Raw genomic sequence first — 110,191 nt, forward strand, 5'->3', positions numbered from 1 at the left:
CGGACCGAGCGCAGCAGGTCGCCGATCTCGAAGCCGTAGGCGCCGACGTTCTGGATCGGCGTGGCGCCGACGAGTCCGGGGATGCCGGACAGGCACTCCAACCCGCCGAGGCCGTTGCGCACGGTCCACTCGACGAACTCGTCCCAGTTCTCGCCCGCTTCGGCGGTGACGCGCACCACCGGTCCGTCCTGCCGGAGCGTGCGGCCCTTGGTGGTGATCTTGAGCACCCCGCCGTCGAAGCCCTCGTCGGCGACGACCAGGTTGGAGCCACCCCCGAGCAGCAGCAGCCGCTCGCCAGCGGCGTCCGCGACCCGCACCGCTTCGACCAGTTCGTCGCTGGTCGAGGCTTCGGCGAACCGGCGCGCCGGGCCACCGAGGCGCAGCGTGGTGTGCTCGCTCAGACCGGCTTGGGTGGGAGTTTCGAGAGTGCTCACGCCCCCGAACGGTACTGTCCCGCTCATGGCATCCCGTATCGAGCACCGCGCGGAGTTCGCGCAGAGCGTGGACGAGGTCTACGACGCGCAGTCGGCCGAAGAGGTCCTGCGCGCCCGCCTCGACCTGCTGGGCGGCAAGCACGCCGGGCTGCCTGAGCACACCGCCGACGAGCACCGGGCGGCGTACAAACTCGTCCAGGGCATCGGGGCGGACCAGCTGCCGCAGGCGGTCCGCACGATCCACAAGGGCGACCTGATCGTGCACCGCGAGCAGGTGTGGGAGCACACCGGCGACCGCTACACCGGCACCGCGAAGGCCACCGTCCAGGGCGTGCCGGGGGAGATCACCGCGCGCACCGAGCTGGTGCCGAACGGCACCGGTGCGACGTTGATCACCAGTGGCGAGGTGCGCGTCCGCATCCCGCTGGTCGGCGCCAAGCTGGAACAGGTGATCGCCGAGCAGGTGACCAAGCTGCTCGTGCGTGAAGCGGAGTTCACCGCTAAGTGGCTCGCCGACGGGTAATCCCTGGGGGGTCCAGGGGGGCAGAGCCCCCTTGGCGGGGGTCTCGGGGGCTGGCCCCCGGCGTCACAGTAGGCGCACCCACCCGAGGAACCACGAACCCGAACCGGCTCCGCCGCATCGATCGCTGGCTGACCGGCACCCCGGCGATCGCCGCTGTGCTGCGGGCGGCCGAGCCGCTGGTCGTCGATCTCGGTTACGGCGCGTCACCGGTGACCACGGTGGAACTGGCCCAGCGGCTGCGGACGATCTCCCCGCGTGTGCGCGTACTGGGTCTCGAACTGGACCCCGAGCGCGTCGCCGCAGCCGCGCCGGCCGCCGATCCGCCGTGGCTGGACTTCCGGCGCGGCGGGTTCGAACTGGCGGGCGCGCGGCCGGTGCTGGTGCGGGCGTTCAACGTGCTGCGGCAGTACGCCGAGCACGAGGTCGAAGGGGCGTGGAAGACCATCCTCGACGGGCTCGCGCCCGGCGGCCTGCTGGTGGAGGGCACCTGCGACGAGATCGGCCGCCGGTGCGCGTGGATCACGGTGTCGGATTCGGGACCCCGGACGCTGACGTTGTCCTGCCGCGCGGCGAGCCTGGACCGGCCGTCGGGCATCGCCGAACGGCTGCCGAAGTCGCTGATCCACCGCAACGTGCCCGGTGAACCGGTGCACGAGTTCCTGTCGTTGTTCGACGCCTGCTGGGACACCGCGGCCGGGCACCAGGCGTTCGGGCCGCGGGCGCGGTGGGCCGAAGCGGTGCGCCTGCTGGCCGCGCGGGGCTGGCCGGTGCTCGACCGGCGGGCGCGCTGGCGGCTCGGCGAGGTGACCGTGCCCTATTCGAGCGTCGCCCCACGCTGAATATTCACCCCGATCATCCCGGGGCGTCACCGCGGTTGCCGACGATGAGCAGGTGCTCGAATTCCTGCAGGCCGCACTCGGTTCGCCGTGGTTGTGGCTGCTGGTCTTCGCGGTGTCCGCCTTGGACGCACTGCTGCCGTTCATGCCGAGCGAAACCGCGGTGGTGGGCCTAGCAGTGCTAGTCGGTGTGGACTTCGGCGCGCTAGCACTGCTAGCCCTGATCGCGGCGGCTGGTGCCTTCGGCGGCGACCTGCTCAGCCACGGCATCGGGCGCACAGCGGGCCCGGCCGTGGTGGCGCGGCTGCAACGCGGGGAGAAGGGCGCCCGGCGGTACGCGTGGGCGCAGCGGAAGGTGACCGAGCGCGGCGCGCTGCTGATCATCGGCGCGCGATACCTGCCGGGCGGGCGGGTCGCGGCGGGCCTGGCCACCGGGACCACGCGGTACCCGCTGCGGCGGTTCGTCCTGCTGGACGCGCTCGGCGCGTCGATCTGGGCGGTCTACAGCGTGGTCCTCGGCCTGTTCGGGGGCGCGCAGTTCAGCGGTGAGCCGGTGAAGGGCCTGGTGCTGGCGTTCGGCGCCGGGCTGGCGGTGGTCGTCCTCCTGGAGGTGGCCCGGCGCGCCGTTCCGGGGCGCACGGGGAAGGATGGACAACCGTGCCACCGTCAGAACGCAGATACGTGATCACCTTCGGCTGTCCCGACCGGACCGGGATCGTCGCGCGCATCGCCTCCTTCCTCGCCGAAGCGGGCGGCTGGATCGTCGAAGCCGCCTACCACACCGATCCGGAGACCGGCTGGTTCTTCACCAGGCAGGAGGTGCGCGCCGACTCGCTGCCGTTCGACGTCGACGAGCTGCGCGCGCGGTTCGCCGGGGTGGCGCGCTCGCTGGGCAGCGAAACGGACTGGACGGTGGCCGACACCGCCGAGCGGCGCCGCGTGGTGATCCTGGTCTCGAAGGAGGGGCACTGCCTGTACGACCTGCTCGGGCGGGTCGCCTCCGGTGAGCTGGACGTCGACGTCAGCGCGGTGATCGGCAACCACGACTCGCTCGGCGACATCACCCGCGCGCACGGCATCCCGTTCCACCACGTGCCCTTCCCGGCCGACGGCAAGGTCGAGGCGTTCGAGCGGGTGCGCTCGCTGGTCGATGCCCACGACCCGCACGCGATCGTGCTGGCGCGGTTCATGCAGATCCTGCCCGCGGACCTGTGCGAGGCGTGGGCGGGGCGGGCGCTGAACATCCACCACAGCTTCCTGCCCTCGTTCATCGGCGCGCGGCCGTACCACCAGGCGCACGCGCGGGGCGTGAAACTGGTGGGGGCGACCTGCCACTACGTGACCGCGAACCTCGACGCCGGGCCCATCATCGAGCAGGACGTCATCCGCGTCAGCCACGGCGATTCGGTCGTCGACATGGTGCGCAAGGGGCGGGACATCGAGAAGTTCACCCTGGCGAAGGGCCTGCGGTGGCACCTGGAGAACCGCGTACTGGTGCACGGCACCCGCACCGTCGTCTTCTGACCGGCGAATGCCGTGAATGTGGCTTTCACGGCGGAATGTGCCGTGAAAGCCACATTCACGGCATGGGCGTCATCTCGCCAGGTGGGTGGAGAGGGCGTCGTCGGAGGGTTCGACCAGGAAGGTACCGTCGTCGAAGACGATGGTCGGGATGCGGCGGGCGCCATCCTGCAGCGAGCGGACGCGAGCCTCCGCCTCCGCATCGGCTTCCACGTCGACATAGCGGTATTCGACGCCCTCGCGGTCGAGCAGGGCGCGGCTCCGGCGGACATCGGGGCACCAGCCCGCCCCGTACACGATCAGCTCAGACACGGACCAGCATCTTCCCGGTGTTGGCGCCGCCCAGCAGGTCGATGAACGCCTGCGGCGCGTTGCGGATGCCGTCGACCACGGTTTCGGAGTACTTCAGCTGCCCGCCGGTGACCAGCGGAGCCACCTCCGCGACGAACTCCGGCTGCTTGGCGCCGTGGTCGGAGACCAGGAAACCCTGGATGTGCAGCCGCTTACCGACGATCTTCATCAGGTTCCGCGGTCCCGGCACGGCCTGGGTGTCGTTGTAGGTGGAGATCATCCCGCACACCGCGAACCGCGCGTGCACGTTCGCCGATTCGATCGCCGCTTCCAGGTGTTCCCCGCCGACGTTGTCGAAGTACACGTCGATCCCGTCGGGCGCGGCTTCGGCCAGCTGCGCGGCGACCGGCCCGTCCTTGTAGTTGAACGCGGCGTCGAAGCCGAGGTCCTCGGTCAGGAACCGGACCTTCTCCGCCGAGCCCGCGCTGCCGATCACCCGCTTCGCGCCCTTGAGCTTCGCCAGCTGACCGGCGACCGTGCCGACCGCACCGGCCGCGCCCGAGACGAAAACCGTGTCGTCGGGCGTGAAGTGCGCGATCTCGTGCAGCCCGACCCAGGCGGTGAGCCCGGTCATGCCGAGCACGCCGAGATAGCTGCTCAGCGGCGCCAGTTCCGCGTCGACCTTCGCCACGTGCTTGGCGTCGACCACCGCGTGGGTGCGCCAGCCGAGCTGGTGCACCACCTTGTCACCGGGGGCGAACCCGTCCACAGTGGACTCGACCACCTCGCCGGCCGCACCGCCGTACATCGCCTTGCCCAGTTCGTACGGCTCCGCGTACGACTTGGCCTCCGACATCCGGCCACGCATGTACGGGTCCACGCTGATGAACTCGTTGCGCACCAGCAGTTGTCCCGGCGCGGGCGACGGGACATCGATGTCCACAATGGAAAAGTCCGCGTGCGCAGGCAGGCCGTGCGGCCGCTTGGCGAGCCGGACCTCGGTAGCTTCACTCACCGCTCAGACCTCTTTTTCGATGTTCTGCAGCACACCGGCGTAGATGCGCTTGAGCCCGCCCGGCGCGAAGGTCTTCTCGAAGAACCCGCCGATGCCGCCGGCGCCGTTCCAGCTGGTCTCGATGCGCACCATGCTGGCCCCGCCGAGCTCGCGCACGGTCCAGGTGGTCACCATCGTGGAGTTGGCGTCGGTCTCGACCAGGGTGCCGGGCTCCGGCTCGGAAACGGTGGCCGCGACGTCGCGCACGCGCTTCGAGGTCGCCTGGAGCTTCCACTTGGCGACCGTGCCCGAGCCGTTGCCGCCCTCGACCACTTCGTAGTCGCGGTACTGCTCGGTGAGGATCTTCGGCCGCGCGGTGTAGTCGGCGACCAGCTCGCGCACCTTCTCCACCGGCGCGTCGATCCTGCGCTCCGCGGTGGCGGTGACCTTTCCCATACGCACTCCTTGTCTTCGGCCCCACCTCCGGCGGGGCGGCGAGGTCGCTCTTGAGCCGGTGACCGGACGCCGGGCACACCGCCCCGTTGAGCGGCCCGGCGCGCCCGGCGTCCAGTCACCGGCGCGACCTCACAGACATTCTGCTCGCTCAGATCAGCCCTTGGTTGGTCAGCCACTCCTTCGCGACATCAGCGGGCAGCTCGCCATCGGAGTCGACCAGCTTGTTCAGACCGCGCAGTTCCTCGGTGGTCAGCTTCGCGCTGACCGCGTTCACCGTCGCCGCGAAGTCGGGGCCGCGCTCGTCGAGCACCTTCTTCGCCACCGCGGGCACCACGTTCTCGGTCGGCACGATCGCCAGGTCGTCCTCCAGCGCCTTGAACGCCGGGTCACCCACCAGTGGGTTCACCGAGTCGACCGGGATCACCGTGACCGCGCCGGAACGCAGCTGCTCCACCCGCGGCCCGGCCTCCTGCACCGCCTGGAAGGTGGCGTTGACGCCGTAGGTGTCGCGGATCCCGGCGAAGCAGGTCGGCCGCTTCTCGCACTCCGGCCCACCGGCCACCACCACGTTCGGCACCTTCTTCAGGTCACCGATCTTCACCAGGCCCTGCGACTGCGCCAGCTCGGCCTTCACCAGGTAGGTGTTCTTGTTCTCGGCTGGCGCGTAGTTCAGCAGCCCGATGTTCGACTTCGCGAACAGCTCGGTCAGCTTGGCGTGCTCGGAGGCGGCGTCCTTCGGGGCGGTCTCGTTGAACCCGTTGACGATCGCCGCGCCCTGGTACTCGGGGATGAACTGCAGCTCGCCCTTCTGCAACGACGGGTAGATCAGCTCGCGCGAGCCGATGTTCAGCTTGCGCTCCACCGGATAGCCCTTCGCCTCCAGCGCGGCGCCGTACAGCTCGGCGAGGATCACGCTGTCGGTGAAGTTGAAGGAAGCGAGCACGATCGGCGCGCCGCCCTTGCCCTCGGCGGGCGCGGCACCGTCGTCCCCGCCGCCACAGGCAGCCAGGCCGAGTGTCGCGGCGGCCAGCACGGCGGCCAGCCGGAAAGTCCTGCGCATGGGAAGTTCCTTTTCATCCGGGAGAGGCAACGCTAACCGTCCGCTACGACATTCATCCACATGCCGAGACGCGACCGGGACCGATTCCCAACTCGCGGGAACACTGCCTCCATCCGGGGTAGGCTCACGCGGTGCGAACACTCTTCGCAGCTCAGAGCGACCGGCCGCTGTTCGAATGGCGCTGGGTGGAGCGCAACGCGGACAACATCGTCACCCGCTTCACCGAGCACGTCTCGCTGACCGCCACCGCGCTCGGCATCGGGCTGGTGCTCTCGATCGGGCTGGCCGTGCTCTCCCTGCGCTGGCGCTGGTTCTACCCGGTGGCGCTGAGCGCGGCCGGCGCGCTGTACGTGATCCCCAGCCTCGGCGCCTTCGCCCTGCTGGTCCCGTTCACCGGGCTGTCGTTCACCACCGCGGTCATCCCGCTGGCCACCTACACCCTGCTCATCCTGGTCCGCAACATCGTCACCGGCGTGCAGCAGGTGCCTGCCGAGGTCCGCGAGGCCGCCATCGGCCTCGGCTTCACCAGGGTGAACCTGCTGTTCCGGGTGGAGCTGCCGCTCGCGCTGCCGGTGGTCATCGCCGGGCTGCGGGTGGCCGCGGTGACCACGATCGGCCTGGTCACCGTGACCTCCATGCTCGGCATGGGCGGCCTCGGCTTCTTCATCCGCCAGGGCATCCAGACCACCACACCGAACCCGACCGCGATCATCGTCGGCATCGGCCTGTCCATCCTGCTCGCCGTATTGGTCGACCTGCTGCTGTGGCTGAGCGAACGCGCGCTCGCGCCCTGGACGCGGAAGGCCCGCGGATGAACGTCTTCGACCAGCTCGCCGCCTGGCTCGGGGAGCCGGGCCGCTGGAGCTTCACCGATCCGTCGGGCATCCCGTACCGCACGGTCGAGCACCTGAGCTTTTCCCTGCTGTCGCTGGTCATCGCCGCGCTGCTGACCATCCCGCTCGCGCTGTGGCTCGCGCACTACCGCAGGGCCGCGTTCCTGGCCTCCAGCGCGGTGAACATCGGCCGCGCGATCCCGAGCTTCGGGCTGATCATCCTGTTCTGGTTCCTGGCCAGCCGGTGGGAGGTCGACACCACCTTCTGGCCGCTGCTGATCGCACTGGTCGCGCTCGCGCTGCCCCCGTTGTTCACCAACACCTACGCCGGGGTCACCAGCCTCGACCAGGCGCCGGTGGACGCCGCCCGCGGCACCGGGTACACCGAAGGCCAGATCATGCTGCGGATCGAACTGCCGCTGTCGCTGCCGGTGGTGCTGGCCGGCGCCCGCGTGGCGTTCCTGCAGCTGGTGGCCACCGTGGCGATCGGCGCGATCGTGAACGACGGCGGCGGCCTCGGGCGCTACATCGTCGACGGGTTCGCCCAGGGCGCCGGTGGTTACGGCGAAATCCTCGGCGGCGGCGTCGCGGTGATCGTGCTCGCGCTGGTCTGCGAAGGCGCGTTCTCGCTGCTCACCCGGTTCACCGTGCCGCGCGGACTGCGGATCACGCGAAAGAACGATCTGCCCAGTCGCGCCAAGGTGACCATCTCCTGACCAGCCGCTCGATCTCCGGTCCGAGCGGCCGGTCCTCGGTCAACGGCTCGATCAGCGCGGTCGGTTCACCGCGCAGGAAGGCCGCCTGCGCCAGGCCGATGTGTTCACAGACGGTGATCGTCAGCAGTCGCTCCACCGCCTCCCGCAACTGCTCTCCGGCCGCACACGCAAACGCTTGCACGTCCTCCTGACCATTGGAGGTGTCGATCGAGCCGAGGGTGGCGGGGGTGGCGAGCCGTCGCAGAGCGTGCAACTCGCCGACGGCTCGCTTGTGCAGCGGAGTGAGCCCGGTCTGCGGTCCGGGGACCACGGCCAGCTGCGGATTGAGCCCGCTGAACCGTTCGTCGAGCAGCCGGTGCAGCCGCTGGACGCTGATCTCGCCGAGGTGCGCGAGAGCCGCGCTCACCGCGTCCATCCGGAGCCCGAGATCGGCCGCGTGGAAGGCATCGGTGGAGAAGAACTCGCCGTCCAGGAAGGCGGGCGAGTCGGTGACGGCGAAAGCACGCTCGACCTCGTCGGCCAACTCGGCCAGCACACGGCGGGCATGCGCTGTCGCCCGCGCACCCACCCGCACGGAAACCGGCGGCTGCACGGCCCCCGGCCGTCCCGGGAACTGCGCCGCCGCGACCAGGTCGACCACCTGATTCGCTTCCGCACCACGGAGAATCGCGTGGGCGGTGGCGATCGGCGCGCCCTGGATGAAGGTCAGCCCTTCCTTCGGCCCTGGCACGTACGGCTCGGCGCCCCGAACTTCGAGCGCCTCCGCGGCGGACTGCCCGTCGAGCATCCGGCCGATGCCGAGGAACGTCTGGAACGCGTGGCTCAACGGGATGATTTCGCCCGCACAACCGATTCCCTCACGGGGGACCGCCGGGACGAACCCGTCCCCGAGGCGGTCCACCAGGAACGACACCGCTTCGGCGCTGGCACCCGTGGACGGCAGCAGCATTCCGCGCAACCGCACCGCGAACACCGCGCGGACGTCCCGTTCCGGCAACCACGGCGGCCCGCCGACCGCCCGGCCGATCAGCAGGCGACTCTGGTGCGTGGCCTGTTCCTCGGCCGAGAGCACCACGTCCACCATGCGGCCCATGCCGGTGTTCACGCCGTAGACCGGACGCGCGGCGGCGGTCAGCGCGTCGAGCACCAGCACCCGGTTCGCCGCCACCGACGCCAGCAGCTCGGGCGCCAGTTCGACCCGCTTCCCTTCCGCCACCGCGAGAATCGCCGCGGCGTCGAGCTCCTCCGGTGCCGAGATCATCGGTACGGCAACATGGTGCCGACGTCGGCGGCCTCGGCACGGCGCAGGATCATGTTCGCCACCGAGAGGTCCGTTGTGGACAGTCCACGGTGCCAGAACAGGATGCGCTCGTCGTCGTTCTCACGGCCGGGTCGTTTGCCCGCGACCACCTCGCCGATCTCAGCCTCGGTCAGGATCCCGGCGTTGAGCTGCGGCCAGACCGAGGTCACAAGGCGACCGGCTTGCCCAAGCCCTCGATGACCTCGGCGCCGGGCAGGGACGCGAGGAAGGCGCCGGAGACGAGCAGCTTGCTGCCGCGGATCCCGCTGCCGATCACCAGCTCGGGGGCGTCGGCCACGGCCAGGTCCACCAGGATCGGCCAGCCGCCGGGCAGGCCGACCGGGGTGATGCCGCCGTACTCCATGCCGGTCAGCTCGACCGCCTCGGACATCGGCGCGAAACTGGCCTTGCGCACGTCAAGACGGCGTTTGAGGACGTTGTTCACATCCGCGCGGGTGGTGGCGAGCACCATCGCGGCGGCGTAGCGGACCTCGCCGGCGCGCTTGCCGGAGACGACCACGCAGTTGGCGGACGCGGTGAGCGGGGAGCCGTAGGCCTCGCAGAAGGCGGCGGTGTCGGCGAGCTCGGGATCGATGGCGGCGACGCCGGCCTCGGCGTCCAGCGCGGCCAGTGCCTTGGCCACGGGCTCGGCGAGCAGATCGGGGCGCTGTGCGGCCGGTTCGACGGACAGGGAACCGGCGATGGTCCAGGTGGTGTTCACCCGGCCCAGGCTAGCCGCGCGGACCGCGTCCGTTGAGGGTGGTGGGCGAGGGGCCGGCCCTAGTCACCAGTTGTGGCCGCCGCGCTGGACCTCGATGAGCTTCGGCCGGACGTCCACGATGTAGACCAGGGAGGCGACCAGTCCGGCCAGCCAGAAGATCATGCCGGGACCGTAGAACCCGAACAACGCCATCGCCGCCGTGCTGCCGCCGGTGATGGCCATCCAGATCGGCTTGGTCTTGCGGTCCGCCGCGGTGTAGGCGTCCGCCCGCTGGGTCAGCGAGTGCAGGAAGGCGAACGCGCCGGCCACCACCCCGACCCAGTGGATGATGTCGACGATCCACAATGCGATTAACGGCACGGTGCCAGGGTACGGCAAACCGGGCGAACGGCTCAGGCCCCGGCACTCCAGAGGGGGTGCCGGGGCCTGCGCGCAGCCGGGACCTACTTGTCGGTCTTCGGGGTGCTGGTGTTGGTGGTGGTGGTGGTCTTCTTCGCGGTGCCGGCCGGGGTGGTCTTGCGGGTGGTGGTGGCGGTGGCCGGCTTCGGCGCGGTCCGGTTGGCGGCCTTGCGGCTCGCGCTGCGGACCTCGTGCGCCACGTCGTCGCCGAACTCCTCGACGTTCTCGGCGGCCTCGTCGGCGACCCGCTCCACGCGGCGCGCGGTCTTCTCACCCACGGAACGGGTCTTGCGGGTGACCTTGCCCAGCACGTCCTCGACGCGCTCGCGGGTCTCGACGGAGACGCCCTCGACCCGCTCCTGCGCGGTGTGCACGGCCTCTTCCAGCTGGTCGATGGCCTTCTTGACCTGCGGCTGCGTGGCGAAGCGGTCCCACGCCTGCTCACCGGACTCGGCGAGGCGGTGGTACAGCTTCAGCGCGGCGTCGGTGTACTCGTCGATCACCTTGCGCAGCTCGGTGGGGTCCAGCCGCTCGCGGAGGGTCTCCACGTCGGAGGGCAGCTCCTCGATGTTCTTGCGCGCGGTCTCGCTGCCCTCGGTCACCCGGGCCTTGGCCTTGTTCACCGCGTCGGCCACGGCCTCGGCGGCCAGGTTGCCCGCGCCCAGCGCCGCGAGCAGCGGGGTGCGCACCTGCTCCAGTGCGGCGTTGAGGTTCTTGCGGGCTTCGTCGGTGCGCTGGTTGGTGGGGGTGCTCATCCGGTTCTCACTCCTTGTGGCTGTCTTCGCCAGTGGCGCCCACCGGGCGCTCGGCTGGTGGCTTCGCGGTCGCCTCCGCCACGTGGTTCTCACGGCGGAACGACTCGTACACGTCGAGCAGGACTTGCTTCTGCCGTTCGGTGAGCTCGGGGTCGGCGCGAATCGCGTCGCCGACCGGCCCGCCCTTCGGCAGGTCGAGGATCCCGGCCTGCACGTACAGCGCCTCGGCGGAGATGCGCAGGCCCTTGGCGATCTGCTGCAGGATCTCCGCGCTCGGCTTGCGCACCCCGCGCTCGATCTGGCTCAAGTACGGGTTGGACACGCCGGCGAGCTTCGACAGCTGGCGCAACGAGATCTTCGCGCTGTTGCGCTGCTGGCGGATGTACTCACCGATGTCGGAGGCGATGTCGGCGACCTTGTCCATCGGCTTGCTGTGCTCGCCTTGATCGGTCATCCGCGGAACCTCTCCTCTCGACACCACCGACGGTACGCGGCAGTGCTAGCTCTTGCAAGCACTCTGCTTGCAACCATCGGGTGAGGTGTACCTCACCGCGTTAACCTGGACCAATGGCACTGGACCGGCGCCGAGCGCTGACCGCCCGGCTGCGGCGGTCCGGCGTGCTGACCGAAGCCGCCTGGCTGGCCGCGTTCGAAGCCGTGCCGCGCGAAACCTTCCTGTCGCGGTTCTTCGTGCCGGTCGGCGGCGGCTGGCGCGCGGTGGCCCGCGGCGACGACGGCTGGCTCGACCAGGTCTACACCGACCAGGTGCTGGTCACCCAGCTCGACGGGGACGAGTCGGCGTGGGACCGGGCCCGCGCGGGGGAGGTGGTGACCGGGACGCCGACCTGTTCCTCCAGCATGCCCACCATCATGGCGATCATGCTGGAGGCGCTGCGGACCGGGGACGGCGCGCGGGTGCTGGAGATCGGCACCGGCACCGGGTACAACACCGCCCTGCTGTGCCACCGCGTCGGGGCCCCGAACGTGTCCACTGTGGACATCGATGGGGCGCTGGTGCGCACGGCGGGCGCCGCGCTCGCCGAGGCGGGGTACGAACCGGAGAGCGTCACCGGCGACGGCGCCCGCGGCCTCCCCGGCAGCGCGCCCTTCGACCGCGTGCTGTGCACCTGCGCGGTGTCCGGCATCCCACCGGCCTGGGTCGAGCAGACGCGGCCGGGCGGGCTGATCGTCACCACGCTCAACCGGCCGATCGGCGCGGGCCTGGTGCGCCTGGTCGCCGAGGAGGGCGCGGTCGCGCACGGGCGCGTGCTGTCGCAGGACGGGCGGTTCATGCCGTTGCGGGCCCACCGGCACGCCGACCCCGGTGATCTGCTGGCCGAGGTGCGCGACACCGAACCCGGGCACTCGCGCCGGACCTCGCTGCCCGCCTCCGCGGTGCTGAGCCCGTCGAGTCCGCTGGAGTTCTTCGCCAGCCTGGAACTGGAAGGCGTGCTGCCCGCGTACCCGGACGACGACGGCGTGGTCTACCTGCTGCACCCCGACGGTTCCTGGGTGCGGCACGCGGAACGGAACGGGCGGTACCAGGTGGCGCAGGGCGGACCGCGGTTCCTCTGGGACCTCGCCGAGCAGGCGCGCGTCCGCTGGCGCAAGCTCGGCAAACCCGGCCGTTCGCGGTTCGGCCTGACCGTCGACGGCGACCGGCAGGAGTTCTGGCTGGACGAACCGGGCAGCCCGCACCGCTGGCGGTTAGGTGCTGTCCGGTGAGTCTGGTCGATGGGCTTCGTGATCCAGGTGGTTCCTGGCGGTGCGGGCGATTCGGCCTCGTACTGGCCGTACTCGGCCGAACTCGCCCGTGCCGCCAGGGACCGCCTGGGCGCGGAGAGCGCGACCTTGACTCACCGGACAGCGCCTAGGCGGGTAAACGCTTCTCCACCCAGGCGCAGGCGTGGTCGACGGCCTCGTCGATGGTCGCGTTGGTGGTGTCGAACAGCTCCACCGGCGGGTCCAGCGTGGCCGCCGACTCGCGGAGCCACTCGTTGAACTCCAGCATTTCCGCGATCCGCGGCTCATCCCACTCGCGCCAGGCGGGCCGGGCACGCAGCCGTTCGGCCAGCGCTTCGGGCTCGGCGACGAACGCGAGGTAGTGGATGCCGTCGAAGTAGGCGCGCTCGGGCAGCGGCTCGAACTCGGGCGGCGCGACCGTGCCGCAGAGCACCACCGGGCGGGCGCTCTGGTGGATCATCGCGGCCATCCGCAGCCAGGTGGCGCGGAAGGCGCCGTGGCCGTAGCCGTCCGGCGAGTTCTCCCGGAGGACGCCGGTCCAGAGCACGTCCTGCTCCAGCGCGACGACCTTGCCGGAGAGCCGGGCGGCCAGGCGGGGGCCCACTGTGGATTTGCCTGCCCCGCTGGGACCGGTGAGCGCGAACAGCGGCAACCGCCGGAAGGTCCAGCGATGGCCGCAGCGGTCGCATCGGAGCCGGGTGGTGCCGGTGACCGGGTGGTCGCCCCGGTCACCGCACCCCGGGCAGATTTTCAGGTCGAGCACTACTCAGTCGAAGAGGTTCTCGAGGAAGCCCTTGCGGCGATGACCGTGTCCGCCGTAGGCACGCGGCGAGTCGCCGTAGCCGTGCCCGCCGCGGTGGGCGCGGGGCGAGTCCGAGTAACCGCGACCACCGCCGTGGCCGCCGTATGGCCGCGGCGAGTCACCGTGACCGCCGCGGAACGGCTTGGGGGAATCCCCGTGCCCGCCCCGGAACGGCTTCGGCGAGTCGCCGTGACGCGGCGCGTGCCCACCCGGGTAGGGCGCCGGAGCGCCACCGTAGTAGGAACCCTCGGCCGCGACGATCTGCTCGAGCTCACCGCGGTCGAGAAAAATGCCGCGGCAGCCGTCGCACTGTTCGAGGTGGACGCCGTTCTTGTTCAGCGTCCTCATCTGGTTCTGGCACTTCGGACAAATCACGTGGCCCACCCTACGCATAACCGGGCTCGCATGGGTGAGCTTCAGCACGCGCAGAGGCAGAAGGGGTGGCCGGCCGGGTCGGCGAAGACGCGGAAGCCGCTGCCGTCGTGGTAGCGGGTGTCGTCGAGCAGGCGGGCGCCGATGCGGACCGCGCGCTCGTGGGCGGCGTCCATGTCGGTGACGGTCAGGTCGAGGTGGAACTGCTGCGGCTTCTTCGCCGACGGCCATTCGGGCGCGCGGAACTCGGCGACGCTCTGGAACTCGATCTTGGGGCCGCCGTCGGGGTTGCGCAGGGTCATCCAGTCTTCGTCGCCCTCGGGGTCGGGCCAGTCGAGCAGCCGGGCGTAGAACGCCGCCAGCTCGGGCGCGTCGGCGCAGTCGAGCACGACGGAGCCGAATGCGGGTACCGCGGTGGCCATCGTTGATCCTCCCTGTTGGGGTAACCGTCGTAGCGATTATGACGGTTAGTGGGACGGGTCACAACCTACACTGGGCGGCGTGCGCAGCGCCCTGGAAGCCGACGTCACGCTGGTGCTCGACTTCCTGAACACCCTGGACGTCGACGACGGCACCGACGAGCTGGAGACCGCCGATTCCTGGCGCGACTGGGCTTCGGCGCGCTCGCTGCGGCCGGGCACGGTCGGGGAGGCGCGCACGGCCCGCTCGTCGCTGCGCTCGCTGGTCGGTGACCCGGCGGCTTCGCCGGCTCCGCTGTCGGAGCCCGTGCGAATCGAGGTGACCGTCGAAGGTCCGGCCCTCGTCGCGGACACCGCCGTCGGCGCGATCCTGGCGGCCGCCGCCCGCCTCTCCCTGCTGGGGGACTTCGGCCGGATCAAAATCTGCCCCGCGGACGACTGCCTGTGGGCCTTCTACGACCGCTCGCGGAACCGCTCGCGCTCGTGGTGCTCGATGAGCTCGTGCGGCAACCGGGAAAAGGCCCGAGCGTGGCGGCAACGCACCACCCCCCGCCCTACCACACCCCCCACACCTGTGGACAACCCGGGGGATAACTCCCCACCCTGTGGATAACTCCCCCACGCGCTCAACCTCCACACTCACACACCCAAACCCCACGTTCAGGCACCCCAGCCCCACGTTGGCGCACCCGAACCCCACACTCAGGCACCCGAGTTCCACGTTGGCGCACCCGAACCCCACACTCCTGGGCCAGAACCTCACACTCGAGCAGCCGAACTCCACGTGCAGGCGCCCGAGTCCCACGCTCCAGTAGCCGAGTTCCACGTTCAGGAAGCCGAGTCCCGCGTTCGGACAGCTGAATCCGACTTTCAGGTACCCGAGTCCCATACCCAGACAACTGAGTTCCACGTTGGCGCAGCCGAACCTCACGTTCAGGCGCCCGAGTTCCCCACTCCAGCAGCCGAACTCCACACTCCGGCGGCCGAATCCCACACTCGCGGCGATCCAGTCCCGCTCCGGAGCGGGCAAGCCTCACGTTCACGCTGGCGACACTCGCCAGCCCGAATGCAGAACTCGGCTACCGGAACGTGGAGTTCGACTGCCTGAACGTGGGACTCAGCTGCCTGAATGTGGGACACGGCTGCCCGAACGTAGGGCTCGCCTACCTGAACGTCGGCTCCGGCTGCCTGAACGTGGAACTCGGCTACCGGAGTGCGGGGTTCGCCTACCTGAACGTCGGCTTCGGCTGCCTGAATGTGGATCTCGGGTACTGGAGCGTGGGACTCAGGTGCCCGAGTGGGTTCGGGGGTCTGAACGTGTGGTTCGGCTGCGGGAGCGTGGGACTCGGCTGCCTGAGTGTGGGACTCGGCTGCCTGAGTGTGGGGTTCGGCTGCCTGAGTGTGGGGTTCGGCAGCGGGGGCGTGGGGTTCGACTGCCTGAGTGTGGGGGTCGGCTGGTGGGGCGTGGGGTGTCATGGATGTGGCTTTTGGGGGGTGGGAGGGCTCGAAGGCCACATTGGTGACATGTAGGGGTTAGAAGAGGACTTGGGCCAGGGTGTAGATGAGCAGGCCGGCCAGGGCGCCGACGACGGTGCCGTTGATGCGGATGAACTGGAGGTCCCGCCCCACCTGCAGCTCGATCTTCTGCGCCGTCTCAGCGGCATCCCACCGCTCCACGGTGTCCGTGATGATCGTGGTGATCTCGTTCGAGTAGTTCAGCACCACGTAGGCCGCGGCCCCTTCGACCCAGCCGTCGACCTTCGTACGCAGGGCATCGTCCGAGACGAGCTTGTCGCCCAGGGTCAGGAGGCCGTCGCGCACGCGCTTGCGCAGCTCGCTCGACGGGTCCTCGGCGGCGGTCAGCAGCATGCCCTTCGCGGTCGCCCACGCCGAGCCGATGAGCTTCTGCACCTCCTGGTGCTCGATCACCTGCTGCTTGACCTGCTCCGCCCGCTCCATCGTCTTCGGGTCGGTCTGCAGGTCCTGCGCGAACTCCACCAGGAACTTGTCGAGCGCCAGGCGCATCGGGTGGTTCACGTCGGTCTTGATGGCCCACGCGAACGACAGCACTTCGCCGTAGACCTTGTCCGCCAGCATCTCGTCGACGAACTTCGGCGACCAGCTCGGCGCCCGGTCCGAGACCACCCGCAGCATCGAGGTGTGGTTGTCCCGCACCCATTCGTACCCGCGGTCGCACAGCAGGTCGACCAGCTTGTGGTGCGCCCCGTCCGCGAACACCGACGCCAGCAGCCTGCCCAGCGGCGGCCCCCACGGCCGGTCCAGCAGGCGTCGCGCGACGGCCTGCTCGACCACCGCCTGCACGTCGTCGTCCCGCAGCACCGTCACCGCGCCACGCAGCACGGTCGCCACTTCGGACGTCACACGCTCGGCGTTCTCCGGCTGCGCCAGCCAGCCGCCGAGCCGCGCGGCGATGCCGACGCGGCGGAGCTTGTCCCGGATCACCGCCTCGGACAGGAAGTTGCTGCCGACGAACTCACCGAGGCTCTTGCCCAGCGCGTCCTTCTTGTTCGGGATGATCGCGGTGTGCGGGATCTTGATCCCCAGCGGGTGGCGGAACAGCGCGGTGACCGCGAACCAGTCCGCCAGCGCACCGACCATGCCCGCCTCGGCGGCCGCGCGGACGTAGCCCACCCAGGCCGGCCAGCCCTGCGACTGCGCCCAGCTGGTCAGCAGGAAGATCACGAACGCGCCGAGCAGGAAGGACAGCGCGACCAGCTTCATCTTCCGCAGCCCGGCGCGCTTGGCCTCCTCGCCGGCCAGTCCGCCCGGTGGGTCGGCGGGTGTCGTCAGTTGCTCCACACCGCCATTCTCCGTGAAGATTCACCCTCGTGCGCGAACCAGCTCTAGTCCCACGCCTGCAGCCGTTCACTTCGACCATCTTCGCCGAGATGACCGCACTGGCGGTGTCCACCGGCGCGGTCAACCTCGGCCAGGGTTTCCCCGACACCGACGGCCCCGCCGCCATGCTCGACGCGGCCAAGGACGCCCTGTTCGGCGGCGCGAACCAGTACCCGCCGGGCCCGGGACGACCGGAGCTGCGCCGGGCGATCAGCGCCCACCGCGCCCGCTACGGCCTCGAGTACGACCCCGACGGCGAGATCCTCGTCACGGCGGGCGCCACCGAGGCCATCGCCGCCAGCCTGCTCGCGCTCACCGAGCCCGGCGACGAGGTGATCGTGATCGAGCCGTACTACGACTCCTACGCCGCCTCCGTCGCGCTGGCCGGGGCGACCCGCCGCGTGGTGTCGCTGGTCGAGCGGGACGGCCGGTTCGCGCTGGACACCGACGCCGTGCGCGCCGCGATCACCCCGAAGACCCGCGCGATCCTGGTCAACTCCCCGCACAACCCGACCGGCACCGTGTTCACCCGCGCCGAGCTGACCGCGCTCGCCGGGCTCTGCGTGGAGCACGACCTGCTGGTCATCACCGACGAGGTCTACGAGCACCTGGTCTTCGACGACGCCGAGCACCTGCCGCTGGCCACGTTCCCCGGCATGCGCGAGCGCACGATCGGCATCTCCAGCGCCGGGAAGACGTTCAACTGCACCGGCTGGAAGATCGGCTGGGTCTGCTCGACACCGGAGCTGGTCGCCGCGGTGAAGGCGGCCAAGCAGTTCATGACCTTCGTCTCCGGCGGGCCGCTGCAGCCCGCTGTGGCCTACGCGCTGGAGCACGAGCTGGACTGGGTCGAGCGGCTGCGCACCTCGCTGGCGGGCAAGCGCGACCGGCTGGCCGCCGGACTCGCCGAGGCCGGGTTCGCCGTGCGGCCGAGCGCGGGCACCTACTTCATCTGCGCCGACGTCCGCCCGCTCGGCTTCACCGACGCCGCCGAGCTGGCCTGGCAGCTGCCGGAACGGGTCGGCGTGGCCGCCGTTCCGGTCAAGGTCTTCACAGACCACCCGGACGAGTGGCAGCACGTGCTGAGGTTCGCTTTCTGTAAGCGGGACGAGGTCCTCGACGAGGCGATCCAGCGACTGCACAAGTTATCCACATAACCCTTCTGCCACCAGCAACCGGCGCATCCGGTCGAAGCACCGCCGTCGCAGCGGGCCGACGCTGCCGACGGCGATGCCGAGTTCGGCCGCGAGCTGGGTGTGGGTCAGCTCGGGATGGTCGGCGAGCAGGCACAGCAGCAGCCGGTGCCGCTGCGGCAGCGCCCCGGCCAGGCGCCAGAAAGTGCGCCTGCGCTCGGTGTTCAGCGCCACGGCCTCCGGGGTCGGTGCCTCGTCGGCGCGGTCGGGCAGGTCGCGTGCGCAAAGCACTTCACGACGGCGTCCGGCGAGCACCCGCAGCGCGCGGCGGCGGGCGGTGGTGACCAGCCAGCCGGGCAGCCGCGCCGGTTCCCGGAGCGTGCCGATGCGGGCGGCCAGCGCGATCCAGGTGTCCTGGCCGACGTCCCACGCGTCGGCGTCACCGAGCCGGTGGGCGCGCGCGACCCGCAGCGCCAGCCGCACGCAGGCCCGCGCGAGCAGGTCCAGCGCCCCGCGTTCGCCGGTCAGCGCCCGTGGCACCAGCCGCCTCAAGTCCACTTCGGACACCGTGCTCCCCTTCCGCCTGGCGAAGACCGCCGGCGACTGGGACGACACGCCGGGCGGCGGGGATCCGCGGAACACCCTCCGGGGTGCGGGTTGAGTAGTTATCCTCAGCGCTATCGGGCGATCACAGATAGGCAACTCTGCGTGATCAACACTGAGCGGAGAGCCACCGGGCGCGAGGGCTCTGTTCCGCCTTCCGGGGTGGATCGAACGCGATCGAAGTGAAACACTCCACTCGAATGCTAGAAAGAAGGCGAACCCGGGGGTCCGTCGCAGCGATCGCTTCCCCCGTCCCCAGCGAACCGACGATCTTCCGGGTACCCGGTCCAGGACGGTGGTGATGGCGGTGCACAGCACGAGGGAACCGGAGCTGCGCTCCGGCCTCCGTGCTGCCGCGCGCCGGTTGCTGGTCACCACGGGCCTCACCGTCGCCGGCGCCGCGCTCACCTTCGCCTTCAGCTCGGCCGCCTGGGCCGACGACACCGAGACCTCCAGCGGCACCGGTCAGACGAGCACCACGGCCGCGGAATCCACGGCGGTCACCATGTCCTCCGCCGAGCCCGCCGAAGCCCCGGTCACCACCGCCAAGCACCAGGACGAGCCGGAGGCCACCGAGTCCGAGGCCACCGGGTCCACGCAGGCGAAGACGCCCAAGCCCAAGGTGAAACCCGCCGAGGTGGTCAGCACGCTGCTCGCCACCACATCGGCCGCCGCCGAAGAGGACGCGCCCAAGCTCCCGGCCAAGCCCAGCGGCGGCCTGCTCGGCGGCCTGGTCAACACCGTCGGCGGCGTGCTCAACGCGGTCACCAGCACGGTCGGCTCGGTCGGCGACGCGGTGCTGCGGCCGGTCCTCGCGCCCATCCTGGCGCCGGTCGACCACTGCCCCCGCCCGGAGATCGCGGTGCCGCTGCCCGAGCTGGACGGCGGCTTCGACCCCTGGCCCGCGCCCGCCACCGCGGACGCGCGCGGCACCACCAGCACGGTCGCCGTGGTCACGCCGGAGGCCGGGAGCACCGGCACGACGGCGACCGCGGTCGAGGAGCCCGAGCCCGCCCGGATCACGCCGGTCCACCAGCTCACCACGGTCACCGCGACCACCAAGCACCATTCCGCCCCCGCCCCGGCGGCGCCCGCTCCGGATGACCCGGGGCCGAAGGTCCGCGCCGGTTCCGGCGGTGGCGGCGGTTCACCCGGCGGCAGCACTCCGCCGTCGACCCCTTGCGCGCCCCCCGCGGGGCATTCCGCGTCCGCCCACCCGGGTCAGGACAACAACGGTGGCCGGAACCACCTCGGCGTGCTGCCGTCTTCGGACAGCACGACCCAGCTCCGGCTGGTCGGCACCAGCCGCGATCACGCGGCCGACGGTGCGGGCAGGGAAGCCGCCCTGCCGACCACCTCCCCCGACTGACCCGAGCCGGTCCCGCGGGGAGAACTGCGTTCAGTTCAAGATCAACTTCTCCCGCGTTCCGCCATCCGGAGTCCGTTCGACACCGCCATTCGGTGTCTTTGACCGGGGTAGTCCCATGCATCCATTTCTTCCCGTTCGGCCGACCGCGCCCGGCCGTTTCGGGACCTGGTCCCGGCGTCGCACTGCCCCTGTGACGCCGGGGCCCGCACAAGGCACGTACCGGATGTCGCTGCTCACCGCGCCGAGCAGCGGCGATCACCCGGTACGCGCCTGAGGGCCGCGCGCTTCCCGGCACGTCGAGGGGCTGTGCCGGGAAGCCGCAGCGGCCGTGCGGCCGGTGCGCTGGATTCCATCGCCGTTTCACCTCCCTGGAAGCGACGGACCACATCCAGCGCACCGGCCGCATTGTGCTTTTTGGGGCCAGCAGTGCTTTTCAGAGCCAGCAGTGCTTTGGGGCCGGCAGTGTGTTTCAGGCGACCGGCAGGTCCAACCCGGAGCCGTCGCAGCCGCGGACCGCGGCCGCCGCGGTGCTCAGCCGGCGCACGGCGTCGTGGATCTGCTCGGCGGGCAGCGCGTACGGCAGCCGCAGCCGCCGCTCCAGGCCGCCGTGCACGCCGAACCGCGAGCCGGGCGCGATCTGGAGTCCGTGGTTCGCCGCGGTGACCGCGAGCCGGGTGCTCATCGGCTCGGGCAGCTTGCACCACAGGGAAAGCCCGCCGGACGGCACTTGGAACTCCCAGTCCGGGCAATACCACCGCAGCGCGCCGACGAGCGCGTCCCGCCGGTCCCGCAGTTCCGCGCGGCGCTCGGCCATCCGCGGCTGCGGGTCGGCGAGCAGTTCCGCGAAGACCAGCTGCTCCAGCACCGGCGAACCGAGGTCGACGGCGTACCGGGCCGACCGCAGCCGTCCCAGCAGCTCCTCCGGCGCCCGCATCCAGCCGATCCGCAGCCCGCCCCAGTGCGATTTGGACGCCGAGCCGATGGTGATCGTCCAGTCCGGCGCGAACCGGCCCAGCGGCGGCGGGCCGTCGAGCGGATCGCCTTCGAGGTCCAGCTCCACCAGGGTTTCGTCGATCACCGCCGGGGTGCGTGCCCGGGTCAGCAGCGTGCCGAGCCGCTCGCGCCCGGCCGCGTCGAGCCGGTGCCCGGTCGGGTTCTGGAAGTCGACGATGAGGTACGCCAGCCGGGGTGAGGCCTGGCGCAGGACCGCCTCGATGCCGTCGAGGTCCCAGCCGTGGTCGCCGAGCGCGACCGGCACCGCGGTGGCGTGCACCCCGCGGATCGCCTCCAGCGCGTTCGGGTAGGTCGGCTGCTCGACCAGCACCCGGTCACCCGGCCCGGCGAGCATGCGCAGGGCCAGTACGAACGCGTGGTGCGCGCCATTGGTGATCATCACCTCGGCCGGGGTGGTCGGCAGGCCGCGGGCGGTGAACCGCGCCGCGATGCGTTCGCGCAGCAGGGGCAGGCCCTGGTCGAAGTAGCCGTGTTCGGGCAGTTCCACGGCGAGCAGCTGGCGCGCGGCGTCCACGGCGGGCATGAGCCCGGCGACCGCGGGTGGAGCGGCCCGGACGAAGTCGATCAGCCCGCGCCCCAGCGGTTCCGCCTCGAGCCCGGGCTGGCGCGGCGAGGTGATCCACGAGCCGGAGCCGCGGCGGCTGGCTACGACACCGTTCGCCCGCAGCCGGTCCAGAGCGGCCCCGACCATGGTGCGGCTGGCGCCGAGCGCGTCGGCCAGCTCCCGCTCGGCGGGCAGCCGGGTGCCGAGCGGGAGCTGACCGTCGTGGACCTGCAGTTCGATCGCGGCGGCGAGATCGGCCGCACCCTGCCGCGAGCCACTTTTCCGCCAGACCCCCAGCATGGCGGCCAGTCGGGAGCCGGATACACGTCCACCTGGTGGGACCACCTCGTTCATAAGACCAATTATTGCGAATTGGTCATGGTAAATCGAGCCACTCTTTCCGATAGTGGGACATGTGGCCCAGCTCGAACTACACCCCGTCAAGGCGAACGTCGACCCCGCGCGCCGCTTCCCGCAGCTGATCGGCGGGCTCGCGCTCTACGGCGCGAGCATGGCGATGCTGACTCGAGCCGGGCTCGGCCTGGACCCGTGGAACGTGCTGCACGAGGGCGTGATGAAGCAGATCGGCCTGTCCTTCGGGATGGTCACCGCGCTCGCCTCACTGCTCGTGCTGCTGCTGTGGATCCCGCTGCGCCAGCGGCCCGGCATCGGCACCGTGCTCAACGTGCTGATCATCTCGGTCACCGTGGACCTGGTCCGGCTGGTGCTGCCCGAGCAGCACATCCTGTTCTGGCAGGTGGTGCTGCTGGTCGGTGGCGTGGTGCTGAACGCGCTGGCCACCGCCACCTACGTCGGCGCCCGCCTCGGCCCCGGCCCCCGGGACGGGCTGATGACCGGACTGGCCGCCCGTACCGGCTGGTCGGTCCGCGTGGTGCGGACGCTGATCGAGGTGACCGTGCTGGCCGGTGGCTGGCTGCTCGGCGGCACCGTCGGCCTCGGCACCGTGCTCTACGCGGTGTCGATCGGCCCGCTCACCCAGTGGATGCTCGGGTACGTGGCCTGGCGGCCGCGCTCAAAGGACTCACGCGGTACGACGGCGTGAGAGCGCCATCCGGACCGTCGCGTGGTCGACGCCGTACGCGACGAGCTGGTCGGCGGCGGGTCCCGGCTCCACGGTGAGCGCGAGCAGCAGGTGCTCGACGCCGATGTACCGGTCGCCGATCTCCAGCGCCTCGCGCAGGCTGCGCTCCAGCGCGGACTTGGCGGACTTGCTGAACGGCACGTGCCCGAACCGCCCGCGACGGCGCGAACCGCGGCCCGCCAGCGCGAACTCCCCGTGCGACCGCTCGACCGCGTCGATGATCTTGAACACGTCGATGCCCAGCTGTTCCAGTGCCTCGGTGTCGGCGTCGCTGAGTCCGCCGCGCCGCCGGATCTCCTCGAACTGCGCGATCAACCCGGCCTGGTCGGGCAATCGCGCGTCGAGCAGTTCCCTGGCCGGGCCTCCGGCGCTGTCCCGCAGGGCGATCAGCAGGTGCTCGGCCCCGACCTCCCCGGCCCCGGCCTCGCGCGCCGCTTCCTGCGCGCTGACCACCGTGGCCCGCGCGTCGGCGGTGAATCGCTCGAACATGTCAGCTCCTCCCGTACTTCTTGTGCACGGCCTGGCGGGTCACGCCCAGTTCGCCGGCGATCTCCTGCCACGACCAGCCGTGCACCCGCGCACTGCGCACCTGCACCGCTTCGAGTTGTTCCAGCAATCGGCGGAGCGCGGCGACGGCCCGCAATCCCACCCGGGGATCGCGGTCGCCCGCCCGCTCGGCCAGATCCGTCGCTTCCGTCATGGTGTCAATGTAGGTTGACATCGCCGGTCTGTCAACTTTCGTTGACGACAGGCTAGGGTCGGGCGCATGCCCACGATCGAGGTCGCCGAACAGGACGGCGTCGGGGTGGACGGGGTTCCGCGCCCGACCGAGGACTACGTGGTGGTGCTGGACAACGCCGTCGTCCTGCTGGACGGTGCCACCGCGCCGAGCCCCGAACTGCCCAGCGGCGGCTGGTACGCCGGGCTGCTGTCGGCCCGGCTCGCGGACGGCCTGCGCGCCGCGCCCGAAGCCGATCTCGCCGCCGTGCTCGCCGCGTCGATCGCGTCGGTGGCCGAGGAAAACGGGCTGCGCCCCGGCGCTTCCCCGTCGAGCACGGTGGCCATGGTGCGCTGGACCGCCGACCGGCTCGACGGCCTCGTGCTCGCGGACAGCCCCATCGTGGTGTTCGCCAGGAGCGGCCCGCAGTTGCTCGCCGACGACCGGATCGCTTCCCTGCGCGGCAACGGCGAACTCCAGACCGGCCGGGACGTCCGGTTGCGCCGCAACGCCGAGGGCGGGTTCTGGGTCGCCGAAGCCGATCCCGCCGCCGCGGGCCGGGCGGTCACCGCGAGCTGGCCGCTGGCGGTGGTGGACACCGTGCTGATGGCCACCGACGGCGTGTCCACCGGCGTGGACGACTACCACCTGTTCGACTGGCCACAGGTGCGTTCGCTGGTGCGTGAACACGGCCCGCACGCGGTGCTCAAAGCCGTCCGAGAGGCCGAAGAGGCTGACCCGCACGGCGTCCGCTGGCCGCGTCCGAAACGCCACGACGACCAAGCTCTCGTGGTGCTCGAGTTCCGCTGAGTCACTGATCGATTTCGGGGGATATCAGGGCTTTACCCGGATCTCACCGGCGCCGGGAAGCGGGACCATTCCGGCATGGGGAATCCAGGGGCGAGAAAAATCGCCGCGACCGACGCGATCACCGCCGCCAGAACGCGGCGCTGGGTGGTCATCGCGGGCGCGGCGATCGGGTGGGCGTTGTTCACCCTGATCATTCTGCACAGCGTCAGCGGCCGGAATCCGGTGACGGACACGCTGAGCAGTTACGCGCATTCGGAGCGCGGGAGCGGAATGCTGGAAGCCTCACTGCTTTCGCTCGCGGTCGGCGCGGTCGCCGTGCTCGGTGCCCTGCGCGCCGCCGGGATGCGACTGGGCCTCACCACGCACATCCTGTTCGGCGCCACCGCGCTCGGGCTCACCCTCGCCGCCTTCTTCCCGGCCACCCTGGATTCCGGCGGCGACGTCGCCTCGGGCGTGGTGCACCAATACGCGAGCCTGATCGCGTTCCTGTGCCTTCCCGGTATCGGCATGTCCCTGCGGGAACGCGTCGAACTCGACCACTCCCGGATTCTGCTCAACCGGATCTGCGTGGTCTACGCCGGCGGGCTGTTCCTGTTCGGCCTCAGCTACATCACCAGGGACATCCCGCCGCTGGAATGGATCAACGCGCTGGTGCCCGTCGGTTTCGCCCAGCGGATCACCTTCGGCACCGGTTTCGCCTTGCTCGGCGCGCTGACGCTCGCCGCTTCCCGCTCGGCGAAAACGCTCAACTGACCGCGGTGAGGGCTTCCGGGCCGTAGCCGAAAACACCGGGTAGTCCACCGGTGTGCCAGAACACCACGGGACCTTCTTCCGGCCGCGGTTCGGCGAGCAGCGCCGCCGCGGCTTTTCCGGTGTAGACCGGATCCAGCACCACGCCTTCGGTCCGGCCGAACAGACGCAGCGCCTCCCACACCTCGTCGGTCGGCACGCCGTAGCCGGGGCCGAGGGTGCGGTCGGTGATCCGCACGTGGTCGAGCGCGGGCGGATCGATGCCGAGGTGCCGTGCGCCGGCGTCGACCAGCGTGCTCAGGGTTTCCTCGGACTCCGCCGCGGAGTGGCCAACGCAGGCGATGTCCAGCCGACCGGCCCAGCCCAGCGCCAGCCCGGCCGCGGTACCGCCGCTGCCCTGCGGCACCAGGATTCGCGCGGGCCGTCCGTCGAGCTGTTCGCGGATCTCCGCGGCGGCCGCGACGTATCCCAGCAGGCCGACCGCGTCCGAGCCGCCGACCGGCAGCGTCGCCACCTTCCGGCCCTCGGCCGCCGCCTCCGCGACGAGCCGGTCGTAGGTCGCCCCGGTTTCCTCCTCGTCGGCGCAGCGGTGGACGTTCGCGCCGAAGAGGTGGTCGAGGATGATGTTGCCCGAACGCTCGTAGGCTTCCCCGTCACGCGGCACCTTCGCGGTCAGCACCAGTTCGCAGCGCAGCCCGAGCTTCGCGCACGCGGCGGCGGTCTGGCGCCCGTGGTTGGTCTGCAGCGCGCCGAAGGTGATCACCGTGTCGGCGCCGTCGGCAAGCGCCCGTCCGAGCAGGAACTCCAGCTTGCGCAGCTTGTTCCCCCCGACACCGAGCCCGTTCACGTCGTCGCGTTTGAGCAGCACGGTGGTGCCGAGCGCCTCGCTCAGCCGGGGTGCCTCCTCCAGCGGGGTCGGCCAGGTGCCGAGGCGGACGCGGGGGAACCGATCGAGCTTCATGGCTGCCAGCATGCCAGAGCGCTGGTATCGTTCGTTCGAACGAACGAGCAGGAGGTCGCGATGACCGGCACCGTCACGTTCCCCGGTCTTCTCGAGCTGGCCGGTCGCCTGGCCGACGGCGAGGTGAGCTCGGTCCAGCTGACCGAGGCCGCGCTCGCGCGCATCGAAACGGCCCAGCCGAAGCTCAACGCGTTCCGGCGCCTGCGCCCGGAGGACGCGCTGGCGGACGCGGCCCGCGCCGACGAACTGCTCGCCGCGGGCAAGCGCGCCCCTTTGCTCGGGGTGCCGCTGGCGATCAAGGACGACGTCGACATCACCGGCCTGCCCACCGCGTTCGGCTGCTGCGGCGACTTCCCGCCCGCCCGCGCCGATTCCGCCGTGGTGCGCAACCTCCGCGACGCCGGCGCGGTGATCGTCGGCAAGACGAACACCCCGGAACTGGGCCAATGGCCGTTCACCGAAGGCCCGGAGTTCGGCGCCACGCGCAACCCGTGGCAGCTGGACCACACGCCGGGCGGCTCGTCCGGCGGGTCGGCCGCCGCGGTGGCCGCCGGTCTGGTGCCCGGCGCGCTCGGCTCGGACGGCGCCGGCTCGATCCGCATCCCGTCGGCGTGGACGAACCTGGTCGGCATCAAGCCCCACCGCGGCCGCGTGCCGACCGCACCCGACCCCGAGCTGTTCCACGGGCTGACCGTGCTCGGCCCGCTGGCCAGGACGGTCGCCGACGCGGCCGCCCTGCTCGACGCGGCGACCGGCACCACGCGCATGTTCCGCGCGGCGGCGGACCGCGACCCCGGCAGGCTGCGGATCGGCCTGTCCACCCGGATCGCCTTCACCGCCACCCGCACCCGGCTCGATCCCGAGGTGCGCCGGGCGGTCGAGCGGCTGGCGGAGTCGCTGGCCGGGCTGGGCCACGAGATCGTCGAGATCGAGCCGAACTACGGCATGGTGGGCCTCAACTTCCTGCCGCGCTCGCTCACCGGCGTGCGCGACTGGTGCCGCCGGGTACCGGACGACGCGTTGCTCGACCCGCGCACCAAGTCCAACGCGCGCCACGGCGGTGTGCTGGCCGGTCCGGCGCTGCGGCTGGCGAAGGCCACGGAACCGTTGCTGCGCCTGCAGATCGGCGCGGTGTTCCGCAAGGTCGACGTGCTGCTGACGCCGACGACGGCCACCCCGCCACCGCGGATCGGCAGCTTCGACGGCCTCTCCCCCTGGGCCACCGACCAGGCGATGATCGCGGCCTGCCCGTACGCGTGGCCGTGGAACGTGCTGGGCTGGCCGGGCGTGAACGTGCCCGCCGGGCTGACCGCGAGCGGACTGCCGGTCGGTGCCCAGCTGCTCGGTCCCGGCGAATCGGAGGAACTGCTGATCTCGGTGGCGGCGCAACTCGAATCGGTGGAGCGCTGGCAGGATCGGCGTCCGCCGGGATGAGCGCGCGTGAGGCGATCCTGCGTGCCGCGCTGCGGGTGATCGGGGAGCAGGGCGTCGCCGGGCTGACCAACCGCCGGATCGTCGCCGAGGCCGGGGTGTCGCTCGGCTCGCTGACCTACCACTTCCCGAGCCAGACCGAACTGCTGCGCCAGGCCATGCTGCTCTTCGCCGAAGAGGAGACCAAGAAGCTCACCGAACTCGCCGAAACCCAGCGCACCGACGGCATTTCGGTCGAGCAGGCGGCGGTGGCGGTCGAGCAGGTGCTGGCGGGGATGACCTTCACCACCGACGACATCGCGCCGCTGGAGCTGTACCTGCAGGCGGGCCGCGACCCGGGACTGCGGGACGCCACGCAGCGGTGCTTCGCGGCGTACGACGAACTGGCCACGACCATCCTCGCCGCGCTCGGCGTGCCCGAGCCGCGGCGGCTGGCCGGTCCGGTGGTGTCGCTGATCGCCGGACTCCAGTTGCGGCGCCTGGCCACCGGGGAAGCGCCGTCCGCGTCCACCGCGCTGACCATGTTGATCCACGGTTCCGGCGCCTAGGCTGGGTTCATGATCCCGCTCGTGCACGCGCCTCCGGTGTTGCGCGGGACCGCCGCGTGGAAGTACTTCGGCGACTTCCGCGGGTCGCTGCTCGCCGGGCAGGTGCTGTTGCTCCAGGTGGCGCACCCGGTGGTGGGCGCGGGCGTGCAGGACCACTCGGAGTACCGCGAAGACCCGTGGACGCGGCTCATGCGGACAGCGGGCTCGTTGTCGATCTGCGTGTACGGCGGGCGGCGCGGGGCGCTGTACGAGGCGAAGCGACTGCGTGAGCTGCACCGGTCGTTCACCGGCGTGGACTTCAGCGGGCGGCGCTACAGCGCGCTGAACCCCGCTGCCTACGCCTGGGTGCACTCGACGCTGGTGATGCTTCCCGTTGACGCGCAACGGTTCTTCGGCCGCGAGATCCCGCCTTCGGAGCTGGCAGAGTACTACGCGCAGATGTGCGACATCGGCCGGATCCTCGGCTTGCGCGAGCGCGACCTGCCGCCGGACTGGCCCGCGTTCGAACGGTACTACGCCGAGATGGTCGACAGCTTCGGCCAGAACCCGGCGATCGACACGCTGCTGGCGACCATCGCCGAGGTGCCGAACCCGTGGCAGCGGCTGCCTGATCCACTGTGGACACGGATGCGCCGGGCACAGCACCGGTTCCAGCTCTTCATGATCGGCGGCACGCTGCCACCCGCGTTGCGCGCCCGCCTCGGTCTCAAGTGGACGGACGAGCAGCAGGCGCGGTTCGACCGATTCTGCCGGATCCTCCGCCTCGCCAACGCCATTCCGGTACCGGTGCGCTCGGTGCACCTGCGGTCCATCGGCTGGCTCAACGTCTGGCTGCGTGCTCGACGGCTCGGTTAGGGTGGGGATCATGGGACCGGTCCGGCTGCCGCTGCGCGTGCGGTACCACGAATGCGATCCGCAGGGCGTGGTGTTCAACGCGAACTACCTGGCCTACTTCGACATGGCGAGCTTCGAGTTCCTCGGCGCGGTGCTCGGCAAGCCGACCGGGCTGGCCGACTACGGCGTCGACTTCGTGGTGGCCGAATCGAACGTGCGTTACCTGCGTGCGCTGCGGTTCGACGACGAAGTCGTGGTGACCGTGCGCATCAGCCACCTCGGCACCACCTCGATGGTGCTGGAGTTCGACCTCTCCCGCGGCGGCGAGACGGTGGCCACCGGCACGAACCGCTACGTGTTCGTGAACGGGGAGACGCTGACGAAGCAGGCGCCGCCGGACGAACTCAGGGCGAAACTGGTGGCGTACCGGACGGCTCGAGCAGACCCAGATCGAGCGTGAAGTCCCGCCGGTTGCCCGGTCCGACGGTCACCGGCTCGGTGCACCCGGTGGCGGGATCGGCGTCGGAGTCGAGCGCGCCGTCACCCGCGCCGGGCTCGGTGGCCTCGCGGCCGGCGAGGCCGAAGCACACCAGATATGAGCCGTCGGGCAGGTTGCCGAAGGTGTAGCGGCCGTCCGGACCGGTGGTCACCGCGAGGCCGATCGGCGAACCGTCGCCTTCGTACAGCGCGGCCTCGACGCCTTCGACCGCGGGCTCGCCACCGTCCTGCAGGCCGTTGGCGTCCTGGTCGAGCCAGACGTGGTCGCCGAGTTCGTTGCCAGGGGCCATCAGCCCGGCGTCCAGGTTGAGGCCGGCCGAACCGGTCGGCGTGCACCCGGTCTCCGGGTCGGCGTCCGAGTCGAGCGCGTCGTTGCCGGCGTTCGCCCTGGTGAGTCCGTAGTCGTCGATGACGTCGAAGCAGACCTGGTAGCCGCCGCCGGGCAGGCCGCCGAACAGGTACCGGCCGTCCTCACCGGTGCGCGTGGTCCCGACCGCGACGCCCGCCTCGCCGACCAGGGTGGCCCGCACGCCCTCGGCCGGCGGTTCGCCCTGGTCCTGCAGGCCGTTGCGATCGGTGTCGAACCAGACGTAGCCACCGATGACCTGGACCTCGGCGTGCGCCACCCCGGTGCACGCGGTCAGCAGGCACGCCACCGCGGCCAGCACGGCGAAAATCACCCAGCGACGCCATCTTCTGCCGTTCATCAGCGCTCTCCCGCCACCTTCGGCGGCTCAGCTTAAACAGCGGGACGCCGCCGGGAAAGGCCGGTCATCCGATCGAGCTACCCCACCCGGAAGACCGGATAACCAGGAGCGATGGCCAGGAGTTCAGCGTCGGTCGAATCCGGGCCGACCCCGTCGAAGAATACGCCGACCTCGAATTTCCAGCGCTTCAAATAGGCCCGCAGCAATTCCGGCTTTTCTTCGTCGGACAGTTCGATGGCGCGGAATTCCTCGAGTCGCCTGCCGATCCGCAGGCGCCCTTCGCCGGACACGCGGATGTTGCGGACCCACTGCGTCAGGCCGCGCGGGGCGACGAGGTAGCGCTCGCCCTCGAAGGTCAGGACGTTGACCGGGACACTGCGCCACTCACCGGACTTGCGGCCGCGCACCGACAGCTCACGGCTGCCCCAGACGCTCAGGCCGAGCTGGGTCAGCTTGGTGACGACGGCGTTGAAGAACAGGGTGGGCTTGCCGGGCTGCTGGTAGCGGGCGGCGGTGGTCATCGGGTCCTCCTCCAGGTTACGAGAGCACTGCTCTCGTGTGTGATCAGTGAACACGTGGGCCCGGCTCGAGTCAAGAGCGGTGCTCTCTAATTTGTTCGACGCTCTCTGGTGACGGTAGGGTGACCGTCATGCCGGCAACGCGTACCGCCCGTGACCGGGCCAGGGCCGAACTCACCAGCGAAATCAAGGAGGAGGCACGCAGGCAGCTCGGGGATTCCGGGGGGATCGGACTGTCCCTCCGGGCGGTCGCCCGCGAGCTCGGGATGGTCTCGTCGGCGCTCTACCGCTACTTCCCCAGTCGCGACCACCTGCTCACCGCGCTGATCATCGACGCGTACGACGCGATCGGCGCCGCCGCCGAGGCCGCCGACGACCACCGCCTCCCGCCCCGGCAGCGCTGGGTGGACATTTGGACGGCCACCCGCGCCTGGGCACGCACCCATCCGCACGAGTACGCCCTCATCTACGGCTCGCCGATCCCCGGCTACCGCGCCCCGCAGGACACCGTGATGCCGGCGGCCCGCGTCGCCATGGCGCTGGTGCACGTCATCCGCAGCGCCCCGGTCGACCCGCCGCCGAGCGGGCACCCGCTGCCCGCCGAACTCCACGAGCAGGCCGCGAGCCTGCTGCCCGCGCTCGGCGAGGACCTCAACCCGGACCTGGTCACCCGGCTGCTGATCACCTGGACCCAGCTGTTCGGCCTGATCAGCTTCGAGCTCAACGGGCAGTACGTCGGCAGCGTGGACCCCTCGGACGCGTTCTTCGCCCATACCACCGCACTCATGGCGGATTTTGTCGGCCTCGGGACGGAGTTGGCGAATCCCCCCGATTCGGGCGATTCGTTTTCCGGCTAGCCGACAATCTCGTCACAATTCGATAACCTGCCCCGATACCTGCAACGAAATCACCCTTTCGAGCGAGAAGTGTTCGAAGCTCTGAAGGGGGCCACATGAGAATTTCCCAGCTGGGGAGGGCTGCGCTCGGGTTCGCCTGCTCGGCGTTGCTCGCGACGGGCCTGGCCGTCGCCGTGCCGGGGGCGCAGGTAGCCGTCGCACAACCACCGAACCCGGGTGAGCCGCTGGCGCTGCCCGCCGGGTTCGCTCTGCAGGACACCGGGACCGGCCTGGGGGCCTGGAACCTGACCGACTTCGGGTACCTGCCCGACGACACCATCATCGCCACCGGCAAGACCGGCGCGGTGCAGTGGATCGGGCCGAACGGGCCGAAGACGCTGATCACGCTGCCGGTCCGGATCAACAACGACATCGGGCTGACCGGGCTGGAGATCGCGCCCGACTACGCCACCTCGAAGCAGATCTACCTGGCCAGGACCATCAACGCCCCCACCGGCGGCGGGTTCATCAGCCGGATCTCCCGGTGGACGGTCACCGGCGGCGCCGAGCCGACCGGGCTGGCCAACGAGCAGGTCCTGCTCGACGTCCCCGGCACCATCGAACTGCACAGCGCGTCGGGCATGGTCGCCGACAACTCCGGCAACCTGTGGGTCTCGGTGGGGGACAACGCCGACACCGACACCTGGCACGTCGAGGCCTTCCGCTCGCAGGACGTGAACTCGGTCTACGGCAAGATCCTGCGGATCAACGCCGCCGGCGCGGGCGTGCCGGACAACCCCTTCTACGACGCGGGCAGCCCGAACTCGGTGAAGAGCAAGGTCTTCGCCAAGGGCTTCCGCAACCCGTTCCGGCTCTCGCTGGACAAGACCAGCGGCCTGCCGGTGGTCGGCGACGTCGGCTGGGGCACCTGGGAAGAGCTCAACTACGTGGTCCCCGGGGGCAACTACTCGTGGCCCTGCTTCGAGGGCAACGGCCCCACCCCGGCCTACAGCACGCAGCCGCAGTGCAACGGCGTGACCAACAACCCGCCACTGTGGACCTACCAGCACGGCATGGCGCCGGGCCAGGGCAACTCCGTGGTGGCCGGCTTCACCTACACCGGTGACAGCTACCCGGCCCAGTACAAGGGCCAGTTCTTCTTCGGCGACTACGTCAGCCAGCGCATCTGGACGCTGAAGTACAACGCCCAGGGCCAGCTGGTGCAGGCCCCGGTGGCCAACGCGCCGTTCGGCACCGGCCTCGGCGGCCCGGTGGAGTTCGCCGCGGCGCCCAACGGCGACGTGGTCTACGCCGACATCGCCTCGGGCAACGTGCGCCGCGTGGTCTACGTCACCGGCAACATCCCGCCGGTCGCGAAGGCCACCAGCACCACGGACCCGGCCACCCGCACGGTCACCTTCGACGGCACCAAGTCGATGGACTTCGACGGCCCGGCCACGGACCTGACCTACACCTGGAACTTCGGGGACGGCACCACCGGCACCGGTGCCACGGTGTCGCACACCTACCCGGCCAGCCCGGCGAAGTTCACCGCGACGCTGACGGTCAAGGACAAGTCCAACGGCACGAACAGCACCACGCTGACCGTGGCGCCGTCGAACCACTCGCCGGTGCTCACGCTGACCACCCCGGCCGACGGCAAGAAGTTCCGGGTGGGCGAGCAGATCAACCTGACCGGCACGGCCACCGACAACGAAGACGGCCCGCTGACGATCGCCTGGTCCACGGAGATCGTGCACTGCGCCGAAGAGACCACCTGCCACGTGCACCCCAACATCACGGGTAGCGGTGGCTCGTTCTCCATGCCGTTCACCGACCACACGGACTCCCGCATCGAGTTCACCGCCAAGGTGACCGACTCCCAGGGCGTCTCGACCAGCAAGGTCTACGTGGCCCGGCCGAACGAGTTCAAGCTGACGCTGAAGAGCAACTTCCCGGCCTCACTGGTCATCTCCGGGGAGAGCAACGGGAACGTCGCGATGGTGACCGAGGGCGCCACGCCGAACCTGATCGCCGGGGCCAAGGCCACCGACGGCGTCGCCTCCTTCTCCAAGTGGGACGACGGTTCGACGAACCTGTCGCGGGCCTTCACCATGCCCGCCGCGGACACCGTGGTGAACGTGACCTACCAGACGCCGATCGACAGCCGGTACAACTCCGACGCGGCCGTCCGGACGCTGCTCGGCAACCCGGTCGCGGCCGAGGTCAACGACAGCGGTACCCGGTACCGGGCCTACGAGCGGGGTCGCCTGTACTCCTCGCCGCAGACCAGCGCGGTGGCCATCTACGGCACCATCCTGACCAAGTACCTCGCGCTCGGCGGGCACCAGGTGCTCGGCGCGCCGACGAACGACGAGACGGCTACCCCGGACGGGGTCGGCCGCTACAACGCCTTCACCGGCAACTGGTCGATCTACTACACCCCGGGCACCGGCGCGCACAGCATCGGCGGGCCGATCCGGGACAAGTGGGGCTGGATGGGCTGGGAGAACGGCATCCTCGGCTACCCGCTGACCGACCAGGTGGCCACGCCGACCGGCGGCGGGCAGTTCGTCGACTTCACCAACAACGCGTCGATCTACTGGCTGCCGACCACGCCGGGCAACGGCACCGCGGCGGTCTACTCCCAGATCCGGTCGAAGTGGCTGGCGATGGGCGGCGCGACCGGGGTGCTCGGCATGCCGATCACCGACGAGCTGGTGGGCCCGAACGGCGGGCGCTACAACAACTTCAGCAACTACGCCTCGATCTACTGGCACTACAACTCGCCGGGCAGCGGGGCGTGGTCGATCATGTCGCAGATCCGCGACCGGTGGGTCTTCGACGGTGGTGCCGGGGGCTTCCTCGGCTACCCGGTGACCGACGAGTGGAGCACACCGGACGGCATCGGGCGGTACAACCACTTCGCCAACAACGGCTCGATCTACTGGACGCCCGCTTACGGCGCGCAGTCGATGTGCTGCCAGATAAAGGACAAGTGGGCGTCGCTGGGCTGGGAGAAGAGCTACCTCGGTTACCCGACCAGCAGTGAGTACACCCCCGCGGGTCAGCCGACCTGGCGCAGGCAGAACTACCAGGGCGGCTTCATCACCTGGAAGCCGAGCACGGGCGCGGTCGACCACAAGTAGGACGCACGCGTGATCCGGCCCCCGTTCGCTCGCGGACGGGGGCCGTTTCGCGTCTCAGCCCAGTTCGAGCAGGCGCCGGAGGAGTTCCCCGAACTCCTCCCACCACGGCAACTGCTCGGATCGGGGCAGGTAACGGCGGCGCTGGTCGCGCAGGAGGTCCACTTTGGCCTGGATCGCCTGGACGACGGGTGGCTCCAGCTCCAGCACCTCGCTGAGCTGCCCCAGCAACGCGGACTCCCGCGCCTCGGTCACCGAATCGGCTCCGGCGAGCCAAGCCGCGGAGGCGTAGACCAATTCACGATCTGCCCCGGACAGCGTCTCGACGGCGACCGGGAGCAGGTTCTCGGTGTCGGGCACCGGGATCCCGTTGAGCCCCAGCGCCTCGGCCACCACCTTCAGCGCTTGCTCCTCTTGGCGGGACACGTCTTCGTCCGCTCGGGCGACCAGGCGGGCGGCGTGGAAGATGGCCTGGCGGGCTTCGGTGGCCAGGCCGTGGACCAGCGCCCTGGTCGCGGACCGCTCGTCGGCGACCATCTGGTCGAGCAGGCTGGCGCTGCGCACGGAGTCGGTGAGGACCATCGGGTCGAGCAAGCGCTCCGCCGTCGCGCGCGGGGCGATCCCGAGTTGCACCACCGCTTCCTTGACCGACACGCCGTGGTCGGCCGCGTGCTGCGCGGCCCGGATACCGGCGTCCTGGCCGAAGACACCACCGACCACAGTGGACAATCCGAGCGCCTCCTCCGCGTGGCGGCGGTTGGCCTCGGTGTCGATCTCCAGGCCGCGGAGGCACTTGTCGGCGAACAGCGGCATGGCGTTGGTCAGCAGGTGCGCCGATTCGAAGAGGTTCTTGGCGATGACGGCGGTCCAGGCGTTGAAGTCGAGCTCGGCGCCCTCGACGGCCATGGTGACCACGGTGTCGTTGCCGCAGACCTGGAAGCCGACCTGCACCACGAGGTCGGCCATCACCGGGCTGACGTTGCCGGGGGTGAAGGCCGAGCCCGCCTGGACCGCGGGCAGCCGGATCTCCGTGCCGCTGGCCAGTATCCGCAGGTCGCGGGCGACCTTCATCAGCCCGCAGGCGAGGGCTTTGAAGACGGTGGAGACGTACTGGAAGACGTCGCCGTTCTGGAAGGCGTCGAAGAAGTTGTTGTGCCTGCGCAGGTCCAGACCGGTGGTTTCGCGCAGGCGGGGGTAGATCCGCTCCAGGTACCGCGCGCCGACGCCGAGCCCGGTGCCGACCGCCGTGCCGCCCATCGGCACCTCGAGGCAGTGCTCGGCGGCGTCCGTGAGCCGGTCCGCGCCGCGCCGGGCCACGGCGAGGTAGGCGCTGAAGGCCTGGCCGAAGGTGACCGGCACGGCGTCGTGGAGGCAGGTGCGGGAGAGCTTGACGGTGTCGCGGTACTCCTCGATCTTCTGCTCCAGCACCCCGGCGAGGTAGGTGACGGACTCCTTGAGCCGCACGATGTCGCGGTGCAGGGCGATGTTGACCGCCGTGGCCATCGCGTCCGATGTGGACTGCCCGGCGTTGACGTGGTTGGCGGGGTGCACGAACTCGTAGCCGCGGCGCCCGGAGAGCAGCTCGTTGGCCCGGTTGGCGAGCACCTCGTTGACGTTCATGTTCGGGGAGACGCCCCCGCCGGCGCTGAGCACGTCGACCGGGAACTCGTCGGGCCCCAGCAATCCGGCGACCACCTCGTCGGCGGCCTGGCAGATCGCCTCGGCCACCGGCTCGCGCAACACCCCGGCGTCCAGATTGGCCAGCGCCGCGGCCTTCTTCACCTCGGCGATCGCCCCCACCAGCCCCGGCTGCGCGCCGAGCGTCTGGCCGGACACCCCGAAGTTGCGCCGCGCGCGCTCGGTCTGCACGCCGTAGTACGCCTGGAACGGGATCTCCACCCTGCCGAGCGCATCCTCCTCCACGCGGTACCGAGCGGTCATCACAGCACTCCCACCGGCCTCGTCCTACCCCGGACGTACCGATGTTGAGCCCCGGCACCCCCAACCACCACGGCGCACCCCCACATTTCACCCAGCCGCACCCCCCACCCCAACCCGAACGGCCCACGCCCAGTCACCCCAAGTGCGACCCTTGCTAGGACTGGCGCATGGCCTACGTCAGGTTTCAGAGCACCGACCCCACCCCCGACGGCCGGCACCCAGGCTTCCTCGGTCTGATCAACAACCTGAGCAAAGCAGGCCGGCTCACGGCCGAGGAAGAAGACTTCCGCCGCACCACCCACACCTGGTACGAGGCACACCACACCAACCCGACCACCGTCGATGCGACCGTCTACGACCCCACGATCAACCCAGGCGCGACCGCCTGGTTCAAAGACTCGGCCACACCCCTGATCAGCCGCGCCGAGGGCTACCTACAAATCCTCGAAGCCCACGGGATCCGCTGCACCAAACTGGTCGCCCCCCACCCACCGGGCCGAATAGTTTACGAAGACGCCGATCAGATCGTCGTCGTTCCCATCCGCTGAGCCATCCCGGCCACCTTCCACTTTCAGGCAAGCGTTCCACAGGTCACGGGCTGCACCGTCACGTTGCCGCCATCCCGGCGAGCGCCTTGGCGTACCAGCTCCGCACCACGGGTGGAGCGATCGCGATCGCCGGCCGACGTCGGCGTGCCCACTCCGGTACGAGTGCTCAGCGGTAGAACGCGAGGACGTGAAGTAGCGCGACCTGCGAGGCGGCACCGACAATTTCGCCCTTGGTGATGCGGTCCCGGACCGTGTCGAGTGGAATCCAGGCCACCTGCTCGGCTTCGTTGATGTCCTCGGGCTCATCGATGTACTCGGACCGTCGAGCCACGTACAGCAGGTTCTCGGCGTCCGCACTGCCGACGATGGGTTGCAGCGAGCCGAGCGGCTCGACGTCGAGCGGACGCCAGCCGGTCTCTTCCTCGACCTCACGCGCCGCCGTCACCGCAGGATCTTCGTCCGGGTTGACGTAGCCGCCGGGCAACTCCCACACCCACCGGTCGATGATGAAGCGGTGCCGCCACAGCATGAGCACTCGGTCTTGTTCGTCGAGAACGGCCATCATCGCGGCGGGGCGGATGCGGAACACCCATTGCTCGAACTTCACGCCGTCGGGCAGTTCGACCGAGGCGATGCTCACACGGTCGCGACGTGTGTCGTCGACAAGCCGCTCGCCGTGGATTTTCCAACGCGTCAGCTCTTGCCCGTCGGGTTCCTCGGCCACGCGGGTAGATGCTACGGCGCTTCAACCCCGGACTCCCGGCATCCACTGTCGCCGAACAATGAGCAACCAGCAGGGGTCAAGGGCGGCAATCTAGCCCCAGCAACCCCGAGCATGAAAAAACCGCCTTGACCTGAGTCAAGGCGGTTCTGCGAGCGGTGGCCAGGGCCGGGGTCGAACCGGCGACCTTCCGCTTTTCAGGCGGACGCTCGTACCAACTGAGCTACCTGGCCGGGAACGCCGGCCAAGAGCCGAACGATCTTGCGACCCTGACGGGACTCGAACCCGCGACCTTCGCCGTGACAGGGCGACGCGCTAACCAACTGCGCCACAGGGCCTTGCATCTACTACTGTACTGCGTACTCCCAACGGGATTCGAACCCGCGTTGCCGCCTTGAAAGGGCGGAGTCCTAGGCCGCTGGACGATGGGAGCCCGGTCGGTTTCGGTTAACCGACCCGACCGCGCTCTCAGGTCGTCCCTGGGAGCGAACATAAGCATAGGGCACGCCCCAACCCCCCTTCAAAGGGGTATCCCTTAAGCCCCGCGCAAGCCTGCGAGCTGCGGTTTCCCCCACTAGGCTCGACCCGGTGAGCAACTGGGTGGATGTCGGTGAAGTGAAGCTCCGGGTCGAGACCAGCGGCGAGGGGCCGCCTGTGCTGCTACTGCACGGGCACCCGCGCACCCACACCACGTGGCACCGGGTCGCGCCGCTGCTGGCGCGCGGGTTCACGGTGGTGTGCCCGGACACCCGCGGGTACGGCCAATCGAGCAAGCCGCCGACCACGGAGGATCACGAGCCCTTCAGCAAGCGGGTGATGGCCAGGGACTGCGTCGAGCTGATGCGGCGGCTGGGGCACGAGGAGTTCGCCGTCGTGGGGCACGATCGCGGCGCGTACGTGGCCACCCGGCTGGCGCTCGACCACCCGGAGCGCGTCCTCGCGCTGGCGGTGATGGACGCCGTGCCGATCGGGGAGGCCCTCGCCCGCTGCGACGCCAAGTTCGCCCACGACTGGTTCCACTGGTTCTTCTTCGCCCAGCCGGACAAGCCAGAGCGGGCGATCAACGCGGACCCGGACGCCTGGTACAACGTCGGCACGCGGAACACACCCGAACGGATGGGTGAGGAGAACTTCACGGACTTCCGCCGCGCCATCCACGACCCGGCGACGATCTTCTGCATGCTCGAGGACTACCGCGCCGGCCTCGGCATCGACCGCGCCCACGACGACGCCGACCGCGCCGCCGGCCGCCGCATCCAGTGCCCGACCCACGTGCTCTGGGCCGCCCACGACGACATGACCGACCTCTACGGCGACATGCTCGCCATCTGGCGCGACTGGACCACCGGCCCGCTCACCGGCGCCGAGATCGACTCCGGCCACCACATGGCCGAAGAGGCACCCGAGGAACTGGCCGAAGAGCTGGCCGCGTTCCTGAACCGGACATAACGGCGTTATCGATCCACCTCCGGTGAAACCGGCATGAGAAATCGATTGCCAAGCTCACGGCCCGGCACTACGTTCCGAAACAACGCCCAGGTGCACCACCAGGGGGTGTGCACCTGGGCCCCACTACTGCCTCACGGCCCGGCCACCGCGATCACCGCTGAACCGGCAATCGGCCTTCTTCGTCGGGCGTGAGGCCCAGCATCTCCAGCAGCTCCGCACAGTCGTCGACCCCGGTCGCGCCCTGCGCCACCGCGAGCCTGGCCCGACGGACCTGGTCGTCGGAGATGCGCGGCGAGTCCGCGTTGCCCGACCGCTGGGTCGGCACTCCACCATTCGCCGAAGCGTTCCCCGCGTCGCCTTCGTAGCGAAGGAGGAACTGTCGCACTTCGAGAGACCCGCTCATTGGCTGCTCCTCCTCAAGAGTTTGGCGAAAGCTTGGCGCGAGGCTAGCGACCGGACCTCGTCCCCCACAGCCCCCCGCAGAGTGAACCTCCCATGACCGGATGTTCGCTCTGCGTTGCACTCGCAGGCCAGGTGAGCTTTGCACCCGGCGACTGCCCACAATGAACGTCCGGCAAACCGCAAGTGACACGAGCGCCGGATTTTTCCCGGCTACCACTCGCCGAACCCCGCCGAGTCGTGTAACAATCGACTTGCTGACACACCCCCGGTCAGCGCCTGTGGAGATCCCCTCCGGCCCCCGCGTTCCTCCCCCTGGCGCGGGGGCCTCTCCATTCCTGTTCGCAGCTTTACAGCTGCTCCCCGTGTCCTCGTATCTCTCGGGGGGCCGAGCCCCCCGGGACCCCCCGCGGTGCGTGCTTCTCACCCTGGCGGGCGCTGGTCATGTGGGCTTGGACCAGCTGATCTTGTGTGTCCCTTTGGCGTAATCCTTGGCTGTTGATCAATTGTTGTGTGTAATCGTTTTCTGAGGGGGTTGAACGTTGTGCAGGGGTCGGGGAGGTGGGCAGGTTTCTTATTGCGGAATGGAGTTGGTGGTTTCGGGGTGGGGTGGGGGGATTACAGAGGGTGCGGATTTCTTGATCGGGATTAGCGCGGATGGACTATTGCGGAAAAGAATCGGCGACGGACGGTGTGTCGCGCGCCACACTCGACACGGTGTCGAAACCTTACCGTTATCCTGTCGAGGTGCCTCTTCCCTCACTTGGACGCCTGAGCAGCCGGACCAACATCAAGGCGGTCAACCCCGGACGTCACCGCAACCACCCCTCGCGCGAGGCCGAGGCGACGGTGGACGACCACGAGCTGACCAGCTACCTCGCCGCGCTCGCCCCTGGCGCGGACGACCCGGAGAGCACCGGCAGCGGCCGCCGGTTCGGTGAAGCCCAGGTCTTCCAGATCCGGATGAACACCATCGCCAGCGAGCAACTGAAAGACATCGCCGCGGAGCGCCAGACCTCGCCGCAGGCCCTCGCCATGGAGTGGGTGCTCGAGCGCCTCTCGTGGGAGGCCCAGGCCGGCTCCGCGCAGGACCAGGTCCAGACCCGCCACAACCGCGTCAGCGACGCGCACACCGACCAGTTCTCCTTCGACCAGCGCTGGGAGCAGCCCGTCTCGGGCCAGCTGCAGTAGAACTCCCGGCACACAAGCGGAAATGACCGGGGCCCCGGCGGAAGTTCCGCCGGGGCCCCGGTTTCTCTTGCTTCAGGTGGCCGATCTCAGATGACGCGCACCTTCTGAGCCTGCGGGCCCTTCTGGCCCTGGCCCACCTCGAACTCCACTCGCTGGTTCTCCTCGAGGGTGCGGAAGCCGCGCCCGTCGATCTCCGAGTAGTGCACGAACACGTCGCCCTCGCCGCCGTCCTGGGCAATGAAGCCAAAGCCCTTTTCAGCGTTGAACCACTTCACAGTGCCTTGCGCCACCGCTTACTCCTCGTTACAGATCCGCTTCGGGCCTCCGCCGGAGCAGTACCCGGGCCGTCCCGGGCGGTTCCAACGAGTCGAGCGAAGAGCACTGGCGCTCATGGCTCGCGTCAGAAGTTCCGCGAGTGTGAAGCCACGAACACGCAAAACGACGGCCTGTGGGAAGCGTACCGGGATCTCACGGAATCTGAACCCCACAAACCGTTCTTGGGCAGAACAGCGGCACCAAGTCACCGAAACGTTGTAAGCATCGCGCCTTCCGGAGGCCCGCACTTACCGCGTCGAGCACCCCCGCAGAAAGTGACCTTCCTCACGTTCGCCGGGGTCAACGTGCGGGCTCCGCCAGGCGTCAGAGGGGCGTCAGGGGACGATAAGGGGACATCAGTGACACACCACTTCCGACGGCGGGCTCTGGCCGGGCTCGCCCTCATCGCGACGCTGGGCCTGAGCGCCTGCACCGGCGAAACCGGGACCAACGCCGCGGGGGCCGACGGGACACCGGCCGCGCCGCCCGGTCCGGCCAAGATCGCGGTGCAGCCGGCGGCCGGGGCCAAGGAGGTCTCGCCCGGGGACCCGATCCAGGTGACCGTCACCGACGGCACGCTCGCACAGGTCACGCTCACCAACCCGGACGGCAAGCAGGTCGCAGGCCAGCCCGCGCCGGACAACCGCAGCTGGACCACCACCGAACCGCTCGGCTACGGCAAGACCTACACCTGGGGCGGCACCGCGGTCGGCACCGACGGCTCCCAGGCGCCGGTCGGCGGCGCGTTCACCACGGTGACGCCGAAGCGCCAGCAGCACGGCCAGCTCAACGTCGGCGACGGCCAGACCTACGGCATCGCGATGCCGATCAGCCTGACCTTCCCGGACCAGAAGGTCACCGACAAGGCCGCGGTCGAGCGCGTGCTTTCGGTGGAGACCAACCCGAAGACCGAGGGTTCCTGGGCCTGGCTGGAGAACGACACCGCGGTGCACTGGCGGCCGAAGGGCTACTGGCAGCCGAACACCGAGGTCAAGGTCACCGCGAAGCTGTACGGCGTGAAGCTGGCCAACGGCGTGTACGGCAAGGACAACGTCAGCGCCTCGTTCAAGATCGGGCGCTCGCAGATCGTCAAGGGCAACACCCAGACCCACCGCATGCAGGTGATCCGCGACGGGCAGCAGGTCGCCGACTACCCGGTCAGCTACGGCCTGGACAGCGATCCCGGCCGCGTCACCAAGAGCGGCACGCACGTGGTGATGACCAAGCACGACACCTACTTCATGAACAACGCCCGCTACGACTACGAGAACTTCAAGGTCAACTGGGCGGTGCGGATCTCGAACAACGGCGAGTTCACCCACGCCGCCCCGTGGTCGGTGGGCGACCAGGGAAACAAGAACGTCTCGCACGGCTGCCTCAACATGTCGGTGGAGCACGCCAAGGAGTACTACGACAGCGCGATGACCGGCGACCCCGTCGAGATCGAGGGCAGCACGCAGCAGCTGGGCGCGAAGGACGGCGCTTACCACGACTGGACCTACTCCTGGGACCAGTGGCTGAAGATGTCCGCGCTGAACAGCTGAGAAATTCGATGCAACCCGGGAAGGGCGGCGGCGCATGTCTGACTGTGCAAGCGCCGCCGCACCCCGGCGGCTCACCATCCACTAGGAGCCGAATTGCGTACTCGAATCGTGCTCGGGGCCGGAGCCCTGCTGCTCGCCGTCGGTGCGGCGATCACCGTGCCCGCGCTGGCCAGCACCACGCCGCCCGAGGTGGCGCCGCCGGTCACGGCGCCCGCCCAGCCGGCCGGCCCGCCCCCGGCTCAGCCCGCGCCGCCGCCGACCTCCCTGCCGGCCCAGCCGGACGCGCCGAAGCCGACCGTCACCGCACCCGCGCCGCCGAGCGCGAAGCCCGAGCAGAGCGTGCCGCCCGAACCCACCTCGTCCAAGCCCGCACCCCCGTCGGCGAAGCCCGCGGTGCCGACGGCCGTCCCGGCCGGGCCGACGGGCGACAACCGCTGACCCGGTGAAGCGCCGGACCGGATCGACCGGGCCGGACTCGTCGTACGACGACGAGTTCGCCCGGTTCTTCGGCGAGCGCGCACACCAGTTGCGGTCGACCGCCTACCTGCTCTGCGGGGACTGGCACCACGCGGAAGACCTCACCCAGGCCGCGCTGCTCAAGCTCTACCTGGTGTGGCCCAAGCTGGAGCGGCACGACCGCCTCGACGCCTACGCCCGCCAGGTGGTCACCCGCACCTTCCTCGCCGAGCGACGGCGGCCGTGGCGCCGCCGCGAGCAGCTCACCGATCTCCCGCCGGAGCAGGCGGGCGAGCCCGGCGGACCCGAGCAGCGCATGGTGGTGCTGCGCGCGCTCGCGGCCGTGCCACCCAAGCAGCGGGCGGTGCTGGTGCTGCGGTTTTGGCACGATCTCAGCGTGGAGGAGACCGCGGCCGCCCTGCGCTGCTCCACCGGCAACGTGAAGAGCCAGAGCGCGCGGGGTCTGGCCACCCTGCGCGACCGGCTCGGCCCGCACTTCCACGAGCTTTCCCTGACGGCGAAAGGAGGCGAGGAATGAACCCGGACGAGGAAGAGGTCCGCAGGCTGCTCGCCACCACCGTCGCCGGTGAGGGGCCCCCGCTGGTCCTGCGCGCGGAGACGATCGTCGCGCGCGGCACCCGGATCCGGCGGCTGCGCAAGCGGCTCGCGATCGCGGCGAGCGCCGGCACCACGGTGGCCGCCGCCGTGGTGGTCTTCCTCGCGGGCGGCGCCGCCTCCCCCGCACCACCACCACCCGCACCGGTTCAACCCGCCGGGCCGGCGCCGGAGTTGAGCGTCGAACGGCCGTCGGTCACCGCGCCGGACACGCCGGGCCGATCCGCTTCGCCCGATGCGCCCGAAAGCGCCCAGCCGAGCACCCCCGCCACGGCTCCCGTACCGCCACGTTCCGCGCCGGCCAGCTCCCCACCTGCGGCGATACCGAAACCGCAGGGGCCCCCGATGCCCACGTCGTCAGCCGAGCAGGAGTCGTCGCCACCGTCACAACCGCCCAATTAGAAAGTTTCCCACTCCCGTTCTAGGGTCGGATGATCATTCCTGGGGCGACGAGGGGTTGGGAGGTCGGGAATGACCGATCAGGCGGCCGGCGCCACGGACGCGGCGCCGAAGGAGGCGGATCCGAAGCAGATCCGCAAGGCCGTCGCCGGTTCGGCGATGGGCAACTGCATCGAGTGGTACGACTTCGGGGTCTTCGGCTTCATGCCGGCGATCCTCGGCCAGGTCTTCTTCAACGCGAGCAGCACCTCCGAAGGCGCGCTCGCCACGTTCGCCCTGCTCGCGGTGACCTTCGTCATCCGGCCGCTCGGCAGTTTCGTCCTCGGTCCGCTCGGCGACAAGCTGGGCAGGCAGAAGGTTCTCGCGCTGACGGTCATCCTGATGTCGGGCTCCACCTTCGTGATCGGGCTGCTGCCCTCCTGGGAGACGATCGGGCCCGCCGCGGCGGTGCTGGTGATCCTGCTGCGGTCCCTGCAGGGCTTCTCCGCGGGCGGTGAGTACGGCGGCGCGGCGACCTTCATCGCCGAGTACGCGCCGGACCGCAAACGCGGCTTCCTCGGCAGCTGGCTGGAGTTCGGCACGCTGGTCGGGTTCTTCCTCGGCGCGGGCACGGTGACGCTGGCGACCGTGCTGCTCGGCAACGAGGCGATGGCCGACTGGGGCTGGCGCATCCCGTTCCTGCTCGCCGGTCCGCTCGGCCTGGTCGGGCTCTACCTGCGGAACAAGCTCGAGGACACCCCGGTGTTCCAGGAGATCGAGAAGACCAAGCAGGTCTCGAAGTCGCCGCTGAAGGAGCTGTTCAGCAAGCACTGGCGGTCGATCCTGCACCTGATCGGGCTGGTCATCCTGCTCAACGTGGGCGACTGGATGATGTTCGGCTACATCGAGACCTACCTGAAGGACGTGCTCGAGCTCGAAGGGCACGCGCCGCTGCTGATCGTGATGTCGGTGATCCTCGGCATGCTGGTGCTGATCGTGCCGCTGGGCGCGTTGTCCGACCGGATCGGGCGCAAACCCATCCTGATCACCTGCTGCGCGGGCTTCCTGGTGCTGCCGATCCCGATGTTCACCCTGATGGAGAACAGCAAGACCGAGACCGGCGTGAACGTGCTGATGCTCGGGAGCGGGCTGGCGCTGTTCGGGCTGTGCCTGGTGCTGTTCCTGTCGGTGGTGGCCTCGACGCTGCCGGCGATGTTCCCGACGCAGGTCCGCTACGGCGCCTTCTCCATCGGCTACAACACCTCCACCGCGTTGTTCGCCGGCACCGCGCCCTTCGTGGTCGGTTCGCTGGTGGACGCCACCGGGAACACGCTGTGGCCCGCGTTCTACCTGATGGCGGCGGCCGCGATCGCGGCGATCCCGATCCTGCTGCTGCCGGAGACGGCCGGGGTTTCGCTGCGCGGCATCGTCAGCTCGCGCATCGCCCGCCGGGGGCGCGAGCACCGGACCGCTCCTGTCAGTTAAGTGCGCTTTCAACCACTTCGCGTAGTCGTATTACCGTGGACGCATGACGAAGTCCGCCCAGCCGTGGCCGCCGGTGGAAACCGAACCCGCGGTGCCGCACCCGCAGGCACCGCCGGCCGGCACCAAGCTCGGCATGCACTACGAGCACTGCTTCGGCTGCGGTGACCAGCAGGACGCCGGGCTGCGGCTGCGCTCCACCGTCGGTGACGGCGGCAAGGTCCACTCGCAGTTCCTGGTCACCGAAGCACACCAGGGCGCGCCCGGCCTGGCCCACGGCGGCCTGCTGGCCTGCGCCTTCGACGAGGCGCTCGGCGCCACCGTCGGGCACCTGCTGCGGCGGCCCGCGGTCACCGGGAAGCTGGAGACCGACTTCGTGCGGCCCGTGCCGGTCGGCTCGACGCTGTTCATCTGCGCCAAGCTCGACGGCGTCGCGGGACGGAAGATCTACGTCAGCGCGGACGGCCGTCTCGACGCCGAGGACGGCCCGGTGGCGCTGCGGGCGCGTGGGCTGTTCGTCCAGGTGGGCTTCGAGCACTTCGCGAAGCACGCCGGACCGGAATCGGTCGAGCGGCTGAAGGCCGGCGGGCGAGCGGTGGAGCGGGACTGGGACATCAACCCCTGATGTTCCTCATCGTCGTCGGCGGGGGCCTCGCGCTCCTGCACCTCTACATCTGGAAACGGCTGGTTCGCGACACCACCTCACCCGGGCTCGTGCGCCGGGTGGCGGCGGTGGCGCTGATCCTGCTCGTGGCGTTCATGATCGCCGCGTTCATCTTCGGCACGCGCAGCGATCCCGCGGTGGCGCAGTGGTTCGCCTGGCCGGGGTACCTGTGGCTGGCGCTGTTCTACTATTTGATGCTGGCCACGCTGGTGCTGGAGGTCCCGCGCCTGTTCCTGCGGAAGTGGGCCAGGTCCGAGGAACCGATCGCCGGGGTGAGCCGCCGGGTGTTCCTGGCGCGCGGGACCGCGGTGGTCGCCGGGGTGGCCGCGGCGGGGATCGTCGGATACGGCACCACGGTGGCCATGGGCGGGCCGAGCGTGACCCGCGTGCCGATCACCCTGCGGCGGCTGGACCCGCGGGCGTCGGGCTTCCGGATCGCCTTGATCAGCGACGTGCACCTGGGCCCGCTGCTCGGCCGGTCGTTCACCCAGCGCGTGGTGGACCTGGTCAACGAACAGCGCCCGGACGCGGTGGCCATCGTCGGCGACCTGGTCGACGGCACCGTGGCGCACCTGGCCGAAGCCGCGGAACCGTTGCGGGAGCTGCGAAGCACACACGGCACCTTCTTCGTGACCGGCAACCACGAGTACTACTCGGGCTACACCGAATGGGTCGACCACGTGCCCACGCTCGGCATCCGGCCGCTGCGCAACGAGCGCGTGGCCATCACGCACAACGGCGGCACCTTCGACCTCGCCGGGGTCAACGACGCGACGGCGTACCAGTGGCAGGACAACGCCGACGTCGGCAAAGCCATGCAGGGACGGGATCCGTCGCGGGCCGTGGTTCTCCTGGCGCACCAGCCGGTGGACGTGCAGGACGCCGTGGACCACGACGTGGACCTACAGCTCTCCGGACACACGCACGGCGGGCAGATCACCCCGTTCGAGCTGCTGGTGAGCCTGCAACAGGGCGCGGTCGCCGGACTCTCGCAGCACGGCGCCACGCAGTTGTACGTGACGCGGGGCGCCGGCTTCTGGGGACCGCCGGTCCGGGTAGGGGCGCCGCCGGACATCACCATCGTGGAGCTACGAGCCCCCTAAGGCAGTGTCACGAATGTGGCTTTGGGGGCGGAATCGGCCCCCAAAGCCACATTCGTGACACTGACAACCGTCGAAAAACGGGACCCGGCAACGAAACCGGGCCACCAGTCCTCAGGTCAACGTCCGCGGGCGAATCGCGTTCGCCTTGTCCACCAGTGCGATGCGCTGGTCCGCGGTGCCGACCAGCCGGGCCAGTGTGCGGTAGCAGCGTTCCAGGCCAAACCGGAGTTCCCGTTCGGAGCCCAGTTCGCAGCCCAGCACCTTCAGCCCGCGGTGCGTGTCGGGCTTCGCGGCGCCCGCGCGCACGAAGCCGTACGCCGCCTCCAGCACCTCGGCCGAGAGCCGGGTGCGGCGTTCGGCGTCCAGCGACAGGCGTTCCAGGCGGGCACCGGCGTCGAGCAGGTCGCGGTCCGAGGCCACGCCGGACTCGCGGTTCGGCCGGGTCTTGATCTTGATCGCGGCCACCTGCGCGGCGATGTAGTGCGAGGACGAGGACGAGACCGTCTCCAGCACCTCGATCGCCCCGGCGCGCGCGCCCTGCGCCAGATACACCCGCGCCAGGCCGAAGGCGGCGCTGACGTAACTGTGGTCGGTCTTCCACACCAGCTCGTAGAACCGCGACGCGCCGAAGTGGTCGCCGTTGGCCTCGGCGCTGATCGCCAGCGCGAGCTTGGGCGCGATCTCGCCGGGCAGCTCGTCGTAGACGGCGTCGAACGCCACCTGCGCCACACGCGGGCGGCCACCGGCCAGCTCGATCAGCCCGCGGTACCAGTCGATCCGCCAGTCGTGCGGGAACCCGTTCTTCACCGCGAGGTATTGCGCCGCCTGCAGCTGGCGGTTCGCCTCGGCCAGCTCGCCCAGCTCGATCCGGGCGCGCACGATGCGCAGGCGGACCTCGATGGAGTTGTGCGGCGCGTTCACCAGTGCCTCGATCGCCTCGCGCGGATCGGCCGCCGCGGTGGTGGCCAGCACGCCGGCGGCCGGGTCGTCGGTGTCGACCTGCGGCACCGGCAGCCCGCCGACCACGTCCTCCGGGGAGGGCAGCGGCACCGGCTGTCCCGCCTCGGGCACGTCCATGTCCACGCCGAACGAGCGGGTCTCCGGGCCGAACACGGTGGACGCGCCGGGTCGCGGTTTCCCGGTGCCCATCGCCATGATTTCGCGCAGCACACCGGTGAGCTGGTCGCCCATCTCCTCGGCGGAGAGGAAGCGGCGTTCCGGGTCGGTGTGCGTGGAACGCTTCAGGAACCGGTGGTACGAACCGAAGAGCGCGAACAGCGGCACCTGGTCGACCGGCGGCAGCGAGGCCTTGTACTTGTTGGTGTAGCCGGTGAATTCGAAGCTCAGCACGGCCAGCGTGCGACCGACGGTGTAGAGGTCCGAGGCGACGGAGGCGCCGTGCGTGGCCAGTTCCGGCGCGCTGTAGCCGGTGGTGAAGAACAGCGGGCTCTCGTAGTCGTCCATCCGGCGGACCGCGCCCATGTCGATCAGCTTGAGCTGCTCGTGGGTCTGGATCACGTTGTCCGGCTTGAGGTCGCAGTAGAGCAGGCTCTGGCTGTGCAGGTAGCCCAGCGCGGGCAGGATCTCCAGGCCGTAGGCGATCACCTGGCCGATCGGCAGCGGCTCGGCGCGGCCCGCGGTGCGGTGGTGGGCGAGCGCGAGCTGGCGCAGCGACTGCCCGCCGATGTACTCCATCACGATGTAGCCGACGGAGTTGCCGGTGACCGGGTCCGGGTGCTGCACGAAGTTGTAGATCTTGACGATGTTCGGGTGCTCGACCTCGGCCAGGAACCGGGTTTCGTTGACCGCGGCGGCCATCGCGGTGGCGTCGCCGGTGTCGATCAGTCCTTTGAGGACGACCCAGCGGTCGCTGACGTTGTGGTCCTGGGCGAGGTAGATCCAGCCGAGTCCGCCGTAGGCCAGCGCGCCGAGCACCTCGTACTGCCCGCCGACGATCTCGTGCGGGCGCAGCTTCGGTTTGAAGGAGAAGGTGTTGCCGCACTTGGCGCACACGCCTTCCGGCGAGCCGGGCTTGCCGTCCTTGCCGCGGCCGACCTTGGCGGCGCAGTTGCCGCAGAAGCGCTTTTCCTCCGAGACCATCGGATCGGTGAGCACGGCGGAGGCGGGGTCGCGGTAGGGCACCTGGGGCACGTCGACCAGCCCGGCGCCGAGCCTGCCGCGACGAGAGGTGCGCGAGCCGGTGCGGCGGGAGGTGCCGGGGAAGGCGCCGGAGCCAGTGTGGGGGCCGGTGCCCGTCCCCGAGCCGGTGCCGGTTCCGGTGCCGGGCATGCCGTCGCTGCTGCTCGGCGGGAGCACGCTCTCGGTGCCGGGATCGGGGAGGACCGGGGCGCTGGTCTCCGGCATCGGCGGGGGCGGGGTGATGCTCTGGGTCGCGGGCGCCGGGGACGCGAGCACGCTGGTCGGCTGGGGATCGTCGGAGGGCAGCGGCAACTGACGACGCGGCGCCTGCCCGGGACGACTCCCCTGGGACGGCTGGCCTTGGTTCCACTGCGTGGCACCCGCCTGCGGCCCCCGCTGCGACGCCTGGCCCGGCTGCCCGGGGAACGGCTGACTGGGCGGGCCCTGCGCGGGGAACGGTTGGTTCGGCGGAGCTTGCGGCGACCGGCCGGGCTGCTGGCCCTGCGCCGGGATCGGCTGGCTCGATGGCCCCTGCGCGGGGAACGGCTGGCTGGCCGGGCCGGTGGACTGGCCGGGCTGAGCCGCGAACGGCTGGCTGGAAGGGCCGGTGGGCGATTGGCCCGGTTGGGCACCGAACTGCTGACTCGGCGACTGCCCTGCCTGGGCCGGAAATGGCTGGCTCGGCGGGCCCGTCGGCGCCTGGCCCGAAGGGGCAGCGAATGGCTGACTCGAAGGACCCGAGGGCGCCTGCCCTGACTGCGCCGGGAACGGCTGGCTCGACGAGCCCGAGGGCGACTGACCCGACTGCGCGGAGAAGGACTGGCTCGACGAGCCCGAAGGCGACTGGCCCTGCTGCGCGGCAAAAGGCTGGCTCGAAGGACCCGAGGGCGCCTGACCAGACTGCGCCGGGAACGGCTGGCTTGAGGAGCCCGAGGGCGACTGACCCGGCTGCGCGGAGAAGGACTGGCTCGGCGAACCGGAGGGCGCCTGGCCTGACTGGGTCGGGAACGGCTGGCTTGATGAGCCCGAGGGCGACTGACCCGGCTGCGCGGCGAAAGGCTGGCTCGGCGAACCGGAGGGCGCCTGGCCAGACTGCGCGGCGAAAGGCGGGCCCGTGGGCGCCTGGCCAGACTGGGCCGAGAACGGCTGACTCGAAGGGCCCGTGGATGACTGGCCCGGCTGCGCGGCGAGCGGCTGACTCGGCGAGCCCGAGCCCGAACCCGAGCCCGAACCCGAGGGTGACTGGCCGGGTTGGGGTGGGCGGGCAACCGCGCGCATGCCCTGCAAGGTGGGGTGGTCCGGCGCCGGGCGGTGCACGGTTCGCTCGGGCTCTTCGACACCGCCCAGTACGTCCGGGGAGAGGCGCCAGCCGGTGCCGGGTTCGTCCGCGGGTGGCTCGGTCCAGCCGTCACCGGGCTCGTCCGGTGCGGCGTGCCTCGGCCGGCGTGGCTCCTCCGACACTGCGTACCTCCAAGCGACCGCGGATTTCCCCGCCCGATCCTAGATGGTCACCACGCCGCCGAGTGGCTCACAGCGCCGATGCGAGCGGGCCGGTCAGCGGTAGTTCGGCTGCGGCGGGGTCGCCGCGCCCAGGCTTTCCGACAGCCAGCGGTTGTAGCTGTCCTGCCACGGCCCGGCCCGCACGGTGTCCAGCACCGCGTTCACGAACTTGATCATGTCCGTGTTCTGCTTCGGCACGCCGATGCCGTAGGACTCCACGGTGAACGGCTCGCCCACCACCTCGGTGGTCGGGTCCTGCTCGGCCATGCCCGCCAGGATGGTGTCATCGGTGGAGATCGCGTCGACCTGGTTCTGCTGGAGCAGCACCACGCAGTCCGACCAGTTCTCCACGGTCACCAGCACCGGGTTGGCCGGGTCCGCGGCGATCTGCTTGGACGAGGTCGAGGTGCTGGTCGCGCACACCCGCTTGCCCGCGAGGTCCGCCATGCTGCGCACGTTGGCGTTCTTCGGCGCGAGCAGCCGCTGCCCGGCGGTGTAGTAGACGGTGGAGAAGCCGACGTCCTTGAGCCGCGCGCAGGTGATGCTGAAGGTCCGCACCACGATGTCCACGGTGCCTTCCTTGAGCAGGTCCACGCGCTGCGCCGAGGAGATCGCCCGGTACTGGATGTGCGAGCGCCACGCGTTGCCGAAGATCGCCTTCGCCACCTCGTTGGCGATGTCGATGTCGAAGCCTTCGAGCGCGCCGCTGGTCGGATTGCGGAAGCCGAACAGGTAGGTGGTCTGGTCGACGCCGACGATCAGCTGCCCGCGTTCCTTGATCTTGTCCATGGTCGAGCCCGGCGGCATGCCGAGCCCTTCCGGGCGCAGGCTGGCGGTGGCGTTGCAGTCCTCGCCCTTCGGGTCGGCGGGCGGTTCGGCGCCTTCGACCACGTTCGCCGGGCGCGGCCGCTCGACCGACGCGATCGGCGCGGGCTCCACCGGCGTGCCGGCTCCCCCGCAGCCGGCGACCAGCGCGGCCGTGGTCACCAGGGCCAGTGCCAGGCGGGTCCTCGTGCGTGTCATCGGTACTCCATCAGCCTTTCGCGGATCCCCATCGTCGCACCGGCCGCGGCGATCACCGCGAGCACCGCGACGCCGGGCGCCAGCAGGGTCAGCGCGGCGTCCGCGTCCGAGGTCTCGTCGACGAACTCCTGCCTGCCGTCCCTGATCACCGCCACCAGGCTCTCGTCCAGCCGCAGGAAGGCGCCGGTCGAACCGCCGTTGACGCGCTCGTCGATGGCCAGGCTGACGGCTTCGGCGTACTTGCCGCTGTCGTCGTTCTCCCGGACCCGGCGGTGGGCCTCCAGCCAGACACCGGCCTCGTTGATCGCGCGGTCGATCTGCTCGGTGTTCCCGCCGTCGGCGGCCAGCGAGCGCAGGTCGCCGAGCAGCCCGCCCTTGCCGTCCTGGCCGACCATCTTCCCGGCCAGCTGGTTGAACTCCTCTTCGTACTTCTTCCCGTCACCGCGGGCGACCAGCGTCAGCGTCTCGTCGGCGCGGGCCTGCTGCGCGGCGATCCGCGCCTGCACCGCGAGGTCCACCTGGCGGGTGCCGGACTCGCTGCCGCCGCCGACCGCGATGCCCTGCACCACCAGCGCCACCGCGCTCCAGAGCAGCGCGAGCACCACCGCGCCGGTGGCGACCAGCAGGCCGACGTTGAGCACGCGGTTCGTGCGGCGCTTGAGGTAGACCTGCGTGGCGATCAGCGAGCCGAGCAGCGCGAGCACGAGCACCCCGGCCACCCACGGCACGTCGGTGGCGTCGTCCTGCTCGGCCATCAGCCGCTCGGTGTCGATGCGGTAGAGGTCGGCCGCGGCGGGCAGGATCTTCGTCCGCATCAGCTCGGACGCCTCACGCAGGTAGGAGGCACCGGCCGGGAAGCCCTGGCGGTTGTTCGCGCGGGCCGTCTCGATCAGCCCGGTGTAGATGGGGAACTGCTGGTTGATCACGTCGACCTGGGCGGCGGCCTCGGGCACACCGCCGGAGTCCGACGCCGCCTTCGCCAGCGCGGATCCGGCCTGCGCCACGTCCAGCTCGTACCGCGAGCGCAGCGCGGGCGGCTCGGTGCCGGTGGCCAGGAACGCGCTCGCCGCGGTCGCGTCGGCGTCCGAAAGCGAGCGGTAGACCTGCTGCGCCGCCACGGCGAGGGGTTCCCGGTGGTCGATCAGCTCGTTGATGGTGTCCTTCTTGCCCTGCACCGAGATCGCGCCGACGATGCCGGTGATCAGCGCGAGCAGCACCAGGCCGACCGCGATCACGGACAGCCTGCCCGGGGTGGCGGCGGCCGACCGGACCACCGCGCGCACCGCCAGGCCCGGGAGGGCGAACAGGCCGGCCAGCCCGGTGCGCGTCTCGTCCGTGGTCGTCGGTGGCGGCGGTTCGCCACCCGGTCCGCGCTGCGGCCCGGCGCCGGGTTGCTGCCCCGGCCGGGTCACGGTGCTGGTCATCGAAGATTCCACCCTCCTGCGTTCCCGGGCATGAACGTATAGGAGATGACGCGGCGGGGACCACCGACCTGCGGGGCCCGAGCCGAATCGAAATCACCCCAGGCCGTGGCGATAGGCATAGCGCACCGCCTCCGCGCGATTGCGGACCCCGATCTTCGCGAAGGCGTTGTTGATGTGCGTTTTCACCGTGGTTTCCCCGATGAACAGCTTCGCCGCGATCTCGGCGTTGGTCAGCCCGCCACCGATCAGGCCCAGCACTTCGGCCTCACGGGCGGTGAGCCGATCGGGTGGTACGCGGGAGGTGGGCGAGCCGGCGTCGAAGGCCTCGACGAGTTTCCGGGTTACCGCTGGGTCGAAGGCCGACTGCCCGGTGACCGCGCAGCGCAACGCCGAAGCGATCTCCGCGCGGCCCGCGTCCTTGGTCAGGTAACCGCGGGCACCGGCACGCAGCGCGCCCGCGATCGAGTCGTCGTCGGCATAGGTGGTGAGCACGACCACGGCGGTGCCGGGGTGCTCGGCGGTGACCCGGGCGGTGGCCTCGACCCCGTCGAGCACCGGCATCCGCAGGTCCATCAGCACCACGTCGGCCTCGGTCCCGGCGGCGAGCAGGTCGAGCACCTGGCGGCCGTTCGCCGCGCTGCCGGTGACCACCACGTCCGCGGCCATGCCGAGCAACGCGGTCAGGCCTTCGCGCACGGCCTGCTGGTCGTCCGCCACGATCACCCTGATCATCGGGTTCACCGCCGGAGCTCCGCCGTCACCAGCCATCGATCTCCCCCGTCCGGTCCCGCGTTCAGGGTGCCACCGGCCAGCTCCAGGCGCTCCCGCATGCCGGTCAGCCCGAAGCCGCCGGGTCGGGCGGGCGCGTGCGGCACGTGGTTCGACACCTCCAGGCGCACGCACTTCTCACCAGCGCTCAGCACCACACCGACCGGTACCCCGGGCGCGTGCTTGGCGGCGTTCGTCAGCGCTTCGCGGGCGACCGCGGTCAGCGCCACGGTGGCCACGGACGGCACGGCGACCACCTCCCCGCACAGCTCCAGCTCGATCGGACCGCGATCACGCCGGTGCACTTCGACCAGCCTGCGCACCGCTTCCGGCAGCGACGGCAGGTCCTGCCGCAGCGCAGCGACAGCCTCTCGGGCTTCACCGAGGCCGTCCACCGCGAGCCGCCGCGACCGGCGGATCGTGACCAGCGCGGCCTCGCGGTCGTCGCGCTCGGCCAGCAGCGCTTCCGCCAGTTCGAGCTGGACCCCCAGCGCGCCGAGGGAATGCGCGAGGACGTCGTGGACCTCACGCGCGATACGGGTGCGTTCGTCGAGTGCCGCGGCCCTGGCGTGCTCGGCGTGGGCGCGGCGGGTCTGCTCGAGCAGCTGCTCGGTCTGCACGACCCGGAGATCGGTCTGGCGGCGGTTCAGCCCGCAGAGGGCGGAGACCAGCACCGCGGCGGTGGCGCCGCCGGTGTCCCACGCGGACCGGTCCCAGAGGAGGCAGCCGCCGCACACCAGCACCAGGTCCAGGCCGACCACCGCGGTGATCAGCCTGCCACTCGCCGTGGTGAGCCCGGCGAAGCGGCCGATGGTGATCGAGGTGATGATCGTCGCAGTCATACCCGCGGCCGGACCGGCCAGCGCGGCGGCCGCGACGGTGGAGACGCCGAGCATCGGCACGGCGAGCCGGGGTCGCCTGCCGAGCACGGCCACGAAGCCGAGCCAGGCCGCGGCCGAGACCGCGTAGCCTGCCCAGATCCACGGCTCCCGATCGTCCGCGACGAGCAGGAAGAAGCCGATCAGGACCGTGCCGAGGCCCTGGATCACCACCCAGGACGGGGCGATGCCGCCGGAGTTCCGCACCCGGTCAGCCTAGGACGGCAGCGGCGCCCGGTGACCCGTCCACGGGTGGAGAAGCAGGTGGAGAAACGGCGAAGGGGCCGCCACCGGTGAACCGGTGACAGCCCCTTCGTCGAAGAGCTGAGGCCTCAAATCAGATGAGGTTGACCGAGGTCGCCTGCGGGCCCTTCTGGCCCTGGCCGATCTCGAACTCGACGCGAGCGTTCTCCTCCAACGTGCGGAAGCCGTTGCCCTGGATCTCCGAGTAGTGAACGAAGACGTCGCCGCCGCCGTTGTCGGGAGTGATGAAGCCGAACCCCTTCTCGGAGTTGAACCACTTCACGGTGCCCTGAGTCATATAAAACAATCTCCATGCGTAAAAACAAACGAGAGGCCAGGTCGGCACCTCGGGTCGAAACGGATCGGTTTGCCTCCCCGAAGAGGGGAACGCACTACGCCCGCTAAGTCTTGCGAGCGTGGCTGAGAAGAACGGGTGTCAACACCCAGCACGAACACAAAAGCTTGAGACCACTGGAAGTAAAGCACACAACCGGGTCCGTCCGCCAGTGATCGGCCCGTCCGGGTGACCTGTCCAACCCATCACCACCACGAACTCAGTCCGCCGCGCGGCCCGCTGCCGCCGCCTCGGCCGAGAACGGGGACCTGGTCACCGCGTCCCGGTCGGCCGCGCTGGGCGTCGACCTGATCTGCTCCGGTGCCTCGGTGTTGCTGAAGGTCACCGGCGCCACGCCCGAGGCCGAGTGCCCCGCTGCTTCGTTCCCCATGTTCGCCACCCTCTCTCGCGGACCCCGTGCCGCTGGAGTCCGTGTGGCGCCGATTCTGCCACGAGTCACCGACAAAATCCGGTCTACGAGACCGGGAGAACCCTCAGCTTTCCAGCCGGGAGCGGAGCATGGTGCTCAGCCGCTGGTCCGGCGAGAGCACGTCGGGATCGGTGCGCACGTCGACCACGCAGGGCCGCTGCCGCATCAGCGCGCTGGCCAGTGCCGGTTCCAGCTCCTCCTGGTCGTTCACGGTGTACCCGGCCGCGCCGAGCCCCCTCGCCCAGGAAGCGAAATCCACCGTCCCGACAGCCACCGATGACAGCCGGCCGTGCAGCCGCGCCTGGTGGGCGGCGATCGCGCCGTACAGCCCGTTCTGGAAGACCACCACGATCACCGGGGCCCGGTGCCGGACCGCGGTCTCGATCTCCTGCCCGGTCATCAGCGCGCCGCCGTCGCCGACCATGGCGACCACGGTCCGGTGCGGTTCGGCCAGCTTCGCGGCCACCGCGGCGGGCACCGCGTAGCCCATCGCGCCGTTGCACGGGCCGAGCTGCGTCCGCGGCTGGGTGAAGCACCAGTACCGGTGCACGAACGCGGCGAAGTTACCCGCGTCACTGGTCACCACGGTGTCCTCGGGGGCCAGCTGGCGCAGCGCGCGCACCACGTCCGCCGGGTGCACCGGGCCGGAGGTACCGCGCTGCGGCGGGCGCATGAACTCCTTGACCGCCTGGTTGGCCACCGTCCAGTTGCGCTTGCGCGGCGCGGCGGCCTGCCGGAGTTCGCTGAGGAAGCGGGCCACGTCGGTGTCGACGTGGAAGGTCAGCCCGCGCCGGCGCGGGCCGGGACGGCCGCCGCCGACCATCACCAGCGGCTGCGTGTAGGCCGGGTACCGGTACTTCTGCGTGGTCACCTCGTCCAGCCGGGTGCCCAGCGCGAGCACCAGGTCCGCCTGCTCCAGCGCACGCAACTGCTCCTCGGGGATGCCGTGCCCGAGGTGGCCGACGTAGTTCGGGTGGTTCTCCGGGAAGGCGTCCTGCCTGCGGTAGGCCGTGTAGACGGCCAGCCCGAGGTGGTCCACCGCGTCGATCAGCTGCTTGCGGGCCAGCCGCACCCCGCCACCGGCGATGACCACCGGGTACCGCGCGTCGTCGACCAGCCGCGCGACCTCAGCGGCGAGCCGTTCCAGCGAGCCCGGCGGGATGGCCACCTCGGCGGGCCGCTGCACCACGCTCTCGAACGGCCGGGCCCAGAAGTCGGCGGGCACCGAGAGCACCGCGGGCCCCTGGCGGCCGTTGTTCACCGCGTGCAGCGCCTCGGCCAGCAGGCCGGGCACCTCGTCCGCGGTGGTCGCCTGCGCGGTCCACTTCGCCAGCGGCGAGTACATCCGGACCAGGTCGACCTCCTGGAAGGTCTCCTCGCCGAGATCGCCGGACGGCACCTGGCCGAGCAGCACGATCAGCGGGGTTTCGTCCTGGTAGGCGGTGTGCACGGCGGCCGCCATGCTCGCCGCGCCCGGCCCGCTGCCCGCCACGGCGACCGCGGGCGTGCCGCAGAGCTTGCCGTCGGCGTCGGCCATGAAGGCGGCGCCCGCCTCGTGCCGCGCGGAGATCAGCGTGAGCCTCGGCTCCACCTGCAGCGCGTCGAGCAGGTCGACCACGGACTCGCCGGGGATCGCGTACGCGCGCCGCACCCCGGCCTCGGCCAGGAGACGCACCACGGTGCGCGCAACGGTCAACCCCATGCGGCGTGCCACCCTTCGGTCCGCCCGAGCCGGGTTATCGTACCGGTAATCGCCGGTGCTCGATCAGGAAAATTGTGCCAGGCTTACTGACGAGTAACAAGAGCCGCGACCCCCGGCCCCGCCCCACGTCGAATGCTATGAGTGGGGCATTACTAGCGTTCAATGCAAGTAATGCCCCACTCATAGCATTCAGGGGGCCGCTGGGTCAGGGCTCCGGCGCGGGGGCTACCGGCGGCCGCAGCGGCACCACGATGTGCTCGTTGAGCCATTCGCACTGGCGGCTCCACAGCACCAGCGCGGCCGGGTCGGGGCAGTGCACCCCGTCGACCTCCTCGCCGCACGTCCACCGCTGCACCCACTCGGTGATCGCGATGCAGACGTCCAGCGCGGCCGAGCCCCAGCGGTAGCGGTCCTCCCAGCCACGCAGTTCCACCACCCCGCCGCTCTCGGGCACCTCGGCCTCCACCTCGGCGAGGCGGTTCACCACGGGGAAAAGGATTTCCAGTTCGGACAAACCGGCTCCGCCGCGCAGGCGCAGGATCGCGGCGACGCGCGGATCCGGTTCGCGCTCCGGTTCGCCGGCCGCGTGCTGGTCGAGGCGGCGCCGGATGATCCCGCGCAGGGTGGCGACGTGCTCGCGGAACAGGCTCAGGTACCCCGGGTGGAACACCCCGACCCAGTGTTCGCCACGGCGGTCCCACGTGACACCGCCGTCGAAGGGGTTCCCATCCGTTTCCGCTGTCACGGTGCGTAGGTTACGAGGCCCGGACCCGTACCGGGGTGCCGGTCCACGCACGCATCATCTCGGCGTACCTGGCAGACTCGGCCAGCAGTCCTTCGTGCGTGCCGAGCAGCGTGTGGTCGCCGTCCATCACCAGCAACCGGCCCGCCCGCAGCGCCGAACTCAGCCGGTGCGCGATCACCACGAGCACCCTGCCTCTGGCGGCGAACGCGCGTTCCGCGTGCGCCTCGGCGCCCGGATCCAGGTGCGAGGTCGCCTCGTCCAGGATGATCACCTCGGCCTGGCTCGCGTAAACCCTGGCGAGCCCCAGCAACTGGGCCTGCCCGGCGGACAGCCCTTCGGCGGCGTGGCCGAGTTCGCCGTCCAGCCCGCCGAGGCGGTCGATCAGGGCAGCGGCGCCGACCGCGCGGGCGGCCTCGTGCAGGTGCTCGTCGGTCGCGTCCGGGGTCAGCAGCGCCAGGTTTTCCCGCACTGTTCCGGCGAAAACGTAGGCCTCCTGCGGGATCAGCGCGACCATCCGGTGCACCGATTCCGGCCGCGCCGAACGCACCGGCACCCCGCCGAGGCGCACCAGCCCGTCCTGCGGTTCCAGTTGCCCGGTGAGCAGTCCGGCCAGGGTCGACTTGCCGATCCCGCTCGGGCCGACTACCGCGAGGTGATCTCCCGGAGACAGGTCAAGATCCAGCCCGCGCACCACCGGTTCCGCGTGCTCGCCCCAGCCGAAAGTCAGGCCACGCACGGAAACCACCGCCGACGCGGGTTCCTCCTCCCCGCCGGACGACGACGGTTCGGTGGCCACATCGGACAGTCGGCGCAGGGCGACCAGCAGGCGCAGCACCACCGTGCTCGCGGTGGAAGCCAGTCCCTGCAACGCGGGCTGCATGGTGGTGGCGAGGTAGACCAGCGAACCGAGTGCGGCACCGGCGGTCAGTTCCCCGGCGGCGACCATGCCCGGCGCGTACACCAGCACCAGCACCAGCGGGCAGAAGCCGCCGATCGCGATGACCAGCGTGCGCATCGCGGTCGCCTTGGCCATGCGCACCGCCGCGCGTGCCTGGTCGTCGATGACGTCGAACACGGCCATCCCCGCGGTCCGCTCGGCACCGCAGGCGACCACGTCCCGCATGCCGACGAGCACCCCACCGGCGACCTCGGCGGTGCGTTCGTCCGCGACGGCCACCGCGCGCTGGCGCGAGGCGAGCGCGGGCAGCAGGCAGGCGAACAACACGAGCGCGCTGAACACCGGAATAGCCACCAGCCAGGCCAATCCGCCCGCCACGGTGAACAACCCCGCCAGCGCGGCTACCGTGGTCACCAGCATCCCGCGGGCCTGCACCAGCAACCCGGCGGTGGCGTCACGGATGACCTCCACGTGCTGGGTGATCCGCGCGACCCCGCTCGCGTCGGGGGCGTTCCGGCTGGTGGCGCCGTTGCGCAGGACCCCGCTGACCACGGCGGTCACCAGCGCGTCGCGGATCGGCTCGATCACCGTGCCGAGCTGGCGCCAGACCAGGCGTGACCCGAGCGCACCGGCCACCGCGACCCCCGCGAAGACCAGCAGCCACCACACACCCGTCGTCGGCGCGCCCGCGGCGAACCCGCGGTCCACCGACAGGGCGACCAGGCGCCCGGACAGGAACGCGGGCACGGATTCCAGGATCGAGCAGCCGAACAGGATCAGCCCGCCCTGCCACCGCTTGCCGAGCGAAGTCCAGTAAAGCTTGGAGATTGTCATTCGTCGTCCTCGGTGAAAACCGCGCGGTACCCGGGTTCTCGCCACAGGGCGTCGTGGGTACCGAGCCCGCGCAGGCGGCCGTTTTCCAGCCAGGCCACCAGATCCGCCCGCGCCGCTGTTCCGGCGCGGTGAGTGACGACCACCCGCGTCCGGCCGGGCAGCGCGTTTTCGATCGCTTCGTCGACCCGGACTTCGGTGACCGTGTCGAGGCTGGCCGTCGCGTCGTCCAGCACCAGCACCCGCGGGTTGCGCACGATCGCGCGCGCCAGGCCCAGCCGCTGCGCTTCCCCGCCGGACAACGGGGTTTCCGACAGCGGCGTGTGGTACCCGTCGGGCAGGCGAACCACCAGATCGTGCACCTGCGCGGCCTGGCAGGCGTTGCGGACGGCGACCTCACCGGCCCGGGTGCCGTACGAAATCGCTTCGGCCACGCTGTCGCCGAGCAGCGCGGGCCGCTCGAACGCGTAGGCCACGTAGTACCGGAGCACCTCGGGCCGCAGGCGGCCGGTGGACACGCCGTCGAGCAGGACGCGCCCCTCCTCCGGCCGGATCAGCCCGCCGAGCACGCTCACCAGCGCGGACTTCCCGGAGCCGGATTTCCCCACCACCGCGAGGAAAGTGCCGCCGGGGATGCTCAGGTCGACCTCGGTCAGCGCGCCGGGAACGGTGACGTGGCGCAGTTCCACCGCACCGGGACCGGGTTGCGCGTCGACGCGGCCACGGGGTGGCAGCGGTGAGTCGAGGACCTCGCTGATCCGCTGGGCGCAGGAACGCGCCCTGGCGAGCGTGGTCAGCAACGGGATCTGGCCGACCAGCCCCATGCCCAGCGCGACGTAACCGAGTGCGGCGAGCACGTCGCCGACGCTCAGGCGGCCGTGCAGCACGCCGAACCCGGCGGCGATCAGGACCGCGACCTCGACCGCGGGCAGCAGCAGCGCGGCACGCCAGATCATCCGCGCCTGGGTCTGCCACATGCCCGAGCCCGCCTTGCCGAGTTCCGGCAGCGGCCGCAGCACGCGGTGGGTTTCCCGGTCGGCGGTACCGGAGGCGGCGATGGTGCGCAGGCCGCGCACGGCGTCGAGCAGGCGCGCGGAGATCTCGCCGGACACCCGCTGGTAGGTCAGCACGTCGTCGGCGGTGTGCTTGAGGTGGGACCGGGCCAGCCAGAGCGCGATCGGCACGCTGCCGAAGAACACCACGGCCAGCCGCCAGTCGAGCAGGGCCAGCAGCACGATGGCGCCGACCGAGAGGCAGGCCGCCGAACCCAGCTGCACGAGGATCGAGGCGACCGAACCGGCGCTCACGCAGTCGCCGGTGAGCCGGCTGATCGCGTCGCCCTCGGCGAACCGGGACCGGGTGCCGAGGCCGAGCAGGTGCCGGGTGAGCCGTCGGCGCAGGGCCGCGCTCGCCGTGCTGGTGACGGCCACGGTGAGCAGTCCGCCGAGCACGTCGGCGGTGATGTCGATGGCGCCGAGCGCGAGCAGCGTCAGCACCTGGGGCCAGCTGCGCTGACCGGAGATGGCGGCGTCCACCGCGGCGGCGAGCGCGCCGGGCAGCAGCAGACCCGCGGTGGTGGCGGCGAGTGCGGTCAGCAGGATCAGCGCGAGCCGGGTGCGGTCCTGCCCGGCCACCGCGGCCAGCAGCCGGTCACCCGCTCCCACCATCGGGTCCCACCTTCCGAACGAACTATGCCGGCCTGCCCGGACGCGGTTAAATGAAGCGAACGCGGGAGCGGCGCACTTGGCCTGTGCCGCTCCCGCGTCTCACTTCTCGACCCGGGTGGGGGTCGGTGCGCTAGCTACCTGACTCAGTGGCAGGTCAGCAGCGAGATGGTGCTGTTGTTGCAGGAGGCCAGCAGGCTCAGGTTCGAGCCGCCGCCGCCACCGCCGCCACCGGTCAGGGCGGGGGCTTCGTGGTCTTCCATGGCCTGCAGGTTCAGAACGAGCTCCATGAGGAGTTCCTTTCGTCGGGTGTTCATCCACCGGCCGTAATCGACCGGGGTCCAGGGGACAGGAACGGCACCACGGCGCCGTGCCCGTCGAGGGTGGCGGCCAGGGCGAGGAGCACCCCGGCACCGCCGGTGTAGAGATCCATCGACAACCGCAGGAGCTGGTTGCCGGGGAAGGCGATCCCTTCCTGGTACGGCAGCGCGTACCAGGCGAATCGCGAAAGGTGCAGTTCCACCGCCGCCTTGGCGACCGGATCTCCGGTGCGCCTGGCCTCCGCGGCCAGGGTGACCAGGAGGCCGGCCCGGCCGAGCATGAGGCCGGGGTGGATGACGAACTCGCCGCGGCAGGCGTCGAGCAGCCGGGGCAGCTTCTCCAGGCACGGCGCGTCCGGGCGGTGCGCGGCGAGTTCCTCCGCCACCAGCGCCACCCCGGCGCTGCCCATGCCCAGGTACGGCAGCGTGCGGGACTCACCGTCACGCACCTGCAGTGAACCGTCGTCGGCGGGCACGCACTCGTCGAGGTCGCGCTCGACCGCCTGCGCCGCCAGGTCCAGCCACGACCGGTCGCCGGTGGCCTCGAACAACCGCACGAACAGCAGGCCCGGTCCGGACCAGCCGCTGAGCAGCCCTGCTCTGGCGAAGTTCGCCGGGCCGCCGTCGTTCGCCAGCGCCTCGCCGAGCCTCTCGCCGATCGTGACGGCGTGCTCGCGGAAATCCTTGTCGTCCCGGGATCCCGCGAAGTGGAGGTAGTTCAGGCCGATGCCGGCCAGCCCGCCTTCGAGGTTGTGGTCGGTGGTCAGCTCGACCAGCGGCCGGGACGCCTCGATCAGCTCGCCCGCCCGGTCCTGGTAGCCGAAGTTCTCCAGCACGTAGGCGATGCCGTGCGTGCCGTCGTAGAACCCGGGGCGGCTGGGCGGGGTCCGGTCCAGCCCGTCGAGCAGCCACTTCTCGTGCTCGGGGTAGCGGCCCTCGCCGGCGGCCTCCAGCGCGTGCAGCACACCGGCCGCGCCGTAGCCGAAGCCGAGCCCGCCGACCTCGAACTGCTGGATGTCACCGGGGAAGAGCCGGTCGTGCCGATCCGGGGTGGCGCTGGCGAGGATCGCGGTCGCGATCGACTTGCGCACCACCGCCCAGTCCGGGTTCGGCTCGTCGAGCTGGGTGACCGCCGAGCGCTTCTCGGCCTCTTCCCGTGGGGAGAGCACTTCGAGGATGCGCTCCCCGAAGCCATCGGGCAGCGGGAAGCGGCGTCCGATGAAGTCCACCAGCGGGCCGAGCTTCGGCGGGGCCATCTCGAGGATCGTGTTGAGCGGCAGGAAGAGCCACAGCCGCAGCGCGGCCAGCGCGTACTCGTCGATCTCGAAGCCGGCCCGGTCGCCCTGCGCCCGGAACCCGGGGGCACCCAGCGCCGGCTTGGTGCCCTCCTCGACTCCGGCGGCCAGCTCGAAGTCGATCAGCGAGACCTCGTCCTGCTCGTCGACCAGGATGTTCAGCGCGTGCAGGTCACCGAAGACGACCCCGCGTTCGTGCACGGCGGCGACCAGGCGTTCCACGCGGCCGATCAGGGCGAGCGCCCGCTCGGTGTACTCCGCGACGTCCTGCTCGGTGGCGTCCCGCCGGGTCAGCGGGTAGTTGCGGGCGAGCCACGCGCCGACCGGCTTGCCCGGCACGAACTGCATCGCGAGGAAGTGGTGCTCCCAGACCTGGAACCGGTCGTAGACCTCCGGGATGCCGGGGATGCCCGCGAGCCGCTCGAGGATCCGGTGCTCGCGCTCGAGCCGGGTCACCGCGTCCACCAGGTCGCGGTCGAGGCCGGCGTGCGGCCGGGCTTCCTTGAGCACCAGTTCGCGGTCGTCGGAAAGGCGCTTGGCCAGGTAGACCCCGCCGCCGTTGGAGAAGTGCAGCGATTTGCTCACCTGGTACGGGAACTGCGCGGGATCACCGCTCTTGCGGGCCGCCAGGTGCGGCGCCAGGCATTCCGGCAGCTCCACCCAGTCGGGCACGTAAAAGCTCGGAGCGCGCTTGTCGGGCACCAGGGTGCCGTCCGGACGGCGGATGGCCAGCACGCGGGTGCCGTCGGCCTCGACCCACTGTTCGGCGAATCCACCGTAACGGGCGTAAAGTGGCCCGTCGCCGTAACGCAGGTCGCTGAGAATGTAGGGTCCCGGCTCGCCCTTCAGCTCGGTGGAAAGGTCGGCCAGCACCTCGCGAAGCGCGTCTTCGTCCGGCGGATAAACTGTCAGCAGTTTTCCGCTTCCGTCCCGGGGCGCGTATTTCGAATTCCGCGCCAGCAGGATGGATCTGGACCGCAGGTGCTTGAAAGCGATGCGGTGCTCGAAGCAGTAGGTGGCGACCGCGAGCAGCACGCGCTCGGCGTTGGCCATCCCGGCCGAAACATGGATCTTCCAGCCCTGAGCAGGCAAAACAGCGTCTGCCGGGGAGAGCGAGCGCCAGATCCCGCGCTCACCGGACCGCCAGCCGGAATCCGGCGACGGCAGCACGGCGGCGAAATCGTCCTTCGCCTGGCCGGCGTCGCGCTGTTCGTCGAAGAACAGCGGATCCGCGAAGCAGAATGCTTCGTACCGGAGGTCCATCCAGCAAAAACCTTTCTCAAGGGGAGATTCCCTGCGCCGAGTGGCGTTTTGGGATGCCGCAATATTTCCGCACGCCGAGGGGCCGGCGGCCAATCCGCCATTTCGGGGTTTCCCCCAAGCCGTCCGGAGCAGGGGAAGCCCCGTTACTGACGAGTAAGTCAACAGTGGGTCAACATCATCGAATTCTCGTTCACCCGGTCGGTGTGTAACGAGCAAGATCAACGGTAAAAGCGCTGGTAGGACTGCTTAAGGATGCCGCACTAATTCATCCTCACGAGGAAGGCCGACTTGGTGATCGGTTTTCGTTCGTATCGTACGATCGCGCTCGCTGAGGTCAAGCGGCGTCCACTTCCAGGACGGCAGAATTACCCACACCGTCGAATCGGCGCCAGAGCGGGCGCCACACCCGGCCCGGCAGCCAGGCACTGCGCTCCTCCAGCGCGACCCGCCCGCGCCGGTGCGCCTTCCAGCCCGCGGATCCCTTGTCGTACTTGGTCCGGTACTCGATGGCGCAGATGTGACGCACGCTCTTGTAGCCGTAGTGCGCGGGCGCGACCAGGCGCAAAGGTGCGCCGGCGTCCTCGTCCAGCGGTTGCCCGCCAAGGGAATCCGCGAGCAGCACGTCGTCGGCCAGCGCGTCCGCCAGCGCGAGGCAAGCGCGGAATCCGTCCAGCCCGGCGAAAGTCACCCAGCGGCAGTCCGGGTGCGGGCGCACCCGGCGGACCAGCAGTTCGTGCACCTGGCGGAACGGCACTCCACCCCACTGAAGGCGTAGCGCGCTCCAAGTGGTCACACAGTGCAGATCACTGGTCTGGACCTGACGGACGGCGCCGAGCAGTTCGCCGGCGTCGAGCTGCACCGGCCGCCGGACCACCCCGGTCACCGACACCACCGGCCGCACGGGCACCTCCGGCCGCACGCGGGCGAACTCCGGCAACCCGAACCGGCGCCGTTCTGCGGGCCACTGGCCCGGGGGCAGTACCACCATGGGGAGCACCTCCTGTTTTGGAGAGTACTCTCTATTTCAACGGGGGTCGCCCGGCCGTGGCTCAGCCGCCGGTGAGCCAGGTGACCAGGCGCCGGAATTCGGCGAGTTCGGCGGCCGGGTCGAAGGTGTCTTCGGCGGCGGCGAAGAAGGTGGCGTCGGCGACGCGGTGGATCCAGGCGGCCACCCGCTCCGGCGGGAACGCCAGGCGCGCGGGGTCCATCCGCCCCAGCAGTTCGGTGAGGGTGGCCCGCGTGCGCTGCTCGTCCCCTGCCATCAGCTCGGCGAACTCCGGGTCCCGGTTGACCTGGAGCAACACCGCCGCCATCAGGCCGGGTACCAGCGGATTGGCCAGGTCCGCCATCAGGTGCTCGACCACCTGGCGTACGCCCTCGGCCGGGTCCTGGGCCGTGAGCGCCTGCGCGCAGACCTCCGCGTTGCGCGCCAGGTCGTCGGCGAAGAGGGCGTGGAACACGTCCCGCTTGGTCGGGAAGTAGTGGAACAGCGTGCCAGAGCCGATGCCCGCGCGGCGGCAGATGTCCGCTGTCGAGGTGCCGTCGACCCCGCCCGCGGCGAACTCGAAGGCCGCGGCTTCCAGGATCCGGGCCCGCTTGCGGGCGTGCTGCTCGGGATTGACGGTACGCATCAAGATCCACGATAACCCGTTACCAGAGTACGTACTCTGGTAAAGATGGACCTGCGCGGCATTTCCTACACGGTGGTGGAAGAACCCGACGAGGTCGTCCGGGAGGATCTGCGGCGGATCCGCGAGGAGCTCCACTGCACCACGGTGCTGCTCGCCGGGACCGACAGCGCGAGGCAGCTCCTGGCCGCCCGGCACGCTCTCGACCTCGGGCTCGACGTCTGGCTGGAGCCGCAGATCGGCGACCGCCCCCACCGCGAGGTGCTGGAGTGGGTCACGAAGACCGCCCAGGGCGCCGAGGAACTGCGCGCCGAGTACCCGGGCCGCGTGACGCTGGTCGTGGGCTGCGAGTTCTCCCTGCGCCTCTCGGGCATGATCCCCGGCCCGCGTGAGTTCATCCGGCTGCGGGTGCTGATGCGCTTCGGCGGGACAGCGCCCAGCTCCATCGGTGGGGGGCCGGCGGGGTGGCGCAAGCCGTTCGAGCGCCGGCTCACGCGCAAGCTCAACCGGCTGCTCGCCCGCGCGGTGACCACCGCGCGCGCCACCTTCCACGGCCCGATCACGTACGCGGCCGGGTACTGGGAGGACGTCGACTGGTCGGCGTTCGACCTGATCGGCGTCAACCTCTACCGGATGGGCGCCGACCCTGCGGCCTACGAACTCCGGCTGCGCGAGCTCCTCCGGCGGGCGGCCAAGCCGGTGGTCGTCACCGAGTTCGGCTGCGGTGCCTTCCTCGGCGCCGACCAGCGCGGTCCCGCCTCCTTCCTGATCGTCGAGTGGTTCACCGATCCGCCGCGGATCCGGGACGGGCACGTGCGCGACGAGCGGACGCAGGCCGGCTACCTGGGCGAACTCATTGAGCTGTACCAGCGCGAGAAGGTCCACGGCGCCTTCGTGTTCACCTACTGGATGCCGGACTTCCCGCACGACCCCGATCCGCGGCGGGACCTCGACATGGCCGGGTTCGGCGTGGTCAAGGTGACCACCGACGGCCGGCGCCACCCCAAGGCGGCCTTCGCGGAAGTGGCGCATCGCTATTCGGCCACAACGCGCACCTCGGCGCGATCTTCTGATTAGCGTCTGGCCCGTGCGTGAACTCGCTGTCGACTTCGGGACGTCCAACACGGTCGCCGCGCTGCGGACCCGGGGCGGGCCCGCGCGCCTGCTGCTGTTCGACGGGTGGCCCGTGCTGCCGTCCGCGGTGCTGCGCGGCCGTGACGGCACCCTGGTCGTCGGGCAGGAGGCGCTGCGGGGCGCCCGGCTCGACCCGGCGCGGTTCGAGCCGCACCCCAAGGAGCGCATCGACGACGGTGAAGTGCTGCTCGGTGACGCCGCCGTGCCGGTGGTCTCGCTGATCGCGGCGGTGCTGCGCCGGGTCGCGGCCGAAGCACCCGCGCCGGATCGGGTGGTCCTCACCCACCCCGCCGACTGGTACAGCTCACGCCGCGCGGTGCTCCTGGAGGCGGCGCGCGAGGCCGGTTGGCACGGGGACGTCCAGCTCGTCGCGGAGCCGGTCGCGGCCGCCACGCAGGCCGCCGACGTGCCGCCGGGGCAGGCGATCGCGGTGTTCGACATGGGCGGCGGCACCACCGACGTCGCGGTCCTGCGGCGGACGGGCACCGGCTGGGACGTGCTCGCCGAGGCGGGCCTGCCGGACTTCGGCGGCCGGGACCTCGACCACCTGCTGCTGGAGCACCTGGGCGCCGAGCTGAACCGCCCGAGCGACGCGGCGGGCCGTCGCGCGGCCCGTGCGCTCGCCGAGGACGTGCGGGCGGGCAAGGAGGCGCTGTCGCAGTACACGCAGACCGACATCCCGCTGCCGCCCCCGCTGCCCGACGCGCACCTGACCCGGCCGGAGCTGGAAACCCTCGTGGAACCGGCGCTGCGGCGGGCGGTCGAGCTGCTGGCGAAGACCGTGGGCACCACGCCGATCACGGCCGTCTACCTGGTCGGCGGGGCGACGCGCATGCCACTGGTGGCGCGGCTGATCAGCCAGCGGCTCGGGCTGCTGCCGACGATCGTCGATTCCCCGGAGACCAGCGTCGCGCTGGGCGCGCTGGGCCCGGCCCCCGTCATTCCACAGTGGACACCGATCATCCCGCCGCCGCCGGAGCTGCCGAGGTCCACGCCGATGCCCGTGCCACCGCCGGAGCCGAAGCAGTCGACGGGTGCGGTCGTCACGGCCATCGGCCTGGTCGTCCTGGCCCTCGGTGCCGTGACGGTCGCCGCGTTGCTGCGCCCGGACACCATCGGCACGGCGACCCCGATCGCCAGCACGCCCACCGGCGTCCCCAGCAGCGCGCCACCGGAACCCGCTCCCGCCGCCTTCCGCGAGGACGAGCAGTTGATCGCCTTCGCCGGTCCCGCCGCGGCGAAGGCCGACGACTGCGTGAACGCACTGGGCACCAACAGCCAGGGCGACCTGTACCAGGCGCGCAACCACGTGCGCTGCCGGTTCGAGGTCGACGGCGTCGCCTACTTCGCGAACTACCTGTCTTCGGACAACACGCAGACCTGCCGGCAGCTGAACCAGGAGTTCATCGACCTGCCGGACGCGCGGTGGCTGAGCGAGGACCCCTGGAGCGGCGGTGAGCTGACCGGGAAGTCGCACGACATCGAGACGCCCAGCGGGAACACCGTGCTGTGGTACGCCGACACGAATTCCCTGTGCGCCTTCTTCGGCGCCGGTACCGACCACAACCCGTCGATGGCCGACGTGCACCAGGCCTGGAAAACAGTCATGGGTGCGTAGCTCCCACTGGGGAATCCACGCACCCACGACCACAAAGGACTCAGACGGCGTTGCTGGTGTGCATCCCGACGTCGGAGTTGACCGCGGCGGTGACGATGCGATCCCGGTTGGGACCGGTCAGCACCCCGTTGGTGACGAGTTCCTTCGTCACCGCCTTCACGTGCCGCACGAACTTGGTGTGCGTCGCGTACTCGGCGTTCTCGGCGATCACGTCGTTGATCGTGCAGCCGTTGCCGATGTCGACGTTGCGCACCTGGCTGTCGATCCCCCCGATGATCACCGTCGAGCGCAGGTCGGAGTCGGGGCAGACGTCCTGACCCGGCCCGGAACCGCCCTTGACCACGGTGAAGGTGCCGGTGCGCTCGTCGGCGACGTTGCCTTCCTTGTCCGAGGCCCGGTACTTGACCGTGTGCGTGCCGACCGCGGTCACCGCGACCGGGGCCGTGTAGGCCGCCCACGCGGCGCCGTCGAGCTGGTACTCGACCTTGTCCACGCCCGAGCCGGTGTCGGTGGCGGTCAGCGTGACCGTCGCCTTGTCCACGTAGGCCCAGTTCGAGTTCTGCACCCCGGACACCGCCATCGAGGTCTTGGGCGGCTCGACGTCACCGCTGCCCTCCACGATGGTGAACGAGGACATGCCCTCCTCGGAAGCGTTGCCCGCCTTGTCCGTGGCACGGAAGTGCACCATATGCGCGCCGATCGCGGTCACCGGAACCGGTGCGGTGTAAGCGGTCCACGCCCCACCGTCCAACTGGTACTCGACCTTGTCCACACCGGACCCCTCATCGGTCGCGTTCAGCTTGACCGAAGCCGAGCCGACGTACGCGCCATCGGAGTTCTGCGTGCCTTCGACGACCGCGGCGACCACTGGCGGGGTGGTGTCCTCACCCGGGCCGGCTTCGACCACGGTGAACGAGGACATGCCTTCCTCGGAAGCGTTGCCCGCCTTGTCGGTCGCGCGGTGGTGCAGCATGTGCGCGCCCGGCGTCGAGACCACGACCGGTGCGGTGTAAGCGGTCCACGCCCCACCGTCCAGTTGGTACTCGACCTTGTCCACACCGGACCCCTCATCGGTGGCGGTCAGCGCGACCGACGCGGAACCGACGTAGTTCCCGTCCGCGTCCTGCTCACCGGTCACCTCGGCGGTGACCACCGGCGGGGTGGTGTCCCCGCCGCCACCGCCTTCGACGACGGTGAACGAGGACATGCCCTCCGCGGAGGCGTTGCCCGCCTTGTCCGTGGCGCGGTAGTGGACCATGTGCGCGCCCGCGGTGGTCACCGGAACCGGTGCGGTGTAAGCGGTCCACGCGCCGCCGTCGAGCTGGTACTCGACCTTGTCCACGCCGGAGCCGGCGTCGGTGGCGGTCAGCTCGACCGACGCCGAGCCGACGTAGTTGCCGTCGGCGTCCTGCGTGCCGGCGATGTCGGCGGTCACGGTCGGCGGGGTGGTGTCGTCGCCACCGCCGGGGCCCTCGGTGACGGTGAACTCGCCCTGCATCGAGATGTGGCCCGGCAGCGCGCAGAAGTAGCGGTACTTGCCCGGGGTCAGGGTCACCGTCAGTTCGTGGCGGCCCTTGTTCGCGTCGGTCGGGCTGGCGGTGATGTTCACCGCCGCGTCGTGGTTGTACCCGGGGGTCGACATGTCGAAGGTCAGCGTGTGCAGCATGCCGGTGTCGTTCCCGGTGGCCACGCTGTTCTCGAAGACGATGGTGGTCTCGCCGGCCACGGCGGTGGTGGGCGCGGAGGTGTACTTGGTGACGTTCTCGTCCGAGGTCCAGGTCAGCGTCTGGGCCGCGGCGACCACTGGCGACGACGCCGAGGCCGGCATCACCACCAGCCCCAGCATGGTCAGCACCGCGCCCAGCGCGGCGAGCATTCGTCGGGACATAGCGGGAAAAACCTTCCTGAAGGGCCGGCCGGTGGCGCGACGCGCACCGGCCGGCCGGCTACCGGTTAAAGCTGCCGCACCCGGATGTTGCGGAACTCCATCAGGTCGTTGTCACCGTGGTTCTGCAGACCGATGAACCCGTCGGCGAACTGCCTCAGGTCGGTGGGCGGATCGCCCGCCCGCGAGGACTGCAGTCCCGGGTTGTTGTCGAACTCGTTGATCACCTTGCCGTTGCGGATGATCGTGTAGTGCTGCCCGACAACCTTGATCTCGTACTCGTTCCACTGCCCCTTCGGCGTGGCACCGGACGCGTCGAGCGGGTTCGGGTCGAAGTTGTAGACCGAACCCGTCTTCTGCGGTTCGCCGGTGGCCCCGTCGTAGAGCTGGATCTCGTGGCCGCAGAAGATGGCCACCCAGGCCTGTGACGTGGCCGCCGAACCGGTGGTGCCGCAGCTACCCGGCGGCCGCTGGTCCAGCGGCGTGCGCGGGTCGGGGAACCGCACGAAGACCCCGCTGTTGGCGTTGCCCTGCGGTGCGATGTCCTTGAACTGCAGCTTCAGCGAGAAGTTGCCGAACTGCTGCCCGGCGTACCAGAGCATGCCCAGCCCGCCGCTGGGTCGCAGCGAGCCGTCCGGCTGGATCTTGAACTCCCCGGAAGGAGCCATTTCCCAGCCCTTCAACGAGGTCCCGTCGTAGATCGGGGTGTACCCGATGTGGCCGGGGTTCCCGATCGGCGAGTTCTGCGCGGCGGCGTTGATCTTGTCCCGCTGCTTGTCGGTGAGCACCCCGAGCTGCTTGAGGTTCCTGGTCGCGTTCTTGACATGGTCGACGAACCCGGCCTTGGTTGGCCAGGTGCTCTCGTCGTCGATCATGTCGTCGACCTTGCAGCCACCACCGGCGTTGTGGTTGGGCACGCCGGTGTCGGCGTCACCGATGGTCACCGTGGCCCCGGCGTCCGGGACCAGGCAGCCGACGTTCGCCGTGGTCCGCGAGACCACCTTCTCGCCGTCGGCGTAGGTGGTGGTCAGCTTCGCGGTGAACGGGCCGGTGCGGGTGTAGGTGTGCCGGGGGTTGGCCTCGGTCGACATGGTGCCGTCGCCGAAGTCCCACTCCCAGGACACGCCACCGGACTTCATCCCGTTGAACGCCACCGTCAGCGGCTTGCTCTGCACGTTGGTGTTCGTCGCCGCGGGCGCCGGGGTGGCCGCCCCGCCGGTGTAGGTGATCCGGATCAGCTTCTGGTTCGGGTCGAGGCTGAAGAAGCCGTTGCCGTAGTCCAGCAGGTACAGCGCGCCGTCCGCGCCGAACTTGGCGTCCATCCAGCTGAGCAGCTTCCCGTCACCACTGCCCGACGGGATGATCTGCCGCAGGGTCTCGGCGAAGGCGGGCGGCTGCTGCGTCGGAACGCCCGCCGGGTCCACCGTCACCGCGACGCGGTTCTGCGAGTTGGACTGGTCACCGATGAACCACTTGTCGTCCCAGTACTCCGGCCAGGCCACCCCGCTGTTGGTGTTCACCAGTTCGCGGTGGTAGGTCGGACCGGACATGACCGCCTGGCCGCCACCCTTGAGGTAGGGCTGGGTGTAGGTCGCGTCCGCGGCGTTGTAGGTCGGCACGGAGCTGTTCGGGCGGTTCGGGAAGATCGGGCCACCGCCGTCGGGCGAGTACCAGATCATGTTGTCCTTGATCGGCGGCAGGTTCACCAGGCCGGTGTTGCGCGGCGAGGTGTTCACCGGGTTGTTGCAGTCGTACCAGCCGGTCAGCACCGCGGCGTCGGAGCTGCTGCGGTCGCGGTACGGCTGCCGGTTGCCCATGCAGTACGGCCAGCCGTGGTTGCCCGCTTCGGTGATCACGGTCGCCGTCTCGTACTTCGCCGGGCCGAGTTCCGGGCTCGGCGAGCCCGCGTCGGGACCGACCCAGCCGGCGGTGACCCAGTTGGTGACCGGGTCCACCTGCAGGCGCGAGATGTTCCGCACGCCCATCACGTAGATCTCCGAGCGCGCCTTGTCGGTGCCCGGCGGGAACAGGTTGCCCGCCGGCACGGTGTAGGTGCCGTCGGCCTCCGGGTGGATCCGGACGATCTTCCCGTTGAGGTCGTTGGTGTTGCCCGAGGTGCGGCGCGCGTCCTGGAAGGAGACGCCCTTGTAGTCGGCGGTCCAGTTGTTGCCGGAGTAGCCGTTCGAGCCCTGCGACGAGTTGCTGTCACCGGTACCGATGTAGAGGTTGCCGTCCTTGTCGAAGGCCATGCCGCCACCGGCGTGGCAGCAGCTGTGGATCTGCGTGTCCCAGGACAGCAGGTCCTTGCGGGTGGCCTGGTCGATGGTGGCCTTCGCGGCGTCGTAGGTGAAGCGCGAAACCGTGCGCTTGCCGATCCGCTTGTCCTTGTCGATGGACTCGTACGGCATCCAGTAGACGTAGAACCAGCCGTTCTCGGCGAACTTCGGGTCCAGCGTCATGCCGACCAGACCCTCTTCGTTCTTCACCAGTTCGTCACCGGAACCCCGGTTGCCCATCACCTTGAGCGTGGTGAGCAGCTTGACCTGCTTGGTGGCCGGGTCCCACTGGTGGATCGTGCCGCAGCCGAGGCCCACGTTCGGGTTGTCCCAGCTGGGCACCGGGCCGGTCGCGCAGGCGGCCTTGCCGATGTAGAACACGCGGCCGTTCGGCGCGACGGTCAGCCCGTGCGGCTCACCGATCTGGTCCATCTGCCCGGCGGCGTTCTGCCCGGACAGCTTCTCCACCTTGTAGTTGGCCGCGATGGTCGCCTTGCAGTCACCGCGCACCATGCCGGTGGTCCACTTCAGCGCGCCGAGCAGGTGGCCGCGGAACTGGTCCTCGGCGTAGCTGGCTTCGGTGCGGCCCATGCCGGTGTAGAAGGACCGGCCGCCGTCGTAGTCACGGCACCAGGAGATCGGGTGGAACGGCCCGTTGGCACCCGGCCCCGGGTTGTAGCCCTTCTCCTCGACCTGGGCGATGGTGTGCACCTGGCCGACCGGGTTGACGTCCCAGTTCAGCCAGCGGTCGGTCCGCTTCCAGTTCAGCGGCAGGCCCTCGTTCGCCGGGTGGTGGCGGTCGAGCACGTTGACCGTGGCCTCGGCCGGCGCGGGCTCCGGCGGCGGCGGGGTCTGCGAGTTCGCCTTGTACAGCTCGAAGTCCGCCAGCTGGGTGGCCGACTCACCGGCGTTCGCGGTGATGTTCAGCCGGTAGTGCGGGTAGCTGGTGGTGTTGGTGAACTCGAAGGTCCTGGTCTGGAAGCGGTCACCGAAGACCTCGCCGGTGCGCTTGTCCAGATCGGTCCAGGTGGTGCCGTCGGCCGAACCCTGCAGGGTCCAGTCCTTGGGGTCGCGGCCGGCGAAGTCGTTGGCCGAGGTGAGCGAGTAGCTGCTGATCGCGGCGGGCGCGCCCAGCTGGTAGCGGATCCAGCTGCTCTTGGCGAACGCGAGCCACTTGGTGTTCTCGTTGCCGTCGGTCAGCTTGTCCTTGCCCTCGTTGGGCGGGTTCTCCGCGCTGGCGGTGACCGCCGAGACGGCCTCCGGAGCGGGACGGGCGCCGACCGGGCGGGCACCGATGAGCCCGGTGAACCAGGTGGAGTCGTCCTGCGCCTTGGCGGCGTCGGACAGGCCGAGGAAACCGCCACCGGCCTTCATGTAGTTCTGCAGCGCGGTTTCCTGCTCCTTGGACAGGGTCACGCCCTCCGCGGACAGGAACACCACGCCCCGGTGGTTCGCCAGGTTCGCCGCGGTGAACACACCCGGGTCCGAACTCGAGGTCACCGTGATCCCGTTGTCCAGGCCCAGCCGCGCGATCGCGTCGCTGGCCCGCAGCACCGGGTCCTTCTGGTCCGCCGCCGGGCCGTGGAAAACCAGCACGGAGACCGGCGCGGCCGCGGCTGCCGCCGGCTGCGCCTGCGCCACGACCGTGGTGGCCAGTGGCGCCGCGAGCGCGACCACCGCCCCGACGGCCAGCACGGCCGCCGATCGTCGCCGTTTCGACCAACTTGCCGAAACTCTTCGCCCCATCCCTGACTCCTTCATCTGTGGTTGGGAACTAGTGGTTGTGCGCGGTCGCGCTCGACTCGGCGGTGTGGCCCGAGTGGTCGTGGTTCTTGAACCGGTCGATGGCCTCCTGCGCGCCGGCCGGCATGCTGCCGTCGGGGTTGCGGACCAGGAAGATGCCCGCCATGCCCATGTCCGAGTGGTTCTGGACGTGGCAGTGGTACATCCAGGCGCCGGGCCCGACGCCCTCACCGGCGATGACCTGGAAACCGAAGGACGCGCCGGGGTCGAGGTTCTTGTTGTCGATCACGTTGGCGTGGTCGTTCTCGCCGTTGAGCATCCCGGTGCGGGTGTCCGCCCAGCGGTGGGCGTGCAGGTGGAAGGTGTGCGGGAAGATGCCGTGGCCGATGCAGATCCACTCGACCCGCTCGCCCTGGTTGGCTTCGAACATCGGGGTGTTCGGGGCGACCTTGTTGTTGATGAGCATGTCGTTGAAGACCACGGTGTACTGCCTGCTCGGCAGCAGGTCGCCCCGCTTGCGCACGATGAGCCCGCCGTAGAGGCCCTTCTGCAGGCCGACGGTGCCGTGGTCGGTGCCCATCGCGTGGTCGTGGTACTGCCAGTAGCCCGCGCTGCCCGGCATCCAGAACCCGTTGGCCGCCTTGTACTGCGTGCGGGTGCGCCAGATGTAGGTACGGGTCTCGCCCGGCTTGTTGAACGAGGCGTTGAGCGGGGAGCCGTCGGAGTCGGTGTCGTAGTTGACGCCGTGCGGGTGGATGGACAGCCGCTGGTCGGTGTTGTTGACCAGTTCGATCTCGAGGGTGTCGCCCTCGTAGATCTCCAGCAGCGGCCCGGGGATGGTGGCCTTGCCCGGTTCGAGGCCGTAGCCGAACTGGCCGCCGGGCAGCGGCTCGGCGTAGACGGTGATCTTGCGGGTGAGCCCGGCCGCGGCGGCGGCGTGCGGGGCGGCGGCCCCGGCCACCATGCCGGGGATGAGCACGCCCGCGGCGGCGGTGGCCAGCATCGAGCGGCGCGACAGCCCGGATCGGGCGGGCTGGGCGGCGTTGTCCATGGTCGATCTCCGTTTCGGGGACGGGGAGTTTTGGGAGGTCGGGAGGGGGCTAGGGGCGCGGGCCGGGTGGTTCGGGCCCGGCGGGCTCGGCGGAGTCGACGGGAACAGCGGGGATGACGGGGACGACACAGCGGCCGTATCGCCCCTGCGGCGACATCGTTGACATCGTTGACACCATTGCCACGTGCCTCGCCTTTCGACCCGGGCGTCCCTCTAGTGGCGCACGGACATCGCTCTTCCGACGAAATGAGAACAACTTATGTTGACTAGTGGCAAAAGTTAAGGGCTAAATGGCCTAACGGCAAGCACACGTACGTTCTGCTAGCACCCGTAGCTGAGCGTCACAGGAATTTCACGGAGAAAATCCGGGACGAACCTGTCGATGTGGGGCGTACCGGCTCGACGCAGTGGCAGACACACACCGAGCCGAGGAGCTTCCGATGGGCAAGATCGTCAACGCCACCTACATGACCCTCGATGGCGACATCAGCAACATGATGGACTGGCACTTCGAGTACTTCAGCGAGCAGGCAGGCAAGGCCGCGAGCGCCCAGCTCGCCGACGCCGACGCCCTGATCATGGGCCGCGAGACCTACGAGGGCTTCTCCGCCGCCTGGTCCTCCCGCGCCGGGGTGGACGAGTTCGCCGACCGGATGAACAGCATCAAGAAGTACGTGGTGTCGTCCACGCTGACCGAGCCGGAGTGGGAGAACACCGAGGTGATCAGCGCGGACGTGGCCGAGCGGGTGCGCGGGATCAAGGAGTCCGGCACGAACCTCCTGCAGTACGGCTTCGGCGACGTGAGCCGCCTGCTGCTGGAGAACGGCCTGCTCGACGAACTGCGCCTGTGGCTGCACCCGGTGCTGTCGGGCAAGGCGCAGCCCTCGGAACTGCTCTACCGGGACACGCAGCAGGCGAAGTTCACCTACAACGGCGTCGAGGTGCACGACACCGGCCTGATCATCCTGAGCTACACCCCGGTCAACGCGGCGCGCCCCTGAGGTCGACGTCGCCCGGGCGGCAGCCGGCGGACGCAGTGCGAGCCGCCGGCCCCGCCACCGACTCACGCTTGGACGGCATTCGCACAGTGGGCACGATCGTGCTCCGCGGGCGGCCCGGGCGCCTGGTTCAGCCAGGTGGCTTTCAGCAGGCACACCTCGTTCGAAGAGGCCACCTTCAGCGGCGACATCCGCTTCAGCGAGGCGACACTGGACGGGACGCCTTACTGGCCGCCGCAGTTGAGCCCCAGGCAGGCGGATCTGTTCGACAACACCGCGCCCGACTGAGGTCAGCCGGTGAGGTGCTTGGCTCGGTCGTAGCCGAGTTGCAGCAGGTCCGAGCCGGCGACGGCGGCCAGGACGGTGCTCACCAGGCGAGTCTGCCGGGGCGCCAGCACCAGGCCGGCCGACAGGCCCGTCGCGATCCAGACGGCGGCGCAGAACGGGCAGGTCAGCAGCTCGCCCACGGCGTGCTTGTGACCACCTTCCGGCACCGACTCGACCAGTTCCGCCTCGCCCGCCGGGGCTTCGTAGCGGGTGAACGGGGCCCGCAGCGGGCTGGTGACGGCTTCCTTCGTCAGCAACCGGCTGGCCTTGTGCGTGGCCACGGCGAGCAGCACCGTGTCACCCAGCCCGATCCGCTTCGGCAGGCGGGCGCCGGTGCGCTTGCCCACCAGCGCCAGCGCGCCGGTGAACACCCCGTAGGCGCCGAGCGAAAGCAGGTAGCCCGGCAACGGGCGTCGCTCGCCGTTCTCGTACCTCTCGCGCAGCCGCTTCAACCCGCTATCCGACTTCATGGCACAGGAGTGCCCACCCCGGGGACCGGCAAACCGCCCGATCTCATCTGTCCTTAATGGACAGTCAGGGCGGCCCGACTCTGGCACGATGACGTGGCGGAACCGACCGAAGTCGACACCCCGCCCTCGCCGCGGCCGCCACGAGCTCCGCCGCGCGGGGCGCGGACCTGGGGAAGAAGCGGCACCATGACGCGACCGGATTGGCCCTACCTCCCGCTGCCCCTGCACCCGGCCGAAGCGGCGGCGTGGAACGTCACCGTGGTGGTCGGCACGCTGGACCAGCCGATCGACCCCGCGACCGCCTGGGCGGTGGCCGAGCGCATGCACGGCTCGAACCTGCTCGACGTGCTCACCGACGACACGCGCGTCGGCGTGGCCGCCAAGAGCGACCTCGAGCTCTACCCGGCGCTCGAACAGGCCGGTGAGGCCTTCGTCGACGGCCTGGCCGACGCGGGCTTCAAGCTCCGCAACTGGGAGCGGGTCGAGTGGCTCTCGGCCGAGGTGGTCCGGCCCGAGCGGTGAGCCCGCCCCACCAGGTCCACTGTGGACCGGCACCCGGCCTGCCGGGGGCCCGGCCCCCGCCCGCTAGACTTCCGAGTACGGGCCGTTAGCTCAATTGGTAGAGCTGCGGACTTTTAATCCGTAGGTTCTGGGTTCGAGCCCCAGGCGGCCCACCATTTTTCCAGGTCAGCGACCTGCCTTCACCTAGGTCAAGATCATCCGGCCGGTCTACGGCCGGTTTACTCACTCGGCCGCAACGTCGTGTTCAGCGCGTCCGCGCCGCAACGGCTGACCGCGCCACGCCCCATGTACACATCCTGCGTCATCGACGGGTGCGCGTGTCCAAGGATGTCAGCGATCTGCCGGGCAGTCAGGCCAGCCTCATCGAGCAAGGTCGCCACGGTCTTGCGGAACGTCCGGAAGGTCACCCACTCGTAGCCAGCTCGCTGGACGAATGGCTTCCACGCACGATTGCGCACGTTCGAGGCTTCCCGGACAGTGCCGGTGGCGCTGGGGAAGATCGGCCCTTCCAGGTTCCCCGCCGTCGCACGTCGCTGGACGAGCATCGACACGCACCAGTCCGGCAGAGGGATGTCACGGTCCGCGTTCAGCGTCTTACCCCGGTTCAGGACCTTCCCCCGACCCTTCGCGCGGATGACATTTCCGGCCATGACGAGCAGGCGCCGATCCTGATCGAAGTCCGGCCAGTGGGCCGCCAGCGCTTCGCCCGTACGTTCCCCGGTACCCAGGAACAGCCGGGCCAGGTCCGGTAAGTCGTCCGCGATCGCCTTCTTGTCGGTATCCAGCTTGCCCAGCAGGTCAAGAACTTGATCGGCGGTCAACGCCCGCGGCTTCACTCGCTGGTGCTTGGCCTTCTTGCTCTCCAAGCGGCCGATCTCCCGGACAGGGTTCGCGTCAAGGGCGCCATGACGCACCGCGAACGCGCAGATCCCAGACAGGATGGCGCGGACAGTCTTCGCCGAGCTGACGCTGGATTCGTCGCGCACGCGACGGCACAGGCGATCGAATGCCGGTACGCCGACCTTGGGATTGTCGATCTCCCGCATCCGCAACTCGCCGACGCCCGGGACCACGATCGTCTCGAACCGGTTCCGGTAGGTGTCGATCGTCCCCCAGCTCTTGTGGCTGCGCTCGGCATCCTGCTCCAGCTCGCGGAGCCACTGCCGCCCGACATCGGTCAGCCTCGCCGCCGAGGTCACTCCCTCAGCAGCAGCGGGCGCAACCCAGTCGCGAATAGCTTCCTTCAGGCGGTTTTCCGCCTTCGCCACGCTGGCGCCGAACCGAGCAACCTCGTACGTTTTGCCGTCGAAGTCCCGGTAGAGGCACCGCGCGCGGAAGCTTCCAGGCTTCTCCTCGGTCACCCGGATCTTCCCGTAGGTGCCGATCGGCAGAGGCGGACGTCCCATCACGCTCCCCCTGAGTCGTCCTGGCCGTCCAGGCGACGTCTTGCGAGGTGGAGTTCGGAGTAGAGGGTGGCGATGGCGCGTTCGGCGGGGTTGCGGTAGCCGAGGCCGGTCATGGTCCAGTCGCCGACTGCGATCAAGTCAGTGTCGTCGGCGAGGCCGAGGGCTTCGCGTTCCTGGTCGAGGCGCCATTCGGCGCGGGTGCGGCGGATCTCGGTGAAGGTGGTCGAGTAGCGCCGGGATTTGGTCAGGAAGTGGCCCCGGAACCCGAGCATGTGCGCCCACTTGCGCAGGTTCAGTTCCGCGAACTCATCCAGGCCGCCGAGGTCCCAGGCGGTGCGCATGAGCTGCTTGTGGTGCTCGGAGACGTCGAGGGCGTCGATGTGCTCGGCGGAGCGGATGCGGCAGTCCGCGCCCTCGGTCAGGCCGGTGCCTTTGGTGGCGTACTTGGCGACGTATCCGGCGACGCGCCGGTCGTGCCAGCCCTCGGCCCCCGGGTCGGCGGTGCCGATGGGTTCGACGTCGACCTGGTCTCCCCAGCGCAGCACGCGGGAGCCGGTAGCCGTGGAATGCGGGGTGCGCACGGCGACCGCGACCGAGGCGTCTTCGACGATGGCGGTCAGCAGGTCGGTGTCGACTTCGGCCGGCGGGGGCGGGCCGGTAGGTCCGTCGGGGCCGTCGATGCGGATCACGGCGTGGAAGTGGATGAGGCCGCGCCGCTGGTATTCGGCGACCTTGGCGTAGGACAGGCGCAGCACGTGGCGCAGCTCTGCCGGGCGCAGGCCGAGGGCGCGGGCGAGTTTGCGCCCGACAGCGATGGTGAAGCGGCGCCACAGCTCTCCGGCGTGGGCTTGCCAGAGCACCGACCCGGCGTAGTCGTAGGACTGCGGGTCCAACGGTGTCCCCAGTGCACTGTCGTAAGTGGAATGGACGGTGCCGCAGCCGCAGCGGCGGACCTTGCCGTGGCGCGCCGGACGGGAGTGCACGCGCCCGAAGGACGGAGCGGTCAGGGTGGCCAGCACCCGCACGTGACCGGTCACCGTCTCCGGGACGCCCTTGCCCCCGGCGAGCCCGCAGCGGATCAGGTGGAACGTGTCGTGGGCGTAGTGAGCCGAGCAGGACTCACACACCGCCGCGCGCCGGTTCTTGCACGGCACGAACACACTGCCCGAGAACTCCGAGACCACCGCACCGTTGCCGTCGACCAGCGAGGTTGATCCGGCCATGCGCACCGGCTTCGCACACCCCCGGGCGGCCTTCACTTTCTCGGCCCAGGAGTCGAAGTCCCGGCGTGCCAGGACGTGCGCGACCTCGGCCGGGTCGACGTGTTCGGCGACCAGGCCGGTGATGGCAGCGGGAGTCAGCGGCATCAGGCAGCCACCACCGGCCACACAGGAGCGGACGCGAGCGCGCGAGCCGCTCGGGCTCGGGCACGGTCGGGCCACACCGCCCGCAGCTCGTCGGCGATCACCGGGCAGCCAGTCTCTCGGGCGCGGGCGGTGAGGTAGCGGAAGGCGGACGCCATCTCCCGCAGTGTGAGCAGGCCGGTCCGCTCGATCCCCAGCTCGACAAGGTCGGCGAGGCGGGCTCGGTTGCCCCGAAGCGACAGCGGCAACGGCCGCTCACACAGGTACAGCGCGAACCGACGCTCGACGGTGTCCAGCGCGAACGCCGGGCGCGCCGGGGCCGTCAGGTGCACGGCGATCTCAGCCACGGCCCATCACCGCGCCCAGCAGATCGAACTTGGCCAGCGAGGCGCGGTCCATCTGCTTGCGCGTACCCCACACACGCCGCATCTCCCTGAACCACACCGAATCCGGCAGGTCGGCGAGACCGTCGCACACCTTCCGCCACTCGGCAGCGACACGGCGAACCTGCTCCGTGCCGAGCGCCGCCACACCACGCAAGAAGGTCTCCGCCAAGAAGTCGACCGACTCATGCAACCCCAGCGCGACCCCTGCCGCGTGAAGCGCTACCTGCACCTCGGTCGCGTCGAACACGTGCACACCGTCCGGCAGCGAGACGACCAGGGCAGCGCCCCACCGCGACTCACGGAACCAGGACTGACCGAGCGGCACCCTGCGCGCGGGCGGCTGAGCAGCCGAGAAGACGAACGCACCGCCGTTCACCCACGCCAAAGACAAGCTCACAGGCCCGAACGACGACGAGTTGACGACCAACACCCGTCCCGCTCCGGGCCCACCGGGGCGCTCAGCGGACATCGTGTCTACCGGATGCCGAAACGCGGTTCCAACGTTCATGACGTCTACCTCCCGTGCCGGACTGGGTTTAAGGCCATAAACCCACGATATCCGGCGGTATCTGATGCGGTTTAGGGGGTGAGAACTCCAAGGTACGCCCGCTTGGCCACGCGTGTCAACACGTCTAAACTCGGGATGGTGAGCAACGAATTCGAGGACGTCCGCCGGGATCCCGACCCCCTCCGACAGGGAAGACGTGCTACTCAGTTGCTCACGATCTACCAGCAGCAGACGGCGGAGCTTGCCCGTCTTCGCCGCCACGCGATCGAGCGGGCGCATCGAGAGCTGGGGCTGAGCTACACGGAGATCGCCGACAAGCTCGGAATCACCAAAGGTCGCGTCTCACAGATCAGGAGTACGGCGCCGGTACCCGAACGCGCCTTCTTCGGTGTAGGACCTGTCGCGATCGGAGTGCCGTACCGCTACCAGGTCACTGACCGTGAACGGCCCTTGATCGCTGCGGAGGACGCGAAGACCGCAGAGCAGTTCGATCGGTTTCTGGACTCGCTGTCCTTCGCTACCAGCCGGTACCAGATCGAGCCGGACAGGAACACGCCTCCCGCAGGTGACGCCGTTGTGATTTGTGGACCGAAGTCGGCGCCCGTGGGCACTTGGCTGTTGGACCAAGACCCTGCTCTGCAGATGGTCGAGGCGGACGGTCGCTGGTGGATCGAGGAGCAAGCCTCGGGAGAGCGGCACGCTTCACCGGCTGACGACCCCACGCCCAAGCCCGCTGACGTCGCCTACGTGGGACGGCACGTGATGGACAACCGGGTGGTGGTGCACGTCGCAGGCATCCACAGCATCGGCTCTCTCGGCGCTACCGACTACTTGGTGAAGAACCTCGCATGGCTGTTCAGCACCACTGCGGAGCAGCCATGTTCGCTGGTGGTGAGGGCACGATACGACGACCTGAGCATTGTCCATAGTGAACTTCTCGCCGGACCATTTGTGTGGTGATCTGATGCGCGCGGTTGTGGCCCAGCTCCCAGCCTCAGAAGCCAGTGACGACAAGGTGTTCACGACACCGAATGCAGTGGCCTTGCTCGACGGAGCATCTGCGTTCCGCTCCGTCCCGGTAGCCCCGGCGACGTACGCAGCACAACTTGGTGCCCGCATCCGGGACGGACTTCTGGCCGAACCTGCTGGCGACCTCCGAACGATCCTCGGAAACGCGATCAAGCAGACAGCCGACGGGCTGGACCTCGCGCCAGGAGAGTCGCCGTCGAGCACGGTCACAATCGCGCGGGAGACAGACGGATGGCTCGACGTGCTTGCGCTGGGGGACAGCATGGCCATCCTGCCAGGCAAGGTGATCACCGACGACCGAATGGATGCGCTGGGCCTTGAGCCGCGCAGCGCCTACCGGGCTCGACTGTCGGCTGGCGCCGGGTACGACGAGGAGCACCGCGAGATCCTTCGAGACCTCCAGACTCAGCAGGCTGCCCTACGGAACCGAGAGGGCGGCTACTGGATTGCGGAGGCTGATCGGGAAGCAGCTCGCCACGCCTTCGTTGAGCGTCATCGAGCTGAGGAAGTGCCGTGGCTGGTCCTCGCGAGCGATGGCGCCTACGAGCCGATGAAGCATCTGGGGCTGGACGACTGGCCGGAGGTGTCCGCCATGGACTACGACGCGTTGCACGGACTCCTGGTGCAGTGCCAGGCGTGGGAATCGGCATTCGATCCCTCTGGAGAGTCCCTGCCCCGGGCCAAGCGTCACGACGACAAGAGCCTGGTGGCCGTGCATACCGGCGCGTGAGATGGGCAGTCGGTGAGAAGTTTCTCTACAGGATCAAGGCGGCCCCTCCGGGGCCGCTCGGCCCCACGCCCCTTGCCCCGGCACGAGCGCGCGCGGGGCGTGCGGCCTCCGGCCGGTCCCCGCGCGCCGGCCGGGGCGAGGCGGGCCGAAATAGCCGCGGGGAGCAGATCCAGAAGAACCGATGTCCTCGCCGGACGGGCAGGTCTCCGAGATGGTCGACAGAGGAGCGGCAGTCGCGTCCGTGTGCGGCCTGTCGCCATCTCGTCGACCTCCCGAAGGGCTATCGCACCGCGTCAAGGGGGCGGCTCCCAGAGGCACGTTCAGGCTGGCCAAGGTGCCCCCTTGACCCGGCACGATCGGGCGTTGCCAGGTCGACGAGATGGCGAAGAGGCCACCCACTTGTAGGTAAAAGGCCAAGATCATCCGGCCGATTTACTCCCGGAATTCAGCGATCATCGATGACAAACACTCACATACGACAATCATTTGCACCTGCGAAAGTCGCTGGTAACGAGCAACATTGGCAGATGTCCACAAAGGATGTGGCAGACTGAATGCTGAACCGTAGGTTCTGGGTTCGAGCCCCAGGCGGCCCACCATTTTCCCAGTTCAGCGCCCCCGTGCGGCCGTGGAGGTCGGTCATGGTCCAGCCCCGGTCGGCGGTGGTCGCCGGGGCGGGCGTGGTCGGGTTGTCGGCCGCGTGGTTCCTGCAGGAGCGCGGCGTCGAGGTGACCGTCGTCGACCGGACCGGGGTGGCCGCGGGTGCCTCGTGGGGCAACGCCGGGTGGGTCTCGCCCGGGCTGACCATCCCGCTCAACGAACCGGCCGTGCTGCGGACCGGGCTCAAAGCCCTGCTCGACCCGGCCGCGCCGCTGCGGATCCCGGTGTCCGCCGACCCGGCGCTCTGGGCGTTCCTCGCCCGGTTCGCGCTGAACTGCCGCTGGTCGTCCTGGCGGCGGGCGGTCCAGGCCAACCGGCCGTTGAACGACGGCTGCCTCGACGCCTACGACACCCTCACCGCGAACGGCGTCGACGCGCCCGTGAAGTCCGCGCCCATCACCGCCGCGCTGGAGACGCGCGGTCAGGCGGTGGAGCTGCTGCGGGAGTTGCGCAGGATGGCCGACGCCGGCGAGCCGGTCGAGCACGTCGCACTCGACCGGGACCAGCTGCGCGAGCAGCTGCCGCTGGCCGCCCCCACCCTGACCGCGGGCGTGCGGATCGGCGGCCAGCGCCACCTCGACCCCGGCGCCTTCGTCCACGCGCTGTCCCGGTCCGTGCTCGCGAGGGGCGGCAAGATCCGCACCTTCGAGGCCGTCGACCTGGACATCCGCGACGACGGGGTGGTGGTGCACGGCCACGCCGCCGACGTGCTGGTCGTGGCCACCGGCGCCTGGCTTTCCCGGCTGGCCGCCCGCTGGGGCGTGCGCGTGCCGGTGCGGGCGGGCCGCGGGTACTCGTTCACCGTGCCGGTCGACCGCCCGGTGCCCGGCCCGGTCTATCTGCCCGGCGCACGGGTCGCGTGCACGCCGTACCAGGGCGCGTTGCGCGTCGCGGGCACGATGGAGTTCCGCGAGCCGGACGCCCCCGCCGACCTCGCGCGGGCGGACGCGATCACCGCCTCCGTGCGCCCGCTGCTCGAGGGCGTGCGCTGGGACGAGCGCCGTGACGTCTGGGTGGGGCCGCGTCCGATGACCACGGACGGCCGCCCACTGATCGGGGCGGTCCGCCCGCGGGTGTTCGTCGCCGGTGGTCACGGTATGTGGGGCGTGGCCCACGGCCCGGTCACCGGCAGGCTGCTGGCGTCGTGGATCACCAGCGGTGAGCGGCCCGAAGCGCTGCGTGCCTTCGACCCGCTGCGCTGACTCAGCCCCGGAACTCCACGTCGGGGTGCTGCGGCGACGGTCCGTCGAACAGCGGTTGCGGGCGGTGCCGCAGGTGCTCGTCGAAGAATGCGGTCAGGTAGGCGCGCTGCGCGGTCACGCTGCGCCCGGCGTCCACCGTGCCCAGAAAGGGCGCCACCACGGCCGGGTCGAGGCCGAGCCGCGGCACCAGCGACTGGTGGTCGGTGTAGCTGAAGTGCTCCCCGGCGGGCAGGTGCAGTTGGCGGAGCCAGCCGCGTTGGTGGCGCAGGAATTCCTGCCACGACAGGTCCGATACCGCGCTGTGATCACCGGCGCTCATCAGCAGGAACGGCTGGTCCAGACCTTCGTCGGCGACGCGGCCGAAGTCGCGGTTCCCCTGGTGGTAGGCCATGCTGCCGTCGAGGTTGACGCCCGCGTCGACGCGCCGGTCGGCCACCATGGTCTCCCCGGCGGTGAACCCACCCGCCGAATGGCCGAACACACCGACCCGGCTCAGGTCCATCGCGCGGCCGAGACCCGGTGGCAGGCCGGGCTTTCCGCCGCGGGTCAGCACTTCCAGCTGGTCCAGCACGAACCGGGTGTCCTGCACGCGGGTGGCCATCATCAGCTTGGAAACCTCCACGCTGGACGGTGGCATGGCGTGCCTGGCCACCCGGCCGTCCGGGAACTCCACCGCCACGGCTTCGTGGGTGTGGTCGATGGCGACCACCACGTAACCCTGGCTCGCGAGTTCCTCCGCCTGCGCCGTGCCGAGCGCACGGGACTGCTTGCCCCCTGGCGAAAAGAGCAACACCGGCTGCCATCCGGCGGCAGGCGCGCCGACGCGGGCACGGGTGGCGAAATCGTAATCGAGCCTGCCGGGGTCGACGCCGATGGCCGCGGCGTCCTCTTCGGACGCGACTTCGGCCACCCCCGGTGACATGTAGGGCGCGACGGGTTTCCGGCTGGGCAGGGCTGGATACCGGATCGTGACCATCAACTCGCGGACCGCGCCCAGCACCCACGGGTCCTGGCGCGAGTGGTCGATGAGGTGCACTTCGGTTACGCCGACGGGATACCGCCCGGTCGGTGCGGGCAGGGCGGACCCGCTGCTCGCGGACGCGGCCGGGGCCGTCAGCGCGACGGCGGCGAGCACGCCCAGTGCCATGGCTCGTTTTCTCATGTGGCGAAGCTAGGGACCGCGGCGGTCCGGGCACATCGGGTGGATCACCGACCGCGACCCGGAGATCGGAAGTCACGCGGGAATCACAGTCGGTGCAGGTAGGACGGATCGCCGACTAGGCTCGCGCGGGTGACGAACGAGCTGGGTATGCGCGAGCGCAAGAAGCTGCGCACGAGGAACGCGCTCATCCAGGGCGCGCTCCGGCTCTTCCACGACAAGGGGTTCGACGAAACCACGGTCGCGGAGATCGCCGCGACGGCCGATATCTCCACGCGCACCTTCTTCAGCTACTTCGAAAGCAAGGACGACATCGTCTTCTACGACGAGCGCGCCCGGCTCGGGCGCTCGCTGGAACTGCTGACCGGCCGACGGCCCGGCGAGACCCCGGTCGAACTGCTGCGGCGGGTGCTTTCGGACGGTGTGCTGGACACTGATCTGGAACGCGCGCAACTGATCGCCTCGGTGCCCGCGTTGCAGGCGCGCGAACTGCACCTGCTCTTCGACACGCAGCGACGGCTCGCGCACGCGTTGCACCGCGCGTGCCCGCGGGAACTGGACCTGGTCGACGCCGCCACCGCGGTCGGCGCACTGGTGGGCGCGATCAAAATGGCGATCGCCGCCAGCCGAGGCCGCGGCGACGACGCCGAGGAAACCCGGAAAGCCGCCGAACGAGCCGCGGACATCGCGCTCGCCGGGCTCGACTCACTCAACGGAAACCGCGCAGCAGCACCAGAACGCTGACCAAGGCAGCCGCACGCAACCGCCAAGCGCACCCGCGACACCCACTCCAGTTGGCGGAATCGGGCAGGGGCAACAAATCACTGATCGGGCACGCCACCACAACCGCAGCCGAAGAAGGCGGCGGAAAAGCCCTCGCGACCCGCGCGACGCTCCACCCACTCGGCAAACTCCGTGCGGGGTAACGAATCGGCGAATGGGCCAGCCGCGGGCGTGCGGTGGCCTGCACCCGCCAATAGGCCAAGCGACCAGTGAGCCCAGTTACCCGACGGGAATCGAGAGGTGGCGCCAGGCCATCCGGACCGAGCGACGCGATTGGAACGTGCCAACCGGCGAAAGCGCGATCGAGCGCGGCAACCTACGCCGCCAATGACAGAGCCCAGCTATGCCCAGCCGCTCGACGGAATCCGGGTGCCGGTAACAAATCGACGAATGGACCAGCCGCGAGCGTGCGGCGACCTGCACCCGCCAATGGCCAAGCGACCACTGAGCCCAGCTACTCGACGGGAATCAGGAGAGGGCGCCAGGCCATCCGGGCCGAGCGACGCGATTTGAACGTGCCAACCGGCGAAAGCGTCGGCGAAAGCACGATCGAGCGCGGCAACCTACGCCGCCGATGGCAGAGCCCAGCTATGCCCAGCCGCCCGGCGGAGTCCGGGTGCCGGTAACAAATCGGCGAATGGCCAGCCGCGAGCCTGCACCCGCCAATGGTCGAGCGATCAGTGAAGCCCCAGCCACCCGGCGGGATCTAGGGTGACACTGAGCCATCCGCGCCGAGCGAACCATTTGGAACGTGCCAACCGGAGAGTGGCGGCACGCGCGCCTCAGTCCACTCGGCAGGAACTGAAGGTGGCACTGAGCCATCCGTGCGAGGCAACACGATTGGAACGTGCCAACCGGGGCCAGTGGCGGTACGCGCGTGTCAGTCCACTCGGTGGAAACCTTGTGGTAGTGACAGATCGCGGATGGAGCCATCGGCGTCTACAGAGACATTCAGGGTGCCGCCGCCTACTGGGAGGCCGCGGACGTCGAAGGCGCCGATCGGCGAGGGCGGGGGCGAGAGCGAGAGCGCGCCTGCCGGAATATCCACCTGCAAACCGAGGAAGGTTCGCAGTAGGACAACCGCCGAGGCGGCGGACCAGGCTTGCGGGCGGCAAGAAGCGCCGTACGGCAACGGAATCGGTGAGTCGTCCGCGCTGAAACCGGCGTACAGCTCGGGCATTCGGTAGTTGAAGGCGTCCGCGGCCGTGATCAGTTGGGCGCCCAACTGGGCGGCGGCGCGACCGTGCCCCGCGCGGGAGAGGCCGTTGACGACGATCGCGGTGTCGTGGGGCCAGACCGAACCGCAGTGGTAGCTCAGTGGCGAGTATCCGTCCATTGTGGACGACATGGTGCGCAGGCCGTAGCCCGCTGCCAGGTCCGGGCCGAGGAGGTGTGCGGCGATGGTGGCGGACTCCGCTTCACTAACCAAGCCGGTGCCGAGCAGGTGGCCGATGTTGCTGGTCAACGCGTCGACCGGCACCTTGTCGCCGTCGAGGGCGAGGGCCGGGAAGCCGTTGACCCAGAACTTCTCGCGGAAGCGCGTGCGCAGGCCGGCTGCCCAATCGACAAGGCCGTCGGCCGGTTCGCCCAGTGCGGTCAGCAGGCCGGCCGCGCGGACCACGGCTTCGTGTTGGTAGCCCTGGACTTCCGACAACGCGACCGGCGGCTCGGCACGCCGTCCGTCGGCGAAACGGACCGCGTCGCGGGAGTCCTTCCAGCCCTGGTTCGCCAAGCCACGGCCGGTTTCATCCAGGTATTCGGCGAAACCGTCGCCGTCGGTGTCGGCCAGCTCGGTGATCCAGGTGAGCGCGGCACGCAGGTTCGGCAGCAGCTCACGCACGCGCTCCTCGGCCAGCCCCCAGCGCCACGCGTCGTGCAACAAGCACACCCACAGCGCGGTCGCATCGACCGTGCCGTAATACCAAGCGGGCAGCGACATCCCGCGCAGCTTGAAGTCGGCGCGACGACGTTCGTGCAGGATTTTGCCCGGTGCCTCGCCGGTGGCCGGATCGTGCTCACGTCCCTGCGAGCGCGCCAGCGTGCGCAGGGTTCCGGCGGCGAGGTCCACCGAGACCGGCAGCAGCAGGCGAGCCGCCCAAATGCTGTCGCGGCCGAAAAGCGTGAGGTACCAAGGCGCGCCCGCGCCCGCGAAGACGTCCTCCGGGTGCTCGCGCTCGGCCAGGAGCAGGCCGGTGAGGTCCGCCAGCGAGCGGTTCAGGAAGCTGGTGAACCGGCGGTCGTCCGCGCGCACCTCAGGGGTCGCGAGCACCGGCGCACCCGGCACGAACAGCGGCGCCTCGTCGGTCACCGAGACCGACCAGCCCAGTCGCGTGGGCGCGTCGACCGTCCAGCAGGCCACGACTTTCCCGTCCCGCAACGAGAACTCGGCGCCCTCGGCGACCACGTGACTGGTGAGCCCGCCGGATTTCCAGAAGACGCCCGAACCTTCCAGCACGGGCGGCACCGGCTCGCGCGAGCCGCCGCCCTTGATCTCTTCGATCGGCGCGAAATCGGCCGACAGCGTCAGCTCCACCACGCAGCGCACCGGCGCGGACGCGGAACTGGCCAGCTCCAGTTCCTCCTGCATGCCACGCGGACCGGCCGTCCGGTGCCGCCGCAACCAGACCGTCGGATCCGGTCCCGGATCGCCGAACCCGCGCAGGAGCCCGGTGAACTCGCCCCGGTCGGCCCCCGGCTCGGTGAACCCGATCGGCTCCGCTTCCCTGCCGTCGACCGTGACCACGGCCTCCCCGAGCACCCGCAGGTCACCGTGCAGCACACCCTGGGTTCCGGCGGGCCGGAGCTGCCCGTCACGACCGGAGAGCACCACCGTCGGCGCCCGCAGCGCGATCGCGAGGTCGTGCAGCAACGGCTGCTTTCCGGACATGCGCACTCCTCAGCACTGGGGAGCCACCATTTGAACGATCCAATGGAGGCCGTGTCAAGCCTGCCCCGGCTGTTGACAGCAGCGGCCGCGCTGCACGACATTGATCGTTCAAACCCGCACACGGAGAGGCTGGACATGGGCGGCAGAGCCACGCTGAACTCGGTGGCCGCGGCAGCGAACGTGTCGCGGCAGACCGTCTCCAACGTGCTGAATTCACCCGAACTGGTCAGCGAGGAGACCCGTGAGCGCGTGCAGGCCGCGATCGACGCACTCGGCTACCGCCCGCACACCGCCGCCCGGCAGTTGCGCACCGCACGCTCGCAGATCATCGGGCTCCGGCTGAAGCCGGCTCGCGGCGGCGTGCTCGACCAGTTCCTGCACTCGCTCACCGCCACCGCCGAGCGCCACGACCACCGGATCATGCTCTTCGCCGCGAACGACGACGAGGAGGAAACCCACGCGTACGCCGATCTTGTCGCCTCGGTCGGGGTCGACGCCTTCGTGCTGACCGGCACCCACCACGGCGACCTGCGCACCCGCTGGCTCCTCGACCGCGGCCTGCCCTTCGTCACCTTCGGCCGCCCGTGGGGTGCCGAGGACGACCACCCGTGGGTGGACGTGGACGGCGCCGCCGGTACCCGGATGGCCACGGATCACCTGGTGCACAACGGACACCGGCGGATCGCGTTCGTCGGCTGGCCGGAAGGCTCCGAAATCGGCGACGACCGCCGCGCCGGCTGGGCCGCCGGGCTCGCCGCCGCCGGTATCGACGCACGTCCGCAGGCGTCGGTGTTCGATGGCGTCGCGGGTGGCCGGGCCGCCGCCGCCGAACTCCTGGACGGGCCCGCGCCGACCGCCTTTGTCTGCGCCAGCGACTCGCTCGCGTTCGGCGTGGTCGCCGAACTCCGCGAACGCGGCCTGCGCCCAGGCGCGGACACCTCGGTGATCGGCTTCGACGACACCCCGACCGCCGAGGTGCTCGGGCTGAGCAGCGTCGCCCAGCCGATCACCGAGGTCGCCGCGGAATGCGTCCGCCACCTGCGCGCGGTGCTGCGCCAGGAGTCCAAACCCACCGCCGTGCTGCTCACGCCGAGGTTGATGCTGCGCTCAACCTGACTCACCCCAAGGTCAGGACGAAGGGTTGTAGTGCTCGTGTGCGGCTTCCGCCGCGGTCTTGAGTTCAGCGGGCTCGACGCGGCCTTCGGCTTCCAGGACGGCCATCCACGCGTACACGGCGGCACCCGCGTACTCACGTGATTCCGGCGTGTCGTGCTCGGCGGCGGAGTCGGCGAAGACCTCGCCGTCCAGGTGCCGCCGCAGGCCGAGGACCGCCTGGTCCCAGCCGGGGCCGACCGAAAGCGTGCCCGAATCGGGGAACAGGCCGCCGGGCACGGTGTGCTCCAGCACGAGCACCGTGGTGTCCTGGCCACCGCTGGTCAGCTCCACCGTGACGATGCTGTTCTCGTCCCCGAAGGTCACCTCGAACGACGTCGGCGGTTCGCAGCGGCGGATCTCCCCGCCCGCGTTGCCCTCCAACTGGAACGAGCCGCCGGCCTTCAGCTCGCCGGTGATCGGCAGGAACCAGCGCGGGATCCGCTCCTCGTTGGTCAGCGCGTCCCAGACGTCTTCGACTTCGGCCTGGTAGGTGCGGGTCAGGCGCAGCGCGCGCACCTCGCCCGCGGCACCCGGGCGGTTGGCGACCTCGCGGCGCACCGCGTTGATCTGGTTGACGATGTCAATCACGTGACTGGCCCTTCCGGCGTTCGCGTTGGCCCCGGGCCAGTTCGGTGCCCAGGGCGTCGAGGTGCTGGTTCCAGAACCGGCGGAAGTGCGCCAGCCAGTCGTCGACCTCACGCAGCGGCGTGGTGTCGACGGCGTACAGGCGGCGGGTGCCCTCGGCCCGGACGGACGCGAACCCGTTCTCCCGCAACACTTTCAGGTGTTGCGAGACCGCGGGCTGGGAGATCCCGAACTCCGCGCGGATGACCTCGGTCACCGCCCCCGAAGACTGCTCGCCGGTGGCGAGCAACTCCAGGATGCGGCGCCGGACCGGGTCACCGAGAACGTCGAACGCGTGCACCGGCCGACTATCTCAGCATCGACTTATATAAGTCAAGGCTTCCGGAAGGCGAAGCAGCACCCGGGCCTCAGCGCACGCGCACCAAGCTGATGCCCGCCAGCACGAAGAACACCAGCACCACGAGTGCGGCGGTGCCGCCGCCGGTCGAGCTGGTGAGCGTCTGGTCGACCGCGCCGGCCAAGCGGATGCCGCAGTCGGCCACCACCCAGTGGCGTCCCGGCTCGATCCGGGTGAATTCGACCTTCGTGCCGAACACCCCGGCCGCGTCGGCGACCGCAGCCCCCACGGGCAGGCCGTCCGAGGTCAGTTCCACCTTCCCGCCGGGGTCGCAGCCGGCGCCGGAGGCGGCGAGCGGGTCACCCGGGTTGACGCTCGGGCGGTCGAGCACGAGCACGCCGTCGGCGGGTGGCGGCGGTTCCTCGGCCACCGACGCCGGGGTCTCGATCGCGGGCGGCGGCGTGGTGGTCGTAGTCGTTGTGGTCGGAGGCGTCGTAGTGGTGACCGGGGGCTTGGTGGTCACCACCGGGGGCTTGGTCGTCGTGGTGACCGGCGGCTTGCTCGTCGGCCCGAGCACGGTGAACACCGCGGAGGCACTGAGTTCCTGCGACGCGCAGACGCCCTGGACGGTGTGCGCGCCCGGTGCCGCACCGGCGGGCACGCTCGCGCCGACCGAACCGCTGCTCGCCGGGGCGACCACCGAAGCCAGCGCCGATCCGTCCCAACTGAACGCAATTGTCCGACATTTTCCAAATCCGGCCCAGCCGATGGTGAATTGACTACCCGCCATTCCGCTGGACGGTTTCAAACTGACCGACGGCGCTTGTGCCGACGCCGCACCCGATCCGGCCGAAAACCCTAGAACGAGGCCAAAAAGCAGCGAGGTGGCGATGCTGATCCGCATACCGCGATCCTTATGTGTTGTAGCATTTTCGCACTGTCGGCAAACTCGAGGCGGGGAACACCGGATGAGACGCACGATGGCCGTCGCGGTTGTCTCCGCCGCGGTTTTTTCACTCATCGGAACAATTCCCGCGGCCGCGCAGGACGAGCCGCTCACCGTCGCGGTCACGGTCGACGGGCAGGACGTCGCGGACCGCACGGTCACCATCGACCCGGCGAAACCGGTGGAACTCGGGCTCACCGCGATCAACCGCGGCAGCGCGCCGGTGCGCGTGCGCAGCGTGCGGGTCTCCGGTGTCGCGCTGGCGCTGACCTTCTTCTCCTACGACACCACGGTCCCCTTCGAGGTACCGGCGGGCGGCCGGGTCACCCGCACGCTCGTGCTGGACCTCGCCGAACTGGACGGTCAGGCGATGGGCCTGCTGCCCGGCTCGGTCGAACTCCTCGATGTCGACCGCGAACTGGCCGCCAGTGCCGCGCTGGTCACCGACATCCGCGGCTCGTTCTGGTCGGTCTACGGCATCTTCGGGCTCGCGGTGCTGTCGCTGACGATCGTCGCCTGGGCCACCGCGCTGCTCGCGCTCGCGCGGCACCGGCTCCCGCGCAGCCGCGCCCGCCGGGCCCTGCGCTTCCTGCCGGCCGGGTTCGGCACCGGGCTGACCGCGGTGGTGACGCTCTCGGTCCTGCGGGTGATGCCGCCCGAACCGGCGCTCGAGGTCCCGGTGGTGCTCGGCGCGGCCGCGATCGCGCTGCTGCTCGGCTACCTCACCCCGCACACCCAGCCGATGGACGCCGACGCCGACACGATCCCGGTCACCACCCGGCCGATCGACCCGTCGACCGAGGGCTACGCCCGATGACCGCCCCGACCGCGCTCAGCGCCGCGCTGCCGCAGTACCGGATCGGCGCGGAGATCGGCTCCGGCGGCATGGGCGTGGTCTACGCCGGGGTCCACCGGTCGCTGGGACGGCAGGTGGCGATCAAGCAGCTGCCCGCGGAGGTCGCCGGGAAGCCGGGGCTGAACGACCGCTTCGACCACGAGGCCCGCGTGCTGGCGAGCCTGGACCACCCGCACATCGTGCCGGTCTACGACTACGTCCACGCCGGTCACGGCAGCCTCCTGGTGATGGAGAAGCTCAACGGCGGCACGGTGTACCACCGGTTCGCGGCCGGGCGGGTCACCGGCGAACAGGCCTGCGCGATCTTGCTGGCCACCCTCGCCGGACTGCACGCCGCGCACACCGCCGGCGTGCTGCACCTCGACGTCAAGCCGAAGAACCTGCTGTTCAGCGCGGGCGGGGTGGTCAAGGTGGCCGACTTCGGCATCGCGCAGGTGATCAGCGAGGGCGCCACCCTGGTCACGCACGGCGGCGAGGTGCAGGGCACCCCCGCCTACATCGCGCCCGAACAGGCCATGGGCAACGCGCTGAGCCCGGCGGCGGACGTCTATTCGGCCGGAACCGTGCTGTACGAACTGCTCAGCGGCGAGGTCCCGTTCGACAGCACGCGGGGCGCGCTGAGCATGATGCGCCAGCACATGTTCACCGACCCGAGGCCGATCCGCGGGGTGCCGGAGCCGCTGGCCGGGGTGGTCATGCGCAGCATCGCGCGGGAGCTGCCGGGACGGTATCGCGAGGCGGAAACGTTCGCGGCGGACCTCGCCTCGGCGGCGACGGCGGTCTACGGTCCCGGCTGGCTGGAGCGGTCCGGCGTCCCGGTGCTGCACCTGACACCGCGAGTGGTCTCAGCGCTGGCGACCCCGCACGTGGTGCCGAAGTCACCGACGCTGACCACCGCCCGGCCCGCCACCTCGGCCCCGCGCTGGCCGATATTGGGCGCGGTGGCGGCCCTGCTGGTGCTCGCCGCGCTCGCGATCTTCTCGCCGACCCGGTTGCCGCACGTGCCCCAGGCCTCGACCGTGGTCGCCGGCGCCCCGCTGCCCGGCCCGGCCACGGTGAACCTGAGCCGGCCGATCTCCATCGAGGTGGACGACGCCGGGGACGGCCCGGTGGACGTCACGCTGGGTCTGTCGGTGGCGAACGTGCCGCTGGGCTCGGCTTCCGCGCCCGCGCAAACCACCGAGGACGGGCGGCTGGTCACCGAGGTCGAGCAGCCGGGCCTGTCGCGGTGGATCGTCGGTGGCGCGGTGACCGGCGAGCTGACCCTGTCGCGGCCGGGAGATCCGGTGACCGTGCAGCGCTTCACGCTGGTCACCGAGCAGCACCCGCTGGCCAGCGCACTGGGCGCGGGCAGCCTGCTGCTCGCGTTGTTCGCCGCGGCCTACCTCGAATCCGGCCTGCGCACGCTGCGGCAGGGCCGCCGCTGGCGGGCGGCGAAGGTCGCCGGACCGGTGCTGGGCGCGGTGTTCGGCGTGACGGCGTGGCTGTTCGCCTCGGTGCTGCTGGGGCACGAGCCATCGCCGTTGTTCGCGCTGGGCGCGGCGGCGGCCGGAGGGGTCGCGGCCGCGTGCGTGGTGCTCGGCGTCAGACCTCGGAGCGCGTCAACCCGGTGAGGATCTTGCCGAGGAAGTCGGCGTCCGCGCCGATCGGCTCCCCGGTCATCAGCGGCTCCGGCACGGCCGAGCGGTTCGCGTCCCGCCGCGGCAGCGCCACCGCACCCGCGGTGACCCCGATCGGCAGCGGCAGCTCGCACCAGATGCGCTTGCCACCGCCTCGCAGCGGCTCGACCCCGGCGTGATCACCGTCCAGCTCGGGTGCGGTCTCCGGCGGCTGCCCGTCTTCGACCTCGATGACCAGGCAGTCACCGCGCACCTGGAGGCGGATCAGCACGAAGCCAGGCCGTTCCGGGGCGGCGCCCTCGACCGAAGCGGTGACCAGTTGCGCCACCAGGTTCTCGGCCTGGTCGATCAACGGCTTCAACGACCATTCACCGAGGGTGAATCTGACGAACATCGCCGAGCAGTTGACCGCACTGGGCAGCGCGACCAGTCGGATGTCATCGAGTTGGGCGGCTTGTGCGCTCACCGTGCTCCCTTCGTCCCCGACCACGGTGTCGCGCATAATGCCAGCTCACCCACTCGATGTCACTCAAAGGGGTGGGCAGCTGACGGTATCTGCGGCCGGTTTCCCGCCTCCTGTGTGTGATACGAGGGGGAAATCCGATGGTTCTGCGAGAACTGACCACCACGGTCCGTGGTCGAACCGAGCGGTACACGGCGGGCGGCGAAGGCTCGCCGGTGCTGTTCCTGCACGACCAAGGCGATTCGTTCCGCCCGGCGCTCGAAGCGATGGCTACGCGCGGTATGCGGGTGCTCGCGCCCGCGCGGCCGGGTTCCGATCCGGAATGGGTGACCGAATTTTTACATTCGGCGGGCATCCGCGAGCCGGTCGCGATCGTCGGGCACGGCCTCAGCGGCGCGGTCGCCGTGCGCACCGCACACGCCACCCTGCACACCGTGCAGCGCCTGATCCTCATCGATTCGATCGGCGCTTCCGCGCTGCGGACCGCGCTGGCGGGCCTGCGGCGGCGCGAACTGCCGGTGTCGCTGGTGTGGAGCGCCGACCGGACCTGGGCGTGGTCGGCGATGAACGCGCTGAACCTGGCGCTGGGGCAGCCGGGGCACCTGCTGGTCTCGGCCGGGCAGAACTGGCGGCGGGACCCGCGCGCGTTCGGGCGGATCGTCGGCGACCTGGTCCGGCCGCGGTTGAACCTCGGGTTCCGGCCGGTCGCGCTGTCAGTCTGCCGCTAGCGCCTTGCGCAGCAGGACCAGCAGCGCCTCCTGGTCGGCCTGGTCCAGTTTGGCCAGCGGGGACGCCTCGGCGAGGCCGTAGAGCATCGCGGTCCGCACGCGCACGCCTTCGGGGGTGAGCTGCAGTGCCTTGGACCGGCGGTCGCGCGCGCCCGGCACCCGCTCGGCCAGGCCGCGCTCGGTGAGCCGGTCGGCCAGGAAGGTGACGCTGGAGCGGTCGCAGCGCAGCCGTTCGGCCAGCGTCTTCATCGCGGGCGGCGGCTGCTCGGGGTCGATGGCGAACAGGGCCTGCGACAGGGGCGCGGTCAGGGACAGCTCGGCGAGCGTGCGCTCCATCCGCGCACTGGTGCGATCGGCGACGGCGAGCAGTGCCTCGAGCAGCTCGTCGAATTGGCTCACGCGCGCACACTAGTTGACCAGGCCCTTAGTTCGCAAAACAAACTAGTAGCGGGAGTACGGTGTCGGCCGTATGAGCGGAGAACCGGACGTCGTGGTGGTCGGTTCCGGCCCGAACGGGCTGGCGGCTGCGGTGGTGCTGGCCCGCGCCGGGCTGCGGGTGCAGGTGCGCGAAGCGGCGGCGGAGATCGGCGGCGGGCTGCGCTCGCTCCCCCTGTTCGACCAGGACGTGGTGCACGACATCTGCTCCGCCGTGCACCCGATGGCGAACGCCTCCCGCTTCTTCCGCGAGTTCGACCTGGCCGCGCGCGGGGTCGAACTGCGGGTCCCGGCGGTCGCGTACGCGCACCCGATCGAAGGCGCCGAATCCGCCATCGCCTACACCGACCTGGCCGCGACCTGCGGTCGGCTGGGCGTGGACGCACCGCTGTGGCGGCGGCTGATGGGCCCGCTCGCCGAGCGCAGCACGCAACTGGTCGACCTCCTGCTCGGCGACGGCAGGCACTTCCCGCTCGATCCGCGGACCGCCCTGCTGCTGCCGCCGCGCGTGCTCGCCCACGGCTCCTTCCTGGCGAAACGTGCTTTCGCGGGCAAAAGAGCACCGGCTCTGCTCAGCGGGGTGGCCGCGCATTCCGTGACCGCACTGCCCAGCCTGTCCGGGGGCGGTTCGGCCCTGCTGCTCGGGCACCTGGCGCATGCGACCGGCTGGCCGATCCCGGTCGGCGGCAGCCGCCGGATCGCCGAGGCGATGGTCGACGACCTCCGGCGGCACGGCGGTTCGGTGGTCACCGAGGCCCCGGTCACCGATCTTCGCGAACTACGCAAAACGCCCGCCATCCTGCTCGACGTCACCGGAAAAACCCTCCTCGACCTGGGCGATCAGCTTTTGCCCGCTAAAGCATCCCGGCGGCTTCGGCGGGCGAAAAACGGGCCGGGGGCGGCCAAGGTGGACTTCCTGGTGTCCGAGCCCATCCCGTGGCTCGACCCCGAGATCGCGCGGGCCGGCACGGTTCACCTCGGGGGTACGCGAGAGCAGGTGTACGCCGCCGAGACCGACGTCGCCCGCGGGCGGCGGGCGAGCGAGCCGTTCACCCTCGTGGCCGAGCCGATGGTCACCGATCCCGGCCGCGGCCTGCCCGGCAGGCGCCCGGTCTGGGCCTACTGCCACGTGCCCCACGACGACCGCGCCGATCCGGTCGAGGTGATCACCCGGCGCATCGAGCGGTACGCGCCCGGCTTCGCCGACACCGTGCTCGCCGCGCGCGGCGTCAGCGCCCACGAGCTGGGCGAGTACAACCCGAACTACGTCGGCGGTGACATCGGCGCCGGGGCGATCACCCCGTTCCGCCTGGTCAGCGGGCCGTTTCCGGGCTGGGACCCGTACCGCACCCCGCTCGGCGGCGTCTACTTCTGCTCGGCCGCCACCCCACCCGGCCCCGGCGTGCACGGCATGGCCGGTTACCACGCCGCCCGGTCGGTCCTCCGCCGCGAATTCGGCGTGCACGAGGTACCGGACCTGGCGCCGCGTCAACAGGGCGTCAACAACACCGGCGGGCCCGTCAGCAGGCCGTAGGCGGACCGTCCACTCCGGACCGGGGCGAGTTGTGCTGGCGGGGTAGCAGACCCCGACCCCCGGAGGTAGTCGTGACCCTCGCCGAGTTGCTCCCCAGCCTGGGCTGTGCCGTCGCGGACCGGCTGGATCCCGCCGAATGGCCGCCCGGCACCCGGATCGGCCGGGACGGTGAGCTGGAGTTCGCCGGGGTACCGGTGACCCAGCTCGCCGCCCGCTTCGGCACGCCCGCGTACCTGCTCGACGAGGCACACGTGCGCCACCAGGCGCGGGCGTACCGCGAGGCCCTGCCGGAGGCGGAGATCGCCTTCGCGGGCAAGGCGCTGTGCACCAAGTCCGTGCTGCGCTGGGTCGCGGAGGCGGGCCTTTCGCTGGACACCTGTTCCGGCGGTGAGATCGCCGTGGCCAGGGCGGCCGGGTTCCCCGCGGACCGGATCCTCCTGCACGGCAACGTGAAGACCCCGGAGGACCTGAAGACCGCGCTCGGGTACGGCGTCGGCCGGATCGTGCTGGACTCGCTCGACGAGATCGAGCAGCTCGGCACGCTGGCGCACGGCCGCCAGGAGGTGCTGATCCGTGTGGTGCCCGATGTGGACGGTGGCACGCACGCCGCGATCACCACCGGCACCGAGGGGCAGAAGTTCGGCTTCTCCCTGCTGCCGCGCGTGACCGACAACCTCGACCGCGCGGTCGCCGCCGTGCTCGCGCAACCGTCGCTGCGGCTGACCGGGCTGCACTGCCACATCGGTTCGCAGGTGTCCAGAGTGGACGCCTACGAGCAGGCGGCGCGGCGGATGGTCCGGGCGCTGGTGCACGTCCGCGAGACCTACGGGCTGGAGCTGACCCACCTGGACCTCGGCGGCGGGCACGCCGTCGACTTCGACCTGCACGGGTACACGCGACGGCTGCGGGTCGCGCTGTCCTATGAGTGCTCGGTGCACGACTTCCCGGTGCCGCGCCTGACCATCGAACCGGGACGGGCGATCGTGGCGCGGGCGGGCATCACGCTGTACCGGGTGTGCGCGGTGAAACGCGGCAGCCGCACGTTCGTCGCGGTGGACGGCGGCATGAGCGACAACCCGCGCCCGGCCCTGTACGGCGCCCGCTACACCGCGCGACTGGCGAACCGGGGCTCACGCGCGGAACGGCAGTCGATGGTGGTCGTCGGGCGGCACTGCGAATCGGGCGACATCCTCGCCCACGACGTGCCCCTGCCCGCCGACGTCCACGCCGGTGATCTGCTCGCGGTGCCGGGCACGGGTGCCTACCACCACGCACTGGCGTCGAACTACAACCAGGTCGGACGGCCGCCGCTGGTCGGCGTGCGTGACGGCATCGCCTCCCTGCTCGTCCGCCGGGAAACCGAGGAGGACCTGCTCGCGCGCGACCTCGGTTAGAGGACCGGTTCCAGCACCATCGGCTTGGCTCGCACCTTCTCGTGCCAGCCGAGTGCGGTCACCGCGGCGACCACGATGAGCAAGCCGAGCCACTGCGTGACGGTCAGCGTGGTGCCGAGGAAGGCGACGCCGATCACCGCGGCCGTCACCGGGAAAGCGAGTTCGGCGAGCGTCGCACGCGAAGCCGGGGTGGTGCGCAGGCCGGCGTAGTAGAGGCTGAGCGCGAGCAGACCCGGGATGAAGGCGAGCAGCAGCAGACCGGGCACGTTCGCCCAACCAGGTACGAACGAAACGCCCTGCAGGCCGACGATCGCGGCGGAAACCGGGAGCCCGACGGTGAACCGGAGCACGGTGACGTCCTTGGCGGGCAGGCTGTGCGAGACGAGCCTGCCGAGCACGGTGCCCGCCGCCCACAGCACCGCGGCGCCGATCGCGAGCAGGGCCGCGCGCAGGGCGCCGACCTCGATGTCGAGCGGGTTCTTGAACGCCAGCAGCCAGGCGCCGAGCAGCGCGGGAACGGCGAACAGGGCGTAGCCGGGGCGGATGCGCTCGCGCAGCAGGAAGAAGGCGGCGAGCACGACGAACACCGGCTGCAGCTTCTGCAGGACCAGCGGCGTGACCGGGTCGCCGGTGCGGAAGGCCGCGGTGAACAGGGCCGTGGCCAGCGCCGACGAGCCGCCGCCGATGATCAGCACGGCGATCCACTCGCGCGGGCCGCAGGCGCGCAACGCCCGCAGCGCGCGGGGGACGAGCGGGGAGAGCGCGAGCACGACGATGAGGTGTTCCCAGAACACCACGGTCGCCGGCGGGAGGGCGTGGGCCAGTGGCAGGCGCAGCAGGCCGTCGGTCCCCCAGAGCGCGGCGGCGATAGCCACCAGCCAGGTCCGGTCCGCCGGAGTTCGTTCCGTTGTCACGCCACCGATAGTACGACGCTCATCGAATTGAGGGGGCTGTCAAGGCCTGCGATGGGATTCACCTCATCAGGCAGGAGTAGTGGCGCGGTCACCGCGCGGAGCGATAGGTAGTGTCCATGCGACGTCTGGTCCCCGCCTTGCTTGCCGTGCCCCTGCTCGCCCTGGCCGCTCCGGCCTCGGCAGCTCCCGGCGGTTTCGAGGTGGTCACGGCTTCCGGCGCGTTCGGCTCCGCGGCTCCGGCGTACACGTACCAGCCGGACTTGGTCCCGGCCGGCGCGACGGCGAGCGTCTTCGCGGCCTCGGCCCCGGAGTTGGGCACCAGCGTCACCCTGGTCGTGACCGGCCTGCGGGCGGACCGCGAATACGGCGCACACGCCCACACGCGCCCGTGCGGTGCTTCCGGCGCGGACGCGGGCCCGCACTACCAGAAGCAGGTGGACCCGGTCTCGCCCTCGGTCGACCCGGCGTACGCCAACCCGGAGAACGAGATCTGGCTCGACCTCACCACCAATGGCACCGGCACCGGGATCGGCGCCACCCACGTCGACTGGCAGTTCGACGCCGATCGGCGCGCGGGCTCGGTGGTCGTGCACGAAACCCACACGCACACCCACCCCGGCCACGCCGGCACCGCGGGCGCGCGCCTCGCGTGCCTGAACGTCACCTTCTGACCTCCTGGCGTGGCGCGGGTGTCATGGACGGTCTGCCGCGAGACCGGCGGCAGACCGTCCATGACCCGCGCCGGGCCGCCCCACCCCGAAACGAGCGAAGTGAAGACCTACCACGCCGAAGTCAGCCGCGATGGCGAGTACTGGCTGATCCACGTGCGCGAACTGGACCGGCACACCCAGGCACTGAGCTGCCAGGACATCCCGATGGTGGCGGGGGCTCACGCCCTCGCCGTACCAACACCGGGCCTGAGCGGCCTCGCTCAGAAACGAACTGGCCCCCAGGAAGCCCGCACTGACACCATCGAGCCAACTGTCTAGCCCAGCCTTGACGTTTGCGTCTAGCCGCCCCTAGACATACTCTGCGAAGAGACGGCAGGTCATCAAGAAGATCGCGATCGCAGCCAAAAAGCAGGAGGCGGAGTGGGTGCTGGCACGGGAAGGCGCCAACCACACCGTTTACACCCTGAACGGCGTGGTTGTCCCCATCCCGCGCCACAACGAACTCGGCGAGATCTTCGCGGTCGACATATTCAAGGAATGCGAAGGCGTCTTGGGCAAGGGATGGTGGAAGAAGTGAAGACCTACCACGCCGAGGTCACGCGCGACGGCAAGTTCTGGCTGATCCGGGTACGGGAGATCGAACGATCCACCCAAGCGCTCCGCTACCGGGACGTCGAAGCGATGGCCGGTGAACTCATCGAGATCATGGAAGGCCTCGGCAGCGACGAATACGACCTCCACCTCGAAGTGCACCTGCCGAGTTCGGTGAAGGACCACCAGGCTCGCGCCGAAGTTCTGCGCGCGGAGGCCCAACGCAAGCAGGCCGAGGCAGCCGCCGAAAACCGTGCCGCGGTGCAGGAGTTGCTGGCTCTGGGGCTTTCCCAGCGCGAAACGGGCGAGGTCCTCGGAGTCTCCTTCCAGCGGGTGAGCCAGCTGGCGAAGACTTCCTGACCCCGGGCGCGAGGTCCGCGACAGCGATCGAACTGTGGCGGGCGCCACCTAAACGGCACCCGCAGACGCTGCCCTCGATCAGCCTCTAGAGGGGCTTTATATGGACTCTCCAGCGGTCCCGAACCACCGCACGGTCACGGCAGGAGTCTCGAAGCATCGGCAGGGGGCGGTTGCGATGAAGACGTACCGGGCAACAGCTCACCGCGAGGACAAGTGGTGGGTGGTCCAGGTCGAAGGCGTGGGCGCGACCCAGGGGCGGTTCACCGCCGAGGCCCAGCGGATGGCGGCGGACCTGGTGGCGATCATGGAGGAGATCTCACCGGACGACTTCACGGTCTCGATCGACTTCGACATCCCCGGACCGTTGGGCGACGATGTCAAGCGGGCGAAGGAAGCCACCCGCGAAGCGGATCTGGCCCAGCGCAAGGCAGCGGATCGAACCCGTCAAGTGGTGCGGCGCCTGCTGAACAGCGGCCTGTCCAAGCAGGACGTGGCCAGGGTCCTTTACGTCTCGCCCCAGCGGATCAGCCAGTTGGCGAAGTGACAGCGGTCCGGCAGCGGGAGGCGCCACGCTGAGCGGTGCGATAGTTCCCCGCTGAAGGAGTGCGCCGTGCGTGTTCTGTCCCTGCTCACCGGTACCTTCGCCGCGCTGGCCCTGACCGCGGTGCCCGCCGCCGCGTCGGTGGAGCGGGAGGTGCCTTGTCCCAGCGACGGGCACCTCTACCGCTGCTCCGAGGTCGGCCGCTACGCCGAGCGCGAATACTGCATCTACGTCGGCGAACGCAACATCCAGTTCGGCGACGCGGACAAGTGGTGGTGCAGCCCGTACCTCCACGAGCCCGGCTACACGCTGACCCTCGGGTACCGCAGGTAGGCCACCAGCGACAATGGAGGGCATGACCGCCACCCTGAGCAAGCCCGGCCTGAAGATCGGACCCTACGAGGTCGATCCCCCGGTCGTGCTCGCGCCGATGGCGGGCATCACCAACGTGGCCTTCCGCAGGCTGTGCCAGGAGTACGGCGCCGGCATCTACGTCTGCGAGATGATCACCGCCCGCGCGGTCGTCGAGCGGCACCCCGGCACGATGCACATGATGACCTTCGGCGAGCACGAGAAGCCCAGGTCCATGCAGCTCTACGGGGTCGACCCGAAGACCATGCGCGAAGCGGTCAAGATCATCGTCGGGGAGAACCTGGCCGACCACATCGACAGCAACTTCGGCTGCCCGGTGGCCAAGGTGACGCGCAAGGGCGGCGGCGCGGCGCTGCCGTTCAAGCGCAGGCTCTTCGCCGACATCGTGCGCGAGTCGGCGAAGGCCGCGGGCGATGTGCCGTTCACGGTCAAGTTCCGCGTCGGCATCGACGACGAGCACCTCACCTACCTCGACGCGGGGCGCATCGCCGAGGCCGAGGGCGCCGCCGCGGTCAGCTTGCACGCGCGCACCGCCGCGCAGCGCTACTCCGGTCAGGCCGACTGGACGAAGATCGCCGCGCTGAAGGAAGCCGTCACGAGCATCCCGGTGCTCGGCAACGGCGACATCTTCTCCGCGGACGACGCGCTGCGCATGGTGGCCGAGACCGGCTGCGACGGCGTCGTCGTCGGGCGCGGCTGCCTCGGCAGGCCGTGGTTGTTCGGCGAACTGGAAGCCGCCTTCGCCGGGCGCGAGCGGCCCACCCCGCCGAACCTCGGGCAGGTCGCGACCGTCCTGCGGCGCCACGCCGAACTGCTCGTCGAGCACGACGGTGCCAGCAAGGCCATGCGCGACCTGCGCAAGCACATGGCCTGGTACCTGATGGGCTTCCCGGTCGGCTCCGAACTCCGCCGCGGCTTCGCGATGGTCTCCTCGATGGACGAACTCGACGACCTGATCACCCGCCTCGACCACGACGCGCCCTTCCCCGCCGACGCCGAGGGCCCGCGCGGACGCCAGGGCTCGCCGGGCAAGGTCACCCTCCCGCACGGCTGGCTCGACGACCCCGACGACAACTGCGTCCCCGAAGCCGAGGACATGCACTCCGGCGGCTGAGCGCCGCCCCTGCGAATGCTATGAGTGGGGCATTACTTGCATTCAATGCTAGTAATGCCCCACTCATAGCATTCGTCGCCGCTCGTCGGCTCAGGATCAGGGTCAGGTCGGCAAGGGTTCACGTCTCCGAAACCCCGATGTCCACCGGCTCGGTGGCGTCGGGTGAGATGTGCGTCCGGTACCACCCGGCGGACCGCGCGAACTTCTCCGCGAAGCCGCCGCCCGGGTCCGCGTCGGTGCGCCGCCACAGGCGTTCGCTGTCGTACCAGTGGTCCCTGGCCAGCAGGTCGAACTGGTGGTCGGTCAACCCCGGCAGCACCTTCCGCGTGCGCGCCCGGTGCGCCTCGGCACTGAGGTTCCGCACCGGCACACGCAGGCCCAGCTCCCGGCACACCGTGCTGACCACCTCCCGCACGGTCACCGGCCGCGGGTGGTTGGCGTGGAACACCGCGCCCCGGCTCTTCCCCCACGACAACCCCATCAGCCGCACCACGAGCGCGGCGAGGTCGTCCACGTCGATCACCGAAGTGCGGGCGGCACCGCCGTCGATCCACGCCGGGACCGCCTGCACCAACCGGCACAAGCCGGGCACGAACCAGGTGTCACCGGGCCCGTAGACCAGGTGCGGCCGGAGCACCGTGCCGCCGAACTTCCGCACCTCTCGTTCCGCGTGCGCGCGGCTCAGGCTGGTCGCCGAAACCGGTTCCGGCGCCAGGAGCGACTCGCTGATCCCGCGGTGCGGCCCGTGCCCGTAGACCGCCGTCGTGCTCATGTACAGGAAGCGCCGGATGCCCGCCTTTTCGGCTTCCTCCAGCAGAAACCTCGTGCCGTCGTGGTTGACCCGGCGGCACCGCTCGGCGTCGCCGCCGATCTGCGCGGCGATGTGGATGACGGTGGAGATCCCGTCGGCGATCCCGCGCAGGCCCGACGGCTCGGCCAGATCACCCTTGACCACCTCGACGCCGGAGCCGGCCAGCCAGTCCGGTGGCGACCGGCTCAGCACCACCAGCGGCGGGCCCCAGTCGAACCAGCCCACCCGCCGCAGTTCGCGAACCACCGCGGACCCGATGAACCCGGTCGCCCCGGTCAGCAGGACCGGCTTTCCCCCCAGTCCCCCAACGGCTCCGCCCATGCTTCAGCCGTGCACCAGCAAGTCGACCGTGCCGAAGGCGGCGGTGCGCCCGGCCTGGCCGAACACCACCTCCACCGAGCGGACGCCCGATCTGACCGCGGTCACCTCGGTCGCGTTGACCAGTGCCGGCGCGTCCAGTTCGAGGTAGTGCTCGAAGTGGAAGTCGCAGCCCACCGGCAGCGCGTCCGGCTGCCCGACGACCAGCTTCGCCGCCTGACGCGCGGCTTCCATGGTCACCATGCCGGGCACGTGGTCCACCGGGTGGTCGAACATCACCGGGTGCGACTGGTCCACCCGCAGCACCCACTCGCGATCTCCCGGCGACAGCACGACATCGCGCGAGCGGTCCCGACCGACGGTGGCGGGCGCGACGCCGGGCAGCGGCTCGACCTCGGTCACCGCCCCGGCGCGGTCCCCGCGCAGGCGCCGGTAGGCCGACGGGGAGACCGCGCTCCACACCGCGCCACCGGAACCGATGCGCTCGCCGTCGCGGTAGCAGTTGATCTCCAGCCGCCCGCCAGCCACGCGCTTGCCCCGCCGCTTGAGGTCGTGGCAGGTCACCGCGAGCACGATGTCGGCGGGCCGCGCGCCGAGCCGCAACCCGTCCGAGCCGAGCGAGAAGGTCTGCCGGTGGACGATGAACTTCCAGTCCAGCGCGACCCCGAACTCGGAGTGCGCGATGAGCAACCCGGCCTGGCGGATGGTCTCGGCCATCAGCAGCGGGTCGTGGTAGTCCGGTCTCAAGAGGCTGAAGAAGCCGTGGCCACGCGGCCACTGCGCGCCCACCTGGAACTCGGTGTCGTCGAGCGCGCACAGGTCGGTCAGGAACACCTCGGAGACGGCCGCGCGGTGCACCAGTGCCCGCGGGATCGTCCGGTCGAACATGACGTCGGACCGCTGTGAGACCACCGCGTTACCGAACTCCGGCGTCGCCGTGACCACATCCCCAGCCGGCCGGGTCATCATCGCTGTCATCAGGCACTCCTCGTGTGGAAGCTCACGTTATGACCGTTTTGAACATACTGACTGCCCGGTTTTTTTTACAACCCCTTCGGATGATAAATTCCTGGTTAACCGCTTACAGGCCGTAAGATCTCGGCCGCTAAGTCGTCCGAACAGACCAGGGAACCGGCACCTGTGTCCTCCGAACAGCCGAAGGATGGCGACTGGATCCCCCGATACGACCCCAGGGAGTTGCACGTGCCCAAGCAGGAACGGGCCGAGCTCACGCGAACGGCCATCCTGGATGCGGCGGCGATGGTGTTCGACGAGCGCGGGTTCCAGGGCGGCACCCTGACCGACATCATCGCGGGCGCCGGCGTCACGAAGGGAGCGCTGTACTTCCACTTCTCCTCGAAGGAGGAGATCGCCAAGGCGATCATCTCCGAGCAGTTCACCATCTGGACCCCGCCGGACGACCCCGACCTGGTGACCCTGCAGACCGCGATCGACCTGTCCCACGGGATGGGGCTCAGCCTGCAGAACAACCCCCGCGTGCGCGCGGGCATCCGGCTGGTCATCGAGCAGGGCACCTTCTCCACCCCGACGCCCGACGCCTACAAGAACTGGATCGGGCTGGTACAGACCTGCCTGGAAAGCGCCGCGCGGCAAGGGGATCTGCGCCCGGACCTGGACCCGAACGACGTCGCGACGTTCATCATCGCCTCGTTCACCGGCGTGCAGATCAGCTCCGAGGTGCTCACCCAGCGCGAGGACATCTCCGAGCGGCTCACCATGATGTGGCGGCTCACGCTGCCGGGCATCGTGCCCGCGCGGCGGCTGCACAAGTTCCGCCCGGAGGGCTCGAACTTCGCCGAGCCGGAGCCTGAGCTAGACCCTGAGCCCGAGCCGGCGAACGGGGTCAGCCGAAGCTGACCGGCGGGCGCGCCGCGGCGGCGGAACTGCCGGCGCGCTCGATCCGGCCGGTGCGCGCGGGCACCGCGATGCCGGGCAGCAGCACCTCCCAGACCTTGCTCACCGCTTCGGTGCGCGGCCGGGGCAGGGTGCCGGCCCACCAGAGCACTTCGAGGCCGGTGGCGGCGGCGACCACCTGGGTCAGCACGGCGTCCTGCGCCAGCCCGGTCTTGAGCTCACCGGCGGCGCTCGCGCGCGCGAGCGCGTCCTTGATGGTCTTGAGGAAGGCCTGGTAGAAGTCGCTGAACGGGGCGCCGCGGTCGGCGCACTCCCGTGCGGTGCGCATGCAGGCGCGGATCACCGGGCTGGCGTCCAGCCACGCGGCGAGCGTGTGGGTCAGGTCGATCACGGTCTGCAGCGGGGAATCCTCGTTGGAGGCGAGCTTGGCCGCGTGGGACTCCAGCATCACGCAGCCGAGTTCCTGCACCGCGCCGACGAGCTCGTCCTTCGACGCGAAGTGGAAGTAGACGGCCCCCTTGGTCACCCCGGCCGCCTGGCTGATCTCGGACATGCTGGCGGTCGGGAAGCCGTCACGGTCGAACAGCCTGGCGGCACACCTCACGATCTCGTTCCTGGTCTGCTCTGACCGATGCTGCTTGGCCACAGGGGGCTCCTCGACTGCTGGGACGAACGGTGTGACAGCTCATCCCGGCCCGCCTCACGCGGTCAGCGCGGGGAAGGCTGCTTCCCCGGGCCGGGTCGGCTCCTGATCGGAGGTGAGGATGCACCGGTGCAGTCGACGCAGGGACAACGATGGCTCGAGTCCCAGCCCCTCCACCAGCCGGGTGCGCAACCGCAGGTAGACCTCGATGGCGTCGCCGCGGCGGCCGGCCCGGTGCAGCGCCAGCATGAGGTGGTTGTGCAGCCCCTCGTGCGTCGGGTTCCTGGCGACCAGCGCGGTGAGTTCACCGAGCAGCTCGTGGTGCCTGCCGAGCCGGAGGTCGGCGTCGATCCGGCGGTCGAGCACGCACAGCCTGGCCTCCTCCAGGCGGTGCACCTCGACCTCGAGCATCCCCCCGGGCATCACGTCGGCCAGCGCGCGACCGCGCCAGAGCGCCAGCGCGCGCCCGAACTTCTCCGACGCCCCGGCGAAGTCGCCCGCCTCGCGAGCGCGGTGGCCGGCTTCGGCGAGCCGGTCGAACTCCTTGACGTCGATCGTGAACCCCTCATCACGGAGAACATAGCCCCCTACCTCCCGCACGAGGACCGCTTTCGGGTCGCAGGTGCGCCCGTCCTCGGCTCCGGCGCCCGCGGCACCGATCATCGACCGCAGGTGGAGCACGTAGGTCTGGAGGGTGGTCCGGGCGCTGCGGGGCACGTCAGCGCCCCACAACTCCTCGAACAACGCCGTGTCGGGGACGAGCTGACCGGCGTGCACGGTGAGCATGGCGAGGAGCTTGCGCTCCTTGGCCGCGGTCGGCGAAACCGATCTACCGCAAAACTGGACTTCAAGCGGACCCAGCACCCGGATGTCCATCACAGCTCCCTCAGCTCGTCGGCGAGCCGGTGGTCACCCCTGCCAGCGGCCCGATACCCGAAATTCAAAACCGGGCGGTCGGTTTTGTCAACGATTTCGGTACCGGTCGGTCGGTTTTTTCGTTGAACGGTCGAGCCCCTTCACCATACTCACGCTGCGCTATCGCCAGGGGCGGATCGACCGGAACAGCGATCTTGAGCCTCCGGGAGCACCTCGACGGGTTGTCGGATCCCACTCGAGCCGACCTCGATTCTCCGGGGCGACCCCTGTTTTCTGGGCTAATTTCGCTCCGAACCCCGCACAACAGGCAAAGGGGACAGCATGCAGATCGCACGGGACGAGCAGCTCGCGGCACTGAAGGCGCGGCTGGCGGACGCGGAGTCGGGCACGGGCAACGCCACGGTGCTGAGCGGCGGTGTCACGTGCGGCAAGACCACCTTGCTGGCCCGGTTCGCCGGGCTCGCGGAG

Annotated in this window: 115 protein-coding genes and 4 tRNA genes (2 of these 119 running past the window's edge); 55 read left to right on the forward strand and 64 right to left on the reverse strand. The window is 70.3% G+C overall.

Translation table 11 applies throughout. The annotated features are described in order from the left end of the window. Positions 1 to 434: the 5' end (the start) of a UDP-N-acetylmuramate dehydrogenase gene (locus tag L3Q67_RS08525; RefSeq protein WP_499189002.1), read on the reverse strand. Its footprint begins 640 nt before the window's first position; only the first 434 of its 1,074 coding nucleotides appear in the window; its start codon is at positions 432 to 434; its stop codon lies off the left edge, out of view. Between the two features lie 25 nt (positions 435 to 459). Here L3Q67_RS08525 and L3Q67_RS08530 point away from each other — a divergent pair, with 25 nt between their 5' ends. From L3Q67_RS08530 to purU, 4 genes are read left to right on the forward strand one after another with little or no spacing between them, the layout of a single operon-like run. Next, positions 460 to 957 (forward strand): DUF2505 domain-containing protein, encoded by a 498-nt coding sequence (locus tag L3Q67_RS08530; protein ID WP_499189003.1) that lies wholly within the window; start codon positions 460 to 462, stop codon positions 955 to 957. Positions 958 to 1,007: 50 nt separating this feature from the next. Next, positions 1,008 to 1,796: a class I SAM-dependent methyltransferase gene (locus L3Q67_RS08535; RefSeq protein ID WP_499191464.1), complete on the forward strand. Its 789-nt coding sequence runs from the start codon at positions 1,008 to 1,010 to the stop codon at positions 1,794 to 1,796. Between the two features lie 52 nt (positions 1,797 to 1,848). Next, a complete protein-coding gene (locus L3Q67_RS08540) occupies positions 1,849 to 2,478 on the forward strand; it encodes a DedA family protein (protein WP_499189004.1) in 630 nt (209 codons plus the stop codon). Next, complete coding sequence (gene purU / locus L3Q67_RS08545; RefSeq protein WP_499189005.1) at positions 2,451 to 3,317, forward strand: formyltetrahydrofolate deformylase; 867 nt, start codon at positions 2,451 to 2,453, stop codon at positions 3,315 to 3,317. Before L3Q67_RS08540 ends, purU begins: the two co-directional genes overlap by 28 nt. 69 nt (positions 3,318 to 3,386) lie before the next feature. Here the strand turns inward: purU and L3Q67_RS08550 are convergent, their stop codons facing one another. The 4 genes from L3Q67_RS08550 to L3Q67_RS08565 all read right to left on the reverse strand — a co-directional run bounded on the left by L3Q67_RS08550 (position 3,387) and on the right by L3Q67_RS08565 (position 6,115). Next, positions 3,387 to 3,626 carry a thioredoxin domain-containing protein gene (locus tag L3Q67_RS08550; protein ID WP_499189006.1) on the reverse strand — a complete coding sequence of 80 codons (240 nt, stop codon included), beginning with the start codon at positions 3,624 to 3,626 and terminating at the stop codon, positions 3,387 to 3,389. Next, the gene (locus L3Q67_RS08555) at positions 3,619 to 4,620 is read right to left on the reverse strand and encodes an NADP-dependent oxidoreductase (RefSeq protein WP_499189007.1); all 1,002 of its coding nucleotides are present in this window, start codon (positions 4,618 to 4,620) and stop codon (positions 3,619 to 3,621) included. The genes L3Q67_RS08550 and L3Q67_RS08555 overlap by 8 nt, the downstream gene beginning before the upstream one ends. A gap of 3 nt (positions 4,621 to 4,623) precedes the next feature. After that, the gene (locus tag L3Q67_RS08560) at positions 4,624 to 5,055 is read right to left on the reverse strand and encodes an SRPBCC family protein (RefSeq protein ID WP_423577287.1); all 432 of its coding nucleotides are present in this window, start codon (positions 5,053 to 5,055) and stop codon (positions 4,624 to 4,626) included. Between the two features lie 148 nt (positions 5,056 to 5,203). Then, positions 5,204 to 6,115: an ABC transporter substrate-binding protein gene (locus L3Q67_RS08565; RefSeq protein ID WP_499189008.1), complete on the reverse strand. Its 912-nt coding sequence runs from the start codon at positions 6,113 to 6,115 to the stop codon at positions 5,204 to 5,206. Between the two features lie 131 nt (positions 6,116 to 6,246). Here L3Q67_RS08565 and L3Q67_RS08570 point away from each other — a divergent pair, with 131 nt between their 5' ends. Together L3Q67_RS08570 and L3Q67_RS08575 are read left to right on the forward strand one after the other, a co-directional pair. Beyond that, positions 6,247 to 6,930 carry an ABC transporter permease gene (locus L3Q67_RS08570; RefSeq protein ID WP_499189009.1) on the forward strand — a complete coding sequence of 228 codons (684 nt, stop codon included), beginning with the start codon at positions 6,247 to 6,249 and terminating at the stop codon, positions 6,928 to 6,930. Further along, positions 6,927 to 7,664, forward strand: coding sequence for an ABC transporter permease (locus L3Q67_RS08575; RefSeq protein ID WP_499191465.1), 738 nt, complete (start codon positions 6,927 to 6,929; stop codon positions 7,662 to 7,664). Before L3Q67_RS08570 ends, L3Q67_RS08575 begins: the two co-directional genes overlap by 4 nt. Here the strand turns inward: L3Q67_RS08575 and L3Q67_RS08580 are convergent. From L3Q67_RS08580 to L3Q67_RS08605, 6 genes are all read right to left on the reverse strand, one after another. Further along, on the reverse strand, positions 7,615 to 8,925 hold the full coding sequence (locus L3Q67_RS08580) for a lyase family protein (RefSeq protein WP_499189010.1): 1,311 nt from the start codon (positions 8,923 to 8,925) through the stop codon (positions 7,615 to 7,617). The genes L3Q67_RS08575 and L3Q67_RS08580 overlap by 50 nt on opposite strands. Then, on the reverse strand, positions 8,922 to 9,134 hold the full coding sequence (locus L3Q67_RS08585) for a hypothetical protein (RefSeq protein WP_499189011.1): 213 nt from the start codon (positions 9,132 to 9,134) through the stop codon (positions 8,922 to 8,924). The genes L3Q67_RS08580 and L3Q67_RS08585 overlap by 4 nt, the downstream gene beginning before the upstream one ends. Continuing rightward, positions 9,131 to 9,685 (reverse strand): YbaK/EbsC family protein, encoded by a 555-nt coding sequence (locus L3Q67_RS08590; protein ID WP_499189012.1) that lies wholly within the window; start codon positions 9,683 to 9,685, stop codon positions 9,131 to 9,133. The genes L3Q67_RS08585 and L3Q67_RS08590 overlap by 4 nt, the downstream gene beginning before the upstream one ends. A 63-nt stretch (positions 9,686 to 9,748) precedes the next feature. Continuing rightward, positions 9,749 to 10,045 carry a DUF2516 family protein gene (locus L3Q67_RS08595; protein ID WP_499189013.1) on the reverse strand — a complete coding sequence of 99 codons (297 nt, stop codon included), beginning with the start codon at positions 10,043 to 10,045 and terminating at the stop codon, positions 9,749 to 9,751. 83 nt (positions 10,046 to 10,128) lie between these two features. After that, positions 10,129 to 10,839, reverse strand: a complete 711-nt coding sequence (locus L3Q67_RS08600; RefSeq protein ID WP_499189014.1) for a hypothetical protein — start codon at positions 10,837 to 10,839, stop codon at positions 10,129 to 10,131. 7 nt (positions 10,840 to 10,846) lie between these two features. Further along, positions 10,847 to 11,263, reverse strand: a complete 417-nt coding sequence (locus tag L3Q67_RS08605) for a helix-turn-helix domain-containing protein (RefSeq protein WP_209670981.1) — start codon at positions 11,261 to 11,263, stop codon at positions 10,847 to 10,849. Between the two features lie 143 nt (positions 11,264 to 11,406). Here L3Q67_RS08605 and L3Q67_RS08610 point away from each other — a divergent pair, with 143 nt between their 5' ends. After that, entirely contained in the window at positions 11,407 to 12,564 is a 1,158-nt protein-coding gene (locus L3Q67_RS08610) for a methyltransferase domain-containing protein (RefSeq protein ID WP_499189015.1), read from the forward strand. 145 nt (positions 12,565 to 12,709) lie between these two features. On the opposite strand, the gene L3Q67_RS08615 is transcribed toward L3Q67_RS08610, so the two are convergent. The 3 genes from L3Q67_RS08615 to L3Q67_RS08625 form a co-directional block, all read right to left on the reverse strand. Further along, positions 12,710 to 13,345: an AAA family ATPase gene (locus tag L3Q67_RS08615; RefSeq protein ID WP_499189016.1), complete on the reverse strand. Its 636-nt coding sequence runs from the start codon at positions 13,343 to 13,345 to the stop codon at positions 12,710 to 12,712. Between the two features lie 3 nt (positions 13,346 to 13,348). Beyond that, positions 13,349 to 13,732: a TFIIB-type zinc ribbon-containing protein gene (locus L3Q67_RS08620; RefSeq protein ID WP_499189017.1), complete on the reverse strand. Its 384-nt coding sequence runs from the start codon at positions 13,730 to 13,732 to the stop codon at positions 13,349 to 13,351. Between the two features lie 68 nt (positions 13,733 to 13,800). After that, on the reverse strand, positions 13,801 to 14,178 hold the full coding sequence (locus tag L3Q67_RS08625; RefSeq protein ID WP_499189018.1) for a VOC family protein: 378 nt from the start codon (positions 14,176 to 14,178) through the stop codon (positions 13,801 to 13,803). A 91-nt stretch (positions 14,179 to 14,269) separates the two neighbouring features. On the opposite strand from L3Q67_RS08625, the gene L3Q67_RS08630 reads away from it, so the two are divergent. After that, positions 14,270 to 14,788, forward strand: a complete 519-nt coding sequence (locus tag L3Q67_RS08630) for a CGNR zinc finger domain-containing protein (protein ID WP_499191466.1) — start codon at positions 14,270 to 14,272, stop codon at positions 14,786 to 14,788. 920 nt (positions 14,789 to 15,708) lie between these two features. Here L3Q67_RS08630 and L3Q67_RS08635 read toward each other — a convergent pair. Continuing rightward, positions 15,709 to 16,995: a DUF445 domain-containing protein gene (locus L3Q67_RS08635; RefSeq protein ID WP_499189019.1), complete on the reverse strand. Its 1,287-nt coding sequence runs from the start codon at positions 16,993 to 16,995 to the stop codon at positions 15,709 to 15,711. A gap of 29 nt (positions 16,996 to 17,024) precedes the next feature. Between L3Q67_RS08635 and L3Q67_RS08640 the strand changes: the two genes are divergently transcribed. Continuing rightward, positions 17,025 to 18,191, forward strand: a complete 1,167-nt coding sequence (locus tag L3Q67_RS08640; protein ID WP_499189020.1) for a pyridoxal phosphate-dependent aminotransferase — start codon at positions 17,025 to 17,027, stop codon at positions 18,189 to 18,191. On the opposite strand, the gene L3Q67_RS08645 is transcribed toward L3Q67_RS08640, so the two are convergent. Further along, entirely contained in the window at positions 18,180 to 18,734 is a 555-nt protein-coding gene (locus L3Q67_RS08645; protein ID WP_499189021.1) for an RNA polymerase sigma factor, read from the reverse strand. The two genes, L3Q67_RS08640 and L3Q67_RS08645, sit on opposite strands and share 12 nt — an antisense overlap. 343 nt (positions 18,735 to 19,077) lie before the next feature. Between L3Q67_RS08645 and L3Q67_RS08650 the strand changes: the two genes are divergently transcribed. Further along, positions 19,078 to 20,139 (forward strand): hypothetical protein, encoded by a 1,062-nt coding sequence (locus tag L3Q67_RS08650; protein WP_499189022.1) that lies wholly within the window; start codon positions 19,078 to 19,080, stop codon positions 20,137 to 20,139. A gap of 469 nt (positions 20,140 to 20,608) precedes the next feature. Here L3Q67_RS08650 and yczR read toward each other — a convergent pair whose 3' ends face one another. Then, a complete protein-coding gene (gene yczR / locus L3Q67_RS08655) occupies positions 20,609 to 22,051 on the reverse strand; it encodes an aminotransferase-like domain-containing protein (RefSeq protein ID WP_499189023.1) in 1,443 nt (480 codons plus the stop codon). Between the two features lie 61 nt (positions 22,052 to 22,112). On the opposite strand from yczR, the gene yczE reads away from it, so the two are divergent. Then, positions 22,113 to 22,760: a YczE/YyaS/YitT family protein gene (gene yczE, locus L3Q67_RS08660; RefSeq protein WP_499189024.1), complete on the forward strand. Its 648-nt coding sequence runs from the start codon at positions 22,113 to 22,115 to the stop codon at positions 22,758 to 22,760. Here the strand turns inward: yczE and L3Q67_RS08665 are convergent. Next, positions 22,740 to 23,288, reverse strand: coding sequence for a Clp protease N-terminal domain-containing protein (locus L3Q67_RS08665; RefSeq protein ID WP_499189025.1), 549 nt, complete (start codon positions 23,286 to 23,288; stop codon positions 22,740 to 22,742). The genes yczE and L3Q67_RS08665 overlap by 21 nt on opposite strands. A 1-nt stretch (position 23,289) precedes the next feature. After that, positions 23,290 to 23,499 carry an RNA polymerase sigma factor sigma-70 region 4 domain-containing protein gene (locus L3Q67_RS08670; RefSeq protein WP_113695664.1) on the reverse strand — a complete coding sequence of 70 codons (210 nt, stop codon included), beginning with the start codon at positions 23,497 to 23,499 and terminating at the stop codon, positions 23,290 to 23,292. A gap of 66 nt (positions 23,500 to 23,565) precedes the next feature. Here L3Q67_RS08670 and L3Q67_RS08675 point away from each other — a divergent pair, with 66 nt between their 5' ends. Both L3Q67_RS08675 and L3Q67_RS08680 read left to right on the forward strand, forming a co-directional pair. Continuing rightward, positions 23,566 to 24,327, forward strand: a complete 762-nt coding sequence (locus L3Q67_RS08675) for a hypothetical protein (protein ID WP_499189026.1) — start codon at positions 23,566 to 23,568, stop codon at positions 24,325 to 24,327. Between the two features lie 75 nt (positions 24,328 to 24,402). Continuing rightward, positions 24,403 to 25,080 (forward strand): DUF998 domain-containing protein, encoded by a 678-nt coding sequence (locus L3Q67_RS08680; RefSeq protein ID WP_499189027.1) that lies wholly within the window; start codon positions 24,403 to 24,405, stop codon positions 25,078 to 25,080. On the opposite strand, the gene L3Q67_RS08685 is transcribed toward L3Q67_RS08680, so the two are convergent. Then, entirely contained in the window at positions 25,073 to 26,038 is a 966-nt protein-coding gene (locus L3Q67_RS08685) for a D-cysteine desulfhydrase family protein (protein WP_499189028.1), read from the reverse strand. The two genes, L3Q67_RS08680 and L3Q67_RS08685, sit on opposite strands and share 8 nt — an antisense overlap. A 60-nt stretch (positions 26,039 to 26,098) precedes the next feature. On the opposite strand from L3Q67_RS08685, the gene L3Q67_RS08690 reads away from it, so the two are divergent. From L3Q67_RS08690 to L3Q67_RS08705, 4 genes are read left to right on the forward strand one after another with little or no spacing between them, the layout of a single operon-like run. Further along, positions 26,099 to 27,472: an amidase gene (locus L3Q67_RS08690; RefSeq protein WP_499189029.1), complete on the forward strand. Its 1,374-nt coding sequence runs from the start codon at positions 26,099 to 26,101 to the stop codon at positions 27,470 to 27,472. Then, positions 27,469 to 28,017: a TetR/AcrR family transcriptional regulator gene (locus tag L3Q67_RS08695; RefSeq protein ID WP_499189030.1), complete on the forward strand. Its 549-nt coding sequence runs from the start codon at positions 27,469 to 27,471 to the stop codon at positions 28,015 to 28,017. The genes L3Q67_RS08690 and L3Q67_RS08695 overlap by 4 nt, the downstream gene beginning before the upstream one ends. 9 nt (positions 28,018 to 28,026) lie before the next feature. Continuing rightward, positions 28,027 to 28,872, forward strand: coding sequence for an oxygenase MpaB family protein (locus tag L3Q67_RS08700; protein ID WP_499189031.1), 846 nt, complete (start codon positions 28,027 to 28,029; stop codon positions 28,870 to 28,872). Between the two features lie 10 nt (positions 28,873 to 28,882). Further along, positions 28,883 to 29,311: an acyl-CoA thioesterase gene (locus L3Q67_RS08705; protein WP_499189032.1), complete on the forward strand. Its 429-nt coding sequence runs from the start codon at positions 28,883 to 28,885 to the stop codon at positions 29,309 to 29,311. Here the strand turns inward: L3Q67_RS08705 and L3Q67_RS08710 are convergent. Together L3Q67_RS08710 and L3Q67_RS08715 are read right to left on the reverse strand one after the other, a co-directional pair. After that, positions 29,256 to 30,056 carry an SdrD B-like domain-containing protein gene (locus L3Q67_RS08710; protein WP_499189033.1) on the reverse strand — a complete coding sequence of 267 codons (801 nt, stop codon included), beginning with the start codon at positions 30,054 to 30,056 and terminating at the stop codon, positions 29,256 to 29,258. The genes L3Q67_RS08705 and L3Q67_RS08710 overlap by 56 nt on opposite strands. Before the next feature lie 77 nt (positions 30,057 to 30,133). Continuing rightward, positions 30,134 to 30,577 carry a PNPOx family protein gene (locus tag L3Q67_RS08715; protein WP_499189034.1) on the reverse strand — a complete coding sequence of 148 codons (444 nt, stop codon included), beginning with the start codon at positions 30,575 to 30,577 and terminating at the stop codon, positions 30,134 to 30,136. Positions 30,578 to 30,705: 128 nt separating this feature from the next. Between L3Q67_RS08715 and L3Q67_RS08720 the strand changes: the two genes are divergently transcribed. After that, a complete protein-coding gene (locus L3Q67_RS08720) occupies positions 30,706 to 31,431 on the forward strand; it encodes a TetR/AcrR family transcriptional regulator (RefSeq protein ID WP_499189035.1) in 726 nt (241 codons plus the stop codon). 95 nt (positions 31,432 to 31,526) lie between these two features. Next, complete coding sequence (locus tag L3Q67_RS08725) at positions 31,527 to 34,559, forward strand: PQQ-dependent sugar dehydrogenase (protein ID WP_499189036.1); 3,033 nt, start codon at positions 31,527 to 31,529, stop codon at positions 34,557 to 34,559. A 54-nt stretch (positions 34,560 to 34,613) separates the two neighbouring features. Here the strand turns inward: L3Q67_RS08725 and L3Q67_RS08730 are convergent, their stop codons facing one another. Beyond that, the gene (locus L3Q67_RS08730) at positions 34,614 to 36,497 is read right to left on the reverse strand and encodes a lyase family protein (protein ID WP_499189037.1); all 1,884 of its coding nucleotides are present in this window, start codon (positions 36,495 to 36,497) and stop codon (positions 34,614 to 34,616) included. Positions 36,498 to 36,664: 167 nt separating this feature from the next. Between L3Q67_RS08730 and L3Q67_RS08735 the strand changes: the two genes are divergently transcribed. Continuing rightward, on the forward strand, positions 36,665 to 37,045 hold the full coding sequence (locus tag L3Q67_RS08735) for a hypothetical protein (RefSeq protein WP_499189038.1): 381 nt from the start codon (positions 36,665 to 36,667) through the stop codon (positions 37,043 to 37,045). A 166-nt stretch (positions 37,046 to 37,211) separates the two neighbouring features. On the opposite strand, the gene L3Q67_RS08740 is transcribed toward L3Q67_RS08735, so the two are convergent. The 4 genes from L3Q67_RS08740 to L3Q67_RS08755 form a co-directional block, all read right to left on the reverse strand. After that, positions 37,212 to 37,769, reverse strand: coding sequence for an NUDIX hydrolase (locus L3Q67_RS08740; protein ID WP_499189039.1), 558 nt, complete (start codon positions 37,767 to 37,769; stop codon positions 37,212 to 37,214). 156 nt (positions 37,770 to 37,925) lie between these two features. After that, a tRNA-Phe gene (locus L3Q67_RS08745) sits at positions 37,926 to 37,999 on the reverse strand. A gap of 31 nt (positions 38,000 to 38,030) precedes the next feature. Continuing rightward, positions 38,031 to 38,104, reverse strand: a tRNA-Asp gene (locus L3Q67_RS08750). A gap of 22 nt (positions 38,105 to 38,126) precedes the next feature. Then, a tRNA-Glu gene (locus L3Q67_RS08755) sits at positions 38,127 to 38,199 on the reverse strand. Positions 38,200 to 38,354: 155 nt separating this feature from the next. Between L3Q67_RS08755 and L3Q67_RS08760 the strand changes: the two genes are divergently transcribed. Continuing rightward, positions 38,355 to 39,215 carry an alpha/beta hydrolase gene (locus tag L3Q67_RS08760; protein ID WP_499189040.1) on the forward strand — a complete coding sequence of 287 codons (861 nt, stop codon included), beginning with the start codon at positions 38,355 to 38,357 and terminating at the stop codon, positions 39,213 to 39,215. 151 nt (positions 39,216 to 39,366) lie between these two features. Here L3Q67_RS08760 and L3Q67_RS08765 read toward each other — a convergent pair whose 3' ends face one another. Then, complete coding sequence (locus L3Q67_RS08765; protein WP_499189041.1) at positions 39,367 to 39,618, reverse strand: hypothetical protein; 252 nt, start codon at positions 39,616 to 39,618, stop codon at positions 39,367 to 39,369. A 743-nt stretch (positions 39,619 to 40,361) separates the two neighbouring features. Here L3Q67_RS08765 and L3Q67_RS08770 point away from each other — a divergent pair. Continuing rightward, positions 40,362 to 40,805 (forward strand): hypothetical protein, encoded by a 444-nt coding sequence (locus tag L3Q67_RS08770; protein WP_499189042.1) that lies wholly within the window; start codon positions 40,362 to 40,364, stop codon positions 40,803 to 40,805. 86 nt (positions 40,806 to 40,891) lie between these two features. Here the strand turns inward: L3Q67_RS08770 and L3Q67_RS08775 are convergent, their stop codons facing one another. Further along, positions 40,892 to 41,095, reverse strand: a complete 204-nt coding sequence (locus L3Q67_RS08775; protein ID WP_027941311.1) for a cold-shock protein — start codon at positions 41,093 to 41,095, stop codon at positions 40,892 to 40,894. A 384-nt stretch (positions 41,096 to 41,479) separates the two neighbouring features. Here L3Q67_RS08775 and L3Q67_RS08780 point away from each other — a divergent pair, with 384 nt between their 5' ends. The 7 genes from L3Q67_RS08780 (at position 41,480) to L3Q67_RS08810 (ending at position 47,362) form a co-directional block, all read left to right on the forward strand. Next, positions 41,480 to 42,664, forward strand: a complete 1,185-nt coding sequence (locus L3Q67_RS08780) for a L,D-transpeptidase (RefSeq protein WP_499189043.1) — start codon at positions 41,480 to 41,482, stop codon at positions 42,662 to 42,664. Positions 42,665 to 42,757: 93 nt separating this feature from the next. Further along, positions 42,758 to 43,102, forward strand: coding sequence for a hypothetical protein (locus L3Q67_RS08785; RefSeq protein WP_499189044.1), 345 nt, complete (start codon positions 42,758 to 42,760; stop codon positions 43,100 to 43,102). Positions 43,103 to 43,106: 4 nt separating this feature from the next. Next, positions 43,107 to 43,658 carry a SigE family RNA polymerase sigma factor gene (locus L3Q67_RS08790; protein WP_499189045.1) on the forward strand — a complete coding sequence of 184 codons (552 nt, stop codon included), beginning with the start codon at positions 43,107 to 43,109 and terminating at the stop codon, positions 43,656 to 43,658. Continuing rightward, positions 43,655 to 44,137, forward strand: a complete 483-nt coding sequence (locus L3Q67_RS08795; protein WP_499189046.1) for a hypothetical protein — start codon at positions 43,655 to 43,657, stop codon at positions 44,135 to 44,137. Before L3Q67_RS08790 ends, L3Q67_RS08795 begins: the two co-directional genes overlap by 4 nt. A gap of 69 nt (positions 44,138 to 44,206) precedes the next feature. After that, entirely contained in the window at positions 44,207 to 45,598 is a 1,392-nt protein-coding gene (locus L3Q67_RS08800) for an MFS transporter (protein WP_499189047.1), read from the forward strand. Positions 45,599 to 45,641: 43 nt separating this feature from the next. Next, on the forward strand, positions 45,642 to 46,220 hold the full coding sequence (locus L3Q67_RS08805) for a PaaI family thioesterase (protein ID WP_499189048.1): 579 nt from the start codon (positions 45,642 to 45,644) through the stop codon (positions 46,218 to 46,220). After that, the gene (locus tag L3Q67_RS08810; RefSeq protein WP_499189049.1) at positions 46,220 to 47,362 is read left to right on the forward strand and encodes a metallophosphoesterase; all 1,143 of its coding nucleotides are present in this window, start codon (positions 46,220 to 46,222) and stop codon (positions 47,360 to 47,362) included. The genes L3Q67_RS08805 and L3Q67_RS08810 overlap by 1 nt, the downstream gene beginning before the upstream one ends. A gap of 111 nt (positions 47,363 to 47,473) precedes the next feature. Here the strand turns inward: L3Q67_RS08810 and L3Q67_RS08815 are convergent, their stop codons facing one another. Next, on the reverse strand, positions 47,474 to 49,651 hold the full coding sequence (locus L3Q67_RS08815) for a serine/threonine-protein kinase (RefSeq protein WP_499189050.1): 2,178 nt from the start codon (positions 49,649 to 49,651) through the stop codon (positions 47,474 to 47,476). Here L3Q67_RS08815 and L3Q67_RS08820 point away from each other — a divergent pair. Then, a complete protein-coding gene (locus L3Q67_RS08820; RefSeq protein ID WP_499189051.1) occupies positions 49,650 to 49,817 on the forward strand; it encodes a hypothetical protein in 168 nt (55 codons plus the stop codon). The two genes, L3Q67_RS08815 and L3Q67_RS08820, sit on opposite strands and share 2 nt — an antisense overlap. Before the next feature lie 1,238 nt (positions 49,818 to 51,055). Here the strand turns inward: L3Q67_RS08820 and L3Q67_RS08825 are convergent. From L3Q67_RS08825 to L3Q67_RS08890, 14 genes are all read right to left on the reverse strand, one after another. Next, entirely contained in the window at positions 51,056 to 52,024 is a 969-nt protein-coding gene (locus tag L3Q67_RS08825) for a glutamate ABC transporter substrate-binding protein (RefSeq protein ID WP_499189052.1), read from the reverse strand. Continuing rightward, positions 52,021 to 53,448, reverse strand: coding sequence for a GlnX family signal transduction membrane protein (locus L3Q67_RS08830; protein ID WP_499189053.1), 1,428 nt, complete (start codon positions 53,446 to 53,448; stop codon positions 52,021 to 52,023). The genes L3Q67_RS08825 and L3Q67_RS08830 overlap by 4 nt, the downstream gene beginning before the upstream one ends. 93 nt (positions 53,449 to 53,541) lie before the next feature. Further along, positions 53,542 to 54,180: a transcriptional regulator gene (locus L3Q67_RS08835; RefSeq protein WP_499189054.1), complete on the reverse strand. Its 639-nt coding sequence runs from the start codon at positions 54,178 to 54,180 to the stop codon at positions 53,542 to 53,544. A 5-nt stretch (positions 54,181 to 54,185) separates the two neighbouring features. Then, positions 54,186 to 55,301, reverse strand: coding sequence for a sensor histidine kinase (locus L3Q67_RS08840; protein WP_499189055.1), 1,116 nt, complete (start codon positions 55,299 to 55,301; stop codon positions 54,186 to 54,188). 130 nt (positions 55,302 to 55,431) lie between these two features. Then, the gene (locus L3Q67_RS08845; protein ID WP_153036265.1) at positions 55,432 to 55,635 is read right to left on the reverse strand and encodes a cold-shock protein; all 204 of its coding nucleotides are present in this window, start codon (positions 55,633 to 55,635) and stop codon (positions 55,432 to 55,434) included. Between the two features lie 256 nt (positions 55,636 to 55,891). After that, complete coding sequence (locus tag L3Q67_RS08850) at positions 55,892 to 56,062, reverse strand: hypothetical protein (RefSeq protein WP_499189056.1); 171 nt, start codon at positions 56,060 to 56,062, stop codon at positions 55,892 to 55,894. A gap of 103 nt (positions 56,063 to 56,165) precedes the next feature. Then, on the reverse strand, positions 56,166 to 57,776 hold the full coding sequence (locus L3Q67_RS08855; protein WP_499191467.1) for an acetolactate synthase large subunit family protein: 1,611 nt from the start codon (positions 57,774 to 57,776) through the stop codon (positions 56,166 to 56,168). Between the two features lie 232 nt (positions 57,777 to 58,008). Beyond that, complete coding sequence (locus L3Q67_RS08860) at positions 58,009 to 58,548, reverse strand: hypothetical protein (RefSeq protein ID WP_499189057.1); 540 nt, start codon at positions 58,546 to 58,548, stop codon at positions 58,009 to 58,011. 10 nt (positions 58,549 to 58,558) lie between these two features. Beyond that, positions 58,559 to 60,280: an ABC transporter ATP-binding protein gene (locus L3Q67_RS08865; protein WP_499189058.1), complete on the reverse strand. Its 1,722-nt coding sequence runs from the start codon at positions 60,278 to 60,280 to the stop codon at positions 58,559 to 58,561. Continuing rightward, entirely contained in the window at positions 60,277 to 61,944 is a 1,668-nt protein-coding gene (locus tag L3Q67_RS08870) for an ABC transporter ATP-binding protein (RefSeq protein WP_499189059.1), read from the reverse strand. Before L3Q67_RS08870 ends, L3Q67_RS08865 begins: the two co-directional genes overlap by 4 nt. A gap of 143 nt (positions 61,945 to 62,087) precedes the next feature. Further along, positions 62,088 to 62,231 (reverse strand): SapB/AmfS family lanthipeptide, encoded by a 144-nt coding sequence (locus L3Q67_RS08875; protein ID WP_395894532.1) that lies wholly within the window; start codon positions 62,229 to 62,231, stop codon positions 62,088 to 62,090. A 23-nt stretch (positions 62,232 to 62,254) separates the two neighbouring features. Further along, positions 62,255 to 64,819 (reverse strand): class III lanthionine synthetase LanKC, encoded by a 2,565-nt coding sequence (gene lanKC, locus L3Q67_RS08880; protein ID WP_499189060.1) that lies wholly within the window; start codon positions 64,817 to 64,819, stop codon positions 62,255 to 62,257. Positions 64,820 to 65,153: 334 nt separating this feature from the next. Beyond that, positions 65,154 to 65,807, reverse strand: coding sequence for a molybdopterin-binding protein (locus L3Q67_RS08885; RefSeq protein ID WP_499189061.1), 654 nt, complete (start codon positions 65,805 to 65,807; stop codon positions 65,154 to 65,156). A gap of 61 nt (positions 65,808 to 65,868) precedes the next feature. Further along, the gene (locus L3Q67_RS08890) at positions 65,869 to 66,450 is read right to left on the reverse strand and encodes a TetR/AcrR family transcriptional regulator (RefSeq protein ID WP_499189062.1); all 582 of its coding nucleotides are present in this window, start codon (positions 66,448 to 66,450) and stop codon (positions 65,869 to 65,871) included. A 45-nt stretch (positions 66,451 to 66,495) separates the two neighbouring features. Between L3Q67_RS08890 and L3Q67_RS08895 the strand changes: the two genes are divergently transcribed. Further along, positions 66,496 to 67,524, forward strand: coding sequence for a glycoside hydrolase family 113 protein (locus L3Q67_RS08895; protein WP_499189063.1), 1,029 nt, complete (start codon positions 66,496 to 66,498; stop codon positions 67,522 to 67,524). Between the two features lie 10 nt (positions 67,525 to 67,534). Continuing rightward, positions 67,535 to 69,199 carry an Hsp70 family protein gene (locus L3Q67_RS08900; RefSeq protein WP_499189064.1) on the forward strand — a complete coding sequence of 555 codons (1,665 nt, stop codon included), beginning with the start codon at positions 67,535 to 67,537 and terminating at the stop codon, positions 69,197 to 69,199. A 40-nt stretch (positions 69,200 to 69,239) separates the two neighbouring features. Here the strand turns inward: L3Q67_RS08900 and L3Q67_RS08905 are convergent, their stop codons facing one another. From L3Q67_RS08905 to L3Q67_RS08915, 3 genes are all read right to left on the reverse strand, one after another. Then, a complete protein-coding gene (locus L3Q67_RS08905; protein ID WP_499189065.1) occupies positions 69,240 to 71,087 on the reverse strand; it encodes a cupredoxin domain-containing protein in 1,848 nt (615 codons plus the stop codon). Positions 71,088 to 71,152: 65 nt separating this feature from the next. Further along, positions 71,153 to 75,106, reverse strand: coding sequence for a ThuA domain-containing protein (locus tag L3Q67_RS08910; RefSeq protein ID WP_499189066.1), 3,954 nt, complete (start codon positions 75,104 to 75,106; stop codon positions 71,153 to 71,155). A 28-nt stretch (positions 75,107 to 75,134) separates the two neighbouring features. After that, complete coding sequence (locus tag L3Q67_RS08915; RefSeq protein ID WP_499189067.1) at positions 75,135 to 76,154, reverse strand: multicopper oxidase domain-containing protein; 1,020 nt, start codon at positions 76,152 to 76,154, stop codon at positions 75,135 to 75,137. Positions 76,155 to 76,594: 440 nt separating this feature from the next. On the opposite strand from L3Q67_RS08915, the gene L3Q67_RS08920 reads away from it, so the two are divergent. Next, complete coding sequence (locus L3Q67_RS08920) at positions 76,595 to 77,155, forward strand: dihydrofolate reductase family protein (RefSeq protein ID WP_499189068.1); 561 nt, start codon at positions 76,595 to 76,597, stop codon at positions 77,153 to 77,155. Positions 77,156 to 77,290: 135 nt separating this feature from the next. Beyond that, a complete protein-coding gene (locus L3Q67_RS08925) occupies positions 77,291 to 77,440 on the forward strand; it encodes a hypothetical protein (protein WP_499189069.1) in 150 nt (49 codons plus the stop codon). 2 nt (positions 77,441 to 77,442) lie between these two features. Here L3Q67_RS08925 and L3Q67_RS08930 read toward each other — a convergent pair whose 3' ends face one another. After that, complete coding sequence (locus L3Q67_RS08930; RefSeq protein ID WP_499189070.1) at positions 77,443 to 77,949, reverse strand: DUF1360 domain-containing protein; 507 nt, start codon at positions 77,947 to 77,949, stop codon at positions 77,443 to 77,445. A gap of 186 nt (positions 77,950 to 78,135) precedes the next feature. Between L3Q67_RS08930 and L3Q67_RS08935 the strand changes: the two genes are divergently transcribed. Together L3Q67_RS08935 and L3Q67_RS08940 are read left to right on the forward strand one after the other, a co-directional pair. Continuing rightward, positions 78,136 to 78,471, forward strand: a complete 336-nt coding sequence (locus tag L3Q67_RS08935) for a hypothetical protein (protein ID WP_499189071.1) — start codon at positions 78,136 to 78,138, stop codon at positions 78,469 to 78,471. Between the two features lie 79 nt (positions 78,472 to 78,550). Beyond that, positions 78,551 to 78,626 (forward strand) — tRNA-Lys (locus L3Q67_RS08940). Positions 78,627 to 78,689: 63 nt separating this feature from the next. Here the strand turns inward: L3Q67_RS08940 and L3Q67_RS08945 are convergent. The 4 genes from L3Q67_RS08945 to L3Q67_RS08960 are packed head-to-tail and all read right to left on the reverse strand — an operon-like array spanning position 78,690 to position 82,135. Beyond that, a complete protein-coding gene (locus tag L3Q67_RS08945; protein ID WP_499189072.1) occupies positions 78,690 to 79,832 on the reverse strand; it encodes a site-specific integrase in 1,143 nt (380 codons plus the stop codon). Between the two features lie 44 nt (positions 79,833 to 79,876). Further along, positions 79,877 to 81,244, reverse strand: coding sequence for a replication initiator (locus tag L3Q67_RS08950; protein WP_499189073.1), 1,368 nt, complete (start codon positions 81,242 to 81,244; stop codon positions 79,877 to 79,879). After that, the gene (locus L3Q67_RS08955; RefSeq protein ID WP_499189074.1) at positions 81,244 to 81,588 is read right to left on the reverse strand and encodes a hypothetical protein; all 345 of its coding nucleotides are present in this window, start codon (positions 81,586 to 81,588) and stop codon (positions 81,244 to 81,246) included. Before L3Q67_RS08955 ends, L3Q67_RS08950 begins: the two co-directional genes overlap by 1 nt. After that, positions 81,581 to 82,135 (reverse strand): hypothetical protein, encoded by a 555-nt coding sequence (locus L3Q67_RS08960; protein ID WP_499189075.1) that lies wholly within the window; start codon positions 82,133 to 82,135, stop codon positions 81,581 to 81,583. Before L3Q67_RS08960 ends, L3Q67_RS08955 begins: the two co-directional genes overlap by 8 nt. A gap of 138 nt (positions 82,136 to 82,273) precedes the next feature. Between L3Q67_RS08960 and L3Q67_RS08965 the strand changes: the two genes are divergently transcribed. The 3 genes from L3Q67_RS08965 (at position 82,274) to L3Q67_RS08975 (ending at position 85,756) form a co-directional block, all read left to right on the forward strand. After that, complete coding sequence (locus tag L3Q67_RS08965) at positions 82,274 to 83,095, forward strand: sigma-70 RNA polymerase sigma factor region 4 domain-containing protein (RefSeq protein WP_499189076.1); 822 nt, start codon at positions 82,274 to 82,276, stop codon at positions 83,093 to 83,095. 4 nt (positions 83,096 to 83,099) lie between these two features. Beyond that, on the forward strand, positions 83,100 to 83,894 hold the full coding sequence (locus L3Q67_RS08970; RefSeq protein ID WP_499189077.1) for a hypothetical protein: 795 nt from the start codon (positions 83,100 to 83,102) through the stop codon (positions 83,892 to 83,894). 641 nt (positions 83,895 to 84,535) lie between these two features. After that, positions 84,536 to 85,756 carry an NAD(P)/FAD-dependent oxidoreductase gene (locus tag L3Q67_RS08975; RefSeq protein WP_499189078.1) on the forward strand — a complete coding sequence of 407 codons (1,221 nt, stop codon included), beginning with the start codon at positions 84,536 to 84,538 and terminating at the stop codon, positions 85,754 to 85,756. Position 85,757: 1 nt separating this feature from the next. Here L3Q67_RS08975 and L3Q67_RS08980 read toward each other — a convergent pair whose 3' ends face one another. Beyond that, positions 85,758 to 86,918: an alpha/beta hydrolase family protein gene (locus tag L3Q67_RS08980; RefSeq protein WP_499189079.1), complete on the reverse strand. Its 1,161-nt coding sequence runs from the start codon at positions 86,916 to 86,918 to the stop codon at positions 85,758 to 85,760. Between the two features lie 129 nt (positions 86,919 to 87,047). On the opposite strand from L3Q67_RS08980, the gene L3Q67_RS08985 reads away from it, so the two are divergent. After that, a complete protein-coding gene (locus tag L3Q67_RS08985; RefSeq protein WP_499189080.1) occupies positions 87,048 to 87,659 on the forward strand; it encodes a TetR/AcrR family transcriptional regulator in 612 nt (203 codons plus the stop codon). Positions 87,660 to 88,578: 919 nt separating this feature from the next. Here L3Q67_RS08985 and L3Q67_RS08990 read toward each other — a convergent pair. Beyond that, entirely contained in the window at positions 88,579 to 90,585 is a 2,007-nt protein-coding gene (locus tag L3Q67_RS08990) for a glucosidase family protein (protein WP_499189081.1), read from the reverse strand. A 135-nt stretch (positions 90,586 to 90,720) separates the two neighbouring features. On the opposite strand from L3Q67_RS08990, the gene L3Q67_RS08995 reads away from it, so the two are divergent. Beyond that, positions 90,721 to 91,701, forward strand: a complete 981-nt coding sequence (locus tag L3Q67_RS08995; protein WP_499189082.1) for a LacI family DNA-binding transcriptional regulator — start codon at positions 90,721 to 90,723, stop codon at positions 91,699 to 91,701. A gap of 12 nt (positions 91,702 to 91,713) precedes the next feature. Here the strand turns inward: L3Q67_RS08995 and L3Q67_RS09000 are convergent, their stop codons facing one another. The 3 genes from L3Q67_RS09000 to L3Q67_RS09010 all read right to left on the reverse strand — a co-directional run bounded on the left by L3Q67_RS09000 (position 91,714) and on the right by L3Q67_RS09010 (position 93,362). Beyond that, positions 91,714 to 92,328 (reverse strand): SRPBCC family protein, encoded by a 615-nt coding sequence (locus L3Q67_RS09000; RefSeq protein ID WP_499189083.1) that lies wholly within the window; start codon positions 92,326 to 92,328, stop codon positions 91,714 to 91,716. After that, positions 92,321 to 92,665, reverse strand: coding sequence for an ArsR/SmtB family transcription factor (locus L3Q67_RS09005; protein WP_499189084.1), 345 nt, complete (start codon positions 92,663 to 92,665; stop codon positions 92,321 to 92,323). Before L3Q67_RS09005 ends, L3Q67_RS09000 begins: the two co-directional genes overlap by 8 nt. Before the next feature lie 67 nt (positions 92,666 to 92,732). Continuing rightward, a complete protein-coding gene (locus L3Q67_RS09010) occupies positions 92,733 to 93,362 on the reverse strand; it encodes a hypothetical protein (RefSeq protein WP_499189085.1) in 630 nt (209 codons plus the stop codon). 268 nt (positions 93,363 to 93,630) lie between these two features. Here L3Q67_RS09010 and L3Q67_RS09015 point away from each other — a divergent pair, with 268 nt between their 5' ends. Together L3Q67_RS09015 and L3Q67_RS09020 are read left to right on the forward strand one after the other, a co-directional pair. Continuing rightward, a complete protein-coding gene (locus L3Q67_RS09015; protein WP_499189086.1) occupies positions 93,631 to 94,425 on the forward strand; it encodes a hypothetical protein in 795 nt (264 codons plus the stop codon). After that, on the forward strand, positions 94,422 to 96,077 hold the full coding sequence (locus L3Q67_RS09020) for a serine/threonine-protein kinase (protein WP_499189087.1): 1,656 nt from the start codon (positions 94,422 to 94,424) through the stop codon (positions 96,075 to 96,077). Before L3Q67_RS09015 ends, L3Q67_RS09020 begins: the two co-directional genes overlap by 4 nt. Here L3Q67_RS09020 and L3Q67_RS09025 read toward each other — a convergent pair. Continuing rightward, positions 96,049 to 96,585 carry an ATP-binding protein gene (locus L3Q67_RS09025; protein WP_499189088.1) on the reverse strand — a complete coding sequence of 179 codons (537 nt, stop codon included), beginning with the start codon at positions 96,583 to 96,585 and terminating at the stop codon, positions 96,049 to 96,051. The genes L3Q67_RS09020 and L3Q67_RS09025 overlap by 29 nt on opposite strands. A gap of 101 nt (positions 96,586 to 96,686) precedes the next feature. On the opposite strand from L3Q67_RS09025, the gene L3Q67_RS09030 reads away from it, so the two are divergent. Further along, positions 96,687 to 97,274 (forward strand): alpha/beta fold hydrolase, encoded by a 588-nt coding sequence (locus L3Q67_RS09030; protein WP_499189089.1) that lies wholly within the window; start codon positions 96,687 to 96,689, stop codon positions 97,272 to 97,274. Here L3Q67_RS09030 and L3Q67_RS09035 read toward each other — a convergent pair. Beyond that, positions 97,260 to 97,673, reverse strand: a complete 414-nt coding sequence (locus L3Q67_RS09035; protein ID WP_499189090.1) for a MarR family winged helix-turn-helix transcriptional regulator — start codon at positions 97,671 to 97,673, stop codon at positions 97,260 to 97,262. The genes L3Q67_RS09030 and L3Q67_RS09035 overlap by 15 nt on opposite strands. Before the next feature lie 70 nt (positions 97,674 to 97,743). On the opposite strand from L3Q67_RS09035, the gene L3Q67_RS09040 reads away from it, so the two are divergent. Continuing rightward, on the forward strand, positions 97,744 to 99,243 hold the full coding sequence (locus L3Q67_RS09040; RefSeq protein ID WP_499189091.1) for a phytoene desaturase family protein: 1,500 nt from the start codon (positions 97,744 to 97,746) through the stop codon (positions 99,241 to 99,243). 71 nt (positions 99,244 to 99,314) lie between these two features. After that, positions 99,315 to 100,637, forward strand: coding sequence for a diaminopimelate decarboxylase family protein (lysA, locus tag L3Q67_RS09045; protein WP_499189092.1), 1,323 nt, complete (start codon positions 99,315 to 99,317; stop codon positions 100,635 to 100,637). On the opposite strand, the gene L3Q67_RS09050 is transcribed toward lysA, so the two are convergent. Next, positions 100,634 to 101,551: a DMT family transporter gene (locus tag L3Q67_RS09050; RefSeq protein WP_499189093.1), complete on the reverse strand. Its 918-nt coding sequence runs from the start codon at positions 101,549 to 101,551 to the stop codon at positions 100,634 to 100,636. The two genes, lysA and L3Q67_RS09050, sit on opposite strands and share 4 nt — an antisense overlap. 116 nt (positions 101,552 to 101,667) lie before the next feature. Between L3Q67_RS09050 and L3Q67_RS09055 the strand changes: the two genes are divergently transcribed. The 7 genes from L3Q67_RS09055 to dusB all read left to right on the forward strand — a co-directional run bounded on the left by L3Q67_RS09055 (position 101,668) and on the right by dusB (position 105,200). Further along, positions 101,668 to 102,222 carry a superoxide dismutase gene (locus tag L3Q67_RS09055; protein ID WP_499189094.1) on the forward strand — a complete coding sequence of 185 codons (555 nt, stop codon included), beginning with the start codon at positions 101,668 to 101,670 and terminating at the stop codon, positions 102,220 to 102,222. Between the two features lie 99 nt (positions 102,223 to 102,321). Further along, positions 102,322 to 102,540 (forward strand): hypothetical protein, encoded by a 219-nt coding sequence (locus L3Q67_RS09060; protein WP_499189095.1) that lies wholly within the window; start codon positions 102,322 to 102,324, stop codon positions 102,538 to 102,540. 106 nt (positions 102,541 to 102,646) lie between these two features. Continuing rightward, a complete protein-coding gene (locus tag L3Q67_RS09065; protein ID WP_499189096.1) occupies positions 102,647 to 102,799 on the forward strand; it encodes a hypothetical protein in 153 nt (50 codons plus the stop codon). Then, positions 102,796 to 103,173 carry a hypothetical protein gene (locus L3Q67_RS09070; RefSeq protein WP_499189097.1) on the forward strand — a complete coding sequence of 126 codons (378 nt, stop codon included), beginning with the start codon at positions 102,796 to 102,798 and terminating at the stop codon, positions 103,171 to 103,173. Before L3Q67_RS09065 ends, L3Q67_RS09070 begins: the two co-directional genes overlap by 4 nt. A gap of 175 nt (positions 103,174 to 103,348) precedes the next feature. Continuing rightward, complete coding sequence (locus L3Q67_RS09075) at positions 103,349 to 103,717, forward strand: hypothetical protein (protein ID WP_499189098.1); 369 nt, start codon at positions 103,349 to 103,351, stop codon at positions 103,715 to 103,717. A gap of 66 nt (positions 103,718 to 103,783) precedes the next feature. Continuing rightward, entirely contained in the window at positions 103,784 to 104,047 is a 264-nt protein-coding gene (locus L3Q67_RS09080; protein ID WP_499189099.1) for a hypothetical protein, read from the forward strand. A 13-nt stretch (positions 104,048 to 104,060) separates the two neighbouring features. Further along, on the forward strand, positions 104,061 to 105,200 hold the full coding sequence (gene dusB, locus L3Q67_RS09085) for a tRNA dihydrouridine synthase (RefSeq protein WP_499189100.1): 1,140 nt from the start codon (positions 104,061 to 104,063) through the stop codon (positions 105,198 to 105,200). Positions 105,201 to 105,318: 118 nt separating this feature from the next. Here the strand turns inward: dusB and L3Q67_RS09090 are convergent, their stop codons facing one another. Beyond that, entirely contained in the window at positions 105,319 to 106,332 is a 1,014-nt protein-coding gene (locus L3Q67_RS09090) for an NAD-dependent epimerase/dehydratase family protein (protein WP_499189101.1), read from the reverse strand. A gap of 3 nt (positions 106,333 to 106,335) precedes the next feature. Beyond that, the gene (locus L3Q67_RS09095) at positions 106,336 to 107,307 is read right to left on the reverse strand and encodes a hotdog family protein (RefSeq protein ID WP_499189102.1); all 972 of its coding nucleotides are present in this window, start codon (positions 107,305 to 107,307) and stop codon (positions 106,336 to 106,338) included. 225 nt (positions 107,308 to 107,532) lie between these two features. Here L3Q67_RS09095 and L3Q67_RS09100 point away from each other — a divergent pair, with 225 nt between their 5' ends. Next, positions 107,533 to 108,207: a TetR/AcrR family transcriptional regulator gene (locus L3Q67_RS09100; RefSeq protein ID WP_499189103.1), complete on the forward strand. Its 675-nt coding sequence runs from the start codon at positions 107,533 to 107,535 to the stop codon at positions 108,205 to 108,207. Here L3Q67_RS09100 and L3Q67_RS09105 read toward each other — a convergent pair. Next, on the reverse strand, positions 108,194 to 108,850 hold the full coding sequence (locus L3Q67_RS09105) for a TetR/AcrR family transcriptional regulator (protein ID WP_499189104.1): 657 nt from the start codon (positions 108,848 to 108,850) through the stop codon (positions 108,194 to 108,196). The two genes, L3Q67_RS09100 and L3Q67_RS09105, sit on opposite strands and share 14 nt — an antisense overlap. Positions 108,851 to 108,904: 54 nt before the next feature. Beyond that, the gene (locus L3Q67_RS09110; RefSeq protein ID WP_499189105.1) at positions 108,905 to 109,723 is read right to left on the reverse strand and encodes an AfsR/SARP family transcriptional regulator; all 819 of its coding nucleotides are present in this window, start codon (positions 109,721 to 109,723) and stop codon (positions 108,905 to 108,907) included. Positions 109,724 to 110,044: 321 nt separating this feature from the next. Here L3Q67_RS09110 and L3Q67_RS09115 point away from each other — a divergent pair, with 321 nt between their 5' ends. Beyond that, positions 110,045 to 110,191: the 5' portion of a helix-turn-helix transcriptional regulator gene (locus L3Q67_RS09115; protein WP_499189106.1), read on the forward strand. It continues 2,331 nt past the right edge of the window; 147 of the gene's 2,478 nt are visible here — the first part of the coding sequence; its start codon is at positions 110,045 to 110,047; its stop codon lies beyond the right edge, outside the window.

The sequence above is a fragment of the Saccharothrix sp. AJ9571 genome, assembly GCF_021725495.1.
In the GTDB taxonomy this organism is placed as follows: domain Bacteria; phylum Actinomycetota; class Actinomycetes; order Mycobacteriales; family Pseudonocardiaceae; genus Amycolatopsis; species Amycolatopsis magusensis.

What these genes read in the sequence shown, in the direction of transcription:
- L3Q67_RS08830 (WP_499189053.1), bottom strand. Translation starts at nt 53,448, where the DNA reads ATGACCAGCACCGTGACCCGGCCGGGGCAGCAACCCGGCGCCGGGCCG.
- L3Q67_RS08675 (WP_499189026.1), top strand. Translation starts at nt 23,566, where the DNA reads ATGCCCACGATCGAGGTCGCCGAACAGGACGGCGTCGGGGTGGACGGG.
- L3Q67_RS08735 (WP_499189038.1), top strand. Translation starts at nt 36,665, where the DNA reads ATGGCCTACGTCAGGTTTCAGAGCACCGACCCCACCCCCGACGGCCGG.
- L3Q67_RS08850 (WP_499189056.1), bottom strand. Translation starts at nt 56,062, where the DNA reads ATGGGGAACGAAGCAGCGGGGCACTCGGCCTCGGGCGTGGCGCCGGTG.
- L3Q67_RS08700 (WP_499189031.1), top strand. Translation starts at nt 28,027, where the DNA reads ATGATCCCGCTCGTGCACGCGCCTCCGGTGTTGCGCGGGACCGCCGCG.
- L3Q67_RS08795 (WP_499189046.1), top strand. Translation starts at nt 43,655, where the DNA reads ATGAACCCGGACGAGGAAGAGGTCCGCAGGCTGCTCGCCACCACCGTC.
- L3Q67_RS08705 (WP_499189032.1), top strand. Translation starts at nt 28,883, where the DNA reads ATGGGACCGGTCCGGCTGCCGCTGCGCGTGCGGTACCACGAATGCGAT.
- L3Q67_RS08690 (WP_499189029.1), top strand. Translation starts at nt 26,099, where the DNA reads ATGACCGGCACCGTCACGTTCCCCGGTCTTCTCGAGCTGGCCGGTCGC.
- L3Q67_RS08575 (WP_499191465.1), top strand. Translation starts at nt 6,927, where the DNA reads ATGAACGTCTTCGACCAGCTCGCCGCCTGGCTCGGGGAGCCGGGCCGC.
- L3Q67_RS08715 (WP_499189034.1), bottom strand. Translation starts at nt 30,577, where the DNA reads ATGACCACCGCCGCCCGCTACCAGCAGCCCGGCAAGCCCACCCTGTTC.
- L3Q67_RS08885 (WP_499189061.1), bottom strand. Translation starts at nt 65,807, where the DNA reads ATGGTGGTACTGCCCCCGGGCCAGTGGCCCGCAGAACGGCGCCGGTTC.
- L3Q67_RS08865 (WP_499189058.1), bottom strand. Translation starts at nt 60,280, where the DNA reads ATGACAATCTCCAAGCTTTACTGGACTTCGCTCGGCAAGCGGTGGCAG.
- L3Q67_RS09055 (WP_499189094.1), top strand. Translation starts at nt 101,668, where the DNA reads ATGCGACGTCTGGTCCCCGCCTTGCTTGCCGTGCCCCTGCTCGCCCTG.
- L3Q67_RS08980 (WP_499189079.1), bottom strand. Translation starts at nt 86,918, where the DNA reads ATGAGAAAACGAGCCATGGCACTGGGCGTGCTCGCCGCCGTCGCGCTG.
- L3Q67_RS08600 (WP_499189014.1), bottom strand. Translation starts at nt 10,839, where the DNA reads ATGAGCACCCCCACCAACCAGCGCACCGACGAAGCCCGCAAGAACCTC.
- L3Q67_RS08730 (WP_499189037.1), bottom strand. Translation starts at nt 36,497, where the DNA reads ATGACCGCTCGGTACCGCGTGGAGGAGGATGCGCTCGGCAGGGTGGAG.
- L3Q67_RS08565 (WP_499189008.1), bottom strand. Translation starts at nt 6,115, where the DNA reads ATGCGCAGGACTTTCCGGCTGGCCGCCGTGCTGGCCGCCGCGACACTC.
- L3Q67_RS08905 (WP_499189065.1), bottom strand. Translation starts at nt 71,087, where the DNA reads ATGTCCCGACGAATGCTCGCCGCGCTGGGCGCGGTGCTGACCATGCTG.
- L3Q67_RS09020 (WP_499189087.1), top strand. Translation starts at nt 94,422, where the DNA reads ATGACCGCCCCGACCGCGCTCAGCGCCGCGCTGCCGCAGTACCGGATC.
- L3Q67_RS08605 (WP_209670981.1), bottom strand. Translation starts at nt 11,263, where the DNA reads ATGGACAAGGTCGCCGACATCGCCTCCGACATCGGTGAGTACATCCGC.
- L3Q67_RS08765 (WP_499189041.1), bottom strand. Translation starts at nt 39,618, where the DNA reads ATGAGCGGGTCTCTCGAAGTGCGACAGTTCCTCCTTCGCTACGAAGGC.
- yczR (WP_499189023.1), bottom strand. Translation starts at nt 22,051, where the DNA reads ATGAACGAGGTGGTCCCACCAGGTGGACGTGTATCCGGCTCCCGACTG.
- L3Q67_RS08805 (WP_499189048.1), top strand. Translation starts at nt 45,642, where the DNA reads ATGACGAAGTCCGCCCAGCCGTGGCCGCCGGTGGAAACCGAACCCGCG.
- L3Q67_RS08950 (WP_499189073.1), bottom strand. Translation starts at nt 81,244, where the DNA reads ATGCCGCTGACTCCCGCTGCCATCACCGGCCTGGTCGCCGAACACGTC.
- L3Q67_RS08610 (WP_499189015.1), top strand. Translation starts at nt 11,407, where the DNA reads ATGGCACTGGACCGGCGCCGAGCGCTGACCGCCCGGCTGCGGCGGTCC.
- L3Q67_RS08710 (WP_499189033.1), bottom strand. Translation starts at nt 30,056, where the DNA reads ATGAACGGCAGAAGATGGCGTCGCTGGGTGATTTTCGCCGTGCTGGCC.
- L3Q67_RS08820 (WP_499189051.1), top strand. Translation starts at nt 49,650, where the DNA reads ATGCCGTCGCTGCTGCTCGGCGGGAGCACGCTCTCGGTGCCGGGATCG.
- L3Q67_RS08670 (WP_113695664.1), bottom strand. Translation starts at nt 23,499, where the DNA reads ATGACGGAAGCGACGGATCTGGCCGAGCGGGCGGGCGACCGCGATCCC.
- L3Q67_RS08990 (WP_499189081.1), bottom strand. Translation starts at nt 90,585, where the DNA reads ATGTCCGGAAAGCAGCCGTTGCTGCACGACCTCGCGATCGCGCTGCGG.
- L3Q67_RS09075 (WP_499189098.1), top strand. Translation starts at nt 103,349, where the DNA reads ATGAAGACGTACCGGGCAACAGCTCACCGCGAGGACAAGTGGTGGGTG.
- L3Q67_RS08890 (WP_499189062.1), bottom strand. Translation starts at nt 66,450, where the DNA reads ATGCGTACCGTCAATCCCGAGCAGCACGCCCGCAAGCGGGCCCGGATC.
- L3Q67_RS09025 (WP_499189088.1), bottom strand. Translation starts at nt 96,585, where the DNA reads ATGCGCGACACCGTGGTCGGGGACGAAGGGAGCACGGTGAGCGCACAA.
- L3Q67_RS08695 (WP_499189030.1), top strand. Translation starts at nt 27,469, where the DNA reads ATGAGCGCGCGTGAGGCGATCCTGCGTGCCGCGCTGCGGGTGATCGGG.
- L3Q67_RS08560 (WP_423577287.1), bottom strand. Translation starts at nt 5,055, where the DNA reads ATGGGAAAGGTCACCGCCACCGCGGAGCGCAGGATCGACGCGCCGGTG.
- L3Q67_RS08835 (WP_499189054.1), bottom strand. Translation starts at nt 54,180, where the DNA reads ATGATCAGGGTGATCGTGGCGGACGACCAGCAGGCCGTGCGCGAAGGC.
- L3Q67_RS08935 (WP_499189071.1), top strand. Translation starts at nt 78,136, where the DNA reads ATGACGCGACCGGATTGGCCCTACCTCCCGCTGCCCCTGCACCCGGCC.
- L3Q67_RS08970 (WP_499189077.1), top strand. Translation starts at nt 83,100, where the DNA reads ATGCGCGCGGTTGTGGCCCAGCTCCCAGCCTCAGAAGCCAGTGACGAC.
- L3Q67_RS09095 (WP_499189102.1), bottom strand. Translation starts at nt 107,307, where the DNA reads ATGACAGCGATGATGACCCGGCCGGCTGGGGATGTGGTCACGGCGACG.
- L3Q67_RS08875 (WP_395894532.1), bottom strand. Translation starts at nt 62,231, where the DNA reads ATGGAGCTCGTTCTGAACCTGCAGGCCATGGAAGACCACGAAGCCCCC.
- L3Q67_RS09090 (WP_499189101.1), bottom strand. Translation starts at nt 106,332, where the DNA reads ATGGGCGGAGCCGTTGGGGGACTGGGGGGAAAGCCGGTCCTGCTGACC.
- L3Q67_RS08810 (WP_499189049.1), top strand. Translation starts at nt 46,220, where the DNA reads ATGTTCCTCATCGTCGTCGGCGGGGGCCTCGCGCTCCTGCACCTCTAC.
- L3Q67_RS08995 (WP_499189082.1), top strand. Translation starts at nt 90,721, where the DNA reads ATGGGCGGCAGAGCCACGCTGAACTCGGTGGCCGCGGCAGCGAACGTG.
- L3Q67_RS09015 (WP_499189086.1), top strand. Translation starts at nt 93,631, where the DNA reads ATGAGACGCACGATGGCCGTCGCGGTTGTCTCCGCCGCGGTTTTTTCA.
- L3Q67_RS08930 (WP_499189070.1), bottom strand. Translation starts at nt 77,949, where the DNA reads ATGAAGTCGGATAGCGGGTTGAAGCGGCTGCGCGAGAGGTACGAGAAC.
- L3Q67_RS08720 (WP_499189035.1), top strand. Translation starts at nt 30,706, where the DNA reads ATGCCGGCAACGCGTACCGCCCGTGACCGGGCCAGGGCCGAACTCACC.
- L3Q67_RS08685 (WP_499189028.1), bottom strand. Translation starts at nt 26,038, where the DNA reads ATGAAGCTCGATCGGTTCCCCCGCGTCCGCCTCGGCACCTGGCCGACC.
- L3Q67_RS08960 (WP_499189075.1), bottom strand. Translation starts at nt 82,135, where the DNA reads ATGAACGTTGGAACCGCGTTTCGGCATCCGGTAGACACGATGTCCGCT.
- L3Q67_RS09110 (WP_499189105.1), bottom strand. Translation starts at nt 109,723, where the DNA reads ATGGACATCCGGGTGCTGGGTCCGCTTGAAGTCCAGTTTTGCGGTAGA.
- L3Q67_RS08625 (WP_499189018.1), bottom strand. Translation starts at nt 14,178, where the DNA reads ATGGCCACCGCGGTACCCGCATTCGGCTCCGTCGTGCTCGACTGCGCC.
- dusB (WP_499189100.1), top strand. Translation starts at nt 104,061, where the DNA reads ATGGAGGGCATGACCGCCACCCTGAGCAAGCCCGGCCTGAAGATCGGA.
- L3Q67_RS08910 (WP_499189066.1), bottom strand. Translation starts at nt 75,106, where the DNA reads ATGGGGCGAAGAGTTTCGGCAAGTTGGTCGAAACGGCGACGATCGGCG.
- L3Q67_RS08680 (WP_499189027.1), top strand. Translation starts at nt 24,403, where the DNA reads ATGGGGAATCCAGGGGCGAGAAAAATCGCCGCGACCGACGCGATCACC.
- L3Q67_RS08725 (WP_499189036.1), top strand. Translation starts at nt 31,527, where the DNA reads ATGAGAATTTCCCAGCTGGGGAGGGCTGCGCTCGGGTTCGCCTGCTCG.
- L3Q67_RS08530 (WP_499189003.1), top strand. Translation starts at nt 460, where the DNA reads ATGGCATCCCGTATCGAGCACCGCGCGGAGTTCGCGCAGAGCGTGGAC.
- L3Q67_RS08800 (WP_499189047.1), top strand. Translation starts at nt 44,207, where the DNA reads ATGACCGATCAGGCGGCCGGCGCCACGGACGCGGCGCCGAAGGAGGCG.
- L3Q67_RS09040 (WP_499189091.1), top strand. Translation starts at nt 97,744, where the DNA reads ATGAGCGGAGAACCGGACGTCGTGGTGGTCGGTTCCGGCCCGAACGGG.
- L3Q67_RS08915 (WP_499189067.1), bottom strand. Translation starts at nt 76,154, where the DNA reads ATGGACAACGCCGCCCAGCCCGCCCGATCCGGGCTGTCGCGCCGCTCG.
- L3Q67_RS08580 (WP_499189010.1), bottom strand. Translation starts at nt 8,925, where the DNA reads ATGATCTCGGCACCGGAGGAGCTCGACGCCGCGGCGATTCTCGCGGTG.
- L3Q67_RS08825 (WP_499189052.1), bottom strand. Translation starts at nt 52,024, where the DNA reads ATGACACGCACGAGGACCCGCCTGGCACTGGCCCTGGTGACCACGGCC.
- L3Q67_RS08870 (WP_499189059.1), bottom strand. Translation starts at nt 61,944, where the DNA reads ATGGTGGGAGCGGGTGACCGGCTGCTGGCCGCGGTGGCCGGGCAGGAC.
- L3Q67_RS08815 (WP_499189050.1), bottom strand. Translation starts at nt 49,651, where the DNA reads ATGCCCGGCACCGGAACCGGCACCGGCTCGGGGACGGGCACCGGCCCC.
- lanKC (WP_499189060.1), bottom strand. Translation starts at nt 64,819, where the DNA reads ATGGACCTCCGGTACGAAGCATTCTGCTTCGCGGATCCGCTGTTCTTC.
- L3Q67_RS08665 (WP_499189025.1), bottom strand. Translation starts at nt 23,288, where the DNA reads ATGTTCGAGCGATTCACCGCCGACGCGCGGGCCACGGTGGTCAGCGCG.
- L3Q67_RS08845 (WP_153036265.1), bottom strand. Translation starts at nt 55,635, where the DNA reads ATGACTCAGGGCACCGTGAAGTGGTTCAACTCCGAGAAGGGGTTCGGC.
- L3Q67_RS08975 (WP_499189078.1), top strand. Translation starts at nt 84,536, where the DNA reads ATGGTCCAGCCCCGGTCGGCGGTGGTCGCCGGGGCGGGCGTGGTCGGG.
- L3Q67_RS08895 (WP_499189063.1), top strand. Translation starts at nt 66,496, where the DNA reads ATGGACCTGCGCGGCATTTCCTACACGGTGGTGGAAGAACCCGACGAG.
- L3Q67_RS08920 (WP_499189068.1), top strand. Translation starts at nt 76,595, where the DNA reads ATGGGCAAGATCGTCAACGCCACCTACATGACCCTCGATGGCGACATC.
- L3Q67_RS08620 (WP_499189017.1), bottom strand. Translation starts at nt 13,732, where the DNA reads ATGAGGACGCTGAACAAGAACGGCGTCCACCTCGAACAGTGCGACGGC.
- L3Q67_RS09030 (WP_499189089.1), top strand. Translation starts at nt 96,687, where the DNA reads ATGGTTCTGCGAGAACTGACCACCACGGTCCGTGGTCGAACCGAGCGG.